Source organism: Rhodoferax sp. PAMC 29310, assembly GCF_017948265.1.
Lineage (GTDB): Bacteria > Pseudomonadota > Gammaproteobacteria > Burkholderiales > Burkholderiaceae_C > Rhodoferax.
The window spans coordinates 1,892,866-2,007,288 of the sequence record NZ_CP072852.1 but is presented as its reverse complement, the minus strand read 5'-3'; the positions used below and the strand labels follow the sequence as shown (position 1 = coordinate 2,007,288).

Below are 114,423 nucleotides of genomic sequence, written 5' to 3'. Positions count from 1 at the left end.
AACACGCAGCCAGTTATGTTGGTTGCGGCGATCGCGGCGTACCGTGTCTGGATGAGTGAGGTCGGTCTGGCCCCTGCCGCAGTCGCCGGCCACTCATTGGGCGAATACTCTGCCTTGGTGGCGGCTGGCTCATTGACACTGGCTCAGGCGGCGCCACTGGTGCGCTTCCGGGCCAAAGCTATGCAGGAAGCTGTGCCAGTTGGTGTCGGAGCCATGGCCGCCATTCTGGGTATGGATGCTGCAAGAGTAGTCGCCGGGTGTGATGAGGTGATGGTGACCCTGGGTGCAGATTCGTCAGAGGTCGTGGCGGCCGTGAACTTCAATGACCCAATGCAAACGGTCATTGCGGGCAGTAAAGCGGCTGTTGACAGAGCATGTGAGGTGCTGAAAGCCAATGGAGCCAAGCGTGCTTTGCTGCTCCCGGTGTCGGCGCCTTTTCATTCGGCGCTGATGAAGCCCGCTGCGGAAAAACTGCGCGTTCAGCTTGAGAGTGTGGAGATCCTGGCCCCCCAAATTCCGTTGATCAACAACATCGACGTGACCATCCATTCAGACGTCAGCGCGATACGGGACGCCTTGTACCGTCAGGCTTTTGGCCCTGTGCGCTGGGTGGAGTGTGTACAGGCCATCAAGTCACGCGGCGTGAGGAGCGTCGTCGAGTGCGGTCCGGGCAAAGTGCTGGCCGGCATGGTCAAGCGTATCGACCCTGAACTGAACGGATTCGCGCTGTTCGACCCGGCCACCTTGGCCGACGTTAAAAATGTACTGTTGAGTGAACCAAATGAGTGAAGTTAAATTTGACGGTCAAGTGGCTCTGGTGACAGGCGCGTCCCGAGGTATTGGTGCGGCCATTGCATTGACGCTGGCCAAGCGAGGCCTGAAAGTCATCGGTACGGCCACCACCGATGCGGGTGCCGAGAAAATCTCCGACGCCTTGGCGCAGTTCCCCGGCTGTGGTGGGCGGACGCTGGATGTGAATGATGCCAAGTCATCTGAAGCCCTCATCGACGCGATCGTGAAAGAGCACGGCGGTTTGCAAGTGCTCGTGAACAATGCAGGCATCACCCGTGACAACCTCGCCATGCGCATGAAGGATGACGAGTGGGATGCGGTACTTGATACGAATTTGAAGGCAGTCTTTCGCATGAGTCGCGCGGTGATGCGCACCATGATGAAGCAGCGCTACGGCCGCATTATCAGTATTACCTCAGTGGTGGGGGCGTCCGGCAACGCTGGACAAGCGAATTACGCTGCAGCCAAGGCTGGCGTTGCCGGGATGACTCGGGCGCTGGCGCGCGAGTTGGGGTCGCGAAATATCACGGTCAATTGCGTAGCGCCCGGTTTTATTGAAACTGACATGACTGCCGGCCTCTTGGAAGACCAGCAGAAAGCGCTGTTGAGCCAGATTCCGCTGGGACACCTGGGCAAGCCCACTGACATTGCGCACGCGGTGGCCTATTTGGCATCGCCTGAAGCCGCTTATGTGACAGGGCAAGAGTTGAATGTCAACGGCGGCATGTATATGTCCTGATGACCTCTGGTGCTGTGGCGTTAAATTTCGCGCCTCAGCACCCAATTGATTACTACGAAGCAAGCCGATTTATCCGTGCGGCAGTTAGATTGGAGGTAACTCTCCAAGCCCGGCTAAAATCACGGATCCATTCACAACCCTTTGAGGGAACCCATGAGCGATATCGAAGCACGCGTCAAAAAAATTATTGCCGAACAACTCGGTGTGGAAGAGTCACAAGTCACCAGCGAAAAAGCCTTTGTGGCTGATTTGGGTGCAGACTCTCTCGATACTGTAGAGTTGGTCATGGCACTGGAAGATGAGTTCGGAATTGAAATTCCTGACGAAGATGCAGAGAAAATCACCACCGTGCAAAACGCCATTGATTACGCCAATACGCACAAGAAAGCGTAATTTGTAATTCAAGTAGCGTGTAAGCGCTGCTTTAGCTGGCTGCGAGGCGTGTTTCTCCCTTAAGGGTGCGTCCCAGTCAGCGAATCTGGTTTCATGCCGTCACTGACGGTTTTCTTCAGACGAACTATTGACTAAAAATTCTATGTCCCGTCGTCGCGTTGTTGTAACTGGTTTAGGTTGTATCAGTCCCGTGGGCAACACGGTCACTGACGCTTGGACTAACTTGCTGGCCGGTCAATCCGGCATAGATTTCATAACCAAATTTGACGCCTCGAATTTCTCTTGCAAAATTGCGGGAGAAGTCAAAGGCTTTGATTTGGACTCCTATATCAGTGCCAAAGAAGCGCGCACCATGGATAGGTTCATCCATTTCGGTGTCGCCGCAGCTGCGCAAGCGATTGCTGACGCTGGTCTCCCCCAGGGTGACGCATTGGATGACGACCTTGCCACCCGGATTGGGTGCGTTGTCGGCTCTGGAATCGGTGGTTTGCCCATGATCGAGAGCGTACAAACGGAGTATGCGCAGCGAGGCCCACGTCGAATTTCTCCCTTTTTTGTTCCTTCCACCATTGTCAATATGGTGGCCGGTCACATTTCCATGCGATTCGGCTTCAAAGGACCCAATATTTCTATCGTGACGGCTTGCACGACCGGATTGCATTGCATCGGCGAGGCTGGGCGCATGATTGAATATGGCGATGCCGATGTAATGATTGCGGGTGGTTCTGAGTCCACGGTGTCGCCCTTGGGTGTTGGCGGCTTTGCTGCGATGCGGGCTTTGAGTACACGCAATGACGATCCTAAAACCGCCTCTCGACCTTGGGACAAAGACCGTGATGGGTTTGTTCTGGGTGAAGGCGCTGGTGTAATGGTGCTGGAGGAGTACGAACACGCCAAAGCACGCGGCGCCAAAATTTACGCAGAACTGGCGGGTTTTGGAATGAGCGGCGACGCAGGTCACATGACTGCCCCCAATATGGATGGGCCTCGACGCGCGATGTTGAGTGCCATGCGCAATGCCGGTGTCAATGCTGATCAAATTGATTATCTTAATGCACACGGAACATCCACCCCCTTGGGTGATTTGAACGAGAGCAATGCGATTAAGGCTGCATTGGGCGATCACGCCAAAAAGGTGGTGGTGAATTCCACCAAGTCCATGACTGGCCACCTATTGGGTGGTGCCGGTGGCATTGAGTCGATTTTCACTGTGTTGGCGCTTCACCATCAGAAGAGTCCTCCGACCATCAATATTTTCAATCAGGATCCAGCGTGCGATTTGGACTATTGCGCCAATACGGCTCGCGACATGAAGATTGACGTCGCCTTGAAGAATAATTTTGGATTTGGTGGCACCAACGGATCACTGGTCTTCAAGCGGGCACCTTGAGTTTTCTGTTTGAAAGTCAGTATCAATAAGCAAATCACCTTTCCCGTGAATAGCGCCCCAGCGGTTCAATATCCGGTGGGGCGTTCCGTTTTTCAGGGCTACTTTTTGCTGACTTGCAGCCTTGCCGGATTTCTGGTGGGAGGAATGTGGGCGAGCGCCACTGGTGCGTTTTTGGGCCCTCAGATTTTCTTTTTCATCGTCTTGAGCGCTGTTTTGTCGCTGGCTGGTCTCGCCTGGCACCAGACCGAGGCCGGCCATTTAGTGTGGGGGGGCGAGAGTTGGACATGGACTGTGGATCGCCAGTCCACTGCTGGCGCCGTGGCAGTTCATTTTGACAGTCAGATGTTGATGGTGATGACTCTGCAGCCTGAAAAGGGCGGGCCGGTGTGGCTTTGGGCCGAGCGCAATTCTGATCCCGTTCGCTGGCGGGCCCTGCGCCGGGCGGTCTATGCCGATCATGGGACAACCGTGCACGCCAAGTCTGAGGGGTCCCCGTGAGCACTGAATCGGAAGGTGCGCCTGTGCCAGTCGACCAAGCAGATAGCGATGCCATGCTGGTTCAACGCGCTGCCGCAGGTGATCAGTCCGCCTTTGAGCTGTTGGTGATCAAGTATCAACGGCGAATACAACGACTGATTGGACGAATGGTTCGAGATGTGGATCTTGTCGAGGACATTGCGCAAGAGACCTTCATCCGGGCCTATCGGGCACTGCATCAATTCCGGGGAGATGCACAGTTTTACACTTGGCTCTACCGCATCGCCGTCAACACAGCCAAAAAATTTCTGCTCGACTTGAAGCGTGACCCCACTGTGTCTGAGGCCGCGTTCAGATCAAATGATGAGGATGATGAAACTTCTTGGGTCAAACACGAACCAATAGCAGACGAGACCCCCGAAACTGCATTGGCTGCGAAGGAGATCGCTGCTGCTGTCAACGCCGCGTTGATGGCGTTGCCGGACGATTTGCAACAGGCGTTGACATTGCGGGAAATCGAAGGATTGAGCTATGAGGAGATTAGTGAGGTGATGAATTGTCCGATCGGTACCGTCCGCTCACGGATATTCAGAGCCCGGGAGGCGATTTCTAGCAAGGTTAAACCGATGCTGGAGATACAAACAAGCAAGCGTTGGTAGGGGTTGTTGGGGTAAGAGTCATGGCACAAGAAAATATGAATGATCACGAAGTCATATCGGCGATGGCCGACGGGCAGTTGCGCGGCGATGCGTTCGCTCGCGCCATGAAGTTGCTTGAAACGCCCGACAGTCGCTCCACCTGGCACACCTATCATGTTGTAGGCGATCTCATGAGAATGGGCGAGCTGCAGTTCGTCGACAGGGATCGAGCGTTTTTGCAGAGATTGAAGTCCAACCTGGCCCAAGAGGTGACACCAGTCAACAACAAGGAGATCTCTGTGTCCGGGCCCGATGTGCGTCGTCTGGAGCGGCAGATTGAGTCAATGCCTGCCGGAAACGAAGCCCAGTTTCGCTGGAAAGCCTGGGGCGGCATTGCCTCCCTTTGCGCCGTTTCATTCGTCGTTTGGCAAATGTCCGCCAATTTTGATAAACAGGTTGAATTCGCACAAGTGACACCCATCTCAACGCCCGATTTGACTGTAGCCCCCCCCCGAATTGCGGCGGGCGCTGGCAATACATTGGTCATTGACAACCAAGGCGTCATGATTCGAGATCCCCGGTTGGACGCGTTGTTGGCAGCGCACCAGCAATCGGGTGGCGCTTCTGCGTTTCAAAATCCAACTGGATTTGTGCGCAGTGCGACTTTCACCGGGGTGGGGCGTTGAGGGTGTTTGTGATGAGATGCGCTCAGGTGCTGCGGATCGGTGCGCTGGCGATCGCAAGCTTGGGCGCTGCGTCGCTGACTTCTATGGCTATCGCTCAATCCCGACCGTCAGCGTCAAGCGCCAGCCCTGAACAAGCCGAGATTAGTGTCAGTGAGTGGCTGTTGCATGTACATGAGGGGTCCCGACGCCGCGCCTATATTGGAACGTTTGTTGTGTCGGTCGGGGACTATATGTCCAGTGCCCGTATCTGGCATGTTTGCGATGGTGCCCAGCAACTGGAGCGGGTCGACACGCTCACAGGTGTACCCCGATCCACACTGCGCCGGGATGACGAGGTGACGACGTTTTGGCCCGTCACTCGAGTTGCGGTTGCTGAACGTCGAGGGGGCATGGGGGCCTTCCCCAATTGGTTGGAATCCGTGAGTTCGGACATCGAACAGTTCTACAAAGTTAGGCGCCTGGGCAACGAGCGAGTGGCCGGATACGACGCCGAGGTCGTATTGATGCGGTCATTGGATAAACACCGGTTTGGTTATCGAGTCTGGACTGAAAAGAAGAGTGGGTTGATTGTCAAACTGCAGACGCTGGATACCGCAGGCAGCGTCCTAGAGCAGTCCGCGTTTTCTGAGTTAACGCTCAATGCCTCCGTCAGTGCCCGCGAGTTGGTCCAGTTGATGGGCAATACTGAAGGCTACGACGTTCGGAAGCCGTCATTGGTCAAAACAACAGATGTCGCTGAAGGTTGGGCAATGAGTAAAGTGGTTCCTGGCTTCAAGTCCATTCGCTGCTTTAGGCGGATGTTGCTGGCCGGAGCAGGGGTCGACGCCAGTCAGGAACAGGTGTTTCAGTGGGTGTTTTCAGACGGGCTTGCGACGGTGTCTTTGTTTGTTGGGGTTTTCGACCCGAACCGGCATAGCCAATCAGGTGCCTACGCAATGGGTGCGACTCATACGCTAACCAGACGCATCGGAAAATGGTGGGTGACTGCCGTTGGCGAGGTGCCCCAGACGACGCTGAACAGTTTTGTCAGTGGTTTGGAACGGCGTAAATAAGCAATGTTTTTGACGTCAAAATATCTAGTATTTGAGAGGGATAAGTTGTGAATCAATTCAAATGGACGTCACTGAATGCAGGCGTGGTCGCCAGCGTGCTGGCGATGACTGTCACCGCAGGAATTTTGCCTGTGACCTCTGCGCACGCACAGGTCGTCAACTTGCCAGATTTCACCCAATTGGTGGAGCAGGTGGGCCCGTCGGTAGTCAATATTCGCACACTGGAAAAGGTCGCAGCCCGCACGGCAGCGGGTAGCCCTGGCGAGGAAGAAATGCTGGAGTTCTTCCGGCGTTTTGGACTTCCCATTCCCAATGTGCCGCGCCAGGCTCCTCGTCAAAACAACCCGCAGCAAGAGGAGCAACCTCGTGGCGTGGGTTCGGGCTTCATTTTGTCTTCGGACGGCTTCATCATGACAAATGCCCATGTGGTGGAGGATGCAGACGAAGTCATCGTCACGTTGACTGACAAGCGAGAGTTCAAAGCCAAAATAGTTGGTGCTGACAAGCGCAGCGACGTTGCTGTCGTGAAAATTGAGGCGACTGGGTTGCCCGCGGTCAGGATTGGTGATGTGAACCGCCTGAAAGTCGGAGAGTGGGTCATGGCGATTGGATCGCCGTTTGGTCTGGAAAATACGGTGACGGCAGGCATTGTGAGCGCGAAGCAGCGCGACACAGGTGACTACCTGCCTTTTATTCAAACCGATGTCGCGATTAACCCAGGTAACTCTGGCGGCCCACTGATCAATATGCGCGGCGAAGTAGTTGGCATTAACAGCCAAATCTACTCACGCTCGGGTGGCTCTATGGGTATTTCTTTTTCGATACCGATGGACGAGGCAACACGGGTTAGCGAACAACTCCGCGCATCTGGAAGGGTGACCAGAGGTCGGATCGGGGTGCAGATTGATCAGGTGACCAAAGAGATTGCCGAATCGATCGGGCTGGGAGAAGCCACGGGCGCATTGGTGCGCGGGGTTGAAACAGGCGCACCGGCAGACAAAGGAGGCATAGAGGCGGGAGACATCATTACCCGCTTTGAAGGCAAAGCGGTTGAAAAAGCCAGCGATCTGCCGCGTATGGTTGGCAACACCAAACCAGGATCCAAAAGTGTCGTCACAGTGTTTCGCCGTGGTACCTACAACGATCTGATAGTCACCATTGGCGAACTCGAAGCAGACACACCTGTCAAGAAAGCGAAGGGCAAAGAGGAGAAGCCAAAAACTTCTTCTGCGGGGCAGGTACTTGGCTTGGCTGTGTCGGAGCTGTCGGAGATGCAAATGAAGGAGTTGAGTCTAAAGGGCGGCGTCAAAGTTGACGCCGCGAACGAGGCGGCAGCCCGGGCCGGCCTGCGTGAAGGTGACATCATCGTGTCGATTGCCAACACAGAGGTGCTGAACATGAAGCAGTTTGAAGCAGCTGTATTTAAAGCGGCCAAGGAGAAAACGGTCAATGTATTGTTTCGCCGTGGAGAGTGGGCGCAATACGCACTGATACGTTTGGCGCCTTAATGTTGCGAGCTTGGCGACTTTTGCCTGTCCCTGAGCGGTGAATAGCCGGGGGCCCAATGGCGCCCTTGGTTAGAATGCAACACGACCCAACTGGATCATCGTTTGGCGGCATTGACAGCGCACCCCATGAAAGGGGTGAGTCTGTGTGTTTCATCTGCCGTTTGCACACAGGGTCTTCTTCGGGTCTTTTCCGGAAATTGTTGATAAGTTGTGTATAAAATGCTTGTTGCTGCGCTGCAACGACTCAAGGTCACGGATGCCTCGGCTGTCAGGTTTTGGCTTTTTGCCTACAATGACTATCCAGCTATCGCAGTTGCCAAAGATTGTTGGTTCAGGGCGCGTCAGATTTCGATGCGCCCTTTTTTCATGTCCGGCCGTTTTAATTCAATCCTTTAAGTGTTCCCGTTGATGAATCACATCCGAAATTTTTCGATCATTGCGCATATTGACCACGGCAAGTCCACCTTGGCAGACCGTTTGATTCAGCGTTGTGGCGGACTTCAGGCCCGTGAGATGGAAGCCCAAGTTCTGGATTCGATGGACATCGAGAAAGAGCGCGGAATTACCATCAAGGCGCAAACAGCGGCATTGAAATACAAAGCGCTGGACGGCAAGGTTTACAACCTCAATCTGATCGACACGCCAGGACACGTCGACTTTTCCTATGAGGTGAGTCGATCACTCTCCGCTTGTGAAGGCGCCTTGCTGGTGGTTGATGCCAGCCAGGGCGTTGAAGCGCAAACCGTTGCCAACTGCTACACAGCGCTGGAGCTGGGTGTCGAGGTAGTGCCTGTCCTCAATAAAATGGACTTGCCCAACGCGGACCCTGACAACGCCAAGTTGGAAATTGAAGATGTCATCGGCATTGACGCGACCCATGCCATCCCTTGTTCGGCCAAGTCCGGCATGGGCATCGACGACATTCTGGAAGCCGTCGTTGCCCGGATTCCCGCGCCCAAGGGAAATGCTACTGGCCCGCTACGAGCCATGATTGTGGACAGCTGGTTCGACACCTATGTCGGTGTCGTCATGTTGGTGCGGGTGGTCGATGGTCGCCTTGGCAAAGGCGAACGGTTCAAGATGATGGCGACCGGCACGAGCTACAACGCTGATAATCTCGGCGTGTTCACGCCCGGCAACGAGCCACGGGATTCGTTGGAGGCGGGCGAGGTGGGCTACATCATCGCGGGCATCCGCGAATTGCAGGCGGCCAAGGTGGGGGACACGATTACCTTGATCAAGGCTGGAACAGGCGGAGCGGCCTTTACCGCGACTGAGCCGCTACCTGGATTCAAGGAGATTCAACCGCAAGTGTTTGCTGGTTTGTATCCCACCGAAGCCAATCAATACGAAGGGCTGCGTGACAGTCTCGAAAAGCTGAAGCTCAACGACTCGTCCCTCCACTACGAACCAGAGGTGTCACAGGCGCTTGGGTTTGGTTTTCGTTGCGGTTTCCTGGGCTTGCTGCACATGGAGATTGTTCAGGAGCGTCTGGAGCGCGAGTTTGACCAAGACCTGATCACGACGGCGCCTAGCGTGGTCTATCAGGTTGTGTCCGCGGATGGCGAGGTGAGGATGGTCGAAAACCCCTCCAAGATGCCTGACCAAGGGCGAATGGACGAGATTCGGGAGCCGATTGTTACCGTGCATCTCTACATGCCACAGGACTATGTCGGCGCCGTCATGACTTTGGCGAACCAAAAGCGCGGCGTGCAAATGAATATGGCCTATCACGGCCGCCAGGTGATGCTCACCTATGAAATGCCTTTGGCAGAAATCGTGTTGGATTTCTTTGACAAACTCAAATCGGTTTCTCGAGGTTACGCCTCAATGGACTACGAGTTCAAGGAGTACCGCGCTGCGGACGTCGTGAAAGTGGACATTTTGCTTAATGGTGAAAAGGTTGATGCGCTGTCCATCATCGTTCACCGCTCGCAATCCTTGTATCGGGGTCGAGCCGTTGTCGCCAAGATGCGGGAAACTATCTCGCGCCAAATGTATGACGTGGCCATTCAGGCTGCCATTGGCTCCAACATTATTGCCCGCGAATCGATCAAGGCCATGCGCAAGAACGTGATCGCCAAATGCTACGGCGGCGACATTTCTCGCAAACGAAAACTGCTGGACAAACAAAAAGAGGGCAAAAAGCGTATGAAACAGATCGGATCCGTCGAAGTGCCGCAAGAGGCATTTCTGGCCATTTTGCAGGTGGACGGCTAATGCAGGCGCTTACTTCTTTGATCCTCGCGTCCTTTGTGGGTTATGTGAGTACATGGTATTTCGGCAGAGTTGAGGGGAATTTCGCGCTGTTGCTGCTTCTGGCAAGCGTGGTGACCGGTATCTATTGGCTGGCAGAACGGTTCCATTTTTTGCCTGAACGGCAAAAGGCGGCTGACTTGCTGGAGGCTGAGGTGACACGCCGACGCGCTGAACTGGGTCAGATGGGCATCAGTCAAGTCGACGGCGATGTCGCGGCAGGTCGAGAACGAATTCTCGCGCAGCCTTGGTGGTTGGACTGGACTGCAGGGCTTTTCCCCGTGATCATTGCGGTGTTCGTGCTGCGTTCGTTCTTTTTTGAGCCTTTCAAGATTCCGTCGGGCTCGATGATTCCAACCCTGCATATTGGCGACTTGATCTTGGTGAATAAATTTCACTACGGTGTGCGATTGCCAGTCATCAATACCAAGATCACCGACGGAACAGCGCCCAAACGGGGCGATGTCATGGTATTTCGCTACCCCCCCAAACCCAGTCTGGACTACATCAAGCGTGTGGTGGGCGTGCCTGGGGATGAAGTGGCTTACCTCAACAAGCGACTGACCATCAACGGCGCTGTCATCGACACAAAAGCTCTGCCCGAGTTCTTTGACGATGATGTGATGCGTTACTTCAAGCAATACCAAGAGGTACTTGGTGACAAGACCCATGGCATTCTGAACGATGACAGTCGCCCGGCTTTCATTCCGGGCGTTGACGACTTTGCGTTCAAAGACAACTGTCGATACAGTGTTGAAGGTGTTGTTTGCAAGGTTCCGCAAGGTCACTACTTCATGATGGGTGACAACCGCGACAACTCGCTTGACTCCCGATATTGGGGTTTTGTTCCCGATAAAAATATCGTGGGCAAAGCCTTTTTTGTCTGGATGAATTTCGGCGATCTCAAACGCATTGGCTCTTTCGATTGACCTTTGTTTTTTGTGCAATGGAGACAGGTATGACCCTTTCATCTAAGAGCCGCCAAGGTGGCATGACCTTCATCGGTTTGCTTTTTGTCGCCGGATTGGTGGCTGTGACAGTGGCGGTGGGCATGCAAGTGGTGCCCACCTACACCGAGTTCCGCACTGTACAGAAAGCCGTCAACAAGGCGGCGACGGATGGCGATACCGTCGCTGCCATACGAAGCGTGTTCGATAAGGCCGCGAATATTGAGTACATCTCCAGCATCACGGGTAAAGACTTGGAGATTACCAAAGTCAATGACAAGGTGGTCGTCAGTTTTGCCTATGAACGGGAAATCCATTTGACCGGCCCGGCGTACCTGACACTTAAATACAGCGGGCGATCCAAGTAGGACGCCCTGACCGAGGTAATTGATTGATTGATGGTTTGAATGCGCTGCAAACACGATTGCAGCATGAGTTTAAGAACAGTGGATTGTTGCGGCAGGCGCTGACCCACCGCAGCTTTTCGGCGGATCACAACGAGCGGCTGGAGTTTCTGGGAGATTCAGTATTGAATCTCGCCGTGGCTGATTTGCTCTACGAGCGTCTGAGCGACTTGCCTGAAGGTGACTTGTCCCGTGTACGCGCCAATCTGGTGAAGCAAGATACCTTGCACCGTTTGGCGGTGGACATTGGCCTACCCATTCTGCTTCGACTGGGAGAAGGCGAGATGCGCTCAGGTGGGCAGAAGCGGCCTTCTATTTTGGCCGATGCGCTGGAAGCGGTGATTGGTGCGGTGTACCTCGATGCCGGCTTTGTTGCCGCGCAGCAGTTGGTGCATCGACTTTTCCAATCCGTGGAGATCAACGCGAATATGGACGCCATCGGGAAGGATCCCAAGACGGAACTGCAGGAATGGCTTCAGGGCCGAAAAATGAAAGTACCACTCTATAAAGTGGTTGCTACGCTCGGCGCGGCGCACAAGCAGACATTCGATGTCGAATGCGAAGTTGTGGAATTTAACTTGACAGAGCGCGGCATCGGGATTTCCCGCCGCGCTGGTGAACAGGCCGCAGCGGCCGTGATGCTGCAAACACTCAAGGCAAAAGCAAAATGACGAAAACCCCTAAAAACCCAGCTACCGCTGCAGAAGACACCGGGGTCGACATCCAGGTTGACCTGGAAAGCATGTTGCAAGGCATGCTCAAAACCACCAAGCCCGTCGGTGCCGCTGGTGCGCCGGTCGAGGGCCAGCGCTGCGGTCTGGTCGCCATTGTGGGCAAACCCAATGTGGGCAAGTCCACCCTGATGAATGCATTGGTGGGACAAAAGATCAGCATCACCTCGCGCAAGGCGCAAACCACGCGGCATCGTATTACCGGCATGCACACCAAGGGCGCGACACAGTTTGTTTTTGTCGACACTCCTGGATTTCAGACCCGACACAACAATGCGCTGAACCGCTCGCTGAACAAAACCGTCATGGGCGCTGTGGGCGACGTGGACCTGATTTTGTTTGTCGTCGAAGCGGGTATGTTTAACCAGGCCGATGCGAAAGTTCTGGCCTTGCTGAGCAAAGAGGTACCCACTCTGTTGGTGGCCAACAAGCTGGACCAAGTCAACCGCCGGGCCGATATTGCACCCTGGTTGCAGGAGATGCAGCAACGCCATGCATTTGCGGAGTTTGTACCGATGTCGGCCAAAAATGCCAAAGACATTGACCGCATGTTAGGTATTTGCGAGAAATACCTGCCTGAGCAAGCCTGGTGGTACGCCGCTGACGAGTTAACCGACCGCAGTGAGAAGTTTCTCGCCAGCGAAACGGTGCGTGAAAAGCTGTTCCGTTTGACGGGTGATGAGCTGCCTTACACCTCCACAGTGATCATCGACAAGTTCGAGGAAGAACCAGGGCGCGGCAAGCAAAAGCGCTTACTCAAGATCGCGGCCACGATTGTCGTCGAGCGCGACACTCATAAAGCCATGGTCATTGGTGACAAGGGTGAGCGAATCAAGCGCATAGGCATGGAGACCCGCGTCGAGTTGGAAAAAGCACTCGATTGCAAAGTCTTCATCGAAATGTGGGTCAAGGTTCGCTCCGGCTGGGCCGATGATGAAGCCCGCGTTCGCTCCTTCGGATACGAGTGATCTGTTGATCGCCCGTGGCCACGCAGCGCATCTCTGAGGAGCCGGCCTTTGTCCTGCACCGCTATGACTGGAGCGAGTCCAGCCTGATTGTGGAAGTTTTCACGCGCCATCATGGTCGCGTGGCACTGGTGGCCAAAGGGGCCAAGCGTCCAAGTTCCAGCTTTCGGCCGATCTTGCTGCCGCTGCAGCCTTTGCAACTGGCATTTGGCGGTGACGCCGAGATACGCACGCTAAGGAGTGCCGAGTGGCAGGGCGGTCACGTCATGCCTACGGGTGATGCGCTCATGTCAGGCTACTACCTCAATGAGTTGCTGCTTAAATTGCTGGCGCGCGACGACCCCCATCCAGCGTTGTTCGATGTGTATGCCAGCGTCGTGCAGGTGATTGCCTCCCGCCATGTGGCTTTGCTGGAAGCTGCCCTGCGTACCTTTGAGTTGCTGCTGCTGCGCGAGATTGGCTTCTTGCCGCTGCTGGATGCCCAGACCACAACCCTGCTGGCCCTTGACCCCGACACCCGGTATCACCTGGTGGCCGAGGGCGGTTTGCGTCTAGCGGGAATGGAAGATCGCGCCAGTCTGACCGGCGCCCAGTGGCTGGCGCTGCAAAAGGCAGTGTTGCCCGGCGCGCCTTTCACGGCGACCTTGCGGGCCTGCTCGGCGGTGACGCTGGAGCTGAAACCACAGCTGCGCACGCTGCTCAATTACCATTGCGGGGTGAGCACTTTGCGCACGCGGCAAATCATGATCGATCTACAGTCCCTATGAACCACACTGCGCTTTCCGTCAATTTGAATAAAGTCGCCCTGGTGCGCAACACCCGGCATTTGGGGATTCCCAGTGTGACCCGTGCCGCCATCTTGTGCCTGGAGGCCGGCGCCCACGGCATTACCGTTCACCCCCGCCCCGACGAGCGTCATATTCGCGCCGACGATGTGAGTGACTTGGCGCAGCTGATGAAAACCTGGCCTCAGCGCGAACTCAATATCGAAGGCAACCCGTTTCAAAACCTGATGGCGTTTGTGCGGGAATTTCGTCCCCAGCAATGCACCTTCGTGCCGGATTCGGAAGGCCAATTCACCAGCGACCATGGCTGGAATCTGGCGCAGGATGGCGAGCGTCTGCGCCCCTTGATTGCCGAGGCCCAGAGTCTGGGCGTGCGGGTCAGTTTGTTCATGGACGCGGACGCTTCCGCGATGGCTGCAGTCAAAACCATTGGTGCCGATCGTGTCGAGCTGTACACCGAACCCTTTGCGGCCGCCTGGGGCACCCCGCAGCAAGAGGCTGAGTTGCTGCGCTTTGCCTTGGCCGCCCAGGCGGCGCTGGACGCAGGGTTGGGTGTTAATGCTGGCCATGACTTGAATCGTGACAACCTCGCCGCCTTTGTTCAGCGCGTTCCCGGCGTGAGCGAAGTGTCCATTGGTCACGCCTTGATTGCCGATGCCCTGGAGATGGGCTACCGGGATACCGTGCTCGCCTATTTGGCGTGCGTTGGCATCGCCACGGAGGTTTGAATTGATTTACGGCATCGGCACTGACATTTGTGACGTGCGGCGCATTCGGGCCAGCTTCGAGCGCCATGGCGACCGTTTTGCGCACAAGATTTTGAGCGAGGCCGAATTCACCACCTGGAAAGAGCGCAGCGCGCGCTGGCCAGAGCGGGGTATTCGTTACCTGGCCACGCGTTTCAGTGCCAAAGAAGCCTTCAGCAAAGCCATCGGACTGGGCATGACCATGCCCATGACCTGGCGCCTGTGTGAAATTGGCAAGCTGCCCAGCGGCAAGCCCACCATCGTGCTCCACGGCGGCTTGAAAGACTGGTTTGAGTCCCGCAACCTGACTGCCTTGGTCACCGTCACCGATGAAACCGACTATGCAGCCAGTTTTTGTGTGGTCGAAGTAAAGAGTCAAAAGACGCCCTAGCCATTTGTTGGTGAGCGCAAGCCGCTATGCTAATCGTAGCGGCTCAGCCCTCACCGCCTCATTAACCTGACACAACCCCCATCACCATGACTCCTCACGCCCCCCTGATTATTGATGTCGAAGGCCTGTCGCTCACCGCCGTGGACCGTCGGCGTTTGAAGCACCCACTGGTGGGCGGGGTCACCCTGTTTGGGCGCAACTGGCAAGACCGCGAGCAATTGACGAAACTGTGCCGTGCCATCAAAAAGGTGCGACGTGACCTGCTGATTTGTGTGGACCACGAGGGCGGGCGGGTACAGCGCTTCAGAACCGACGGTTTCACCCACATTCCCGCCATGCGGGCGCTGGGCGAGTTGTGGCTGAACGACGGCAAACGGGGCGAGGGCGCCGGTGCCATGCAGGCCACTAACGCGGCCACCGCCTGTGGCTTTGTGCTGGGGGCCGAGCTGCGCGCTTGTGGCGTGGACTTCAGCTTCACCCCGGTGCTAGATCTGGATTTTGGCGAAAGCAGTGTCATTGGTGACCGTGCCTTCGCCCGCGACCCGCGTGTGGTCAGTCTGCTGGCCAAGAGCCTGATGCACGGCTTGATGCAAAGCGGCATGGCCAACTGCGGCAAACATTTTCCTGGCCATGGCTATGTCAAGGCCGACTCCCATGTCGATATTCCGGTGGACAAGCGCAGCCTGAAAGCCATTCTGGCCGACGACTCAGCGCCTTATGACTGGCTTAGCACGACCCTGTGCAGCGTCATGCCGGCTCATGTGATTTACCCCAAGGTTGATGCGCGCCCGGCCGGATTTTCGTCCAAATGGCTGAATGACATCCTTCGCACGCAACTGGGTTTCAACGGCGCGATTTTCAGTGATGATCTGTCGATGGCCGGCGCCCGCCTGTTGGACGGCAAAGAGGTCAGCTTCACCGAGGCGGCCATGGCCGCATTGCGCGCGGGCTGCGACATGGTGCTTTTGTGCAACCAGTCGCTTGATGGCGGACAAGCGGTGGATGCCTTGATTGACGGCATGACCGAGGCTCAACTCAAAGGGGATTGGGCACCGCAGGAGGTGAGCGAGGAGCGCCGGTTGGCACTGCTGCCGCGCGTCGCTGCCCCGGACTGGGACAGCCTGATGGTGCAGCCGGAGTACATGCACGCCTTGGATCAGCTGCCCTAGACCGCCCGCTGTGCCGCCGCTTGATTAGGGTGAGCGGTGCAAGCGCGGTGCGGCCAGTGCGTCGATCATGTCCTGAGTGGCGGTGTCAATGGCGGGGTGTCTGGCGAGCAGCTTGGCCGCTTGTAGCAGGGTTCGAAGGTCTTTGAGGTCTTTGACCGTGGGCGCGACTTTGATTTGCGCCAGTGCCGCAGCGCTGTTGCCACCCTGAATCAGGGCACACACTTTGGTGGCCCACACAGTCTGACGTGACATGAAATGACTCCTGTTTGAAACTTGAATGCCATTTTGGCACATGGCCCCCGTCTATATTGCGGGTGCAGCTATTATTTTTATAGCATTAACTTTTGAGTGACTCGGTAAATCAATGCAAGACTCCCTTTTGATCGTCGTACTGGCCATGTTATCCATGGTCGGGCCGATTGGTATCGACACCTACTTGCCTTCGCTTCCGGCCATTGGCAGCACCTTTCGCGCGTCGGCCGCGGCGGTGCAGCAAACGCTCAGTATTTACATCCTGTGCATGGCCGTGATGATGCTGTTTTTTGGCACCTTGTCAGACTCGTTCGGCCGGCGCCGGGTGTTGGTGGTGGCCATGGCGGTGTTCACTGTGACTTCTTTCGCCGCGGCCTGGGCGCCGACTTTGGGGGCCTTGGTGGTTTTGCGCGCCCTGCAGGGCTTGGCCTCGGGCGCGGGTGGCATTGTGGGGCGTGCCATGGTGCAGGATCATTTCAAGGGGCATGACGCCCAGCGGGCCACGGCTGTGGTCATGATGGTCTTTGGCGTGGCCCCAGCCCTGGCGCCGATCATCGGGGGTTGGATGCAGACCACCTGGGGCTGGCGCTCCACCTTCGTCTTCATGGGGGGCTTTAGTGCGCTCATGTGGTTGATCTGTGTTCGGTTTTTGCCCGAAACCCTGCCGCCCGCCAAACGCTCGCCCTTCGTTTGGGGACCGATCGGCCGCAACTACCTGCGCTGTGTGCGCGACCGGCAGTTTGTGTTGCTTTCCCTGAGCCTGGCCTTTGTCTTTGGCGGGGTCGCCCTTTACGTCGGGTCGGCGGCGGCCTTTGTAATGACCATCCTGCATCAGTCCGAAACCGCCTTTGGTTGGCTGTTCGTGCCCATGATTGGCGGCATGGTGATGGGTTCGGGTGTGAGCGGTCGCCTGGCCCACCGGGTTGATCCGGGGCGCCTGATTGGAGTGGGGTTTGCGGTCATGGTGGTCGCCGTGGCTGCCAACCTGATCTACACCGCCGTCTGGGTGGCGCGCGTGCCTTTCGCGGTGATGCCGATATTTGTTTACACCTTTGGCTTGGCGCTGGCCATGCCGGGCCTGTCGGTGCGGGCGCTGGCTCGCTTCCCGAGCATGACTGGCCTGGCGGCCTCCATGCAGGGCTTTATTCAGATGTTTTTGTTTGCCATGATCTCCGGTTTGGTGGCGCCACTGTTGTTTGACAGTGCGTTCAAATTGGCCGCAGCTCACGGGGTGACGGTGTTGGTGGGCTTGGCCTTGTGGGCGTTGGCAATACGGGGCGGTCAAACTTTGGATAATGCAATGATGTTGCAAGGACGAGTTGATTCATGAAACCCAGATCCACCCAGGGCGGCCTGGTTTACTCCACCGACAGCGGGTGCATGTGCCCCACCTGCCGACAGGCGACGGCGGACTGCCGCTGCAGCGCCGCGAAACCCACACCGGCTGGCGACGGCATTGTGCGGGTATCGCGCGAAACCAAAGGGCGCGCCGGCAAGGGTGTGACGCTGGTGCGTGGTTTGACGTTGGACCCATTGGCCTTGATGACCTTGGGCAAGCAACTGAAAACGGCCTGCGGGTCGGGTGGCACGGTCAAAGACGGCGTCATTGAGGTGCAGGGTGATCACTGCGATCGTGTCATCGAGGCGTTGAAAGGGCAAGGCTTCACCGTCAAGCGCGCGGGCGGATGACCATGAACCCAGAAGACTTGCAACTGCTCGTCACCCGCACCATGCCGTTTGGCAAGTACAAGGGCCGCATCATGGCCGACTTGCCGGGAGACTACCTGCGCTGGTTTGTGCGGGAAGGGGTGCCCAAAGGCGAGATCGGGCGCCTACTGGGCCTCATGCATGAGATTGATCACAACGGCCTGTCCGACTTGCTCAAGCCCCTGCGTGGTGGCTAAATGGCGTCGCGTGGCGTGCGGTGTTTGACAGGGACGCGCAAGTCATCGAGGTAGTCGCGTTTGATGTCCACGGTGCAGCGCACGCCCAGGTCGTTGAAATGCCGGGCCAGCCAATCGCGGCCATGGACCTGCCCCAAATCACGCAAGGCGTGAATCAGCTTGCCACCGGTGGAGGCCTTGGTAGACGCCGCATAAGCCTCCAGCGCCTCGCCGCCATCAATGCGGTGTAGCAAGACGTCTTTGTAATGGGCTGGGTCCAGTCGGCCTTCTGCGAGCAGGCGCTTCACGAAATCAATGGCGCGCATTTCGGCGATCAGGCCGGCATTAAACGTGACCTCATTGATGCGGTCCATGATCTCGGCGCTGTTGGTGGGTAGCTTGTCGCGTTTGATCGGGTTGATCTGCACCAGCACAATGTCGCGCCCGGTGCAGTTGTAAATCAAGGGGTGAATGGCCGGGTTGCCGGAGTAGCCGCCATCCCAAAAATGGTCGCCTTCAATCTCCACCGCTTGAAACATCGTGGGCAGGCAGGCCGATGCCATGACCGCATCCACCGTCAGTCGCTCGCCTGAGAACACCTCGGCCTGCCCAGTGGACACCCGGGTAGCGACCACAAACAACTTCAGCGCTTTCATGCCTTGAATGGCTTCGAAATCAACATGGCTGTCCAGAAACTGGCGCAAGGGGTTGATGTCAAAGGGGTTGCTCTGGTACGGGGACACGGCGCTGGACCAGAACGCCGTCATGGCCTGTCCCCAAACGGCTGCCGGGGAGTTGTTGGTGTTGATGTGACCAAACAAGAGGTCAAACGGCGCTTGCTGCGCGGGCGACAGGCCGCCCAGACTGGCCACGCCATTCCAGAAGTGGGCCAGGGATTCACGCGCGGCGTCACGCGGGTCTTTGTAGGCCGGTGTTTGGGCGAAGCCATGTGCCAGCGCCACGGCATTCATAGCGCCGGCGCTGGTGCCACTGATGCCCTCAAAGCCAACGCGGCCGTCCTCCAACAAGGCATCCAGCACGCCCCAAGTGAACGCACCGTGCGAGCCCCCGCCCTGAAGCGCGAGGCTGACGCGCGGCGTCGAAGGGGTGGAGGGGGTGGAGGGGGTGGAGGGGGTGGAGGGGGTGGTGTTGGCCGGCAGGGAGTGATGCATCATGGCTCAAGGTTAACCACAAAAACCAATTGCAAAGGGCTGGACCGGAATCGGATGTGAAGTTGCCCTCTCACGCCGTCACAGTTTGTGCAGCAGGGTCTTTACAAGCGTTTCAAACTGCGCCACGGGTGAGGGGCGGTGAATCAAGTAGCCCTGGCAGGTCGGGCAGTCGGATGCGGCCAGAAAGTTGCGTTGGCCTTCGGTCTCAACGCCTTCCGCAATCACGGCGAGTCCCAGGCTTTTGGCGAGCGCAATAATCGTCTTGACGAAGGCCGCATCATTGGGATCGATGAGCAGGTCACGAACAAAGGACTGGTCGATTTTCAATTGATCCAGTGGAAGGCGCTTGAGATAGGTGAGTGATGAAAATCCGGTGCCGAAGTCGTCCAGTGAGAATGTGACGCCTGCTTCTTTCAGGATGAGCATTTTTTGAATCACCTCATCGACATCAGAGACCAGCAGGCTCTCGGTCAGCTCCAGCTTCAGCAGTTTTGAATTGGCGCCCGTCGCGTTGAGAATTTCCAGCACCTGCTCCACAAAGTCGGGTTCCCGGAATTGTTGGGCGCTGACATTGACTGCGACAGCAAGTGCCGCCATGTCGTCCTGCTTGGCCCAGTCCGCCAGCTGCCGACAGGCAGTTTCCATCACCCAATGCCCGATGGCTTTGATGATTCCAGTCTCCTCTGCCAGCGGAATGAATTCACCCGGTGACACCATGCCACGAACGGGATGCGCCCAACGCACCAGCACTTCAGCGCCCGTGACATGGCCTGACTGCGTGGCCTGCGCCTGGTAGTGAAGGAAAAACTGTGACTCTGAAACCGCCACGCGAAGGTCGGCTTCCAATGCGGCATGCCGCATCACGACGGCCTGCATCTCCGGGTCAAAAAAGCGCACGGTATTGCGACCTGCCGCTTTGGCTTTGTCCATGGCCAAGTGCGCTTGTTTCAGCAGTTCCTCGGTGTCCGTCCCCATGCTGTCAAAGAGGGTGACACCAATGCTGGCCGAACTGTGGCGAACAATGTCATTGAGCAGATAGGGCTCGCTGAGTGCCATTCGAATCTTCTCCGCGAGCAACTCAGCGCTCGCGAGTGCCATTTTTGAGTCGCTGCCAAGCCCGGTCATGAGCACCACAAACTCATCGCCACCCAAGCGCGCCACGGTGTCTCCATCGCGGATGCAGCTCTTCAGGCGAGCACTCACTTCCTGAAGCAACAAGTCGCCCGTGCCATGGCCTAGGGTGTCATTGACGAGTTTGAAGGTGTCGATGTCAATAAATAGCAGCCCGTGCAAGCCACGGTCTCGCGTACCCAGGGCGACGCGTTGCTCCAGGCGGTCCAACAGCAGGGTCCGATTGGGCAGGCCCGTTAATTGGTCATAAAAAGCCAATTCGTCAATTCGTCCCGCGGCACGCTTGCGATCGGTGATGTCCTGGTGGGTGCAAACATAGTGAGTGATTGACCCGGCCTCGTCTTTGACTGCTTTGATCGAGAGCCATTTGGGGTGAATCTCATTATTTTTTCGACGGTCCCAAACTTCCCCTTGCCAACTCCCATTGCGGTTGACCTCTTCCCACATGGATTTGGAGAACTCTGCGCTTTGACGGCCGGACGCAAGCAACAAACGCTGAGTCTGGCCGACGGCTTCTTCGGATGTGTACCCGGTACTGTCGGTGAATGCCCGGTTGATCTTCAAAATAATTCGGTCGGCATCGGTGACCACCATTCCATCCATGGACTCGAAGGCGGCCGCAGCGATGCGGTCTTGCTCCTGTGCCAGTCGCCGCGCGGTGATGTCCCGCGCAACTCCCAAAATGCCAATCAACCTACCGTCGTTGTCGTAGGCTGGCGTTTTAATGGTCTCGAAGAGACCTCGGTAGCCACCGACTGCAAAGTTGAGCCAGACTTCATTGGTGGTATGAACGCCTGGGGTGGCAATGGCGTTCATGTCGATTTCACGCCAAACGTCCGCCAGCGATTGGTCAACGAAGTCGTAGTCGGTTTTGCCCAAAATGGCCTTTTCGCTGGCGCCCAGATAGTTTTCAAACATGGGGTTGCAACTCAGGTATTGGCCCGCTTGATCCTTCAGCCATACAAGGTCAGGTATCGCGCCAATCAACGACTTGAGCAAACTCTGCTCTTGGGCCAGTGCGCGTTGGATCGTCAGCAGCGCATCTTTGGTCTCCAAAAGCTGGTCCCTCTCTTTGAGCATGGCGCCTTGCCGGAGGATGGCGAGAACAATGACGACAGCACACCCCAGATCTGCAATGAATAATGCCACTGGCGGAAGTAGGGCGAGTGCGTGATTTACTGCGATGGCCAACGATGCCCCGACAACGGCCGCAATAGGCAGTTGCCGCAGCGCACCCTCGCATTGGCGGTCCCATTTTGGGTCCGAATTTTTTTTCCAGGCGCCATTGGGTCAGGGCATAGCCGATCATCAATGCGGCAGCAGAAAATGGCAGGTTGAGCCTCGCGTTATAGGTGTTGGAGCCGTCCAGGGCCATCATTTTCCACCACAGCCAGGAGAATGCTGTGATCGCTAGCCCGGCCGTAAAAAATATCAGACTCCTGGTCAAATGCAGCCGAAGGGTTGGAATCATGACGAGCGTTATGCCAAATGCGGCAAACAGCGTGACGGGATAGGAGACCATGGTGCCCAACGCCAGTAGGCTGAAATCACCACGCTTGGGGACATAAAGTGTCAGGGTGAGGGTGAGGATCGCGACGGTCAGCAAGCCGCTGTCAAGCCATGCCAGTCGACGTTGATGGGGTGTTGTTCCCTTCTTGATCTGCATCGCCTGCGCTGTGAAGATGCAGGGCCCCAACAGCAGATAAAACAAGTCGGCTGGAGCAGGAAAGGGCGTGTACCACGAGGCCACCTGGAAGTCCCATATGTATTGACCCTGACCTTGCCCTCGAAAAACGTATCTCTTGCTGAGTGTTTAAATTCACGCAAGGAGAACGGAAATGACGAAGACAGCAAGAGCGCGCTACACGCTCGAATTCAAGCAAGAAGCAGTTCGACTGGTCGAAGGTGGCCAGAGCATTGCAGCCGCGGCACGCAAGCTGGGAGTGGTCGACCAGACGTTGTTCAATTGGGTCAAGGCGCAGCGCCAGGGCCAGCTCAAGGGAGCTGATAGCAAGGTATTGGTCAGCGCCGAGCAGATGGAAATCAGCCGACTGCGAGCCGAGCTGGCGCGTGTGAAGATGGAGCGCGACATTCTGGGAAAAGCGACGGCGTACTTCGCAAAGGGATCGATTTGAAGTACGCCTTCATCCAGCGCCACCGCAGCACATGGCCGATCTCGGTACAGTGCCGCGTACTGGGGGTGAGCATCGCCGGGGAGGGTGTCCCGAATTTTGTGTAAACGGCGGTTAAGTTAGACGCGCGGCATGCGCTCGTCAAACTGAATGGTAAAGCGGTTCAGAGCAGCCTTCCAATCCCGAATCGGCATCGTCCATTTCTGGCTGATGTTGTTCAGTGCCAGATAGAACAGCTTGAACACTGCGTCCTCAGTTGGGAACGAGCCGCGGGTCTTGGTTATTTTGCGCAGGCTCATGTTCACGGACTCAATGGCGTTGGTCGTGTAAATCACTTTTCGGATGTCTGGCGGGTATTCAAAGAACGGTATCAAGCGTGTCCAGTTGCGCCGCCAGGAGCGCCCAATCGGAGCGAAGGAATCGTCCCATTTGACCTCGAATGCCGTGAGTTGTCGCTCAGCTTCGGATTCAGTGGGCGCAGCGTAAATCAGCCGCAAATCCGCGGCGACTTCCTTGCGCTGTTTCCACCCCACGAAGTTCAGGCTGTGACGCACCATGTGAACAATGCAAAGCTGCACCGTCGCCTTGGGGAAGACTGCCTCAATGGCGTCAGGGAAACCTTTGAGCCCATCTACGCAGGCGATAAAGATGTCAGCCACGCCCCGATTCTTCAGTTCAGTCACCACCTGCAGCCAGAACTTGGCCCCTTCGGTTTGGGCCATCCACAGGCCCAGTACCTCTTTGAGGCCGTCCAGGTTGACGCCAATGGCCAAGTACAGGGCCTTGACCCGCACAGTACCGTTGTCGCGCACCTTGACGTGAATGCAGTCCATGTAGACGATGGGGTACAGCGCCTCCAAGGGGCGCGACTGCCAGGCTTTGACCTCGTCCATGACGGCGTCGGTCACGGATGAAATCAGGGTAGGAGACACTTCGGCGCCGTACATCTCCTGCAGATGGCCTTGAATCTCGCGTACCGTCATGCCTCGGGCATACAGCGACAGTATCTTGTCGTCAAAGCCGCTCCAGCGGGTCTGGTGTTTGCCAATCAGTTGGGGCTCGAAGGTGCCGGCGCGGTCACGGGGGATTTCTATGGGTAGCTGGCCAAAATCGCCTTTGAGCGTTTTCTTGCTGCACCCGTTGCGGGTGTTGCCCGCTTCATTGGCAACCAACTGGTTCTTGCCGTGACCCAGGTGGCCGGTCAATTCGGCTTGCAAAGCTCGCTCGACCAAGGCTTTGGTGAGCTGCGTCAAGAGGCCATTCTGGCCAATCAGGTCTTCGGGCTTTTTGTAGTCGGCCAACAGGGCGTCAATCAGCTCGGCGGGTAAGGGTTTCATCTCTACGGTCATCTCGGCTCCATGCAAGACAGCAGTTTGCTGCCAAATAACCGTTTACACAAAACTTCTTACACCCTCTCGCCGGGTACCACGAACACTTTGTGCGACTGGCCAGTCCGGCCCAGCTCCGCCACCTGAGCGATGACGCCTTGCTGGTGCACATCAAGGCCATCCATGCCGAGACGCGAGGCGGCTACGGCTGGCCACGCACCTGGAAGGAGCTGCTTGCCCGTGGCATCCGTGTGGGCAAAGAGCGCGTGCAAAAGCTCATGCAGTTGCACGGCATCCGTGCCAAGGGAAAGCGACGCTTCAAGGTCACCACCGATAGCAATCACGATCTAGCGATCTCACCCAACCTGCTCAACCGGGAGTTCGATGTGGCAGCACCCGACAAGGTCTGGGTGGGTGACATCACGTACATCGCCACGGACGAAGGCTGGTTGTTTCTGGCCGTGGTGATTGACCTGTTCAGCCGCCAAGTAGTGGGCTGGTCGTTACGAGAGGAAATGACGCGGGACATCGTCATTGATGCGCTGCGCATGGCATGGTTCAAGCGGCATCCGGGCAAGCAGGCTGGCCTGATGTTCCATAGCGACCGCGGCAGTCAGTACGCCAGCAAGGACTTCCGGGAAGTGCTCAAGGAGTACGACATCACCAGTTCAATGAGCCGGCGCGGCAACTGTTGGGACAACGCCTGCAGCGAGACGCTGTTTGGATCATTGAAGGTGGAACGGTTATACGGACAGAAGTTCAAGACTCAGCGGGAGGCAAAGGATGAAACGATTGCTTGGATGCTTTGGTATAACCGGACTCGACTGCATTCGACACTGGCCTACGTCAGCCCGGTGCGGTTCGAGCAAAACTGGCTTGCTAATCAGCCCAAGCAAGCCAACTCATGATCTCGGTTATGGGATACGGATTCCAGGGGCATGGTCACCCAAGGCATAGGCGATCAACCCGTAGGCCATCCAGCGCGAGTCAATATGGTCGTTGTTTTTATCGTGGCGTTGATGCCGCCAAGCCAGAATGGCCGCGACTGTAAAGCTGATAGTCCAATGGAAATTGTCGAAAAAAAGATGCCACGCTGGGTCATTCGTCACGCTAATTCCCACGGCGCTGACGGCAATGGCCGCAGCACCAGCACTTAAAAGCGCTTTGGTGGAAGCGCTCATTGGTGAACCGACCTCTGCTTCGGCAATGGTCGGCCGCGAGACGCTAGTTGGCATTTGAGTGTGATCCGCGTTGAGAGTGGTCCAGGCGCCATGCAATAACAATGATCGCATTATGGGCGGGAGTTCGCTCGAGCTGCTTAGGGTGGTTGAACGGCCTCGTTGATTTCAGACAGTGGTTGATCAGTCTTCCCGCTTTGGCGCTGTGCTCCAAAGCTTTGGGCCCTGGTTTTCCAGGTGGGTGAGGTAGACGCGCACCTCAAATTCAAGCTGGTGGTAGCGGGGCTCCATGTAGGTGCACAGCTGGTAGAAGGCCTTGTCATGGCCGCGCTCTTTGATGTGGGCCAGTTCGTGCACGGCAATCATCCGCAAAAACTCATCCGGCACGTCTTTGAACAGGGTGGCAATGCGAATCTCGCGCTTGGCTTTCAGTTTGTTGCCCTGCACGCGGGAAATGGTGGTGTGGGTGCCCAGCGCGTGCTGCACCACATGCAGCTTGCTGTCATAGGCCACCTTGTTCAGCGGGTCGGCGCCGCGCAGGTGCTCTTGTTTGAGCGACTGCACGTACTCAAACAAGGCCTTGTCTGTGCGCACGCCGTGCGCTGCGGGGTAGCGGTTTTTCAGCCAATCCCCCAAGCGCTGCTCCTCCCGCATCTTCTCAATCTGCGCCAGCGTCTCCAATGGATAGCCTTGCAGGTAGCGAAAGGGTTGGGTTGCTATTGTTGTCATAGCTGCTTGTGCAGGTGGAGCGGAGGCTTGAGGCCTATTTCTCTTAAGATTCCCGGCGCAAGGCGGGGAAAAGGATCACGTCCCGAATGCTGCTGCTGTCTGTCAACAACATCATCAAGCGGTCCAGACCCACGCCGCAACCGCCGGTGGGGGGCATGCCGTATTCCAGGGCGCGAATGAAGTCGTGGTCGTAGTACATGGCTTCGTCGTCGCCATCGTCCTTGGCGGCCACCTGGGCGTGAAACCGCGCGGCTTGCTCTTCAGCGTCGTTCAGCTCTGAGAAGCCGTTGCCGAATTCACGGCCGGTGATGTACAGCTCAAAACGCTCGGTCACGCCAGGTTTGTGGTCACTGGCACGCGCCAATGGGGAAATTTCGACCGGGTGCTCGCAGATGAAGGTGGGTTGCCACAGCTTGTCTTCCACGGTTTCTTCAAAGTACATCACCTGCAGGCTGGCCAGCGAGCGGGTGGAGAGCTTGTTTTTGGCCTCAGACAACCCCAGCTTGCGCAGTGCGTTGATCAGCCAAGCTGGGTTGTCGACCATGAGACCGGTGCCGTCTTCCAGCGGCTGGCCGGCGTCGGTGTATTTGCAAATGGCTTCGTGAATGGTCAAGCGCTCAAATGGCTGAGCCAGGTCCACTGCCTTGCCGCCGTAGGTCAGTTGAAGAGTGCCGACGGCTTTTTGCGCCGCGTCCCGAATCAGGGCCTCGGTGAAGGTCATCAGGTCCTGGTAGTCCCAGTACGCCGCATAGAACTCCATCATGGTGAATTCGGGGTTGTGACGCACCGAAATGCCTTCGTTGCGGAAGCTGCGGTTGATCTCGAACACGCGGTCAAAGCCACCCACGATCAGGCGCTTCAGGTACAGCTCCGGCGCAATGCGCAAGAACATCTGCTGGTCCAGCGCGTTGTGGTGGGTGGTGAAAGGCTTGGCGTTGGCGCCACCGGGAATCGGGTGGAGCATGGGGGTCTCGACTTCCAGGAAGTTGTGCGCCACCATGAATTCGCGAATGCCGCTGACCGCCTTGCTGCGGGCTGTAAAGCGCTTGCGGGCATCTTCGTCGGTCATCAGATCGACGTAGCGCTGGCGGTATTTCACCTCTTGGTCGTTCATGCCATGAAACTTGTCCGGCATGGGGCGCAGACTCTTGGTCAGCAGGCGAATGCTGGTGGCGTGAATCGATAGTTCACCCGTTTTGGTCTTGAACACCCGGCCTTCAGCGCCCACGATGTCGCCCAAGTCCCAGTGCTTGAAGCTGGCGTACAACTCTTCGCCAATTTCTTCGCCTTTGATATAGACCTGAATGCGCCCGGTGCTGTCTTGCAGGGTGGCGAAGCTGGCTTTGCCCATGACGCGTTTGAGCATCATGCGCCCGGCCACTTTGGCGATGCTGCCCTGCTCCAGCAGGCCTTCAGCGGTTTGCCCGGCATGAGCGGCGAATAAGGTGTCGGCGTGGTCGGCGGGCTTGAAGTCATTGGGGAAGGCGACGCCCTTGCCCTCGGCTTGCTGTTGACGGATGGCTTTGAGCTTTTCCCGGCGCTCCAGGATCAACTGGTTTTCGTCAATCGGGGCGGCGGCGGTTTGGATGTCAGACATGAGGGCGCAATCGAGTGGTCAAGGGTAAGCAGATACCAGCCAGTGACTGGCCGAAAAACGTTGATTTTAGTTGGCCGCGCGGAGTGGCTATCATTGAATGTGAAATTCACACCCACACCATGCTTTATCAAATCTTTTCTCTCCTGCTGGAAGTCGCTGTCAGTGTGCTGGCGGGCGCCTGCTTGCTGCGCCTGTACATGCAGCATCAGCGTATTCCCATGTCGGCCCGGTCCGGCAATCCATTGGGTCGTTTTGTCTTTGCCTTGACCGACTGGCTGGTGCTGCCGCTGCGCCGCGTGGTGCCATCCCTCGGCCGCTGGGACACGGCCAGTCTGGTGGCGGCCTATCTGCTGGAGTTGGGCCAGTTTGCGTTGCTCTGGTTGATGGCCGGCGCCGGTGGAGGCCTGTTTGCGGTGCCGATCTTGGCCGCCTTTGGTTTGCTTAGACTGTTTATCTCCGGCATGACCGGGCTGATCATCGTCTACGCGATCCTGTCCTGGGTGCAAGCGCGATCGGTCATGTCCGATGTGATTGAGCGCTTGGTGGCGCCTGCGCTGATGCCGATTCGCCGGGTGCTGCCGCTGATTGGGGGCATTGACCTGTCCCCGCTGGTGCTTTTGCTATTGTTGCAAATCGCCTCCATCGTGCTGGGTAATCTGCAGGGCATGGCGCTGCTGGCGTAAACGATCCTTCCATGAAAAAAGGCGCCACTTGGGCGCCTTCTTTCATGGGGAGGTGAATCAGATCACCGCATCGGCCGGTTGGCGTTGCAGCATGGCCAGAGTGTTGGCGATGGTTTTTTTCAACTCGCGGCGATCACAAATGAAGTCAATCGCCCCTTTGGTCTGCAAGAACTCCGCACGTTGAAAACCCTCTGGCAACTTCACTCGCACGGTGGATTCAATCACGCGGGGGCCGGCAAAGCCGATCAAGGCTTTGGGTTCAGCAATGACCACATCGCCCAGGAAAGCAAAGCCGGCGCTGACGCCGCCCATGGTCGGGTCGGTCAACACGCTGATGTAGGGAAGGCCTTTCTTGGCCAACCGTGTCAGGGAGGCATTGGTTTTGGCCATTTGCATCAGGCTGAGCAAGCCTTCCTGCATGCGGGCACCGCCGGTGGAGGTAAAGCAGATGAAAGGCACCTTTTGCTCAATGGCGGCATGAACACCGCGCACAAAGCGTTCACCCACGACCGAGCCCATGCTGCCGCCCATGAATTCAAATTCAAAGCAGGCCGCGACGACGCCAATGCCATGCACGGCACCGCCCATCACGATCAATGCATCGGTTTCACCCGTGTTTTCCAGAGCTTCCTTCAAACGCTCGGGGTACTTGCGGCTGTCCTTGAACTTCAGGGCGTCGACTGGCAGCACCTCTTGACCGATCTCATAGCGCCCTTCGTTGTCCAGAAAGGTGTTGAGCCGGGAGCGCGCGCCAATGCGGTGGTGGTGGCTGCAGGTCGGGCAGACGTTCTGGTTCTGTTCCAGATCGGCCTTGTACAAAACTGCTTCACAGCTGGGGCACTTGCTCCAGACGCCTTCCGGGACGGTACGTCGGTCTGCCGGGTTGGTTTGCTGGATTTTCGAGGGGAGTAATTTTTCTAGCCAACTCATAGGATCACCTTCATTAGTTGAGGACGCCACGGGTGCGCTGTTTGCCACGCCACGCTGTCTCGCGAAGTCGGAGTTTAGTTCACGACTGCCGCTGATTGCAAAGCGGCCCCGCCCCGCGGCTGGACCTGCCGGGCGGGATACAGAGCAAAATCAGGCATCCAGCGCGGTGCGAATTTCACGGAGGAACTGCTGCGCCACTGGCGCGACCTGGTCGCGAGGCTGTTCATCAATCAGTTGAATGATCTTGCTGCCAATGACCACGGCATCGGCCACTTTGCCAATGAGGCGGGCTGTTTCGGCATCACGGATGCCAAAACCGACACCCACTGGAACCGACACATGCTCGCGAATGCGCGGCAGCATGGCCTCCACCGCCGCCGTGTCCAAGGTGCCAGACCCTGTCACGCCCTTGAGCGAGACGTAGTAGACATAGCCACTGGCTACGCGGGCCACTTGCTGCATGCGCTCGGTGGTGGATGTGGGGGCCAGCAAAAAGATCAGGTCCATGCCGGCGGACTTCAGTTCAGCGGCGAACTCCTCGCACTCTTCGGGCGGGTAGTCCACAATCAACATGCCGTCCACACCGGCAGCAGCAGCGTCTTGCACAAACGCACTTTGACTGGTTTTGCTGGCGTGTTTTTGGTTGTAGCGCTCAACCGGGTTGGCGTAGCCCATCAGCACCACGGGGGTTGTGGTGTCTTTCGTGCGAAAAGCGCGCACCATGTCCAGCACCCGCACCATGCCAATGCCTTGGGCCAAGGCTTTGTCACCAGCCTTCTGGATCACCGGACCATCGGCGCTGGGGTCGGAAAAGGGAACACCGAGTTCAATGACATCGGCACCACCCGCCACCATGGCGTGCATCAGCTCGGGGGTGACATCGGCAAAAGGAAAACCGGCTGTCACGTAGGGAATCAGCGCCTTGCGGCCCTGTGCTTTGAGTTGCGCGAATGTTGTGGTGATGCGGCTCATTTGACAACTTTCATGACGTGGGTGTCATTGCTGACATCACCGCCTTTGACCGATTGGCCGGTGCAGCTGGGGCGACAGAAGAAGTCTGCCTGGCTCAGATCAGCGACTGTGCCAATGTCCTTGTCACCACGGCCTGACAAATTGATCAAAATCGATTGATCAGGGCGCATGGTCTTGGCTAGTTTCATGCCGTAGGCCACGGCGTGGCTGGATTCCAGTGCAGGAATGATGCCCTCGGTTCGGCACAGGTAATGAAAGGCCTCCAGCGCTTCTTTGTCGGTGATGCCAACATATTCGGCGCGACCGATGTCTTTCAGGAAAGCATGCTCAGGGCCCACGCCGGGGTAGTCCAGCCCGGCGCTGATGCTGTGTGTTTCAGTGACTTGTCCGTTGTCGTCCTGCAGCACGTAGGTGCGGTTGCCGTGCAATACGCCGGGGCTGCCACGTTGCAGTGACGCCGAATGACGGGCGGTGTCCATGCCTTCACCCGCTGCTTCCACTCCAATCAACCGAGTGTTGGCGTGGGAAATATAGGGGTAGAAGATGCCCATCGCATTGCTGCCACCGCCGACACACGCCATGACCACATCAGGCTGTGGGTTGGCACAACCCGCCTTGGCCAGCATCTCAGGCATTTGCACCAGGCATTCATTGCCAATCACGCTTTGGAAGTCGCGCACCATCATGGGGTATGGGTGTGGCCCAGCCACAGTGCCAATGATGTAAAACGTGTTGTCCACGTTGGCAACCCAGTCGCGCATGGCTTCGTTCAGGGCATCTTTCAGCGTCTTGCTGCCGCTTTCAACGGGCACCACCGTGGCGCCCAGCAGTTTCATGCGGTAAACATTGGGGCTCTGGCGCTTGACGTCTTCACTGCCCATGTAGACCACACACTCCAGGCCGTAGCGCGCGCAAATCGTCGCCGTCGCAACGCCGTGTTGGCCCGCACCGGTTTCGGCAATCACGCGAGGTTTACCCATGCGCTTGGCGAGCATGGCCTGACCAATGGTGTTGTTGATCTTGTGCGCGCCGGTGTGGTTCAGGTCTTCACGCTTGAGAAATATCTGGGCACCACCTTGTTCACGGCTCATGCGGGCGGCATGGTAGACCGGGGAAGGTCGGCCAACAAAGTGGGCCAGCTCATCGTTGAACTCGGCAACAAACGCCGGGTCGTTCTGGTACTTGGCGTAAGCGTCTGTGAGTTCGTTGACGGCGTGGGTCAGCGTCTCCGAGATGAAACGGCCGCCATAAATGCCGAAGTGACCACGCAGGTCAGGTTGTTGGTAGGTCGTCATAGTGGGTCTACTGGGGGCCGCACCAGTATCTGATGACTGGTGTTACCCCGCAAGGTCCTTGAGTTGTTGGTCCGCCGCCCGAACGGCAGCGACAAATTGATTGATTTTTCCGGGGTCTTTGAGGCCCTTGTTACCAGGGCCTGAGAGTTCGACACCCGAGCTCACATCGACAGCCAGCGATTTACAGCGCGGGCGTACCTGCAGAATGCCGTCGGTGACGTTGGCAGCGTCGAGCCCACCACTCAAGACGAGGTGAGCGTTGACGCTTGGAGGCAGAAGTGACCAATGGAATGTTTGCCCCCCGCCACCGTACCCGTCGACATGGGCGTCGAGCAAGATGGCTTGGGATTGAGAGTAGTCGGAAGCATATTTTACGAGATCAAACCGGGCGCCCGCTTCGCCCAAGGGAATGCGCGCTGCTCGCAGGAACGGGCGCGCACCTTGATGCGTGGCGGCAAGGCAGTCTTCGGGCGTTTCATCACCATGAAATTGGGCTGTTGCGCCCGCGATATGGGCACAAGTCGCTATGACTTTTGAAACGCTCTCGTTCACGAACAAAAGCACCGGCGTGATGAAAGGCGGGAGGCGTTTCGCCAATTCAGCGGCGCGAGTCGGCGACACATAGCGTGGGCTTTTCTCGTACATGACAAACCCAATTGCATCGACCCCTGCCGCAACGGCAGCATCCAAGTCTTGCTCACGGGTGAGTCCACAAATTTTGATGCGGGTACGTTGGGAAAAAAGGGCGTCAGAGGTCATGGCAATCCATCAAAAGCAGGGGTGCGCTCGGGAAGACCCCAGTGCGGGGCATAGCGTGGGCCCAAAAAGTAAAGCCCGTTGGGGGAGAAGGTCGGCGCGGCCACCGTGCGGTCTCGTGCCAGCAGAATCTTTTTCATCCATTCAGCGGGATGTTTATGTTGCCCCACCGCAATCAAGCCGCCCATGATGTTGCGGATCATATGGTGCAGAAACGCATTGGCTTCGAATTCAAAGCGCCAATAGGCGCCGCGCTGGGAGATTTCGATGCGTTGCAGAGTTTTGACCGGTGTCAATGCCTGACAGGCGGCCGCCCTAAAGGAGCTAAAGTCGTGTTCGCCGATTAAATAAGCGGCCGCCTGGCGCATGGCTTGGCCATCGAGGGGGCGGTAGACCCAGCCCACGCGCCCGGCATCAATGCTGGGCCGAACCGTGGACTCAATCAAGATATAAGCGTAGCGACGGGACTGCGCACAGGCACGGCAGTGAAATTCAGTGGGCACGACTTGAGCCCACTCAACGGCTATATCGGGTGGCAAAAATGCGTTAGTGCCGCGAACCCATGAGGCGGTGGGCCGCACTAAGTCGGTGTCGAAGTGGATCACTTGCATGAGCCCGTGAACGCCGGCATCTGTCCTCCCAGCGCACAGCGTTGATACCTTTTGCGCCGTGAACTTTCCCAGAGCCGCTTCCAACTGGTCCTGAACGGTTTGACGGGAGAGTTGGCTTTGCCATCCCTGATAAGCCTGCCCGTTGTAGCTGATGCCGAGTGCTAGCCTCAAGATAAATTCAAGTCACCCTCGTCTTTGAGCGACGAAGGTGGGTCTTTTTACAAGTTGCCCAAGGCGCGCTGCGCCTTGGCTTTCATGTCGCCAGTGGCTTCGGAGAGAACTTCCTCAATCAAAGCGCGAGCACCGTCGTCGTCACCGATGGCGCTGAACTCCTCGGCCAGCGCCAGTTTGGTCATCAAGGGATCTTCGTGCTCGACTGGTGCCGCGTTGGCGTCGCTGGACTCGGGTGTATTCAAGTCAAGCGATAAGCCGTCTAAATCAAAGTCCAACATGCTGAGATCCGAGTTCGGGCCGTCCTCCGGCTCATCGGTCGTCAGCGCGCCTGGCTCTGTGGTGCCGAAACTGGTGGCGGCTTGAACTTTGAATTCTTCCGTGTCAATTTTGCCGTCCAGTGCCGCTGGCTCAGACGTCAGATCGTCCAGGGCAGACAAATCAAAGTTGATGTCATTGAGCTTGTCCGTTGGTGCGGGCGCCGGAAGAGGGACTTCGGTGGGGGGCTCAAATTCAAGCGTCATTGCCACTGAGTCGAGTGCACTGGCGTCGTCGTCAATCGACGGTAGCTCAGCAACGGGCGCCATGTCACTTGGCAGCGCTTCGGTGATTTGGCTGGATGGCTGTTCTTCGAACGAAAAATCAAGGTCGAGGTCCAGATCAACACCACCCGCATCAGACGGGTTTTCTTCAGCTGCATCGGGTGTCAATGTCGCTCTGGCACTGTCAAGATCTTCGCTGTTGTCGTCGGCGTCGCGATCAACTTGTGGTTCATTCTCAGGAGTGGGCAGTTCACTTGCTGGAAGCGGCTCGCCACCCGGTTGATAGAGGGAGTTGCTCGGGTCGATCCCCAGTCCCAACTCACAAATTCGTGCCCATTCGGCACCCGTGCCGCCGGTGAGCTTGAATGCAAGAGCGGCCACCTCTTCAAGCCCATGTGCGTCATTGCGCTTGGCAAAAATATCAACCAGTTTTTGATGAATTGCAATGCGTCCCGGTTGGGTGCGCAGGGCTTCCCTCAAAATTTCCTCAGCTTGAAGGTCCCGGCCATAGGCCAGGTAAACATCAGCCTCGGCCAAGGGATCCACGTCGTCGGCCACCAACTGGCTGGGCGAGTAGACCATGGAAGAACCCGAAGTTCCGCTGTCGCTGGTGTCCACGCTTTGGCCGCCGCTGGCGCCAAAAAATGATTCCGGCTTCAAGTGGCTTTCCATGAAGGAGCTGTCCACATGCGCCTTGTTCTTGCGCTGGCGCATGCGGTAGATGCCCAGAGCTGCCAACAGGACAACCAAGCCCGCCGCACCAGCGGGTACCAGCGGATTTTCGATCAGGTCGTCAACAAACCCTGGCTCAGCTGCTGGTGTCGCAGAGGGGGCCGGAGCAGCCACTGGCGCGGCGGGTTCAACCGCCGGGGCAACTACTGGCGCTGGCTCTTTTGGAGGCGCGTCTGGCAAGGCTGCTGGAACCGCAAGCGCAGCAGGGGCAGGTTCTGCTGCTGATGCGGTTCGCTGCGCAGAGGTGGAAGAGCTGTTGGCGGAAACGCCAAGCTTGCCCAAATCGTTGATGTTCTTGGTCAGTTCCGCGGCACGGCTGGCTGCATCGGCCGCTGCACGGTCTTTGGCAAGCTGATCTTCAGCAATTTTGGTTTCGACGGACCCCTTGGAGAGGGTCAATTTGTCTGGCGCAGGGGTCTCGGTCTTTTTGTCATCGACCTGGGCTTGGAGGCGGCCACTGGCCTGGCGGTCGGCCGCCGCCTGCTCTACGTCAGGTGCGTTACTGGCCAATTTCCTTCGGAAATCATTGAAGTCACGGCTCTGCGCAACAATCATCTGGCTTGCCTCGGACTCCGGTGTGGCATTTGCCTGCGCCTCAGTCGGCACCTCAAGCACGGCTCCGGCCTTCATCCGATTGACGTTGTCACGGATAAAAGCGTCCGGATTGGCGCGCAACATGGCCACTAACATTTGATCGAGCGACACATTGGCGGGCAGGATGGTCGCAGCAATGCCGCTTGCAGTGTCCCCCGCCTTGATCTTGATTTTCTGAACGCGCTCTTGCGGCTTGGATGTTACCGGGGCGGGTTGGGTTGGGGTGGGGCGCTCCGCAGGCCGCGATTCAGCCTTGGCTGGGGCCACTACATTGGGCCGCGGAGCTGGAGCGGATGAGGTCGCCGCCGGTGCTTGAGTTGGCGCCTGGACAGGACTTGGCGCAGTCGGCGGCGCTTTCTTCAGCGGCGCCGGGTCGAATAGCATGGTGTAGTCACGCACGATGCGCCCTGACGCCCAGGTGGCCTCCAGAATCATGTCGACAAACGGTTCATTGATCGCGCGATCACTGCTTAGCCGGATGAAGGCTCTGCCATTGGGGCGGGTTTGAAGCGAAGTTTTTAAGCTGCCCATGGCAGGGTTGTATTCCATGCCTGCAGCCTGGAAGGCTGCTGGTTGAGCCACCGCTGCTTTTAACGACGCTGCTTCCTCTGCATTTATTTCCGGAATGTCGATCTCGGCCCGAAGGGGCTCACCCAAGGCAGACTGGACCGTGATGCGACCCAAGGACAGCGCGGAAGCATTGGAGCCCGCCAACCCTAGAAGGGCAGATGCCGCCGCCGCCAGAACGGTCTTTTGCCAACGATGTGACTTTGCATTCAATTTGAGAACTCCGGTATTCTGGCGACAGTAAAACAGGCGCGTAGGAACTACACCATGTCATACGACTTTTTTGTTGAAAAGCACAATAACATCAATACCTTACGAAGACAAGATGACTATGCTTCTAACAGTGAGTCGTCTCGCTTGCTGGGCGAATCATGAGATTCTATGATGTTAAACAACAACGCCCCTCTTGCGCGAGGTGACAGCAAGAGGGGCGCTTGAGGTGGTGCGAAATCGATTCGCACCAAATGTTGCTATGCCGCCAGCAATATCCGCAGCATGCGGCGCAAGGGCTCAGCGGCTCCCCAAAGAAGCTGATCGCCGATCGTGAATGCACCCACGTACTCGGGTCCCATGGCGAGTTTGCGAATTCGTCCGACTGGAATAGTCATTGTTCCGGTGACAGCTACGGGGGTGAGGTCCTGAATCGTCGCTTCTCTGGTGTTGGGCACTACTTTGACCCAAGCGTTGTCGGCGGCAATCATGGCTTCAATGTCAGCAGTCGGGACGTCCTTTTTGAGCTTGAAAGTCAGTGCCTGACTGTGGCAGCGCATGGCGCCCACGCGCACGCAAAATCCGTCCACTGGAATCTCTGAGCTTCCAAACCCTTCGCCGAGGCCTAAGATTTTATTAGTTTCGGCCATGCCTTTCCACTCTTCCTTGGACTGTCCGTTCCCGAGGTCTTTGTCAATCCAGGGAATGAGGGAGCCGCCCAGGGGGACGCCGAAATTGGCAGTTTCGGCGGACGACATCGCACGTTGCTTGGCGATGATTTTCCGATCGATCTCGAGAATCGCGCTTTTCGGGTCGTCCAGCAGTGCTTTAACTTCTGCGTTCAACGTCCCGTATTGGGTCAGAAGTTCACGCATGTGTTGAGCGCCACCACCCGAAGCGGCCTGGTAGGTTTGGGTGCTCATCCACTCCACCAATCCGGCCTTGAACAAGGCGCCAACGCCCATCAGCATGCAGCTGACGGTGCAATTTCCGCCGACCCAATTCTTGCCACCCTTGCTGAGTGCGTTCTGGATGACAGAGATGTTGACCGGGTCCAACACAATAACGGAATCACCGTTCATCCGCAGTGTGGACGCCGCGTCAATCCAGTGACCCGCCCAACCGGCAGCGCGAAGTTTGGGGAAAACCTCGCTGGTGTAATCGCCGCCTTGCGCGGTGATGATGATGTCGCAACGCTTTAGCTCGTTGATGTCAAACGCATCTTTAAGTGTGGTTTCGTTTTTCGCCTGTGCGGGGGCGGCACCACCCGAGTTGGAGGTCGAGAAAAACAGGGGTTCAATGAGGTCGAAGTCGCCTTCAGTCTGCATGCGATCCATCAGGACCGAACCCACCATGCCGCGCCAGCCAACCAGGCCGACCAAATTACCAGTTTTCATCATGTTGCCCTTCCAGATCGTCGAAATTGAGGAATTCCATCTGCCCGGCTCGTCTGGCCGGGAGGGCACGACGAACCTGGCAGTTTCAGCCTTTAGTGGTTGTCGTTTTTGTGGTCGCTACGCATGCAGAAACACCTAACTCACCTGCGCCGCTCGGAGAGGGAGCTGGAAATCGAGGGTGGATCAACATGGCTGACATACGAGAATTGTATTCGGCTTTACTTCAAGGCCTTGACGACAGCCGCACCCATTTCGGAGGTGCTCACCCGTGTGGTTCCGGCACTGTAGATGTCGGCGGTGCGCAGCCCCTCGGTCAGCACTGATTGAACCGCAGCTTCGATCCGCAGGGCGGCCTCTTCCTGGTTCAGGCTGAATCGCAGCATCATGGCAGCACTCAAAATCGTTGCCAATGGGTTGGCAATGCCTTTGCCAGCGATATCTGGTGCACTTCCGTGGCTGGGTTCATACAAACCTTGGTTGCTGGAATTCAAAGACGCAGATGGCAACATGCCAATGGAGCCCGTCAGCATGGACGCTTCGTCGCTCAATATGTCGCCAAACATGTTGCCGGTGACGACGACGTCAAACTTCTTGGGTGCGCGTACCAGTTGCATGGCCGCGTTGTCGACATACATGTGGTCCAGTTCGACGTCCGGGTACTCTTTGCCAACCTCTGACACCACGTCTTTCCAGAACTGAAAGGTTTCCAGTACGTTGGCTTTGTCCACGCTGGTAACCCGTTTGCTGCGTTTGCGGGCAGCCTGAAAGGCGACATGAGCAATACGCTCAATTTCCGGGCGGCTGTAGCGCATGGTGTCAAAGGCTTCTTCAGCGCCAGGAAAGTGCCCGTCGGTTGCAATGCGGCGCCCACGGGGTTGGCCAAAGTAAATGTCACCTGTCAGTTCCCTGATGATCAGGATGTCCAGGCCAGCAATCAATTCAGGCTTGAGGCTGGAGGCGTCCACCAATTCGTTGTAGCAAATGGCAGGACGGAAGTTGGCAAAAAGGCCCAGGTTCTTGCGCAAGCCGAGAATGGCCTGCTCAGGACGCAGTGGACGATCCAGCTTGTCGTATTTCCAGTCGCCTACGGCGCCAAAGAGAATCGCGTCAGCATTCTTGGCCAGTTGAAGCGTGGATTCAGGGAGGGGGTGACCAAACGCCTCATAGGCGGCGCCCCCGACCAAGGCGGATTCCATTTCGAACTTCAGGTCCAAGGCCTTGAGCACGCTCACGGCTTCGGCAACAATCTCGGTTCCAATGCCATCGCCTGGCAATACTGCAATCTTCATGGTATATCTGACTCGCTATTTAATTGATAGCTGCTTATGCAGGCAGTGTGTGGGCTAGCCACGGCTTTTTAGCCAAACGCTCAGCCTCGAAGGCTTTGATCTTTTCGGACTGACGCAAGGTCAGTCCGATATCGTCGAAGCCATTCAGCAAGCAGTACTTGCGAAACGCTTGAACATCAAAAGGTAACTCGTCGCCATTGGGTTTGACGATGACTTGACGCTCCAAATCAATGGTCAGGGAGTAGCCTGGAAAAGCGGCTGATTCGTCAAACAACTGGCCCACCTGGGCCTCACTCAACACGATGGGCAACATGCCATTCTTGAAGCTGTTGTTGAAGAAAATATCCGCATAGCTGGGGGCAATGATGGCGCGAAAACCGTATTGGTCCAATGCCCAGGGCGCGTGCTCACGCGAAGAGCCACAGCCAAAGTTCTTGCGCGCCAGCAAAATAGACGCGCCTTGGTAGCGAGACTGATTGAGCACAAAGTCCGGATTGGGCCTGCGGCTGGCACTGTCCTGGCCGGGGTAGCCGGCGTCCAGATAGCGCCATTCGTCGAACAGATTCTGACCAAATCCGGTTTTGCGAATGGATTTCAAAAACTGCTTCGGGATGATCGCGTCTGTGTCGACGTTTTCACGATCCATGGGGGCTACTAGCCCCTTGTGCAGGGTGAATTTTTGCATGGTGTTTCTCTACTTTCTCTTCGCCGCGCCTTCCATCTCCACTCCGGCCAACTGAGTAGCCGATCCCCTGTCTTTGACTGTGTGGCAGTCAGTAAGCGGAAGATTGAGTGTGATGATGGATGAGGACGGTGTTTTTGTGATGGGTCAGACGATCGATCGGCCCAATCAGGCGAACCGGCGAACGTCCACAAAATGTCCATGTATCGCTGCTGCTGCTGCCATCGCCGGGCTGACGAGGTGGGTGCGCCCACCTGCACCTTGGCGGCCTTCAAAATTCCGGTTGCTGGTTGATGCACATCGTTCGCCTGGTTCCAAGCGGTCGGCGTTCATGGCCAAACACATGGAACAACCAGGTTCACGCCATTCAAAACCAGCTGCTTTGAAAATTTCATGCAAACCCTCGCGCTCCGCCTGCTCTTTGACCAAACCAGAGCCAGGAACCACCATGGCCAACTTCACGTTCGGGGCCACTTTTTGGCCCAATTTTTTCACCACGGCAGCGGCTTCGCGCATATCTTCAATGCGACTGTTGGTGCAGGAGCCGATGAAAACTTTGTCGATATGTAAATCGTCAAGCGCCTTGCCAGGCTCCAGGCCCATGTACACCAGGGCGCGTTCAATGGCGCCACGTTTGTTGGCGTCTTTTTCTTTGTCAGGATCAGGCACGAAACCGTCGATGCCCAGAACCATTTCAGGTGAAGTTCCCCAGGTTACTTGGGGAATGATCAGACTGGCGTCCAATTCCACCACGGTATCGAACACTGCGTCGGCATCGGAGTGCAGTGTTTGCCAATCTGACACGGCCTGGTCCCACTCCAGTGCCGCAGCGCTGCCATTGAGCGCGTTGTGACCCGGCGCCAACGGACGGCCTTTGACGTAATCGATGGTCTTGTCATCGACTGCTACCAGTCCAGCTCTGGCGCCCGCTTCGATGGCCATATTGCACACGGTCATGCGACCCTCCATGGTCAGAGCGCGAATGGCGGATCCGCCAAATTCAATGGTGTAGCCCGTGCCACCGGCAGTGCCAATTTTTCCGATGATGGCCAAGACAATGTCTTTACCGCCGCAGCCTCGTGGCAGCGTGCCGTTGACCCGCACCAACATATTTTTGGCCTTCTTGGCCAACAGGGTTTGGGTTGCCATCACGTGTTCGACTTCGCTGGTCCCGATACCGTGGGCCAGCGCACCAAAGGCACCGTGGGTCGATGTATGCGAGTCGCCGCAGACAACGGTCATGCCGGGCAATGTGGCGCCGTTCTCTGGCCCGATGACGTGCACGATGCCCTGACGCTTGGACAGGAAGGGGAAGTAGGCCGCTGATCCGAACTCTTGCATGTTCGAGTCAAGTGTCATCACCTGTTCCCGGCTGGTTGGGTCGGTGATGCCGTCATAGCCCCGTTCCCAACCAGTGGTTGGCGTGTTGTGGTCTGCTGTTGCAACAATTGAACTCACCCGCCAAACCTTGCGGCCAGCTTGACGCAAACCTTCAAAGGCCTGCGGACTGGTGACTTCATGCACCAGATGACGGTCAATGTACAGAATGGCGGTGCCATCCTCCTCTGTGTGAACAACATGTTCATCCCAAAGCTTGTCGTAGAGCGTGCGTCCCATAGTGTTCTTTCCTTGGCAATCCGTCATTTTATGCTGCGTCGCCGTATTGCGTGTCCCATGTAAAACGCCCGCCGGGCTTGCGTCCGACGGGCGTTTTAAAAGTGGTGCTTAGCGTTGGCCGATGGGCTGAACGTCGCGGCGGACCTGACCAGTAAACAACTGGCGAGGGCGGCCAATCTTGTATTCCGGATCGCCAATCATTTCATTGAGCTGTGCAATCCAGCCGACCGTGCGTGCCAGCGCGAAGACGCCAGTGAACATGTTGACTGGAATGCCAATGGCACGCTGAACGATGCCAGAGTAGAAATCCACGTTCGGGTAAAGCTTGCGCTGAACGAAGTAGTCGTCTTCCAACGCAATTTTTTCCAGAGCCATGGCCAACTTGAACAAGGGGTCGTTCTCCAGACCCAGTTCCGCTAGAACTTCCTTGCAGGTTTCCTGCATCAGCGTGGCGCGCGGATCGTAGTTTTTGTAAACCCGGTGACCAAATCCCATCAGCTTGACGCCGGAATTTTTGTCTTTGACTTGTTCCATGAACTGACCAACTTTGGAGATTCCGCCCATTTTCTGGATGTCTTCCAGCATGTTCAGACAGGCTTCGTTGGCGCCACCGTGTGCGGGGCCCCACAAGCAAGCCACACCGGCAGCGATCGCCGCAAACGGGTTGGTGCCCGAGCTTCCGCACAAACGGACGGTCGAAGTGGATGCGTTTTGCTCATGGTCAGCGTGCAACACAAAAATGCGATCCAGTGCGCGCTCAATGACCGGGTTCACCACATACTCTTCACAGGGTGTTGCAAACATCATGTGCAAGAAGTTGCCTGCGTAGCTCAGGTTGTTCTTGGGGTACATGTACGGCTGGCCGGAGTTGTACTTGTACGCCATGGCGACCAGAGTCGGCATCTTGGCGATCAGGCGAATCGCGGAAATCTCCCGGTGCTGGGGATTGTTGATGTCTGTGCTGTCGTGATAGAAGGCCGATAGCGCGCCGACCAAGCCGGTCAAAATTGCCATCGGGTGGGCATCGCGCCGGAACCCACGCAGGAAAAAATTCATCTGCTCGTGAACCATGGTGTGGTTCGTGACACGGCCAGTGAACTCCGCCTTTGCAGCGGCATCAGGCAGGTTGCCGTAAAGCAGCAAATGACAAGTTTCCATGAAGTCACAGTTGGTCGCCAACTGTTCAATGGGGTAACCGCGGTACAGCAGTTCGCCTTTGTCGCCGTCAATGTAGGTAATTGCTGACTGGCACGACGCGGTGGACAAAAAGCCCGGGTCATAAGTGAACATGCCGGTTTGGGCATACAGTTTGCGGATGTCCACGACGTCGGGACCGACGCTGCCTTGGTAAACAGGCAAGTCAACACTTGGGCTGCCATTACTGAAAGACAGTGTGGCTTTGTTGTCAGCTAATTTCATTCTTTACCTTTCTGCGGGTTTCTCAACATACTTAACACTTCACGAACCTCGTCGCAATCCAATGCCTGATCCATTTGGTCCAGCGATTTGCGTGCCAGATTCAAATCCAGCAGGTCGTTGTCGCTGAGGTCCATTAAAGCGCTCAGACCTTGCGCTTGCATGACGGTCAGTGTGCTTTCATAGCGCCGGAAGAACCGGTCAATGAAAATATCGTTCTCCAGCAAGCCACGGCGGCAACGCCACTTCAGCTTGCTAAGAGCGCGGGGATCAATTAACTCGTCGATGCTTGACACGAAATTTCTTTCTGCTCACTTAGACTGAGCGCAGGACCATCATTTCTTTGATCTTGCCAATGGCCTTGGTCGGATTCAACCCCTTGGGACAGACATCAACACAGTTCATGATGGTGTGGCAGCGGAACAGGCGGTAAGGATCTTCTAGGTTGTCCAAACGCTCGCCGGTTGCCTCGTCACGGCTGTCGGCAATGAAGCGATAGGCCTGCAGCAAGCCAGCTGGGCCGACAAATTTGTCTGGATTCCACCAAAAACTGGGGCAGGAAGTCGAACAACTGGCGCACAAAATGCACTCGTACAAGCCATTCAGTTCATCGCGCTCCTCAGGGCTTTGCAGGCGCTCTTTTTCTGGCGGGACGTTGTCGTTGATCAAATAGGGTTTGATCGAGTTGTACTGCTTGAAGAACTGGGTCATGTCCACAATCAGATCCCGCACCACGGGCAAGCCTGGCAGTGGTTTCAACACGATGGTGTCAGGCAGCGTCAGCATATTGGTCAAGCAAGCCAGCCCATTTTTGCCGTTGATGTTCATGGCATCCGAGCCGCAAACACCTTCACGGCAAGAGCGACGGAAGGAAATAGTGGGGTCCAACGCCTTGAGTTTCATCAACGCGTCCAGCAGCATGCGCTCTTTGCCATCGAGTTCAACCACGATGGTTTGCATGTACGGCTTCGCGTCGGTGTCTGGGTCGTAGCGGTAGATTTGGAAGGTACGTTTTGACATATGGTTTCTCTCAGGTCTTATTCGCTTGGCGATGACTTAGAAGCTGCGCACGGTCAGTGGCACGGACTCAACAGTCAATGGCTTCATCTGGACTGGCTTGTAAGTCAGCGAGTTGGAGGCGCTGTGCCAGAGGGTGTGCTTGTGCCACTCGGTGTCGTTGCGCCCATTGGGATGCTCAGGGGTGTCACCATAGTCGTTGACGGAATGGGCGCCACGGCTTTCACGCCGTGCGGCAGCCGAGACAATGGTTGCCTCTGCAGCTTCGATCAAGTTCTCTACTTCAAGCGCCTCGATACGGGCAGTGTTGAAAATTCTGGACTTGTCTTTCAATCCAATTGATTTCACCTTTTCGCGCAATTCGGCGATTTTCGTGACGCCTGCATCCATCGAGGCCTGTGTGCGGAACACGCCGGCGTGCTGTTGCATGGCTGCGCGAATTTCATCCGCAACATCTTGGGCATAGGCACCGTCTGTAGTGTTGTCCAGGCGCGCGATGCGGGCCAAAGTCGCGTCAGCGGCATCCGCTGGCAGCGCTTTGTGCGTGGCAGTTTTATTGAATTCAACAATGTGATTTCCTGCCGCCCGGCCAAACACCAGCAAGTCCAGCAAAGAGTTGGTGCCGAGGCGGTTGGCGCCGTGGACGCTAACGCAAGAGCATTCCCCCACGGCATAAAGGCCGTTAACAACTTCGCTCTTGTTTTCGGCGTTTTGCACGACCACCTGGCCATTGATGTTGGTTGGAATCCCGCCCATTTGATAGTGAATGGTGGGAACCACGGGAATAGGCTCTTTCGTGATGTCCACGTTGGCAAAGTTGTGGCCGATTTCAAAGACTGAAGGCAGGCGCTTCATGATGGTCTCTGACCCAAGATGCGTCATGTCCAGATTGATGTAGTCCTTGTTGGGTCCACAACCGCGGCCTTCCTTGATTTCTTGGTCCATGCAGCGTGAAACATAGTCGCGCGGTGCAAGATCCTTGTAGGCAGGCGCGTATCGCTCCATGAATCGCTCGCCATCGCTGTTGCGCAAAATGGCGCCTTCGCCGCGGCAGCCCTCAGTCAACAAGACGCCAGCTCCGTGGACGCCAGTAGGGTGGAATTGCCAGAACTCCATGTCTTCCAATGGAATGCCGGCGCGAGCCGCCATACCCAAGCCATCGCCTGTGTTGATGAACGCATTGGTAGACGCTGCGAAAATCCGGCCTGCGCCGCCAGTCGCGAGCAAGGTGGTTTTGGCTTCAAAAATGTGAACGTCGCCAGTTTCCATCTCAAGAGCGGTCACGCCAACGACGTCACCGTCTTCATTGCGAATCAAATCCATGGCCAGCCACTCAACGAAAAAGCTGGTTTTTTCTTTCACGTTTTGTTGGTAAAGCGTGTGCAGCATGGCGTGACCGGTGCGGTCAGCTGCCGCGCAAGCGCGTTGCACTGGCTTTTCGCCGTAGTTGGCGGTGTGGCCGCCAAAAGGGCGTTGGTAAATGGTGCCGTCTGGGTTGCGGTCAAACGGCATCCCCATGTGCTCTAGGTCATAGACGACTTTGGGTGCTTCACGGCACATGAATTCAATGGCGTCTTGGTCGCCGAGCCAGTCGGAGCCTTTAACCGTGTCGTAGAAGTGGAAGTGCCAGTTGTCCTCGGCCATGTTGCCAAGAGATGCGCCGATGCCGCCTTGGGCCGCTACTGTGTGTGAGCGTGTCGGGAAAACTTTGGTCAAAACGGCAACGTTCAGACCAGCACGGGCCAGTTGCAGCGAGGCGCGCATACCGGAGCCACCGGCACCGACGATGACAACGTCAAATTTGCGTTTGGGGAGTTGGGATGTAGCGGTCATGATATTTCTTTGGATCTAGTTCGTCAGATTGGGCGGAGAAGCTTTGAGTCGCCCTTAAAGGCGCCACAGGACTTGAATGCCCCAGCCCGCGCAGCCCAGCAACCAGACGATAGTGAAAACATGCAGGGCCAGACGCAATCCGACGGGCTTGATGTAGTCCATCCAGATGTCGCGCATGCCAACCCAAACGTGATAGAGCAGAGCAATGATGACGGAGAAAGTGAGTACCTTCATCCATTGGGCGGCAAAAATACCGGCCCATTGCTCATAGCCAATGGGGCCTTTGCTAAAAATCACTTGCGCCAGAACCAATAAGGTGAAAAGCGCCATAAGAACGGCAGTTACCCGCTGAGCGAGCCAGTCGCGAACGCCGTAGTGGGCGCCGACAACAATGCGTTTCGATCCGTAATTGACAGACATGGTGGGTTCTTTCTAATTAGTACAGGCCAAACAGCTTGGCGCCCAGAATCACGGTGAGTCCCACACTGGCGGCCAGTGTGAAGATGGCAGACGACTTGCCAAACTCTTTACTCACCGCATCGTGGTGGGTGTCCATCCACAGGTGCCTAACACCCGCAATGAAGTGGTGCAGATACGCCCAAATCAAACCCAGCGCGACCAATTTCCAGAGGAAACCAGGCAAGCCGAGCATGCCGGCATTGAAGCTTGATGTGAATTTGCCGAACGAAATTTCCGATGAAATCGAGGTGTCAAACATCCAGATGATGAACGGCATCAGCAGGAACATGATGAAGCCGCTGATACGGTGCAGGATCGAGACAATGCCGGCGGCCGGCAGGCTGTAGGAAGGAAGGTCGGTGAACGCATTGATGTTGCGAAACTCGGGCCGTTTTTTTGCTGCGCTTGTCGCTGATTCGGACATACTTGGCTTTCTAAGTTTTGAGTAACTGCTTCGTAACCGGCAGGGGCGGGTTCGGGTGAAATTCTATTGCAATGCAACATCGTTCTCGACTTGCGCTTGCAATAGCCGACTGCTTTGAGGGCTAAATAGGCCCGGCAATTGTTGAAGCCGCCCCATCATGGTGCATTGAATGCGCTATCTGACGCGGCCATTACAGTAGTTTGCCGTCGGTTGTCAGAAGTCGGCGCGAATTTAATTTTGGATGCGTGTCTGCAAACGGTGGCGCCACTTGGATGGAGTGTGATTGATCCAAAGGCGGTGGCTGCTGGCTAACTCTGATTGCATGGATTCCTGGTAAGTGTTAGACGGTCTGTTGTGTCTTGCCTACGCATTTCAGTTCAGGGTGTTGTGGTAGTGGTGCGTATCAGTGCGGTAGTAGCCGCGTCGAAGCTCCATGGGGATGTCTTTGTAGGTGTAAGCGATGCGTTCGGCGCACAGCAGAGGTGTTCCTGACGCTACTTTTAGCAGCGTGTCAATACCGTTTGATGCGGCATGCGCGCGTAGTTTTTCCTCAGCGCGAACCATTCGCACATTGAATTCTGTTTCAAACAATGCGTATGTCGGACCTTTGTAATTGGCCAAGCGTTCTGCGGTCAGCCCTTTAAAGGCGGCTGCAGGCAGCCAGATATCTTCCAGAATGGTGGGGGTGCCGCCAAAACTCAGTACGCGCCTGATCTGAAGTACGGTATCCCCAGTTCGCAAGGCCAGTGCCCGCGCGACGTCTGCGTTAGCTTTGGCGCGCCGGCATTCAATGATGTCGCGCTGAGCTGGGCCCTCACTGCCAGGGGTGCCTGTGTCCGGCACGAGTTTGAGGAATCGGAATTGAACTTGTTGTTCCGCGTGGGTCGCAACAAAAGTTCCTTTGCCCTGCCGGCGAACCAGCAGGTTTTCGGCGGCGAGTTCGTCAATCGCCTTTCGCACAGTTCCCTGACTTACTTGAAATCGAGCCGCAAGTTCCATTTCGCTGGGAATGACCTCACCAGGTTTCCAATCTCCGAGTCGCAAGCTGTTGAGGATCAAGCCTTTGATTTGCCTGTAAAGCGGGCTGAAAGCGGGGGTGGACGGCAGGCTCGGCACCGCACCCTCACTGGGTGTGATGGTTGTCTTGTCAGTAAATGCGGGTGGTGTTTGAGGCATGCGTGGTCAGCTCTGCGTAAGCGTGCGAGCAAGGTCAATCATATCTCTTATATAAGACATAAGACAGTTTGACTCGTCAGGGTTTTCCAGAGTAAAATTGATGCGCATTTCAAGACGGTTCAAGCAAGCTGTTTGGGCCGGTACATCCCCGTTTCACAACACTTCTGGAGTTCCCACCATGAGCAAAAAACCCGTCCGCGTTGCGGTCACTGGCGCAGCAGGTCAAATCGGCTATGCCATTCTTTTCCGCATTGCATCCGGCGAAATGCTGGGCAAAGATCAACCTGTGATCTTGCAGTTGCTAGAAGTCCCGATGGAGAAGCCTCAACAAGCCTTGCAGGGCGTGATGATGGAGTTGCAGGATTGCGCTTTCCCATTGCTGGTTGGAATGGAAGCCCATGGCGACCCAATGACCGCTTTCAAGGACGTTGACTACGCCTTGTTGATCGGTTCGCGCCCACGTGGACCGGGCATGGAGCGCGCCGAGTTGCTGGCGGTCAATGCCGAGATTTTCACCGCCCAAGGCAAGGCGCTTAACGCCGTTGCCAGCCGGAATGTCAAAGTATTGGTGGTTGGCAATCCTGCCAATACCAATGCCTACATCGCCATGAAGAGCGCGCCAGACCTGCCACGCAAGAACTTCACCGCCATGCTGCGCCTGGATCACAACCGCGCTTTGAGCCAAATTGCCGCCAAGACCGGCAACGCCGTTGCTGACATCGAGAAACTGGCGGTTTGGGGCAACCACTCACCAACGATGTATGCGGACTACCGTTTTGCAACCATTAACGGCGCCAGCGTCAAGGACATGATCAACGACCAAGAGTGGAATGCCAACACATTCTTGCCAACCGTCGGCAAGCGCGGCGCCGCCATCATCGCTGCACGCGGTGTGTCGTCAGCGGCCTCGGCTGCCAACGCTGCCATTGATCACATGCGTGATTGGGCTCTGGGTACCAACGGCAAATGGGTCACGATGGGTATTCCGTCGGATGGCCAATACGGTATCCCTCAGGACACGATGTTTGGTTTTGCTGTGACCTGCGAAGGCGGCGAGTACACCGTGGTTCAGGACTTGCCAATTGACGCGTTCAGCCAAGAGTGCATCAACAAGACCTTGAAAGAGTTGCAGGACGAGCAAGCCGGCGTTGCCCATTTGCTGTAATTTTCTGACGTTCACTTGGGTCAGTCTGTGAGACATCCGCGCGACGTTCTACTCGGCGCCACAGTGGCGGCACCGTTGCCGGTGTGTGATCACTATTGCGGCGTAGAAGCGCGGATGCGCAAAAGTCTGGCCTTGCAAGCTGAAATGGCGGAAGAGTTCGGAGCTTGCGTTTTTGATGTGACCCTGGATTGTGAAGACGGTGCACCGGTTGGTGGCGAAAAAGATCATGCAAATATGGTTGCAGCGCTTGCCAATCAGGCGCAGGGTGCTATTGATGTGATAGCGACTCGTGTTGCCGCTCGGGTGCACCCGGTTGATCACCCCGCTTTTGCACAAGACGTTGAGATCATTGTGGGTAGCGCCGGCACGGCCTTGTGCCATGTAATGATTCCCAAAGTGGAGTCTGCTGCTGATGTCGATTTGGCGGTGACGTGGGTGGACCAATGGGCGGCCAGAAATGGGCGTGTCACACCACTTCCATTGCATGTCCTGATTGAGTCACCGGCTGCGATTCATCGCGCCTTTGAGATTGCGGCACATTCACGTGTTCAGTCCATCAGTTTCGGATTGATGGACTTTGTATCGGCCCATGGCGGTGCGATTCCTGCCAGCGCCATGGGCTTTCAAACCGGGGCACGTGGTAGCTCACTTGACCAGTTCTCTCACCCATTGGTTGTGCGTGCCAAGTTGGAAATTGCTTCTGCCTGTCACGCCTATGGAAAAGTTCCTTCACACTGCGTTGTGACCGAGTTTGGCGATATGGATGCGATTCAGATCGCAGCCCGCCAAGCTTCGCACGTGCTGGGCTACACGCGGATGTGGAGTATTCATCCCTCCCAGATACGCCCCATTTTGGAGGCATTTTCCCCGTCCGAGCAGGCGATTCAGGAGGCGGCAGATATCATCAGCAACGCGTGGCGAGTCGATTGGGCGCCCATATCCTTTGCGGGAAAGCTTCACGATCGCGCGAGCTATCGCTATTTCTGGCAAGTTCTGGAACGAGCGCACCAAACCGGTCGAGCGATTCCCAGCGATGTCCAGTTGTTTTTTGTAGAGGTCAGTGACCTCGCGAACAAAGAGACGTGATGAAAAAAATAATGGCTTCGGTAATGTGCGGCCTGTTTCCTTTCCTGGTCATGGGGCAGGCAGCCAGTGAGTTGGCCATCGCCAACGTTGTCTACCAGGGACGCATGCCGTGTGAGCTTGGTGCGTTTGTGACTGTCACCGCTGACCCGACTGCTCCGGGATTCTTTGACGTCCATATCAAGCGTGACAAATACAAAATGTACCCCGTTGCGACCAGTACTGGCGCCATTCGGCTTGAAGACCGTCAAGCCGGAGCTGTTTGGATACAGGTGGCCAATAAATCCATGTTGATGAATCAAAAACTAGGTAAGCGCTTGGCGGATGCCTGCATGAGTCCTGAACAAGCGGCCGTGACCGATGCATTGATCCGAACACCGGTTCCCAATATTCTCGATGCGCCAGCGTTAAATGCTACAAATTAGATAGCGGCTTGCCTAGACCAGGCAAGCGGAAATACCCAATTTATTGATAAGTAAGGAGTTGAATATGTTGCAAGCCTACCGTGCCCATGTTGCCGAACGCGCCGCTCTCGGCATTCCCCCTTTGCCATTGAGCGCAAAGCAAACGGCCGAAGTCATTGATCTGTTGAAAAACCCGCCTGAGGGCGAGGAGTCAACCTTGGTTGACTTGTTGACCCATCGCGTGCCAGCAGGCGTTGACGATGCCGCCAAAGTCAAGGCATCCTATCTGGCTGCGGTGGCTCATGGTACAGAACAATGCGCATTGATCACGCGCGAGAAAGCGCTTGAGTTATTGGGAACCATGCTGGGCGGATACAACATTAGCCCGATGGTTGATTTGTTGGATGACGCTGAAGTGGCTCAAGTGGCCGCCAACGGGCTCAAGAATACGCTGCTGATGTTCGATCAGTTCCATGACGTGAAAGAAAAGGCCGACAAAGGTAATGCCCGCGCCAAAGAAGTCATGCAGAGTTGGGCGGACGCTGAGTGGTTTACCGCTCGCCCGCAAGTGCCTGAGTCCATCATATTGACCGTGTTCAAGGTCGAGGGCGAAATCAATACGGATGACCTGTCACCCGCCCCAGATGCATTCAGCCGGCCTGACATTCCAATGCATGCCTTGGCCATGCACAAAAATCCCCGACCTGGTGTTACCCCGGAGGAGGAGGGCAAGCGCGGTCCTGTGACGTTCATCAATGACCTCAAGGCCAAAGGGAACTTGGTTGCCTACGTCGGCGATGTGGTTGGAACTGGCTCTTCGCGCAAATCGGCGACGAACTCTGTTCTTTGGTTCACCGGTGAGGACATTCCCTTTGTGCCCAACAAGCGATTTGGTGGTGTGTGTTTGGGCAACAAGATTGCGCCCATTTTCTACAACACCATGGAAGATTCTGGTGCGCTGCCGATTGAGTTGGATGTGAGCCAAATGGCCATGGGCGACGTGATTGAGCTTCGTCCCTACGAAGGCAAGGCATTGAAAGACGGCAAGGTCATTGCCGAGTTCACGGTCAAAAGTGAGGTGCTGTTTGACGAAGTGCGTGCCGGTGGTCGCATTCCCTTGATCATTGGACGTGGACTCACTGCCAAAGCGCGTGAGGCACTGGGCCTTCCCGTCAGTACACAATTTCGCCTGCCGCAGAACCCTGTCGACACCAAGAAAGGCTTCACGTTGGCGCAAAAGATGGTGGGTCGCGCATGTGGCCTTCCGGTTGTCAATGGCAACCAGCAAGGCGTGCGGCCTGGCACCTATTGCGAGCCGAAGATGACCAGCGTCGGCTCACAGGACACCACGGGGCCAATGACCCGTGACGAACTGAAAGACTTGGCCTGCCTGGGCTTTAGTGCCGATCTCGTCATGCAATCTTTCTGTCACACCGCGGCCTATCCCAAGCCCGTTGATGTGAAGATGCACCACGAATTGCCGGACTTCATCAGCACACGAGGTGGTGTGCCATTGCGTCCTGGTGACGGCATTATTCACAGCTGGCTCAACCGCATGTTGCTGCCTGATACCGTCGGCACCGGTGGCGACAGTCACACCCGTTTCCCTATTGGTATTAGCTTTCCAGCGGGTTCCGGCCTGGTGGCCTTTGGTGCCGCGACGGGTGTGATGCCTTTGGACATGCCGGAGAGCGTGCTGGTTCGATTTAAAGGCAAGATGCAGTCTGGCATCACCTTGCGTGATCTGGTCAATGCGATTCCTTTGTATGCGATCCAGGCTGGCTTGTTGACCGTTGCCAAGCAGGGCAAGAAGAACATCTTCTCGGGTCGTGTTTTGGAGATCGAAGGCTTGCCGGATCTGAAGGTCGAGCAAGCGTTTGAATTGAGTGACGCGTCGGCCGAGCGCAGCGCCGGTGGATGTACGGTGCACTTGAACAAAGAGCCCATCATTGAGTACATCAACAGCAACATCACCATGTTGAAGTGGATGATTTCGGAGGGTTACTCGGACGTGAGAACGATCAATCGTCGTATCAAGGCCATGGAAGCGTGGTTGGAGGATCCTCAGTTGCTCAAGGGCGACGCGGACGCTGACTACGCGGCTGTCATTGAAATCGACTTGGCCGACATTCACGAGCCAATCGTGGCGTGCCCCAATGATCCAGATGATGTGAAAACATTGGCTGAAGTCGCGGGATCGAAGATTGATGAGGTCTTTATTGGTTCCTGCATGACCAATATCGGGCATTTCAGGGCTGCCTCCAAGCTGTTGGAGAACAAGCGGGATATCCCCGTCAAACTTTGGATGGCACCGCCAACCAAGATGGATGCCAAGCAGTTGACTGAAGAAGGACATTACGGTGTCCTGGGTTCGGCAGGGGCTCGCATGGAGATGCCTGGTTGTAGCCTGTGTATGGGTAATCAAGCGCAGGTGAAGGAGGGCGCGACCGTGTTCTCGACATCAACCCGCAATTTCCCCAACCGCTTGGGCAAGAACAGTTTTGTTTACTTGGGCAGTGCAGAGTTGGCTGCCATTTGCTCGAAATTGGGACGTATTCCAACCAAGGAAGAGTACTTGGCGGACATGGGTGTGTTGACGGCAGCTAGCGACACGATTTACCAGTATCTGAACTTTGACAAAGTTAAAGATTACGTGGATGCGGCAGCTTCAGTGAAAGCCGACGTAACCGCTTAACACCCGGCTCTGCCGGAGGGGTTCTATTGACTCGATTCAAACGCCCCGCAGCGAAGGCTGTGGGGCGTTTTCCGTTGTTAGACCCCAATGTGTGTGAGGGTAAACTCCGCGCAGTTTAAAAATCGTCAGCCATTTGACTCGTCCATTTTTGATGAGGTGGCCGTGTTTTTTGCCAAATTGCTGCCACGTGAAGATGATTTTTTTGAGATGTTCAACCAGCATGCTGACCGCACTGTTGAGGTCGCTCGAGCGTTTTCCTTGCTGGTTGCGAACTACAGCGATGTCGCGCTGAGAGAGAAATACAACAGTGAAGTGGATGAGGCAGAGCGTGCAGCCGATCGAGTGACGCACGACGTCAATAAGGCGCTTCTCAAGACGTTCATCACACCTATTGATCGAGAGCAAATCCACAGTTTGATCAACGCGATGGACGATGGGGGGATTTGATCCAGGACTCCGCTGAAACCATGGCCTTGTATGACTTGCGCCATATGACTGTCGAAATCACTCAGTTGACAGATTTGAGCGTGAGGTGCTGCGAACGCTTGCGCGACGCCGTGCGTTTACTCGACCGAATTGCCGATCACGACACCGCCGACGCCGCTTTGAAGACCTGTGAGGAGATTGATCAGCTTGAAAGTGACGCTGATCGTGTATTGCGCACGGCAATGAGCAAGTTGTTTCGGGAGGAGCCCGACGTTCGCGAAGTGATCAAGCTCAAAGCAATTGACGAGTTGCTGGAAACCATTACGGATAAGTGTGAGGATGTTGCCAATCTGATCGAGAGCATCATCCTCGAGAACTCCTGAGTCAGGCAGGTTCTGCGATGGAAACTGTACAAGCCGCATTCTGGGTGGTTGCCATGTTGGTGATCCTGGCGTTTCTGTTTGATTTCATGAATGGGTTTCATGATGCGGCCAATTCAATTGCGACGGTGGTTTCGACGGGAGTTCTTCGTCCCGGACAGGCAGTTCTGTTCGCATCATTCTTCAATTTTGTGGCAATCTTTGTTTTCCACTTGAGCGTTGCGGCGACGGTCGGGAAGGGCATTGTGTTGCCGGGCATCGTCGACACCCATGTCGTGTTCGGTGCAATGGTAGGGGCCATCGTCTGGATTTTTTTAACCTGGTACTGCGGGATCCCTAGCAGTTCGTCGCACGCCCTGATTGGCGGTATTGTGGGCGCCGCCGTGGCAAAGGCCGATTTCGGTGCTTTGCTGACGGCGGGAATTTTGAAGATCGTGGCATTCATCCTTGTGTCGCCTCTACTTGGATTCCTCTTGGGTTCTTTGATGATGGTGCTCGTCGCCTGTCTGTTCCGTCGGGTGCGCCCGCTAAAAGCTGACAAATGGTTTCGACGATTGCAGCTTTTGTCAGCCGGTGCTTATAGCTTGGGGCACGGTGGCAACGACGCGCAAAAAACCATTGGCATCATTTGGATGCTGCTGATAGCCACCGGTTGCACGGCGGCCGGAGAGCAATCTCCGCCGACCTGGGTCATTGTGTGCTGCTACACGGCTATTGGCGTTGGAACGATGTTCGGCGGTTGGCGAATCGTCAAGACCATGGGCAGAAAATTACCAAGCTAAAGCCTGTGGGCGGATTCTGTGAGGAGACGGGTGGGGCGATTACCTTGTTTCTGGCAACAGCCCTGGGCATTCCCGTATCCACGACCCATACGATCACTGGGGCAATCGTGGGTGTGGGCTCAGTGCAAAGAGCCAGTGCCGTGCGCTGGGGCGTGGCCGGTAATATTGTTTGGGCGTGGGTTTTGACGATTCCAGCGAGCGCGTTCATGGCAGCGATGGCCTATTGGGTTAGCCTCCAACTATTTTGAAGTCGCGGACCCTATTGGGATATTTTTTTGGACTCCTCGACCTGGTATTCAAAGTAGCGTTGAAAGCTGAATGCGATGCTGCTCATCAGCGCTGTCGTCCCAAGCAGCAACGCCAAGACAAGTGCTCCGACGGTCAACCATCGCGTGTTTCCTGCTGCCGCATCTGATGGCGCGCTTGGGTTGAACTTCGCGTTCCATTTTTCGGGTGACATCAAGCCATAGACAATTGCCGTCAATGCACATCCGGCAATGGTGAATCCGAGCAATGGAATCAGCGCCCAGCTCCATTGGTCGTCTAGTCCGTATTTCTGAACGCGCTCAATGCCGTAAAGCCCAATGGCCGTCGGCAAGGGCAATAACCAGCCCAGCAAGTCGTTCAAACCACGCAAATAAAATCGGTGTAGCCCCAATGGCCCACCGATAAATGCAAGCCAGCATGCCGTTGTCTTATTTTTCATTGAGTTGGATCGGGAGAAGTGGTTGGGATGTCAAAAGGTGCTGGGTCGGCTGTAAGGTTTGGAAAAAATTCCGAAAGGTGATTCTAGGGGGCAGCGATGTTGGCCCTTGTGCGGAGTGGGCGAATCAGTGCGGATTGCCAGCAATGAGCCGTCGCCGACGCGCTGTCGCACCAATGGGGTTGGCAGCTTGGTCTTGCTAAGTCAGTGGCTTGGACTCATACGGGTTATACTAGTGGGCTATTCAGTGTGTCGCTGGCCGGGTGGTCATGTCGCGTGTCTCAAGCGCTGGATTTGTGCTGAATCAATGGCGAAATTTATTTCGCCTCCCTAAGGATTAATCATGGTCGTCATCCGACTCGCCCGTGGCGGTGCAAAAGCACGCCCGTTCTTCAATATTGTTGTTGCTGACAAGCGTAACCGCCGCGATGGTCGCTTCATTGAGCGCATTGGTTTTTACAATCCAAGCGCAACTGCCAATGAAGAAGGCATCCGCATTGCTCAAGATCGTCTGACTTACTGGCGCAGCGTCGGTGCTCAGGCATCCCCAACGGTTGAGCGCTTGGTCAGCCAAGCTGCCAAAAAAGCGGCCTGATCGCTGTGATGCTGCCTGGCCTCGACGCCGCCGTATTGCCGGCGGACGCCATCGAAGTTGGGCGCATCGCTGATGCCTGGGGCATCAAAGGCTGGTTCAAAGTACTGCCCTACAGCGCCGATCCTGAGGCGCTTTTTTCTTCCAAGCACTGGTTTATTCTGCCTTCAGAAAAAGGTGCCAAGACGTTTTCCGGTGTGGGGCAGATTTCCATAAAAGAAGCGAAAACTCACTCCGACACAGTGGTCGCTTGCGCCAGCGGGGTTGATGACCGCAATTCGGCAGAGGCATTGCGCGGTGCCCGAATTTTTGTGTCTCGCACCCTCTTTCCTAGCGCTGAAAAAGATGAGTACTACTGGGTTGATTTGATTGGCTTGAATGTCGTCAATCGCGAAGGGGTTGCATTGGGCGTTGTTCGGGAGTTGCTCTCCACAGGGGCGCAGACGGTGTTGCTCCTCGACTATGACCACGAGGGAAAATTGCTCGAGCGAATGATTCCATTCGTTGCCGTCTATGTCGACGAAGTCGATTTGGCGGGGCGCCGCATTCTTGTGGACTGGCAAGCGGATTATTAGGTGTGACGTCATGCGCTTTGATGTCATTACGCTGTTTCCAGAACTATTTACTCCCTTTCTGACCACCGGCATTACGCGACGTGCGTATGAGTCCGGTCAGGTCGATGTAAAGCTATCCAATCCCCGTGATTTCGCCGAGGGCAATTACCGGCGCGTTGACGATCGACCTTTTGGCGGTGGGCCCGGCATGGTGATGCTGGCTGAGCCCCTGTCTCGATGCCTTGCTCATATCCAAGACCAACGGGCAGATGCAGCGCCCGTGGTGCTCTTTTCCCCCATTGGTAAGGCGCTTGACCATGAGATGGTGACCCGCTGGGCCGCCAGCGACGGCGCAGTGCTGGTGTGTGGGCGCTATGAGGGCATTGATCAGCGCTTTATCGACGAGCACGTGACCGAGCAAGTGAGTTTGGGAGATTTCGTTCTGTCTGGCGGTGAAATCGCAGCCATGGCCCTGATGGATGCGATCGCACGGTTGCAGCCTGGTGTTTTGAATGCCGAGGGGAGCCACCAGCAAGATAGCTTCAACCCAGTGCTGGATGGCCTTCTGGATTGCCCGCATTACACCCGCCCCGAGGTTTGGCATGACCATGCGGTCCCCGATGTGCTGCTTTCTGGGCACCATGGCCAAATCGATCGCTGGCGACGGGAGCAGCGATTGCTCATCTCTTGGCGCGAGCGCCCTGAGTTGGTTGAGCAAGCACGTAGTGCAGGGTTGCTCAGCACTGAGGATGAAAAGTTTCTTGCGTTGCGGGCCCACCCCGCAGCCAATGCGTAGCGCGGATGCATCCTTTCTGCGGGTTATAATTTAAGGCTAGTCGATCCTCTAGGTGGCCGTTTTTCTGCAATTGCAGAGGAGCATTGTTCCAATTCCGGCGCAGGTGCACCCAAGATCATTTGAGGTAAATATGAATCTGATTCAAATTCTTGAGCAGGAAGAAATTGCTCGTCTTGGGAAAACTATTCCTGAATTCGCACCTGGCGACACCGTCGTTGTCAGCGTCAACGTCGTTGAAGGTACACGTAAACGTGTGCAGGCCTATGAAGGTGTTGTGATTGCCAAGCGCAATCGTGGCCTGAATAGCGGCTTCATCGTTCGCAAAATCTCCAGCGGAGAAGGTGTCGAGCGTACGTTTCAAACTTACAGCCCATTGATCGCTGGTATCGAAGTGAAGCGCCGTGGTGATGTTCGCCGCGCCAAGCTCTACTACCTGCGTGATCGCAGCGGCAAGTCAGCACGTATTAAAGAAAAGCTGCCAGCTCGCAAAGTCAAGACAGTCGCTGCTTAATACAGCCTGCCTTGCAAAAGCCGCCCAAGTCTTGACTTGTGGCGGCTTTTTTATTGCCCAACAGGAAAGAGCAGTTTTTTTGACCAACACCCACTCAACAGCACCCGTATCTCGACTACCGGAATTTGATCCCCGAATGATTCCTGTGGATGGAGTCGATGCCCATTTGCCAGCGGTTCCCTTGGCATTGCTGCAACCGGATGCTCTGAGGCGCCGGTTCGACTCTCAGCCGCTGTGGGAGCCCGAGGTTCACACAGAGCGAAGCTTTTCGTCGCGCCAGCCTATGCGGGCCTCCGTGTTAATACCCATCGTCATGCGAGATCAGCCGACGGTGCTGCTCACTGAGCGAACAAAGCATTTGTCATCACATTCCGGGCAGATTGCTTTTCCCGGCGGCAAGGCTGACAAAGAAGACATCGATGCCACCGCCACTGCTTTGCGTGAGGCTCATGAAGAAATTGGCCTCACCTCCCCGTTTGTCCACGTCTTGGGGACCATGCCTTTGTATGTGACAGGTTCTGCATTTCATGTGACGCCTGTCGTGGCCTTGGTGGTGCCTGGGTTCACCCTGGCGCTGAATGAGTTTGAGGTGGCAGATGCCTTTGAGGTGCCGCTCGAGTTCCTGATGAATCCATCTCATCACCAGCGCCACAGCTTTGAGTGGGAAGGTGTGCGGCGGGAGTGGTTCTCCATGCCTTATCAGGATCGCCTTGTGCAACGCTACATTTGGGGTGCCACCGCGGGAATGCTTCGCAACTTTTACCGCATGCTGTCGGCTTGACCAAACCCTGCCGCTATGATGATTCAATGAGCTTTATTTCACTGCTTCTCGCACTGCTTCTTGAGCAGGCCCGCCCCCTCGGAAAAGGGAACCCCATTCACGGCGTGATTCGCATTTGGGTGCGCTGGGCCAGTCGCAGCTTCGACGCCGGAAAATCCCACCATGCAGGTTTGGCATGGTCCTTCGCCGTTCTTGGCCCCTCGTTGGCGTCGCTTGGTATCTACTGGGTGCTCCTGTCATTTGTTGGATGGCCATTGGCCGTGCTTTGGAGCGTGTTGGTTTTGTACACCACTTTGGGTTTCCGCCAGTTCAGCTTCCACTTCACCGAAATCAGGGATGCCCTGGCAGATGGGGAGGAGGACCGGGCTCGCCTGTTGCTGGCCCAATGGCAGCAAATCGATGCGAGTGAATTGCCTCGCCGCGAGATCCTTCGTCATGTAATTGAACACTCCGTTCTGGCCGCGCACCGTCATGTCTTTGGTGTGTTGGCGTGGTTTTCAGTGCTGGCGGCCTTGGGGTTGGGACCCAGCGGAGCGGTCGTTTATCGACTGGGTGAGTTTGTCGCCCGGTATTGGCAGCACAAGAGCACCAAGCATCATCAACCGGCCAGTCAGGCATTGCAAAATGCAGCGCTGCAGGCCTGGTTTGTGATTGACTGGCTTCCCGCCCGCATCACAGCAATCAGTTTTGCCGTGGTGGGGAGCTTTGAGGAAGCTATTGATGCATGGCGGAGCTACGCGATCAGCCCGGGCGCAACCAACGATGGAGTCGTTCTTGCTGCCACGTCTGGGGCGGTCAATGTTCGCCTTGGCCGGGTTGAAACCCAAGTTTTTGATACTGAAGATGGCGACCCAGAGAGCTCGGCTCGAGTTGTCGAAAGATCACTCAATCCTGAGAAAGGTCAGGTGCCAGAGCTTGGGCATTTGGCGGTCATTGTCGGCCTGGTTTGGCGCTCGGTGGTCATGTGGATGGTCTTGTTGGCGCTTCTGACCTTGGCTCGCTTGCTGGGTTAGGTTTCGACTCGAACCTCGCTCGCCCGCTGGTGTCGAATGAAGTGTTTGATTTTTGAGTTCAACTCGATACCAACTATGTCTCATTCCTCATTACTCATTCCTCATTCCTCAGTCCTGCGGTTCAGCAACTAGTGCCCCATGAGCCCGGGGAGCAGCCCAAAATCGCCAATTTGGTGAAGCTCAACACCAATGAAAACCCCTATCCTCCATCGCCCAGGGTGATTTCGGCGATTCGGGATGAAGCTCAAAATGGTTTGCAGCTGTACCCTGATCCCGAGTCCACTGGACTGCGAGACGCCATCGCCGCTCGCCATGGGTTGAGTGCCGCAAATGTCTTTCTGGGCAATGGGTCTGATGAGGTTTTGGCACACGCCTTTTTTTGCGTTCTATCAACAGGGCTGCCCCTTGTTGATGCCAGACATCAACTATGGCTTTTATCGGGTTTATTGCAATTTGTACGGTATTGCTGTCGAAACAGTGCCATTGACTGATGCGATGACATTGGACGTTGATGCTTACCGACGATCACCAGATGACTCCGTGGCGGGCGTCGTGCTTGCCAATCCGAACGCGCCCACCGGCATTGGGCTGGCACCAAAAAGCATTGAGGTCCTGTTGCGCCTTCATCCGAATCGAGTGGTGTTGGTCGATGAAGCGTACGTGGATTTCGGTGGAGAGAGTGTGATTCCACTGATTTCCGAGCATCCCAATCTGTTGGTGGTTCACACGCTGTCCAGGTCGCGCTCATTGGCTAGGTTGCGCATTGGCTTTTCCTGCGGGCAGTCTCACTTGATTGAGGCCTTGACGCGGGTTAAAAGCAGTTTCAATGCCTATCCGCTGGATCGCCTGGCCATTGCCGGGGGAATTGCAGCGTACCAAGACACTGACTACTTTGAGCGTAGCCGTCAGGCGATCATTGGCAGTCGGGATGGCGTGTCGCTAGCTTTGGAGGACCTTGGGTTCAAAGTACTGCCATCGCTTGCCAACTTTGTGTTTGTTCATCACTCTCGTTTCGATGCCGCGGACATTGCGGCTGGGCTGAGGGACCGTAGCGTCTTGGTGCGCCACTTCAACCAAGCCCGAATTGAACAATACTTGCGCATCACCATGGGCACCCCAGATCAGTGCGCCGTGTTACTAACCGCTGTGGGTGACGTGTTGAAAGGTTGTGATCCTCTGAGCTAGTATTTGCGAATCTGACTTAGCTCATTGAATAAATCGCTATATATTTTATAGCGATTCGCGCTTATTCCATCAGGACTACCGTCTGGTTTGACTGCAGAACGAACGCCACAAGTGGGTTCGTGAAGGTGGCTGCAGTTGTAGAACTTGCAATGGGCGACATGGGGTTTCAGATCCGGCATATAGGCCGCTAGTTGGGCCGGATCAATGTGATTCAGCCCAAACTCCTGAAATCCGGGGGAGTCGATGATGGCGGTTGTTTTATCTTCATCCACCCAATACCAAGTCGTGCTGGTCGTCGTGTGCTTGCCCGCATTGAGTGCTTGGGAAATTTCTCCGGTTTGCGCGAGCGCACCGGGCGCCAGTAAATTGATCAAGGTGCTTTTGCCGGCACCGGAGGGCCCTAGCACAAGGGTGGTTTTCCCGTGCAGTAGCTTCAATAACTCAGCACGGTCGACGTCGGCGGATTGGCGCAGAGACAGGGGCAACACGCCATAGTGCATCTGGCGATATGGGCGAAGCCACTCCCAGGCACGGGCAAAGGGCTCCACCAAGTCACTTTTATTCAGCGCGATGATGGGTGTGATGTGCTCGGCCTCTGCCGCAATCAGTGCCCGGGATAGTTGGCTGCTGGAGAATTCTGGCTCTGCAGCGATCAAGATCAAAACCTGGTCGAGGTTAGATGCAAACGACTTGGTTCGAACCTCATCCTGGCGGTAGAACAAGTTGCGCCGTGGTTCTATTTTTTCGATGGTGCCTTCGTCTCGCGAAGCCTGCCACATTACACGGTCTCCGACCACGCCTTGGCTTTTCTTGCCCCGGGAGTGACAAATGAGGCGCTTCCCTTCAGGGGTTTCGACCAAAAAGTGCCGACCATAGTTGGCAATGATCAAGCCGCGGTCAAGCGTGGCGCGTTCCATTAGCGAAGGGCCTTGTTAACGGCGCTCATGCTAGCAGAGCCTCGATCTGGGTCGCGCACTCGAAGTCAGTCGCAGAAATTCCGTTGACATCATGGGTATTGAAGCGTACGACGCATCGGTTGTAGTGGACCGACATATCCGGGTGGTGATCTTGAGCGTTGGCGATAAAAGCCACTGCATTGACGAAGCTAATGGTCTCGTAATAGTTGGCAAATGTGAAAGTCTTCTCAATGGCTACGGCGGGCCCATCGCCATTGAGGCGCCAGCCATCAATATGAGACAGTTTTGCTACGATTTCCGCAGCGTTCAGCGCGCGTCTGGTTTGGGCAGACCAGTCTTTTTTGTTGAGCATGGAGGTCATGGACGTATTGATGAGTTAAATGGGATGGCCTCAAGCCACCATGCGGGAAAGACGTTCCGAGGCCGGTGGGTGGGAGTAGTAGAACTGCACATAGATAGGGTCAGGCGTCAATGTTGAAGCATTGTCTTGATACAGTTTGAGCAGCGCTGACGCCAGAGCTGGCCCGCTTGTCTTTCCTACGGCGTAGTTGTCTGCCTCAAACTCATGGTGTCGAGACAGGCGCGCGAACAAGGGGCTGATGAAAAAGCTGAAAACCGGGATGACCAACATGAACAGCAGCAAGGACAGGGCGCTGTTGGATGCGTCCAAATTGGGGTCAACGCCCAGTCCTGTGAAGAACCATACCTTGGTCGCCAGCCAGCCCAGCAGGGCCAGACCAAGAAAACTCATTGAAAACATGGCCACGATTCGCTTCAGGACGTGCTTGTGTTTGAAGTGGCCAAGCTCATGGGCCAACACGGCATCGACCTCGTCAGGCGACAGTTTCGCAAGCAGGGTGTCGTAAAAAACCACCCGCTTGCTCGCCCCGAAGCCGGTGAAATAGGCGTTGGCATGGGCGCTGCGCTTGCTCCCATCCATGACATAGAGGCCTTCGGCGGCAAAGCCGCAGCGAGCCATCAACGCAGTGACGCGGGATTTCAGGGCGTCATCACTCAGCGGCGTGAATTTGTTGAACAGCGGGGCAATAAAGCTCGGGTAGATCAATAGCAATAGCAAATTGAATCCCATCCATACTGCCCAAGTCCAAAACCACCACAAGCTGCCGGAAGCATCCATGACCCACAGGACTAGGGCGGAAATCGGCAACCCAATCATCACCCCCAGACCACTGGACTTTAGTAGATCCATCAGCCACAGCCGGGGTGTTGTCTTGTTGAAGCCAAAGCGGCCCTCCAGCACGAAGGTTTGATACCAGCCGAGTGGCATCTCCAGCAATCCGTTGATGAGTACAAAAGCAAAAATCAATGCGAGCTGCTGAGTCAGTCCATTGCCCAACGTACTCATGAGCGACACGTTGAGGTACGACAGGCCGCCAAGCAGCGTCCAGCCGAGGAGAATGCCTGCACCAATGGCCAGTTCAATGAGACTCAAGCGTGCTTTGGCCAGCGTGTAGTCAGCTGCCTTTTGATGGGCGGAAAGCGTGATCGTGTTGGCAAATGCAATGGGTACCTGATGACGATGCTCAGCGACGTGGCGAATTTGTCGGGAAGCAAGAAAAAGTTTTAACAACAGCCCAAATGTGAGCGTGACAGCAAACACAAGGGTGAGCCACAGAAAGGGGTCGAGAGCGGTGGGAGATGCGGGCATGGCGCCCAAGTTTAGGCCATCGGTGACAATTCAATGATGGACTCCACTAACTCCCCCTTAGCTCCCACCCTACTTGCCAAGTCAGATCAAAACCTTGTTTGGCTGGATTGCGAGATGACGGGCCTGTATCCGGATGTTGATCGAATCATTGAGATTGCAGTTGTAGTCACTGGCCCGCAACTGGAGTCGAGAGTGGAGGGCCCCGTGCTCGTCGTTCATCAAAGCGATGCACAGCTGGATCAAATGGATGCCTGGAACAAAGGCACGCATGGACGCAGCGGTTTGATTGAGAAGGTCAAGGAGAGTCGGCTGACTGAGGAAGAGGCGCAAGACCAACTTCTGGCATTTCTCATCCAGTATGTGCCAAAGAATGCCTCTCCGATGTGCGGCAACAGCATTGGGCAAGACCGCCGATTCTTGGTGAAGTACATGCCGAAGCTGGAGGAGTTTTTTCATTACCGCAACCTTGATGTGAGCACCCTGAAAGAGCTGTCCAAGCGCTGGCGTCCCGACGTACACAGCGCTTTCAAAAAACAGCAAAAACACACGGCATTAGCCGATGTGCATGAGTCCATCGACGAACTCGAGCACTATCGCGATCGATTTCTTAAATTAAAAGATTAGGTGTAAACCCGAATCAATGGCATAATTCTAGTCTGCGCTGTAAACAGCAACGCACATTTGTACATCTCCCTTCATTCACTGGGTCCGAGCCGGTTCAAATTGAATCAGCTTAAGAAGGGCCCCCAGCGCTGATAGAACTCATTTTTTGAGTCAGAGCAGGTTCCGTTTGATGGTTGATGTTTTTTAACCATTGACGGGGCAATCGCACAACCTGCGGTGCTCGCGTGTGAGTAAATTCATGACTGACGCTATCCAAGCGACAGGCGACTTTTCGCCTGCCGAAATTATTTCCAATGACATTTCCGCTGTCGTCGACAACGTGGTTACCGCGCCCGTGGCCGATGTGAAAGAGACTCCCGAAGTGCCAAATGGCTTCGTCACTCTGGGCTTGGCTCCTGAGTTGATTCAAGCCGTGAAAGATCTGGGATTTACCCAACCCACTACAGTTCAACTAAAGACCATTCCTTTGGCCATGCAGGGTGAAAGCGCCTCTGGCGAAGCTGCTCGTTTCATAGATTTGATGGTGTCCAGCCAGACTGGAAGCGGCAAGACAGCGGCCTTCTTGCTGCCCGTACTGCACACTCTGTTGACACAGCGTGCGCAAGCCGAAGCCCAAGAGAAGGCTGATTACGACCAAGCGGTGGCCGACGCTGCTGCCAACGGTGAGGCACCTCCCAAGCGTGCCAAGCGCAAGGATCCTACCAATCCCCGTCATTTCACTCCTGCAGCACCTGGCGCGCTGATTGTTTGCCCAACTCGCGAGTTGGCTCAACAAGTCGCTCATGACGCGATTGACCTGGTTCAGCATTGCCGTGGTTTGCGTGTTGCCAATGTAGTGGGCGGTATGCCTTACCAGTTGCAACTGGCCAAGCTACAAAATGCCAATTTGGTGGTGGCAACGCCCGGACGGCTGCTTGATCTGCAGCGTTCGATGCAAATCAAACTGGACCAAGTTCAGTTCCTGGTCGTTGACGAAGCTGACCGTATGTTGGATCTGGGCTTCTCCGATGATCTTGCCGAGATCAATCAGCTGACGATTCAGCGCAAGCAAACCATGATGTTCAGCGCGACGTTCGCGCCGCGCATTCAGCAACTGGCCTCCCGTGTGATGCGCGAGCCACAGAAGCTGCAAATTGATTCGCCACAAGAAAAGCACGCCAACATCAGTCAGAAGCTGTTTTGGGCCGACAACGCTCAGCACAAACGCAAACTGCTGGACCACTGGTTGCGTGACACCACGATCAATCAAGCGATTGTCTTTGCCAGCACCCAAATCGAGTGCGATGGCTTGGCCAATGATCTGCAACAAGAGGGCTTCTCTGCAGTTGCCTTGCACGGCGCCTTGAGTCAGGGTTTGCGCAATCGCCGCCTGATGGCTTTGCGTCAAGGCCAGGTGCAAATTCTGGTAGCAACCGACGTGGCTGCTCGAGGTATCGACGTGCCCACGGTGACCCACGTGTTCAACTTTGGTCTGCCCATGAAAGCGGAAGACTATACGCACCGCATTGGTCGTACGGGTCGCGCCGGTCGGGATGGCATTGCTGTGACATTTGCCGAGTTCCGTGATCGTCGCAAGATCATGGACATTGAATACCATAGCAACCACACCTTCAAAGGCGAGACTGTTGAAGGCTTGGAGCCACAACAGCGTTTCCCGGATTCACGTCCTGGCGGCAACATGGGTGGTCGTGGCGGTAACGACAGTTTTTCTCGTGATCGCAAGTTTGGTGGCGGTGGCCGTCCTGGCGGCTTCGGTGGCGGCGGTCGCCCAGGTGGTTTCGCTGGTGGTGGCCGTCCTGGTGGTTTCCAGGACCGCAATGCTGCTGGTCCGCGTATGGGTGGCGGTGATTTCCAAAATAATGGCAATGCAGGTTTTCCGCAGCGTGACAACCGCAGCGGCGGTGCACCGGAGAATTTCAGCTACGAGCGCAAAGGCGGTTTCAATGATCGCTTTGCCGGATCTCGTAACGAGGGCGGCGCTGCGCCACGTGGTGATTTTGGTGCCCGCAAGCCTGCGTTCTCCAAGCCCGCTGGCGGTGGTAAGGTCTTTGTTCCCCGTGATGCCCAAAAGCGCTTCAATAAGACTGATCGCTAATTGATTAGGTTTCTCTAAAAAGCCCGCTGGTTCAACATCAGCGGGCTTTTTTGTTTGTGGCGCTCAGCACCTGTCTGGTATCTGCTTCTTTAACGAGCGCCACCCTCTCCGGAGTGTTGGGTCTCTAGATCTAAACTGGGGATTCATCAGGGTAAGTCCGGGCAAATCCCCATCGCAAAACGTAGCACTTTTTTCTATACTCAGAGTAGACCATCCGGTTGCTGCTCGAATAACTTGAGGAATTTGCTACATGACTAACGCATCCCCCGAAATGCTCGCCCTACAGCGTCTTTATCATTGGGAAAAAACGGCGCCAGACCGAATTGCCTTGACTCAACCGATGGGCGACGGCGTTGCGATTGACTTCACTTGGTCTCAGGTTGCTGATCAAGTCCGGCGCATGGCCACCCATTTGCAGACGCAGGGTTGGGAGCCCGGTTCTAAAGTCGCCATTCTTTCCAAAAACTGCGCTTGGTGGTTGATGAGTGACCTTGCCATTTGGATGGCTGGGTATGTGTCGGTGCCGCTCTATCCAACTTTGGCCTCGGAAACGGTGGGGCAAATTCTGGCGCACAGCGAAGCAAAAGCCTGCTTTATTGGAAAGCTGGATGGTTGGGAAGGAATGAAGCCCGGTGTTCCCACTGGATTGCCTTGTATCAGCTACACCCTGTCTCCGCCGGATGCGGTCAAGGGATACGTTGGTTGGGACGCGATCTGTGCCAAAAGCGAACCCATGAAAGGTGATGTGACACGCGACGCTGATGATTTGGCCACGCTAATTTACACATCGGGCACAACCGGCATGCCTAAAGGAGTGATGCATACCTTTGGCAACTTCGCATGGGCCTTGGACAAGGGTATCCAGCGCATTACGATGGGTGCCGACGACAGAATGCTGTCATATCTTCCGTTGGCTCACGTTGTTGAGCGTGTGCTGGTTGAACATGGCTGGCTGAGAACCGGTATGCATGTCTATTTTGCTGAATCGTTGGATACCTTCGCGGCCGATCTTCAACGGGCTAGGCCCACCATTTTCTTTTCGGTTCCACGGCTTTGGGTGAAATTTCAACAAGGGGTGCACCACAAAATGCCACCCGCCAAGTTGAGTCGTTTGCTCTCTATTCCAATTATTGGCGGCTTGGTTCGCAGAAAAGTTCAAAAGGCGTTGGGGCTGGATCAATGCCGGATTGCTGCCGGTGGCGCAGCACCTATGCCAGTCGCCTTGCTCGCCTGGTACCGCAAGTTGGGGTTGCCGGTCAACGAAGGTTATGGCATGACGGAAAACTTGGCTGTTTCTCACTTGACCCTGCCAGGGAAAAATCAGGAAGGAACTGTTGGACCTGCCTACGATGGCGTGCAGGTTCGAATTGACGATCAAACCGGTGAGATTCAGATGAAAAGTGCAGCCATGATGCTGGGCTATTACAAAGAGCCGGACTTGACGCGGGAGGCTTTTACTGAAGATAAATGGTTGAAGACTGGCGATAAAGGCCGAATCGACTCAGAAGGCAATTTGCACATTACCGGGCGAGTAAAGGACCTCTTTAAAACGAGTAAGGGAAAGTACGTGGCACCTGCTCCCATTGAAGATAAATTAGTCATGCACGAAGCGGTCGAGGCGTGTGTTGTGACTGGTGCAAATCTAGGGCAGCCGCTTGGTATTGTGATGCTCAACCCAGAGACTGTCTCGAAAATAGCGGATCCTTCAGCCAAAGCGGATTTGGAGCGCTCGTTGGCTTCGCACCTGAAGGTAATCAACGCAACACTGGACCCTCACGAGCAGCTGAACTGCATTGTTGTTGTGACCACTGCCTGGACCGTCGAGAACGACCTCATTACGCCTACTTTCAAAGTCAAACGAAATCGGATCGAAGATATCTATTCCGCAAACTATGAAAAATGGGAGTCGTCTGGACAAAAAGTCATTTGGCAAGCCAAATAGAACCTGCGGATACGAAGTTTCCAGAATCTCCCATTTGGGAGGGTTAGCTGTCAAGTCCCGCCTGTTCATAAACTCGCTTGACAAACAAATCAGGTTTTCCTGCGCGCCATTTCTGCAAAGCTTGAATAGGTGTTTGGTGCTTCAAAGCCCGCTGCGGGATATGGTGGTTGTAGGTCTTTAAATAGAGCGTCAGAGTCGCCTCCAGCTCAGCCGCTGATGAGAAACGTGTTTGCTTAACCAAGTCGCTGATGCGCCCATTGAAGCGCTCCACCATGCCATTGGTTTGCGGATGGCGTGGGGGCGACAGGCGATGCACGATACCCATCTCGGCACAGCTGATGTCGAACGTATGCTTGCCCGTGGCTTGTTTGCTCTTGGCTGTAAAACGGTCGGTAAATTGACTTCCGTTGTCAGTCAGAATCTTTTGAATTCTCATGGGCGAGACTTTTCTCAACCGGCACAAAAAATCGGTACTGCTGACGTCAGTCTGGTCGTTGTAAATGTGGAAATAGACCCACCGTGTCGCTCGATCAATGGCCACAAAGAGGTAGCGCCTCTTCGTCTCATCAGGCATCTGCGGCAGGTACTTGCTGTCAATGTGTATGAATCCAGGCTCGTAGTCCTTGAAGGTTTTCAGTGGCGCAGGCTCCCCCTCAACTTGTGGCAGCAGGCCTTTCAGATCGGAGACGCCATGGCGGCGCAAACAACGGTCCAAGCCTGAGCGTGAAACAGCGGCATTGATGAACTCGCGGGTGATCGCCAGCAGGTCGTCCAGGGGCAGTAGAACTGTGCGCCGAAGCTCGACAACAAGTTGCTCCTGCGCTGGACTGAGCGTCGTCTTCAGCGTACGCGGGCGGTGGGAGCGATCCTCTGAATCTTCGCGCTCTTTCCACTTGCGAGCGGTGGCGGGCGTGATGTTGTATCGGTCGGCCAGCGCACTGGCACCAGCGGGCGAGGTCCTTATCTCAGCGCGTGTGCGAGGGGTGGTTCGGGCGCAGGGATGGACTTGACTCATGACGTCTTCTCTCCTTGTAAGGACGCAATCACGCCCCGCATCAACTGGCGAGCTTTGAATAAGGGCCAGCTGCGGACGGGAACATGATCACACGGGACGCGACACTTAGCCATAGCTTTTTCATTTTTAGCTGTCGCCAAAAAAGCTGGGGCGGATAAACTAATGGGTTATGGAAAGCATTCGTATTGTTGATAAGCGCCTCACCGAACTGGAAGTGAAAGCCAGTTTTGGTGAGGACTTGATGGATCAATTGAACCAGGTGGTCGTGCGCCAGCAGACCCAAATTGATGCACTCATAAGAGAAGTGGCCCGATTGCAGCAATCTCACGCAGATGGGGTTCGTGGCAATGATCGCCAGCTCGGCGATGACTTGCCGCCACATTATTAGTTTCTTGCGAAATTGATTGGTGTTATGCGGAAGTGGCGCTTGCGGGGGACAGTCTGGTCATCTTGGTGATTAGTCAGAAATCCAGGTAAAGCGTGGCACCAGCGCCCCGTCGATGGCAATGGACTCATTGAACATGGCGGCAGGGCGCACCCAAAGCCCTTGATCTCCGTACAAGGCGCGGTAGAGTGTCATCGGTTCTAGTGTCTCGCTGTGACGGACCGTTCCTATAACTTCGTACGGCAGATTTTTGTAGTGACGGTACTTGCCCTTTCGAGTTTCGATCAAAGGCGGAAGAGTTTCATCAGACATGGGACAATCCAAAGCTATGCATCCTAAAGCCCTTCTCGACGTTTGTTCCGAACTCGTCCGACTTACTCTCAAATTTGATCATCCCGCCGACGCTATCGTGTCGCGGTTTTTCCGAGACCACCGGGGTCTTGGGCCTCGCGAGCGCGCAACGCTCGCTGAGACGGTTTACACCGTGCTGAGAAAAAAACAGTTGTTTGACCATTTTTCGCCTTCCGGCTCCGGTCCCAAGGAGCGACGGTTGGCTATTTTGGGTTTTTACGGCCCAGGCGATTTCTTGCGCAGTGCATTGTCTGAGCAGGAGATCATTTGGCTGGATCAATGTGAGAAAGTGAATGTGGCGGATCTGATGGAACGTCACCGTCACAATTTGCCCGATTGGTTAGTCCAGCCACTCAAAGATCAGTTAGGTGATGAGTTCTGGGCACTGGTTGAAAGCTTCAACAAAGGCGCCGGCTTGGACTTGCGCGTGAATGCCCTGAATTCCAAGCGAGCAGATGTACAAAAAGAATTGGCACAACTGGGTATCAAGGCCCTGCCAACACCGTTTTCTCCTTGGGGACTGCGCATTGCCGGTAGGCCTGCCTTGAACAAGACCGATGCGTTTACCCGCGGAGCCATCGAGGTTCAAGACGAGGGTTCTCAATTGTTGGCGATGTTGCTTGACGCCAAACGAGGTGAAATGGTGGTTGACTTCTGTGCGGGTGCTGGAGGCAAGACCCTGGCCATTGGCGCGGCAATGCGCAGTACCGGTCGCCTGTATGCGTTTGACACCTCCGCGGGCAGGCTTGATTCTTTTAAATCCAGACAAGCCCGAAGTGGTTTGTCCAATGTTCACCCCGCGGCGATTGCCCATGAGCGCGATGACCGAATCAAGCGCTTGTCCGGGAAAATCGACCGGGTGTTGGTTGATGCGCCGTGTACGGGCTTGGGGACATTGCGACGCAATCCGGACCTTAAATGGCGTCAGACGCCAGAAGGAGTGCAGGAAATGGTCGTCAAACAAACATCCATTCTGCAGAGCGCCGCGCGATTGCTGAAATCGGGTGGGCGATTGGTTTATGCAACTTGTAGCGTCTTGCCACAGGAGAATGAGTCTATCGCGGAGGCATTCACTGAGCTCAATAAAGAGTTCACGGTACTCAATGCGGGAGAAATACTCAACGATTTGAAGGTTGAGGGCGCGCCCACTTTGTGCAGCGGCGGTGAAGATGGGCAGCGATTCCTTCGGCTATGGCCACATCGTCACCAGACCGACGGTTTCTTTGCCGCCGTTTGGCAAAAGACCTAACGGGTGAAATGACCTTACAGTACAGAGGACTTGCTCATAAATTAAGCAGCGTCTATGGCCGATCGGTCGTAAACTGACAAAGTCTATGTGCTGCGTTGTTCGCAGTTGTTAAATATCAATACGTCGTTGAGAGATTTTTACTTTATGTACTTATCCGATTGGAACATTGTGAATTCGGTGCTGGATTGGCTTACCCATGGGGCTTGGCGTTTGTCATGGTGGCAAATTGTGTTGTTCACATTGGTCGTTACGCATGTCACGATGATCAGCGTCACCGTGTACCTGCATCGTCACCAGGCCCATCGGTCTTTGGATTTACATCCAATTGCGTCTCACTTTTTCAGATTTTGGCTTTGGTTAACCACGGGCCAAGTGACCAAAGAGTGGACAGCTATTCACCGCAAGCACCACGCCAAGTGTGAGAAGTCTGAAGATCCGCATAGCCCTCATGTGCATGGAATCAAAACTGTATTGCTTCAGGGAGCAGAGCTGTACCGAGCTGAGTCCAAAAACATGGAGACCATGGCACGTTTTGGACATGGCACGCCAGACGACTGGATGGAGCGAAAAATCTACACCGGCCTGTCTTGGCAAGGGGTTGTTTTGATGTTGATCATCAACGTTGCATTGTTTGGTGCGGCTGGACTTACAGTTTGGGCTGTTCAAATGGCTTGGACCCCGATTATGGCTGCCGGCATCATTAACGGGGCTGCTCATTATTGGGGGTATCGTAATTTCGAAGCCGCAGACGCGAGTACCAATATATCTCCCTGGGGGATTTTGATTGCCGGTGAGGAGTTGCACAACAATCACCACACCTATCCCACCTCCGCCAAACTGTCAGTCAAACCATTTGAATTCGACATCGGTTGGATGTACATCACCCTGATGCAGAGTGTTGGACTTGCGGCAGTAAAGAAAACCCCGCCCAAGTTGGCGTTGGGCAAATTGCGCCCACAGGCGGACGAAAAGACGTTGGAAGCTCTAATTGCCAATCGTTATGAAATCATGGCCGGCTATGCTTTAGACATGCGTCGTGCTTTCAGGGAAGAGTTGCAAGCACTGAAGGCGCGCCGCGCCGATGCAAACGTTATTAAGGCGGCTCGGCGCTGGCTGCACCGTGATGCCGATAAAGTTCCTGCTGCGGTGGTTGCTCAGTTGGTCGAGGCGAGAGCGGCGTCGCCGGTACTGGACAAGATGGTTGTGATGCGTGAAGAACTGAGGCAGATGTGGTTAAGCCGGTCTCATACGCGAGAGCAATTGACGATGGACCTGCAGGCGTGGTGTCATCGCGCTGAGGCGAGCGGCATTGCCGTTCTGCAAGAGTTTTCACTTCGTCTTCGCGCAGCCCATGCGTAACAGGACGCGGACGCGGCGTTAGTCGCCTCTCCCCAGGTAAAAGCCCGCGAAAGCGGGCTTTTGTTTTTTTGGATCAATGTGATTTTCTCGCGTTCAACGTTGCTTCGTTGCTTAGAAATGAGAGCTTCAAATTCCTCCGTGAATGAGGTCGAGCATAAAAAAAACCCGCTGAAGGCGGGTTTTTTTATTGATGACGCTGAATTACTTCAGTTTCATTTCTTTGTAGTCCACGTGCTTGCGAGCTTTTGGATCAAATTTCTTGATCAGCATTTTCTCGGGCATGGTTTTCTTGTTTTTGTCGGTCGTGTAAAAGTGACCGGTGCCAGCTGTGGATTCCAGCTTGATTTTTTCGCGTCCGCCTTTGGTTGCCATGGTCGTTCTCCTTATGCTTGGCCACGTGCGCGCAAATCTGCGAGCACAACGTCAATGCCGTTTTTGTCGATCAAACGCAAACCAGCGTTAGAGATGCGAAGGCGAATCCAACGATTTTCGGTTTCGACCCAAAAACGACGGTATTGCAGGTTCGGCAGGAACCGGCGCTTGGTTTTGTTGTTGGCGTGGGAAACATTGTTTCCGACCATGGGGCCTTTGCCCGTAACTACACATACGCGTGCCATGTGGACACTCCGATACTTCTTAACGGCCGGCACTTTCAAAAACGGTTTGTTTGCACAAACGCGTGGGATCTTGCCCGGCCTCACCTCGCCAATAAAAAGGGTGGCGGTAACCCCGTCGCCGCAGTCTGGCCCTCACGGGTCTAATACAGCAAAGCCCGTCATTATAGCGGGCTTTGCCAGATCAAGCGGGCGCGATCAGTTCAGTCCTGTTCCAGGAATCGCTGTGCGTCCAACGCTGCCATACAACCGGTCCCTGCGCTGGTAATGGCTTGTCGATAGACGTGATCCTGGACGTCGCCTGCGGCGAAGATGCCCGGGGCACTGGTTTGTGTGGCAAACCCTTTCAGCCCCCCGTGGGTCACGATGTAGCCACCAGCCATGTCAAGCTGACCTTGGAAAATGTCGGTGTTGGGGGAGTGCCCGATGGCAATAAAGCACCCTTTTAGGGTCAGATCCTCCGTGACGCCGGTGTCAACGCTCTTGATCCTGACGCCGGTCACGCCACTTTGATCGCCAAGTACCTCGTCCAGGGTGAAAAATGTTTTGAGCTCAATCTTGCCGGCCGCAACCTTGGCCATTAATTTATCAACCAATATCGGCTCAGCCTTGAACTTGTCACGGCGGTGAATCAGAATAACTTTACTGGCAATATTAGACAGGTACAGAGCTTCCTCAACGGCGGTGTTGCCCCCGCCAACTACGCAGCAAACCTGTTCTCGGTAGAAAAATCCATCACAGGTGGCGCAGCCGGAAACACCACGCCCCATGAACGCAGTCTCAGAGGGCAATCCCAAGTATTTGGCAGACGCCCCTGTTGAGATGATGAGTGAGTCGCAGGTGTACTCACCAGCGTCGCCAGTCAATTTGTAGGGTCGCTGACTGAAATCAACGGTGTGGATGTGGTCGAACACGATTTCGGTTTTAAACCGTTCAGCGTGGGCTTGAAAGCGTTGCATCAACTCTGGGCCTTGCACGCCATCGACATCGGCAGGCCAATTGTCGACGTCTGTCGTGGTCATCAACTGGCCGCCTTGCGCAATGCCAGTGATGAGCAATGGGTTAAGGTTGGCGCGAGCGGCATAGATCGCCGCAGTGTAGCCAGCGGGGCCCGAGCCCAAAACTAAGACCCGAGCGTGTCTGGTGTTTGACATCTTGAATACCTTTTGTAATAAATGAATGCTGCCGTGTACAGTTCGAGGCGCCGAGTAGAAAATCAATAACGCCCACTCTCAGAGTTGAATAACTCGTTGGTGAATTCATCAATTGTAAGAAACCCATCGATGCTTGCCGGACTGGGCATGGGAAACCGGGAATAGGGAATTGGAATGTCAATGTTGAGTAATGCAGAGTTGATCCGTCGTGTGCCGCTTTTCACGATGATTACGTCAGACCAAGGCATCCTCCTGTCGGGAGCCGTGGGAAAACAACGCTTTAAGCGTGGTGAAACCATTGTTGAGCAAGGTGAGCAAGCACACTCATTATTTTTGATTTTGGCCGGGCGGGCGCGCGTCGTGATGACTGATCGGCAATCACGCGAGGTTATTTTGGCCACCTTAAGGCCGGGTGATTATGTGGGCGAGATGAGTCTGATTGACAACGAGCCACACTCGGCAAGTGTGGTGGCCGAGATCCAGACGGACGTCCTGATTTTGGGGCGCGCCGAGTTTGAGCGTTGCCTCAACCAAAATGTGTCCATGGCTCAGGCGGTAATGCGGGGCCTGGTTTTGAGACTGCGCCAGGCCAATGAAAAGATTGGCTCTCTGGCGCTTTTGAATGTGTACGGGCGGGTCGCCAAGGTGCTCATGGGTTATGCGGTGCCAGAGGGGGATCATCAATTGGTCATTCGCGAAAAAATGTCACGTCAGGACATCGCCAAAATGGTGGGCGCATCACGTGAAATGGTCAGTCGTGTGATGCGCGACTTTGAGGAGCAGGGCTTCATTGAAACCGGCGAGGGGGGCTTCATCACTCTGACTGAAAGGCGGGCATCACCCCGGTGATGCGAGAGCTCCCACTGACAAAGCCAGGCCTCCACTCACACCCGTTTCATGACTTATTCATTCAACACACTCAATTCTTCGCGCACCACCAACGCCACTGTTCGCTCCGGATGGACGCGGTTTGCAGATGAAGTCCTGCTTTTAGCGGGCCTGCTTGCGCTTGGTTTCTGGATTGTGTCGATGGTCACCTATTCGGCCACTGATGTGGCGTGGTCGACATCGGGCAGTGTTGGCGCGCCAATGAATCGTGCCGGTTGGCTCGGGGCGTGGTTGGCCGATGCCAGCTATTTCGCGCTGGGGTTTTCCGTCTGGTGGTGCCTCGCCGCTGGTGTTCGCGTCTGGTTGTCCAGCTTGGCTCGCTGGCTGCGCTCTCGCGAGTTGATCTTGCCCAAGCAAGAAGCGGTGCCATCGCTTCCTGCTCGCTATTTGCCGGCGCGCGTGGCTTTTTGGCTGGGTTTGTTGCTGCTATTGGCCGCGAGCACAACGTTGGAGTGGACCCGTTTCTACAGCCTTGAGGCCCGCTTGCCCGGCCATGGGGGCGGAATCGCCGGGTATTTATTGGGGCCATTAAGTATCAAGTGGCTCGGGTTTTCCGGCTCCGGATTGATGGCGATCGCATTAGGTGTTTTGGGCGCTTCAATGGTGTTTCGCTTTTCTTGGGCGCAGGTGGCCGAGCGCTTGGGCGGCTGGCTGTACTTTCAGGTGGATTCCCGGCGCAACAAGCGTGAAGTCGCCCAAGACATGGCCTTGGGCCGCAAAGCGGCGCGTGCGCGTGCAAAAGTGGTCACGGTTGAGCGGGAGGATATCGCCGTTCATCACCCCGAGCCCATGGTGATCGAGCCAGTTTTGGCAGAGGTGCCCAGGAGCGACCGCGTTGCCAAAGAGCGGCAAAAGCCCTTGTTCACGGAGATGCCAGACAGCAAGTTGCCGCAGGTTGCCTTGCTGGACAGTGCACTGGAGCGTCAGGAAACCGTCGCCCCAGAGACGCTGGAGATGACCAGCCGGATGATTGAGAAGAAGCTCAAGGATTTTGGTGTCGAGGTAAGGGTTGTGTTGGCCCAACCGGGCCCGGTGATTACCCGTTATGAGATTGAACCCGCGACGGGCGTGAAGGGTTCGCAAATTGTCGGGCTGGCCAAAGATTTGGCCCGCTCGTTGAGTTTGGTCTCGATTCGGGTGGTCGAGACGATTCCGGGCAAAAACTACATGGCCTTGGAGCTGCCCAATGCCAAGCGGCAGTCGATCCGTTTGTCTGAGATCTTGGGTTCGCAGGTGTACCACGGCGCAAAGTCGCTCCTGACCATGGGCTTGGGCAAAGACATTGTCGGAAACCCGGTCGTCGCTGACCTGGCCAAGATGCCCCATGTGCTGGTCGCTGGAACGACTGGTTCCGGTAAATCAGTGGGTATCAATGCCATGATTTTGAGTCTGCTGTACAAGGCCGACGCAGCGGATGTTCGCTTGCTGATGATTGACCCCAAGATGCTGGAGATGTCTGTGTACGAGGGCATTCCCCATCTGCTGGCGCCGGTGGTGACCGATATGCGCCAGGCGGCACATGGCTTGACCTGGTGTGTGGCCGAGATGGAACGCCGCTACAAGCTGCTAAGCAAGATGGGTGTCCGGAACCTGGCAGGTTACAACGTCAAAATTGACGATGCCAAGGCGCGGGGTGAGCACATTGGCAACCCGTTCAGTTTGACGCCCGAGTCGCCTGAACCCCTGGACCGTTTGCCCCACATCGTTGTGGTGATTGACGAGTTGGCTGACCTGATGATGGTCGTGGGCAAGAAAATTGAAGAATTGATTGCCCGGCTGGCCCAGAAGGCGCGCGCTGCCGGTATCCACTTGATTTTGGCCACACAGCGACCCAGCGTGGACGTGATCACAGGCCTGATCAAGGCCAATATTCCAACCCGTATCGCCTTTCAGGTCAGCAGCAAGATCGACAGCCGGACCATTCTGGACCAGATGGGGGCCGAGGCCCTGCTGGGCATGGGTGACATGCTGTACATGGCCAGCGGCACGGGTTTGCCCATTCGGGTGCATGGTGCCTTCGTCAGCGACGAAGAGGTGCACCGGGTGGTGAGCTATTTGAAGTCGCAGGGCGCGCCCAATTATGTTGAAGGGCTGCTGGAAGGTGGAACTGTGGACGGCGAAAGTGATCTCAATGGAGATCCGGTTGGCGAAAAAGATCCGATGTACGACCAGGCGGTCGAAGTCGTGTTGAAAAACCGCAAGGCCAGCATCTCGCTGGTTCAACGTCACCTGAAGATTGGTTACAACCGGGCCGCGCGACTGGTTGAAGACATGGAAAACGCTGGTTTGGTCAGCTCCATGAGCAGCAGTGGACAGCGTGAAATCTTGGTGCCTGTACGCGCTGAATGATAAGGAATTGAATGAAGAAGGTTTTATTTGCTATTGGTTTGATAGCGTCTTGCGCAGGTTTCGCCTGGGCTGGAGGCCTGGAGAGCTTGGAATTGTTTGTCTCAACCGTCAAAACCGGTCGGGCCGAATTCACTCAAGTGGTCAGCGCCCCGCCCAAAGACGGTCAATCGCCCCGCGTCAAGACGTCCAGTGGCACGTTCGAGTTTTCGCGCCCCAATCGATTCAAGTTCATTTACATCAAGCCATTTGCGCAAAGCATCGTGGCAGACGGCCAGACCCTGTGGCTGTTTGATGTCGACTTGAATCAGGCCACCGCCCGCAAACAGACGCAAGTGCTGGGCTCCACGCCAGCGGCGTTGATTGCCGCAGCGCCTGATTTAAAAGCACTTCAGGCTGATTTCACTCTGGCCAATGCGCCGAACAAAGATGGTTTGCAGTGGGTGGCTGCGACGCCGAAGTCAAAAGATGGCCAGTTGGACACCGTTCGGGTCGGCTTCAAAACCACTGGAAAAACCGCTGAGCTGGCGGCGCTGGAGATTTTGGACAGCTTTGGGCAGCGCTCATTGCTGACTTTCAGCAAGGTGGAGGTCAATCCCTCCCTCGCGCCCGAATCCTTTCAATTCAAACCACCGGCGGGCACGGATGTGATTCGGCAGTAACGCAGTGCAATGCAGCGCTCGCATGCGGTTGAACTGGCGGCGCTCATACTGCTCCGGCTCAATCCGCTGAGCCGCACGTGCCAAGCCAGCTTCGCGGAAACCTATGACAAACCCCTCTTTGATGTTGAGTAAACCGGGCGCCAAGGCTAAATTTTGTATCGTTTGTTCGGTACAGATAAGCGGTCAACCCAAGAACTTCACGATTTTTGGGCGGGTTCACCATGGCTGACCTGTTCGAAAGAAAGCCCACGCCGCCCCTGGCTGAGGCCCTTCGGCCGAAGGTGCTGGATGAGGTGATTGGACAATCCCACTTACTCGGAGAGGGTAAGCCTCTCAAGCTCGCCTTCCAATCTGGCAAACCTCACTCCATGATTTTGTGGGGCCCGCCGGGGGTGGGTAAAACTACTTTGGCCAGATTGACCGCCAAGGCCTTTGCTTGTGAGTTCATTGCGCTTTCGGCCGTGTTCTCTGGGGTCAAAGACATTCGTGCCGCAATGGAGCAAGCCCAGCAAAATCTGTCCCAAGGCAAGCACACGATTCTGTTCGTGGACGAGATTCACAGATTCAACAAGTCGCAACAAGATGCCTTGCTCCCCTATGCGGAGTCGGGGCTGGTGACCTTTATTGGTGCGACGACTGAGAACCCGTCCTTCGAAGTTAACTCGGCGTTGTTGTCTCGCTCGCAGGTCTATGTTCTGAAATCATTGACTGACGATGAGTTAAAGCAATTGCTTGCGAGGGCCCAGGAAGGGGTGCTGGGACATCTGACTTTTGATGAGTTGTCCATCGAAACGCTTGTTGGCTATGCCGATGGAGACGCCAGACGGTTGCTGAACTTGCTGGAGCAGTGCGGCACAGCGGCAGGTTCTGCGGGAGTCACCGATATCAATGCGGAGTTCATTCAAAATGCGCTCACTCAGAATTCACGGCGGTTTGACAAAGGGGGCGACAACTTCTACGACCAGATCTCCGCCTTGCATAAATCTGTTCGCGGATCAAACCCCGATGCCGCGCTTTACTGGCTCTCGAGAATGCTGGATGGAGGCGCCGATCCCCGGTATCTGTCGCGACGCATTGTTCGCATGGCTTGGGAAGACATTGGGCTTGCTGACCCCCGAGCCATGCAGATTGCCAACGATGCAGCATTAACTTTTGAGCGTTTGGGGAGTCCCGAAGGTGAGCTGGCACTAGGGCAAGCCGTGATCTATCTGGCCATTGCTGCCAAAAGCAATGCGGGTTACATGGCTTACAACAAGGCACGCGCCTTTGTAAAGCAGGACAAAAGCCGGGAGGTTCCGGTTCACCTTCGCAATGCCCCCACCAAGCTGATGAAGGAGTTGGGCTACGGCCATGAATACCGCTATGCCCATGATGAGCCAAGCGCATATGCTGCGGGAGAGACCTACCTGCCTGATGGAATCGGTCAACCGGGTTGGTACAAGCCCGCTCCCAGAGGCCTTGAGGTCAAGATTGCCGAGAAGCTCGCCTATCTGAAGACACTGGATGACGAAGCCAACAAGAAGTAGATGCCAAGTGTCGCTTTTAGGGGTGTTTCAGGCGAGAGGAGTCGGTGAGTTAGGCTTGACTCAACGGATAATTCCGACATGAAAAAAGTGACTGTTCGAGCGACGAAACCCGGCGATGTTGATGCCTTGCTTCAGCTTCAAAAACGGGTTTACCCCACTATTACACCGTGGCGGCGTGACCATCTGGCCAACCAATTGGAAATTTTTCCTGAAGGTCAGCTAATTGCCGAAATGGACCAACACATTGTGGGTTGTGCCAGTTCCCTGGTGATTTTGTGGGATGAATGGGCGGACGAGCATACTTGGTGTGAAATTACGGCTGCAGGCACTTTCAGTACGCACAATCCCGACGGTTTTACTTTGTATGGCGCAGAGGTCTTTGTGGACCCTGGTTTGCGTGGACAGCGGGTCGGCCACACCTTGTATGAAGGTCGTCGCCAGTTGTGTCGGCATTTGAATCTTCGACGCATCACCGCGTGTGGCAGATTGCCGGGTTACCGAGCGGTATCGCACTTGATGTCTGTAGAGCTGTACGTCAAAAAGGTGCTGTGGGGTGACCTTGTTGACCCCGTGTTGAGTTTTCAATTGCGGGAGGGATTCCATTTCTGCGGCATCATGAGCGACTACTTGCCAGAGGATGACGATTCCTGCGGCCAGGCATCCCTGATTGCCTGGGTCAATCCGACCTATGACCCCACACGCCAAACGGCGCTTCAAATCGCTTCTTCATCCCTCACGGAGTTTCAGCCATGACCGAAATTGTTCAGCCAATGCAACCTACGTTTCAACCCAGCCAGGGCATTGTCCGCATTGCCGCCGTGCAGTATTTGCTGCGTGCCATTGACAGTTGGGATGATTTTGAGAATCAGGTGCGATTTGTCATGAAGGCGGCCGGAGACTACAAACCTCAATTTGTCATGTTTCCCGAGATATTCACGACCCAGTTGTTGTCTTTCATGGATACCAGCGATCTGCGTAAAGCAGTTCGCGACATGAGCGACTACACGGAGCGCTATGTAGCCTTGTTTAGTGAACTTTCGGCGCAATGGGGCGTTTACATCATTGGCGGTAGCCACCCGACCATCACAGACGGCAAGTTGATGAATACTGCTTACTTGTTCTCTCCTGAGGGCAAAGTGTTCACCCAGGACAAGATTCACCTGACTCGGTGGGAGAAGGAGAAATGGAAAGGCGATCCGGGTCACAACCTGCGCGTGTTTGACACTACCTATGGCCGAATCGCCATATTGATCTGCTATGACATTGAGTTTCCAGAGTTGTCGCGCATGGTGTGTGAGCAGGGCGCAGATATTATTTTTGTGCCTTCTTGCACGGATGACCGACAGGGTTTCTGGCGAGTTCGCTATTGCTGCCATGCCCGTGCCATTGAAAATCAGGTCTACGTGGCAGTGACAGGTACCGTGGGGAATTTGGCCGTAGAAGGACTGGGTCTTCATTTTGGCCAAGCTGCCGTCATCACACCATCTGATTTTCCGTTTGCACGCGACGGAATTGCCGCTGAAGGCGTACCCAACATGGAGCAAATTGTGATTGCGGATGTTGACTTGGCCAAGCTGGTTAGTAACCGGGTCAATGGCACTACGATTCCCTTGTATGACAAGCGCGTCGACGTGTACGACAACGCAGTGGAAGTTGTCGCGGCAAATTAATTTCACCTGTTTGTCAACCGGTTTCTGTTAGTCGGCGAGGCTGGGTGCGGAAGTCGCAATGGCTGAAAATACAGCGGAGATGAACAAATTCGGTGTAGCGAAACCGGTGAGACAACGCCTTGTGCAACACCTGTCCTCGCCCTGCCGCCCAACAGGGGTGAAACAGTCTTTAAATTGAATGTGTGGGTCGGTGGATAAATTCGACAATGCCTTTGAGAGGTGGGTTAGTATTTGCTGCCCCGTCCCCCTTCTTTTTGGCCTGCTGCATCGGTGAATTGATCAGGCCGTTTGGGGCCGCGAGATGCCCTTGGTTGCGGTGAAAGGCTACATTGGAAATCTGATGGATACGTCAATTGCAATAGCAGCTGTTAGCACGTTCCTGGTTGTTCTCGTGGTAGGACTTTACTTTCGTGAGCGCCAGCGCAACATTGCGTTGGTGGCAGCACTGAATGTCGCCTCAAAAAGCCAGTCGGAGCCGGTAGTAGGGCACGACGCGGCGATGGGATTGTTGTCCCGAGCGAGCTTTGACGCCATCCTGACCCGGGGTGGCGACAAGGTTGAACGCCGTGGCGGGGCATTTTGCGTCCTCTATCTTGCTTTGGATAACTTCGGGCTGTTGAACGACGCATTTGGGCACGCAGTCGGCGATGAACTACTTCAAGCAGTGTCCTTGCGGTTAAGCGAGAGAGCAGGCGCCAAAGCGGCGATTTGTCATATCTCGGCCGGCGAATTTGCCATCATCGTCAATGGCAGTGTCGCCACCGGTTTATCCGCCGCCAAGCGAGTGATTGAAATTCTCGGTGACCCATTTCAGGTGGAATCCACCAAAACACAGTTAAGCGCGTCGATAGGTATCGCCTGCTATCCAGAGCACGGCGCTTTGGGCAAATTGGTGGGGTATGCCGCGCTGGCCATGCGCAGCATCAAGTCCAATGGTGGGGGCGGGTTTTGTCTGTATGACCTCAAGATGGGCGTTGAAGTTCGAGAGCAGACGATGTTGGTGAACGACTTGCGTCAAGCGCTCGAGTTGAACCAGTTTGAACTTTATTTCCAACCCAAGATGGATGCGCTCAGTCTTCAGGTGACCGCGGCTGAAGCGTTGTTGCGCTGGCATCATCCCGAGCGCGGCATTGTGAGCCCCGATATTTTCATTCCGTTGGCAGAGCGTTACGGATTAATCAGCGCCATCGGAAACTGGGTGCTGGAAGAGGCCTGTCTAACGGCCGCGCGGTGGAGGGAGCGGGGCTTGCGTATGCGGGTGGCAGTTAATTTTCTGGCTATCAAGTGCGCGAAGACGACTTGGTAGATCGGATCGAGGCGGCTCTAAAGCGTCACCACATTCAACCCGGGCGATTCACCTGTGAAATTACCGATTCGGTGGCCATGGAAGACACCCGAGTCACACAGCGAACCTTTGACAAAATGCGCCTGGCAGGCTTTCACGTGTCGATCGATGATTTCGGTACCGGCTATTCGAGCTTGGGCGCATTGCGGAAATTGCCGGCGGCTGAGTTGAAGATCGACCGTGCTTTTGTGTCGGACCTTGAAGACAGTGAAGATGCCCGTTTCATCGTCAAGTCGATTGTTGATATGGCCAGGGCGCTGGGTTTGCGTGTTGTGGCGGAAGGTGTAGAGACTGTCGGACAGCGCGAACTTCTGGTGGCCATGGGGTGCGATGAGCTTCAAGGCTTCCTGTTCTCCTTGCCGATTCCGGCGCAGGAGTTGGAACGCCTGGCACTGGGTGATCGAGGGGATGATGAGGTGGAATTTCGTCCGTCCCTGTACGCGCCCTCCCTGTATGCTGCGCCGTGGTCAACCGATCCGGTCGGTGGCTACCAAGCGCTAACTGACTCGGACGGCGCACGCAATTGACTTGAGCTGCGACTATAGGGTGAGTGTGACTCACTGAACCGGAAGCGCAATCGAGCGTTTGACTTCTTTCAGTGAAAAGCTGGTTGAGATTTCTCTGACCCCCGGCAAGCCGCGAATGTTGCCTCGTACAAATTCGGCGAACAACTCCAAGTCCTGCGCTACTACCTCCAGTTGATAGTCATAACGACCTGACAGGTTGTGGCAGGCTAGTACCTGGGGCAGGGCCACTACTTCGCGCTCAAAGGCTGCGGCCATATCGGGCGTGTGATCGTGCATCGCCAGGTGCACAAATCCCAGTACGCCATACCCCAACAGCTTTCGATCTAGCCGGGCGTGATAGCCAGCGATGACACCGCTTTCCTCCAAGTGACGGACCCGGCGCCAACAGGGCGATTGCGATAAGGACACTCGTTCAGCCAGGTCGCCGATAGTGGTTCTTCCATCTTTTTGCAAGGCATCCAGCAATTGCCGGTCGGTATTTTCGAGCTTTAAATCTTCCTTGGAAATTATTTTCCAGTTTTTGTATTTTATTGGGTTGAATATTCTATTTTTTGTCATTTTTGCTGTGCTGATGAGTAAATTATTTGCCTGATTTGGGATCAAAATTTTTCGATAGAAGTGCGGCAGTCACTGCTTTGGGAAGTTAACGACAAATCAAACTCAAATCGACCCGCTAACCGCACCACCTAGCGGAGTAGCAGTGGCATGGCACATACCACCGTGGTCGAGAGTGACTCGGTTTAAATGCTGTGACCTCACCCCTCAAAATTACAGCGAGACTATTTCATGACGACCTTCAAATCAAGCAACAGCGGCTTCAGTACCCGCGCCATTCACTTCGGGTACAACCCGGCGGAGAACAAAGGTGCTTTGGTTCCCCCCATCTATACGTCTTCGACTTACTCGTTTCCAGATGTCGCCTACGGTTCGCGCTGCTTCGCTGGTGAAGAGGCGGGTTACTTCTACACCCGCATTGCCAATCCAACCCTGGCTTTGCTGGAAGGGCGTCTTGCCAGCCTGGAGGAGGGTGCTGGTGCAGTGGTGTTCGGTTCCGGCATGGGGGCCATCACAGCAACCCTGTGGTCCATGCTGGAACAGGGTGATGAGGTGCTGGCCGACATGACGCTCTATGGTTGCACCTACGCGTTCTTGAATCATGGTTTGACCCGGTTTGGCGTCACCGTTCACCACGTGGACATGACAGATCCGGCGAATGTGGCAGCGGCCATCGGGCCAAAAACAAGGGTGGTCTATTTTGAAACGCCCGCCAACCCCAATATGCGCCTCGTCGACATTGCGGCCGTCGCAGCAATTGCACATGCCGGCGGCGCGAAGGTGGTGGTGGACAACACCTATTGCACGCCTTATTTGCAGCAGCCGTTGTTGTTGGGGGCCGATGTGAGCGTGCACTCCATGACCAAGTACCTGGGCGGGCATGGCGACTTGACCGCAGGGGCTGCCATTTTTTCCGATATTGAGTTGGCATTGAAGGTACGCCTGTTTGGCCTGAAAGACATGACTGGGGCGGTGATGTCAGCGCAAGACGCCCATCTGGTGATGCGGGGACTGAAAACATTGACCTTGCGCATGGATCGCCATTGCCAGAGTGCTCAGGTGGTAGCAGAGATGCTGGAGCAGCATGGCGCCACCGCTGTGGTGCATTTTCCAGGGTTGCCCAGCTGCCCGCAGCATGAATTGGCGAAGCGTCAGATGCGTCAATTTGGCGGCATGGTCGCGTTTGAGCTGAAAGGCGGCCTCGACGCTGGCGTTCGATTCATGAATGCCTTGAAACTGGTGACGCGAGCAGTCAGCCTGGGCGATGCTGAAACGCTGGCGCAGCACCCCGCCAGCATGACGCACTCCACCTACACCCCGGAAGAGCGCGCCGCCTCTGGTATCCCGGAAGGTTTGGTTCGCTTGTCCATCGGATTGGAAGACATTAAAGATGTCTTGGCAGACCTGCACCAAGCCTTGGACCACGTGGCAGTTTGACCCTTCATGGGTGGATGAGCCGGGGAGGCGAGCTGACTTCGAATCAAGTCGCAGCGCCTTGGACGCCCCACTTTGGGGCATTTCCGGCACCACAAATTGAATTTTTGCTGCGTGAGCGCGTCTGGCTAGAAAGACTAGGCCGCTCCCGCTCGCTTGTTGGTGCAGGGAATAAACGAGAAGCGCTACTCATTTAGTAGCGCCATGCAGCTGTTTAGTAAGGGCGCCGACTGAATTTTTAATTGAATTCTTTTCAGAACTCCGTCCAGATGCAGATGCTTCCCATCGAGATGCCGTCTAGGCGTTCATTGTGTTGTTCTCATCAGCTCAAAGCAATCTCGGGGCGGCCAAAGTTCGGCGACTTCTTTGCCCCTTTTGATTGGAGTGACAGAGAGGTTGGTTCCAATGGTCCGACAAAGCCAGATCCGTTGAGCGACCGGCTCAAAAGCTTCTATTAGCGAGCCTTATTGAGAGCGGTAATAAGTGATGAATGAGGGAAAACCCACGTCTTGACGACGGTGCGGGAGGACCCCCCTTCGATACAATCCCGTCCACTCATTTGCCGACGGTTTGACGTTGGCAAAGTTATTGCTTGAATCCTGGTAGAGCCCAAACGGTCAATTCAACTGTCATCATTCAGGCGGTGGGTGGATTGATCAAAAATCGGAGAAGTTTATGGATATTTTCTTGCAGCAGATCATCAATGGTCTGGTGTTGGGCAGCATGTATGCCCTTGTCGCCCTAGGCTACACCATGGTGTACGGCATCATTGGCCTCATCAACTTCGCCCACGGTGAAGTTTTGATGATCGGCGCACTGACCAGCTGGAGCATCATTGGCTTGATGAAGGACGCCATGCCGGGTATTCCGAGCTGGTTAATTCTCTTTTTGTCCTTGATCATTGCCTGCGTGGTCGCAGCCACATTGAACTTCGTGATCGAGAAGTTGGCCTACCGACCGTTGCGCAACAGCCCCCGGTTGGCACCCCTTATCACGGCCATTGGTATGTCGATCTTCTTGCAAGCCGTTGCCATGGTGATCTGGAAGCCCAACTACAAGTCGTTTCCTGCAATGCTGCCCACGACTCCGTTTGAGTTGGGTGGAGCTGTCATATCTCCGACACAGGTTCTGATTCTCAGTCTCACTGCAGTGTCCTTGGCCATTCTGATGTGGCTGGTGCATTACACGAAGCTGGGTCGCGCCATGCGCGCCACCGCGGAAAATCCCCGCGTTGCCGCTTTGATGGGTGTCAAGCCTGACATGGTCATTTCTGCCACCTTCCTGATTGGCGCCGTGTTGGCCGCGATTGCCGGTGTGATGTGGGCTGCCAACTACGGCGTCGCTCACCACACCATGGGCTTCTTGCCCGGACTCAAGGCCTTCACCGCGGCGGTGTTGGGCGGTATCGGCAACCTCGGCGGTGCCGTGGTAGGGGGTATTTTGCTCGGCCTGATTGAAACTTTGGGCGCCGGTTATATCGGCGATCTGACGGGTGGTGTGTTTGGCAGCAATTACCAGGACATCTTTGCGTTTATCGTGTTGATCATTGTGCTGACATTGCGCCCCTCTGGTTTGCTCGGCGAGCGCGTGGCGGATCGCGCTTAAAGGATACTCATCATGAAACAACAAAAGAATATTTTTCTCTTTGCCCTTGCGGCTCTGGGTGTTCTCGTCCTGCCTTTGATTCTTCAGGGGTTTGGCGATGCTTGGGTCCGAATTGCTGACATGGCCCTGCTCTATGTTCTGCTGTCCCTAGGCTTGAACATTGTGGTGGGTTATGCCGGCTTGCTGGACTTGGGCTATGTGGCGTTTTTCGCCCTCGGTGCTTACATGTACGCCTTGCTGGGTTCGCCTCACCTGATTGAGACCTTCCCCGCCATTGCAGCGATGTTCCCCGACGGCATGCACATGCCGATCTGGATCGTGATTCCACTCTCGGCCGCATTGGCCGGCTTGTTCGGGATCTTGCTGGGCGCGCCGACCTTGCGCTTGCGCGGTGACTACCTGGCGATCGTGACCCTGGGATTTGGTGAAATCGTTCGTGTTTTCATGAACAACCTGGACCACCCCATCAACATCACCAACGGCCCCAAAGGCCTGGGCACCATCGATTCTTTCCACATCTTTGGGATGGACTTCGGACAAAACCTGATGGTGTTTGGTTTTGATGTGTCCTCCGTGTCCTTGTACTACTACCTGTTCCTGTTCCTGGCTGTTTTCAGTGTGATCATTTCTCACCGGTTGCAGGTATCCCGTGTCGGGCGTGCCTGGATGGCCATTCGTGAAGACGAGATTGCCGCCAAGGCCATGGGCATCAACACCCGCAACCTGAAGCTGATGGCCTTCGGCATGGGCGCCACCTTTGGTGGTGTCTCGGGTGCGATGTTCGCTTCCTTCCAGGGCTTCGTCTCGCCAGAGTCCTTTAGCTTGATGGAGTCGGTCATGATCGTCGCCATGGTGGTTTTGGGTGGTATCGGACATTTGCCCGGCGTGATTTTGGGTGCGATTTTGCTGGCATCCCTGCCGGAGGTGCTGCGTTATGTGGCCGGTCCGCTGCAATCCATGACCGACGGTCGTTTGGATGCGTCGATTCTGCGTCAGTTGTTGATTGGTCTGGCCATGATCTCCGTCATGTTGCTGCGTCCTCGTGGCTTGTGGCCTGCGCCTGAACATGGCAAGGCCCTGGAAACCAACAAGGCGTGATAACCAGCAGAGCGGTGCGCCGGTTTAAACCGCAGCGCGCTGCTCTCAACAGAATGTAATGGAACGAACATGACAGACACAGTACTCAACGTCTCCGGCGTCTCCAAACGCTTCGGTGGCCTGCAGGCCCTGAGCGATGTGGGCATCAAAATCGAGCGTGGCCAGGTGTACGGCCTGATCGGCCCGAACGGCGCCGGTAAAACTACCTTCTTCAACGTGCTGACCGGCCTCTACACGCCAGACGGTGGTAGCTTCATCCTGGCCGGCAAACCCTATCAGCCGACAGCGGTTCATGAAGTTGCCAAGGCAGGCATTGCGCGAACCTTTCAGAACATTCGTTTGTTCGCTGAAATGACCGCGCTGGAAAATGTGATGGTGGGGCGCCACATTCGCACCGGCTCTGGCATATTGGGCGCGATCTTTCGCACCAGTAGTTTCAAAGCTGAAGAAAAAGCGATCACTGAGCGTGCTCAGGAATTGCTGGAGTATGTGGGTATTGGCCACTTGGCGGAGTTCAAGTCGCGTACCCTGAGCTACGGTGACCAGCGGCGTCTGGAAATTGCACGTGCCTTGGCCACGGACCCCCAGTTGATTGCCTTGGACGAGCCTGCCGCGGGCATGAACGCGACCGAAAAGGTCATGCTGCGCGAGCTGATTGACAAAATTCGCAATGACAACCGCACCATTTTGCTCATCGAACATGATGTGAAATTGGTTATGGGTCTGTGCGATCGTGTCACCGTGCTGGATTACGGCAAGCAAATTGCCGAAGGCACACCGGCCGATGTTCAGAAGAATGAAAAAGTGATTGAAGCCTACCTAGGCACCAGCGGGCACTGATATGACAAAAACTCTCCTCAAAGTTTCCGGCCTCAAAGTGGCGTATGGCGGTATTCAGGCTGTCAAAGGCGTGGATTTTGAAGTCCACGAAGGTGAACTGGTTTCCTTGATCGGCTCCAACGGTGCCGGAAAAACCACAACCATGAAGGCGATCACCGGCTCCTTGCCCCTGAATGATGGAGACATCGAGTACCTGGGCAAAAGCATTCGCGGCCAAGGGCCTTGGGACCTGGTGAGACAAGGTCTGGCCATGGTGCCGGAAGGCCGTGGTGTGTTCACCCGGATGACGATTCTTGAGAATCTGCACATGGGTGCCTACATCCGTGACGACAAGGCTGGAATTTCGGCAGACATCGACAAGATGTTCACGATTTTTTCGCGTTTGAAAGAGCGTCGCGATCAATTGGCTGGCACCATGTCAGGCGGCGAGCAGCAGATGTTGGCCATGGCCCGTGCGCTGATGTCTCGTCCAAAGGTCTTGCTGCTGGACGAGCCCTCGATGGGTTTGTCTCCCATCATGGTGGACAAGATTTTTGAAGTGGTACAGGACGTCTTTGCGCAAGGCGTTACCGTTTTGCTGGTTGAGCAAAATGCCAGCCGAGCCTTGGCGATTGCGAACCGGGGTTACGTGATGGATTCCGGGTTGATCACGATGACGGGCAACGGGAAAGAAATGCTGAACGACCCTCAAGTTCGCGCAGCCTATCTGGGCGAATAAATGCTGCGAATCAGGTCCGCATGCCCTGAATTCCTGTACCTTTAGCACAGAACCACAAAAGCCCCGGCGATTTCACCGGGGCTTTTGTCGTTCTGGAGGGCCTTATTCAATGCTTTCATCGCTTCTTGATTCGTCATGGTGCGCCATCAATGCAGTGGCAGGGCGCGTGACAATTAGCAGTAGGCTGACACTTCGGTGTCCCGGGTACTGGAAAATCTTCACATCAAAGGTTTTTCTCCTGCCGTTTTTTTTCAGTGCTTTCCCCAGCCATCGGCGCGGACTATTTCTACACAATCAAACCTGGCGATCACCCTTGGAACCTGACGGAGCGGTTTTTGAAGCGACCCGGAATGGCTCTGTAACTGAGGCGATCAACAAAATTCCGAATGACCGACTCATTTCGCCCGGGGCCGAACTGCGCATTCCAGCGGACTGGCTGAAGCTGTAGCCATTGCAGATCAAAGTGTTGGCTCTCTCCGGGGATGTGATGGCAACCTCAGGCGGCAGTGTCAATGCGGTTCTGTCGGGCATGCTGTGACGCCAACATTGACTTTGACGACAGGTGAGGGTGGGAGTGTCAGTCTGCTGTTTTCAGATGGATCCCGAGTGTTGATCCGCGCCGGATCGGAGGCGCGGCTCAAACAAGCACACCAACAAGTCATGAACCGGGTCAACCTGGGAGAGCTAATACTTTCCAAGGGAAGCTTGGAGAGCCAGATCACTCCAATGGCGCACTCGGGTGGCCGTTTCGAATATCGGACACCGGCGGCCGTGGCCGTGGTGAGAGGGACAGACTTCCGTGTAAGCGCACAGAACTGTGAATCATGAGCAGAGGTATTGACCGGCCGCCTGAGTGTCGCCAACCAGTTGGCGAAGTGTTGGCAAAGTGCGATGTCGCGCAGGGTTGTTTGTTTGGGCATCCACAAAAAGAGGCCACGGCCACTCAGTTGCTTCGCGCGCAAGGTCCGGCAGCTTCGAGTCAAAACCAGCTGTAAAAAATGCTTGAACCGCTTGTAAATAGGGCGTGTCAAGCTATTTATTGAATAGCTAAATTTTTGCGAGCTGCCGTGCCAGGCGGTTGTGTTTTTCAATCAGGGGTCCCAACTCCAATGTCGCTAATTGTCCTTCTCGTACGATCACCCGTCCGTTGACCACGGTGTAGGCGGCCTGAGGACTGGCACACAGCAGCAAGGCGCCCACTGGATCATGGACGGCGCCGCCAGCTAATGCGAGGGTGTTCAGGTCAAAAAGGGCGAGGTCTGCACACATGCCTGGTGCCAAATGCCCAATATCTTCTCGACCCAATACCTGTGCCCCCCCTCGCGTGGCGAGACTCAATGCGTCTCTGGCAGTCATTTCGGCAGGTCCCAGATCGCAGCCAAAGAACGTTCGGGACTCACCGTTGTCGGTGACCCTGACCTCAGGCGCTCGCATGGCGCTCCCCACGCGAGCCAGCAGCAGGGCTTGGCGTGCTTCGTTGAGCATGTGGGCCGCGTCATTGCTGGCACTGCCGTCCACGCCCAAGCCCACCGGAATACCGGCGTTCAACATTTGGCGAATGGGCGCAATGCCTGAGGCCAGCCGCATATTGCTGCAGGGGCAGTGGGCCACTCCCGTGCGAGTCGCGGCAAACAGTGAGATGCCTTCGTCATCGAGCTTCACACAGTGGGCGTGCCATACGTCCGACCCCAGCCAGCCCAGGTCTTGGGCGTATTGCGTGGGGGTGCAGCCGAACTTTTCTCGTGAGTAGGCCAGATCGTGGTCGTTTTCCGCCAAATGGGTGTGAAGGCGTGCGCTCAGACTGCGGGCCAGCAGGGCAGACTCTCGCATCAAATCCCGGCTCACCGAAAACGGCGAGCAGGGAGCCACTGCCACATTGATCATGGATCCATGGGCCGTGTCGTGCCAGGTTTCAATCAAACGTTGGCTGTCTTTCAAAATGAAGTCTTCGCGTTCCACGACCTCATCAGGCGGCAAGCCGCCCTGAGATTTACCCACACTCATGCTGCCTCGCGTGGCCACAAAGCGCATACCAATCTCCTGAGCTGCTTCAATGCTGTCGTCCAGGCGCACGCCGTTGGGGTAGATGTAGAGGTGGTCGCTGCTGGTGGTGCAGCCACTGAGGAGCAATTCGGCCATGGCCGTTTGGGTGGACACCTGCACCATGTCGGGCGTTAATCCAGCCCAGAGTGGGTAAAGCCCTTGTAGCCAGCCAAAAAGCTCAGCGTTTTGCACCCCGGGTATCGCCCGGGTCAGGCTTTGGTACATGTGGTGGTGGGTGTTGATCAGGCCGGGCGTGACCAGCAGGTGGCGCGCGTCAATCACTTCATCGGCGGTTTGAGGCAAATCGACTGCCGGCCCGATGGCCTCGATCAGGTTTCCACGAATAAAAATGGAGGCATCTGACAATTCCCGTGCCTGAGTCGGATCGGCTTGGTCGAAAGTCGCAATGCAGCGGGCGTTTTTGACGAGAAGGGTGGACATAGGATGGGCGGTGCAGGCCGTGGATGCAGAGAGTGGGCAATGATCGCATCAAATTTGCACGCCTACAGCGCCCGCATCCGGGCTGTTCGGGATGGGCCCTCAACGGCTGTCCGAACCTCCACTTGGTCCTTGTTCTTGGGTTTCCCGTCAGTTGTTTGATGTCGCTCAATGTGAGACCGGGTGAGTCACGGCACAGTTCGCCCATGCTCTCAGCCCAATTCCTTACCCCTTCCGCTGAACGTCAGGTCGCAGCCGTGGGGGATGTCCTGCTCCAACGCGGGTGTTCGTCGGCCTGGGTTTGCTATGTCGAATCGGGACGAATTGCCCTCGGATTGATGGATGGCGACGTGATGGAGCATCAGTTGGGCGTGGCAGAAGGGCCATGTTGGTTGGAGTCGACCTCTGCGGTCCTGAATTTGCCTCACGTGGTTGATGCGGTGGCGCAGACCGAGGTGAAACTGCGCCACGTTCCAGTGGCCGAGTTCCGCATGGCCATAACCAACCTGCCGGCGCCCGCTCAAGCGGTGCTGCATGACGTGGCCCTCGCGCACCGACGCCAAACAGAGTTCGCCGCCAGTCGACTGGCCAAGGACGCCGAAGCCCGTTGTGCGGAGTGGTTGCTCAGTCACGCTCAGGCCAGTTCTCTGGGCGCCATGGAGGTGCAGTTGCAGCAACGCAAGCGCTCTATTGCGGCGCAGCTTGGGATCGCGCCTGAGACCTTGTCCCGCGTGCTGCGCCAGTTGCGTGAACGCAGCTTGATCAGTGGCTCAGGACGCACCTTGAGTCTGGTCGATCCGGGTGGCCTGCGCACAGTGGCGGGCATTTGATTCCGAGTGGGGCACCCATTTGGCACCTTTTCGGCACTGAAAGCACCATCGGTTGGAGGGATGGACGCGGTAGCGGGTCAAATCAGGGAAAATTGGACCTGTTTGAAACCGTTTTTTAGAGACATCACATGACCGACACCACACAACTCCCATCCTTGCCAGACCATTTGTCCATCGACCCTCGCAGTCCGCACCATGTGGCCGCCGTGTTCGAACAGGACGTGGGCATTCTGTTCAATGACCAGGAGCGATCGGATGTCGCTGAGTACTGCATCAGCGAAGGTTGGGTCAAAGTGCCAGCCGGCAAAACGGTTGACCGAAAAGGCAACCCGCTGCTGATCAAGCTCAAGGGCAAAGTCGAGGCGTTTTACCGCTAAGCTCGGAGTTTCAGGGTGAGTTCGGCAGCGTGTCGAGTCTTGCTGCGCTGAACGATCGAGAGGATCGCTGGGTGATCAATCGAATAAACCTGTTTTTTCGAGCGCTTCGCTGGGCATTGGCAGGCATTTTTCTGGCGCTACCGGTTGCTCAGGGGCTGGCCCAGTCGTCCCTGATTCTCACTGCTGACGAGCAGGCATGGCTCAAAGCTCACCCCGTGATACGAATCGGGGTGGACCCCGGTTATGCCCCCTACTCTTTTCTGGATGCTAATGGGCGCCCGGCCGGAGTCGCCTCAGAGTTGACGGCACTGGTGGGCCAAAAACTCGGCGTGAAGCTGGAGATGGTGCCAAATCTCACCTGGCCGCAAATCCTGGAGGGGGCACGCCAGCGTCAGGTTGACCTCATCACCACCGCGGCGCGTCGGCCAGACCGAGAGTCATATCTGAACTTTTCGCACGCCTACCTGAAGACGCCAACGGTGGTCATGACGCGGCTTGAAGCCTCCCGTTTGCGCAGTCTGGAGCAACTCAACGGCCGGCGGGTGGCGCTGGTCAAGCGCTATTCCTCGTCCGAGAAGGCGATAGAGCTTTATCCCAGCATGGTGGTGATGAGTGTTGCCAATCCGCTTGAGGGATTGCGGGCTGTTTCAGACGGTCGCGCAGAGGCCTATATCGGTGTACTTGGGATCAATACCCATCTGGCCAGTCGCAATGGCATTAGCAATCTGAAAGTGAATACCGGTTTTGACATGACCAATTCTCAAGCCTACGGGGTTCGTAAGGATTGGCCGGAGCTGGTGCCATTGCTGGAGAAGGCGCTTGCTTCGATGCCTGAAGCTCAGGTGCAGGACATTTTTTCTCGCTGGATCTCCGTGTCGCTGGATGACGTCAGACTGCCTGCTGCCGTGTTGGACAAAGAGGCACTCGCTCAAATAGCGGACCTTCCCGAGTTGCGAGTGGGTGTCCTGAACAACCGGCCACCCTTTGATTTTGTCGATGCCAAAGGCCAACACAAGGGGCTGGCTGCCGATGTCCTGGAGACGTTGGTAAAGAAAACCGGGCTCAAGACCACCGTCGTGGCAGGCGCCAGCACCGAAGCACTGCTGGCGAGCCTGACTGCGGGTGAGCTAGATATCGTGCTGTCTGTGAACGGCGCAGCGCCAGGGGCCCTAACCAAGTTGCTGAGTGAGCCCTACTTGGTGTCCTCACTGGGGGTTTTTGTACCGAAAGGTGACATCTTCCTGGGTGAAATGCGCAATTTGTTTGAACACCGCGTCGCGGTGCCTGTCAACGGTCTGGCACTACCCATGCTCTCGGTTTACCCTCGTATTCAGCTGCAAGCGGTACCGGATCTGCAAGAGGGGGGTCAAGGCGGTGTTGAGCGGACAGGTCGACTTTCTGGTGGCAGAGACAACCTCGGCGCTGCGGCTAATTGAAGATGCCGGCATCACCGGTTTGCGTTACGCCGGGCCGTTGGGCGAAGCGCCTGTCCGATTGAGCCTGGCTGTGAGCCCTAACATCAAAGGCCTGCGTGGGATCATCGACACGGGGCTGGGCAGCATCACCCAAGCGGAGGCGGCCACTATTCGCCGCCAATGGGTGGGCGCGCCACTTCAGGGCGGCGTCAATCTGCACGAGGTGCTGCGCTGGGCGAGTGCGCTGGCGTTGCTGATGGCGGTCGGGGCACTGGCGTTTTACCTGTGGAGTTTGCGGCTGAGGCGGGAAGTGACGCGCCAGACGCGGCTGTATGCCGCCCTGACCCGCTGTAACGAGGCCATTGCGCGATCGGTATCAGCAACAGATTTGTTCCCCAAAGTTTGCCAAATTGCGGTGGAGTTGGGTGGCATGCAGATGGCCTGGATTGGTTTGATCGACACCAACACATCACTGCTCCGACCGGTGGGATGGTTTGGCGAGCAGGCCAGGGCCTACCTTCATGGCATTGAAATTTCAGTGGATACCGATCATCCCAAGGGGAAAGGTCTGACGGGGCTGGCCGTTCAAGAGAATCAGCCGATTTGGTGTCAGGACGCGCGCCATGACGAGCGCGTCGCGGTTTGGCGTTCAATCCGCGCCAAGCTGGGCATCGACTGGCGCGCCATGGCGGTGCTGCCCCTGCGTCGACAGGGAGTGACCATTGGCACACTGTCACTCAATGCCGGATCCGTCAACGCCTTTGATGAAAAATCACAACGCTTGCTGGTTGATATGGCCGCTGACATCAGTCAGGCGCTTGACCATTTTGCTCGGGCGCAGGCTCTGCTTGAGGTCACCAAGCAGTTGCAAACCATTGCCAACCATGCACCGGTTCTGATTGCTCAATGCGACCAGAATTTTCGCTACCGATTCGTGAACCAGGGCTACGCTGCATTGTTCAAATCGACGCCGCAGGAGCTTTTGGGCCAAAACGTGCAGCAAGTTGTGGGTGAAGCAACATTTGCACAGGCCAAGCCTCACATGGATGGCGCGTTGGCCGGCAAGCCAGGTCAATATGACCTGGAGTTGCCGGACAAGGTGCTCGGTATGCGGACGCTACAAGTTATCTATGCTCCGGAGCGCAACCCTGGCGGGCAGGTCATTGGGTTTATTGCGGCCGTCCTTGACATTACCCAGCGCAAGCGGGCCGAGGCTGAGGCGCGAATAAGCGCCTTGGCCTATCAGTCCTTGTTCGAGTCCTCACGGGATGCCATCACGCTGACCTCGATGGAGGGGCACTTCGTGGGTGGCAACCCTGCCGCTTTTGAGCTGTTTGGATGTCGTGATCGGGAGGAGTTTGTGTCCCTGTCAGTGGCAGATCTCTCTCCAGAACGTCAACCCGACGGGCGCCTGTCGGCTGAAAAGGCGAAGGAAATTGTTCATCGGGCGCTTCAGGAGGGCGCGCATGCGTTTGAGTGGGTTCATCGGCGCCGGGACGGGACGGATTTTGTGACTGAAATCCTGATCACGCCGGCCGAATCCAACGGGGTCCCCATCGTTCAGGCCAGCCTGCGCGATATCACCGAAAGAATTCGTTCCCGCGAGGCGCTGGAGCGCAGTGCCAGTGAGCTGACCGCGCTCAACGCCTTGGCCAAACAAGTCAGTGCCAGTCTGGAGTTGACTCAGGTCACCCGGGCCGTGCTGGATCAAAGCTTGTTGGCCATAAAGCCTGACCTGGCGATGTTATTTCTGCATGAAGGCGGTGGACTCCACTTGTTGGGAAGTTCCTCTGAGGTGGGTGCCTTGCAATCAAGCTCATTGGCCGTTCAGCGACTGGGGGAGTGCCTTTGCGGTGTTGCCGCGGCGCAGTCCGGCCCACTGTATGTCCTTGACGTTCCCAACGACCCTCGTTGTGGGGGGGAAGATGGCAAGCAGGCGGGGCTCCAGGCCTTTGCCGCGTTGCCATTGAGACGAGGTGACTTGGTGATCGGGGTATTGGGTGTGGCCGCAGTCAATGCGCGGGATTTTGAAAGCCAAGCTACTTTTCTGGAAACGCTGGCCGAGCAGGCTTCAGCCGGCCTGCAAAACGCCCAGTTGCACCGTCAGATTGAGCGTCATGTCGCAGAACTGGAACAACGCGTTGTCGAACGCACCACGGAGTTGGCGACGGCCAAGGCGCGCGCAGAAGGGGCGGACGAAATGAAGTCTGCGTTTTTGGCAACCATGTCTCACGAGTTGCGCACGCCACTGAACTCCATCATTGGGTTCACCGGGGTACTGATGCAGAAACTGCCGGGGCCGCTGAACGCGGAACAGGAAAAGCAGCTCGGCATGGTGCGCAATTCGGGCCGTCATTTGCTGGCGCTGATCAATGACGTGCTGGACATCTCCAAAATCGAAGCGGGCGAGATGAATTTGGCACATGTTGAGTTTGATCTTCATGCATTGCTGGAAAAAATCGGGCCCATGTTTGCGCCTCAGGTCAAGCGGCGGGGGCTGGCGTTCAAGCAGGAGGTGGGCGCAAACGAGATGATGATGGTGGGTGATGCGCGCCGCGTTGAGCAGGTGCTGAATAACCTGCTTTCCAATGCGCTCAAATTCACGGCCCAAGGTCATATTGAAATCGCGTGTGTGCGTAGTGGGGCGTATTGGGCTATTTCAGTCACTGACACAGGCCGTGGCATCAAGCCTGAGGACATGGGCAAGTTGTTTCGGCCCTTTGGTCAAATAGACAGTGGGCATCCCGGCCTGCACGATGCCACTGGTTTAGGCTTGGCTCTGTCCAAGCAATTGGTGGAGGCCATGGGCGGGCGTATTGAGGCAAGCAGTGTTGCGGGGCAGGGAAGTTGTTTCCGGTTTACGCTTCAGGCAAAGGAGTAGGCATGAATGTGTTGGTGATTGACGACAACGAACAAAATCGTTATTTGCTTCGATTTTTACTGGAGGCCAGAGGGCACAGGGTGTCTGAAGCGCATGATGGGCCCCAGGGCATTGCGTCAGTGCAGACCGAGATGCCGGACATGGTCTTGTTGGATATTCAATTGCCTGGAATGGATGGTTATGCCGTGGCCCGTGCCTTGCGAACTGTGCCCCAATTCGATGCCATGCCTATTATTGCGGTCACCTCTTTCGCGCTGAATGGCGACCGGGGAAGAGTGCTTGCGGCTGGTTGTGACGACTACATCGAAAAGCCGATCGATCCGGACAGCTTTTGTATTCAGGTTGAGGCGGCCCATGAAATGGGTTCTACCAGAAAGAACACCGCTGCATGAAACATGCATTGGTCGTTGATGATTTGGAAGAGGGGCGCTATTTGCTGCGAGCCCTTCTGCAGGGAAATGGCTACCGCGTCACCATGGCTGGCAATGGCGTGGCCGCACTGGAGGCGGCGCGACAAGATCAACCCGATGTGATCGTGTCAGACGTCTTGATGCCGCAAATGGACGGGTTTGCCCTTTGCCGCGCGTGGATGCTGGATGCGACTCTCAAGGCGATCCCGTTTGTTTTTTACTCTGCCACGTATACCCATCCAGAGGACGTGACGCTGGCGCTGGACATGGGTGCCATGCGTTATTTGATAAAACCCCTTGAGACCGATGTCTTGTTGAACGAAATCGCCAACGCGACGGAGGAAAGGCAGAAAAGTCCATCACCTCCCCAGTCCCGCGTTCCTCTGGATACGCCGGAGTTCGAAGTCCTTCATGACGCGGTGTTGGCGCGCAAGTTGGAAGACAAAATCGCGCAATTGGAGGCTACCAAAAACAAGTTGCAGGCCACTCTTGATGCCATTCCCGATTTGCTGTTTGAGGTGGATCGAAGTGGGCGCTATCTGACTGTGCATGCGCCCCGCAGCGAACTATTGGTGGCGCCCAGGTCCGAACTGCTGGGGAGAACTGTGACCCAGGTCATGGAGCCGGAGGCCGCCGCGGTGGTGATGGCCGCTTTGGCCGAGGCCAATGCCACCGGTTGGTCGCATGGCCGTCAAATTGAATTGTTGCTGCCACAGGGACCACTCTGGTTTGAGTTGTCGGTGGCAAAGCAGATTCAGGCCAACTCGGTGGAGCCGCATTTCGTTGTGATTTCACGCGATATCACCGAGCGATAATCGGCGGAATAGAAGGTACAAGCGCTGGCCTTTTATGACCCTTTGACTGGAGTGGCCAACCGGCGGCTGCTGATGGACCGGATGCAGCAAGCGGTGGCGTCCAGCGCCCGGCATCACTGCAGTGGCGCCATGTTGTTTGTGGATCTGGATCATTTCAAGGAAGTCAACGACATATGTGGTCACGCTGATGGAGACCGGATGTTGCTGGAAGTGGCCAAGAGATTGGCGGCTTGTGTCCGCGCTGGCGACACCATTGCGCGGCTGGGCGGAGACGAGTTCGTGGTGTTGCTGGAGGACCTGAGCGAAAACGCGATGGAAGCAGGCACACAGGCCAAGTTAGTGGCCGAAAAGATTTTGTCCATCCTTGCTCAGCCTTACTTGCTGTCAGAAGGGCCGCGCCACGGCAGTGCCAGCGTGGGTGTCGCCTTGTTTGGCTCCGACGCGGAAATGAGCAGGGACGGCCCCTTGTCGCGTGCCGACTTGGCCATGTACCAAGCCAAGGCGGTGGGCGGCAACACGCTGCGTTTCTTTGACCCCCAAATGCAGGTGGTGGTTGCGGCACGCGCGACTCTGGAGGCAGACTTGCGATTGGCATTGGATGCAAAGTCGTTCGTTCTTTTTTATCAGACCCAGGTCTGTGGTCAGCGAATCTGTGGGGTAGAGCACTGGTGCGCTGGCGCCACCCACAGCGCGGTATGGTGCCGCCGCTGGAGTTCATTGGCGTGGCCGAAGAAACGGGGCTGATTTTGCCCTTGGGGGCCTGGGTGCTGGAGACGGCCTGCGCACAATTGGTCCGGTGGGCCGACCGAGCCGAGACCGCCCATTTAACAGTGGCCGTGAATGTGAGCGCTCGCGAAGTGCGTCAGGAGGACTTTGTGGCGCAGGTGACGGGTGCGTTGTCCCGCACCGGGGCCAACCCGCACCAACTCAAGCTGGAACTGACTGAAAGCCTGCTGGTCACCAATGTGGAAGACACCATAGCCAAGATGACCGCACTGCGAGACATCGGCGTGCGTTTCTCTCTGGATGATTTTGGAACAGGATTTTCCTCACTCTCTTACCTCAAACGACTACCGCTCGATCAGCTCAAGATTGATCAGAGCTTTGTGCGGGACATTTTGGTGGATGCCAACGACGCCGCTATTGCAAAGATGGTGATTGCGCTGGCAGGCTCCATGGCCTTGGATGTGATTGCAGAAGGCGTTGAGCTGGAAGCGCAGCGCACTTCACTGGCTGAGATGGGCTGCCAAACTTACCAAGGGTATCTGTTCAGCAAGCCTATGCCCATTGACGAATTGGAGGTCTTGCTGGCCCAGCCTTAAGAGGTCGGGCGCGCCGTGGTTTTCTCACCGCAGCGCCGTTTTAACTCAGCGGCTCAAGGCGTTCAGCACGTTTTCGGCGGTTGCGGGTGCCTTGAGTTTGACCTGCTTGCCATCCGCCCGAGCCTGCGCCACTGCGTCTCGCAGCGCTTCAAACACGCTGATCGCCAGCATGAAGGGGGGCTCGCCCACGGCTTTGCTGCCAAACACGTTGTCTTCGCGGTTGGGCTCAGGCCACAAATCCACTCTGAAGTGCGCCGGAATGTCGCCGGTGGCGGGAATTTTGTAGGTGCTGGGCGCGTGGGTGCTTAAGTTCCCTTTGTTGTTCCAAACCAGTTGCTCGGTGGTCAGCCAGCCCATGCCTTGCACAAAACCGCCTTCAATCTGACCGATGTCGATGGCCGGGTTGATGCTGCGGCCCACGTCATGCAGGATGTCCACTTTAAGTACCCGGCTTTCGCCCGTCAGGATGTCGATGGCGACCTCGGTGCAGGCGGCGCCATAGGCAAAGTAATAAAACGGGCGCCCGGTCAGTGTGGTCTTGTCGTAGTGAATCTTGGGTGTGCGGTAGAAGCCATCGCTCCAGAGCTGGATGCGGTTGGCGTAGGCCATTTGCACCACCTCGTCAAAACGGCGTTCGCTTTTGGGTGAACGAATCCACCCGCCTTCAAATTGCACGGCCCCAGCGCCACAGCCGTCCAGGCCGCTGACAAATTGCGCTAGGTTGTCGCGCACATGGCGGGCGGCAAACTGGGCAGCGCGGCCGTTCAAGTCAGTGCCGGCAGACGCGGCGGTGGCCGAGGCGTTGGGAATCTTGCTGGTGTCGCTGGCCGTGGCCAGCACCCGGTGAAAGGGCACACCCAACTCGTCGGCCACAATTTGGGCCACTTTGGTGTTCAGGCCTTGGCCCATTTCCGTGCCACCGTGGTTGACCTGGACGCTGCCGTCCAGGTACACATGCACCAACGCGCCGGCTTGGTTGAACAGCGTGGCAGTGAAGGAAATGCCGAACTTGACCGGTGTCAGCGCCAAACCCCGTTTGATCACCGGATTGGCCGAGTTCCACGCCAAAATGGCCTCTTTCCTTTGCCGGTACTGCGCAGTTAGCTCTATTTTTGATAGCAGTGGCTGCAAAATGTTGTCTTCCACCTTCATCTGGTAATGGGTGGTGTTGCGGGCTTGGGCGGGCGTGGTGGTGTTGCCAGCGGTCATCTCCTCGCTGTACAGGTTGCGCAGGCGCACATCCAGCGGGTCGAGCTTCAGGTGGCGGGCAATGTCGCTCAGAATGGTCTCGGTCACGATCATGCCTTGGGGCCCGCCAAAGCCGCGAAACGCCGTGTGGCTTTGGGTGTTAAGTTTGCAGCGGTAGGACGCAATGGCCACGTCTTCCAGAAAGTAGCCGTTGTCGGCGTGAAAAATGGCGCGGTCGGCCACGGGGCCAGACAGGTCGGCGCTGAAGCCGCAGTTGGCGGCCATCATCAGTTTCAGGCCTCGTAAGCGTCCGGTGTCGTCAAAGCCCACCGTGTACTCATAGGCAAACGGGTGGCGCTTGCCGGTGATCATGAAGTCGTCGTCGCGGTCCAAGCGCAGCTTGATGGGGCGCTTGAACTTGGCCGCCGCCACGGCCGCCCACACGGCCAGGTGCCCGGCCTGGGTTTCCTTGCCGCCAAAGCCGCCGCCCATGCGCCGGCACTCCACCCGCACCGCATGGTTGTCCAAGCCCAGGGCGTGGGCGACCCAGTGCTGCAATTCGCCGGGATGCTGGGTGCTGGAGTAGATCAGCCACTGGTTTTGTTCCTGCGGCAGCACGTAGGCCACCTGGCCTTCCAGGTAAAAATGCTCTTGTCCGCCGACTTCCAGCGTGCCGCTCAGGGTGTGGGGCGCCTGGGACAAGGCCAGCGCGGCGTCACCACGTTTGACGAAAACGGGGGGCAGTACATAGCTTGTCGCCGCCAATGCGTCCTGAATCGTCAGGATGGCGGGCAGGGGGGCAATATCCAGTTTCACCAAGCGTGCGGCGTGGCGCGCCTGCATCACTGTGTCGGCCACGATCACGCCAATGACCTGGCCGATGTGTTGCACGGTGTCGATGGCGAACACCGGCTCGTCACCCGCAAACGCCGCCAACATGGGGTCGCCGGGAATGTCTTGTGTCAACACCATGCCGCGCACGCCGGGCATGGCTAATGCGGCGCTGGCGTCGACCCCGCGCAACTGGCCGTGCGCCTGGGTGGACAAAATGGGCGCGGCGTAGAGCGTGCCGCGCACCTCAGGAATGTCGTCCACGTAATGGGCGCCGCCGGCCACTTGGGCGGCTGCGCTTTCGTGGGCATGGCTGTTGCCGCTGGCTGGGGTGGCTATGTTCACTGGGTTGGGTTTGCCGCTCATGCTTGTACCCCTTCCAACGTGAAGCATTCCAGATTGATGCCGGTCGCCCCCTGGCTTTCCAGCCAGAAGCGCTGCAGCAAGTTGCCCAGCACCTGCACCCGGTAGTCGGCCGAGGCCCGCATGTCGGAAATCGGACTGAATTCGGCGCGCAGCGTGGCCGTGGCCTGCGCTACCGTCGCCGGGTTCCAGGGTTGGCCGGTGAGGGCGGCCTCGGTTTGGACGGCCCGCACCGGCGTGGCGGCCACGCCACCCACGCCAATCGAGGCGCTTGCCACCTGGCCATCAACGATGTGCAGGTTCAGCGCCAGACAGATGGCGGAGATGTCGTCGTCAAAACGTTTGGAGATTTTGTAGATGCGGACCAGCTCGCCGGGGCTGGCTTTGGGCACCTGAATGAAGGCCAGCACCTCGTCGGCCGCCATCACGTTTTGGCGATAACCGGTGTAGAGCCGCTCCAGCGGCATTTCACGCTGGCCGCGCTCGCTGGCCAGCACAACGCTGGCGCCCAGCGAAATCAGCAGCGGCATGGAATCGCCAATGGGGGAACCGTTGGCAATATTGCCACCCAGTGTGCCCGAGTTGCGCACCGGCAGGCCGGCAAAACGGGTGGCAAAGGTATGGAGCTGGGGTCGGTTTGCCACCAGCGCCGCAAAGGCGTCCGTCAGTTTGACGGCGGCGCCAATGGTCAGTGTATTGTCTTGGTCAGCAATCTGTCGCAACTCGGCCACGCCGCTCACGTCCAGCACCTGCTCAAAGTTGCGGTGCAGCTTGTTGACCCACAGGCCCACGTCCGTGCAGCCGGCCACAATTTGGGCGATGGGGTGCTGCGTTCTGGCGCTGAGCAAGTCTGAGAGCGTTTTCGGTGATTTATAAGAAAAATCAGCCTCTCGCGCTTGTCCTGCCTGCGCAATCTGCTCTAGTTTTTGTAGCGTTTTCGTCGCGTCGCTGGCTGGCTGGGGCAGGCTGGCCATGCGCTGGGCCGCGTCCAGAATCGGGCGGTAGCCGGTGCAGCGGCACAAGTTGCCAGAAAGTTCTTCCTGCGCCAGTTCGCGCGTGATGGCGTGGCCTTGGGCGACATGGTTTTGGTACATGCCAAACAGACTCATGACAAAACCGGGGGTGCAAAAGCCGCATTGGCTACCGTGGCAATCCACTATGGCCTGTTGTGCGGGGTGCAACGCGCCGTCCGGGGCGGCCAGATCTTCGGCCGTCCACAGTGCCAGCCCGTTGACGGAATGCGCCATGCGAATACAGCTGTTGACCGCGCTGTAATGAATTTTTTCGCCTTGGGCCTCGCCTAGCACCACTATGCAGGCGCCGCAGTCGCCCTCATTGCAGCCTTCCTTGGTACCGGTGCAATTGAGGTCGTCGCGCAGAAGCTCTAGCAGCGTGCGGGTGGGTGGTACATTGCGCACCTCCATAATTTCGCCGCAGCGTACAAATTGGATGACTTGGTTATTCATGGGCAGTTTTGGGTAAGCTCAAAGGGTTCGAACAAGGGTAAAACGAGACAGCCACTGTGCCTATAAGCACTAGCGTATGACACCAATGCAAACACAGGTATGAGAGACCACGTCCTATTCGACAAGATTGATCTTCATTTGATCAGGGTCTTGCACACGGTGTTAACAGAACGAAGCGTTTCCAAAGCCGCCATCCGACTGGGCATGCACCAGCCGGCGGTCAGCGCGTCGCTCAAACGCCTGCGTGACTTTGCGGGCGACCCTCTTTTGGTGCGTTCAGGCGCCGGTATGGTGCCCACCGATGCTGCCCTGCGCATGGTTGAGCCCGCCGCCAGCATTCTGCGCGCCGCTGAAATGTTGTTTTCAGATGCCCGTGGGTTTGATCCCGCCACGGCACAAAACACCTTTCGCGTGGGTGCCAGTGACTATCTTGACCCCTTGTTTTTGCCGCACCTGGTGGCGCAAATTAAGTCTCAGGCGCCGCTGTGTTATATCGAAATTTTGCCGCTGTCGGCCGCGTCTGACTACCGGGCGCAATTGGCACAGGGTGAGGTGGATGTGGTGATTGGCAACTGGGCCACGCCGCCAGACGACCTGCACCTTGGGCGCCTGTTTGGCGACGAAGTGGTGTCGCTGGTGGCCACCCAACACCCTGCCGTGCGCCGGGGTTGGGACGCCGCAGCATGGCTGGAGGCGGACCACATTGCCCCCACGGCTACCCATCCGGGTGCCAAGGGCGTGATTGACGACCACCTGGACGCTTTGGGCCTGCAGCGCAACATCACCGCACGCTGCCCTCATTTTGGTTTGATTCCTGCCATGGTGGCATCCACCTTGCTTGTACTCACGACTGGGCGCCAATACTGCGAGCGCTATATTGACCACCTGCCATTGACGATACTCCCCAGTCCGATCGAGTTTCCGCGCATGATGTACTACCAACTCTGGCATGAGCGAACCCATACCGCAACCGCGGCCAAATGGCTGCGCGAGCGGGTCAAATCAGTGGCTGCCACGCTTAAGAACAAAGAGAAACAAGCCCCCGCATGACCATTCCTCGACTTCAATTAGCCAATATCACCAAAAGCTACCCAGGTGTCGTGGCCAACAGCGATGTGTCGCTGACTGTCCTACCGGGAGAAACCCACGCGGTGTTGGGTGAAAACGGCGCGGGCAAGTCCACACTGATGAAAATCATCTACGGCTCAGTCAAACCCGATTCAGGCACGGTGCACTTCAATGGCAAGGTGGCACATGTGCGCAACCCACAAGAGGCGAGGGCGCTGGGCATCAGCATGGTGTTTCAGCATTTCAGTTTGTTTGACACCATCACCGTGGCGGAAAACGTGTGGCTGGGGCTGAGCAAAACCCTGACGCTGGATGAAGTGACCCGCAGCATCACCGCCAAGGCGGCCGAGTATGGTTTGGACATTGACCCCGCGCGGCCCGTGCACACCTTGAGCGTGGGCGAGATGCAACGGGTAGAGATCATTCGTGCCTTGTTGACGAACCCGCAGTTGTTGATTCTGGACGAGCCCACCTCGGTGCTGACCCCGCAAGCGGTGGACAAGCTGTTTGTGGTGCTGAAGAAACTCGCCAGCGAGGGTTGCAGCATCTTGTACATCAGCCACAAGCTGCATGAAATTCGCGAGCTGTGCAATGCCTGCACTGTGCTGCGCGGCGGCAAGGTCACCGGGACTTGTAACCCTGCGGAAGAATCCAACGCCTCGCTTTCCAAACTGATGATTGGCGCCGAGCCGCCACTGTTGACCCGCCGAGCCCCCAACACCGGTGGGGTGGTGTTGCAGGTGCAGAACCTCAGCTTGGCACGCGATGACCAGTTTGGTGTGGACCTAGTCGATCTTAGTATGCACGTGCGTGCCGGCGAAGTCGTGGGCATTGCGGGCGTCTCGGGCAACGGACAGCGTGAATTGTTGTACGCCTTGTCGGGCGAAGATGTGCGCTCACCCGCGGGCTCTATTCAGATCGAAGATGCCGATGTCGCCAAAATGCACCCGGCGCACCGGCGCCGACTGGGCTTGCACTTTGTGCCAGAGGAACGATTAGGGCGTGGCGCTGTGCCCACACTCAGCCTCGCGCAGAACATGCTGCTGACCCGCGATGATGCGATTTCGTGGCCGCGTTTTGCGGGCGGCTGGATTCGGATCGCCCAACTGCAAACGCATGCGGCTGGCATCATCAAACGCTTTAACGTCAAGGCCAATGGCCCGCGCGCGGCGGCCCGTTCGCTGTCTGGGGGTAATTTGCAAAAGTTTATTGTGGGGCGCGAGATTGACGCGAAGCCTAAACTCTTCATCGTCTCCCAGCCCACTTGGGGCGTTGACGTGGGTGCGGCAGCGCAGATTCGAGGCGAAATTCTAGCGCTGCGCGACGCCGGTTGCGCCGTGCTGGTGGTCAGCGAAGAGCTGGATGAATTGTTTGAAGTGTGTGACCGGCTGCATGTGATTGCGCATGGGCGACTGTCCCCCTCGGTGCCCGTGGCGGATGCCACGGTGGAAAAAATTGGCGAATGGATGAGCGGCCTGTGGCACAAAGACGTGCAGGACCACCTGCTGCGCACTGAATCGGAGGCCGCCCATGCTTAAGCTTGAAGCGCGCCCCCAACCGTCCAGCCTGTGGAGCTATGGCTCACCGTTGCTGGCGCTGCTGATCACCGTGGTGATTGGCACGCTCATGTTCACTTTGCTGGGCAAAGACCCCGTCAAGGGGCTGGAAATGTTTTTCTGGTTGCCCATCAAGAACGCCTACGCCATTGGCGAGTTGCTGGTTAAGGCCACGCCCTTGTTGATCATTGCCTTGGGGCTGGCCGTGTGTTTTCGCTCCAATATTTGGAACATTGGCGCCGAAGGCCAGTACATCATGGGCGCTATTTTTGCCGGTGGTGTCGCGCTGTTGGCTGACAAAACGACCGGGGCCTGGATTGTGGTGCCGATCATTGCCGCCGGGGTGCTGGGGGGCATGCTGTGGGCGAGTGTGACCGCCATACTGCGGGATCGGTTCAACGCCAATGAAATTTTGGTGAGTCTGATGCTGGTCTACGTTGCTGTGCAAGTGCTGAGCTACATGGTCGGCGGGCCGTGGAAGGATCCAAACGGGTTCAATTTTCCTCAAAGCAAGACCTTCGATGCAATCACCCGGATTCCGCGACTGTTTGACGGCTCTCGTGTGACCATTGGTGTGCTGTTTGCCTTGGCGGGCGTCGCTGGATTGTGGGTGTTTCTGTTTCGGACCCGGGCCGGATTCTCCTTGCAGGTCGGAGGGTTGGCGCCGGCAGCGGCGCGCTATGCCGGATTTTCCTCACGTCGTGCCTTGTGGACAGCCTTGTTGATATCGGGCGGGGCGGCCGGTCTGGCCGGCGCATTGGAAGTGGCCGGGCCAATCGGCCAGCTCACCACCTATGTGCCCGCAGGCTATGGTTTTGCGGCCATCATCGTGGCCTACGTGGGGCGTCTGCACCCGGTCGGCATGGTGTTTTCGGCGATTTTGATGAGCATGTTCTATATCGGCGGCGAAATGGCCCAGTCCCGTTTGGGACTGACCAAGTCACTGACGGGCGTGTTTCAGGGCCTGCTTCTGTTCAGCCTGCTGGCGTGTGACACGCTGGTGAACTACCGGCTTTCTTTCAAAGGGCGCAAGTAATGGACTCCTACGCACTTCTTCTGGCGGCCACGCTCAATGCGGGCACGGTGCTGGCGTTGGCCTCGCTAGGTTTGCTGATCAATGAAAAGGTCGGCATCGTCAATCTGGGCGCTGAGGGCATGATGTTGTGCGCCGCCATTGCTGGCTTTGCCACCGTGGTGCACACGGGCAACGACTGGCTCGGTTTTGCCGCGGGTATGGGCGCGGGTGCCGTGTTGGCGGCCATTTTTGGCCTGCTGGTGATTTGGCTCAATACCAACCAGTACGCCACCGGACTGGCGCTCACGCTGTTTGGAGCGGGGTTCTCGGCCTTTGTGGGAACAGGTTTTGTGCAGGCCACCATGCCACCGCGCCCTAGTTTCGCCATTCCGTTCCTGTCGGACATCCCCCTCGTGGGCCCAGCGCTGTTCCGCCATCACCCTTTGGTGTACCTCACAGTCTTCTTGGCTTTGGCCCTGATCTGGTTCATGTACCGCACGCGCAGCGGCCTGATCATGCGCAGTGTGGGGGAAAGTCCTGAATCGGCGCACGCCCTGGGCTACCCGGTGCGTCGTATTCGCTTGTTGGCTGTGGTGGTTGGTGGGGCTTTATGTGGTCTGGCGGGGGCCTACTTGTCGATCATCTACACCCCGCTGTGGGTAGAGGGCATGGTGGCCGGCAAAGGCTGGATCGCGCTGGCCTTGACGACGTTTGCCACTTGGCGCCCAGCGCGCGTTTTGCTGGGGGCTTATTTGTTTGGTGGGGTCACCATGCTGCAGTTTCACTTGCAGGGCATCGGTGTGAATGTGCCTAGCCAGTTTTTGAGCATGCTGCCTTATGTGGCGACCATCGTCGTGCTGGCCCTGATTTCCCGCAACCCACAATGGATTCGCATCAATATGCCCGCTTCCATTGGAAAACCGTTTTATCCCGGTTCATAATTGAACTTTTCTTAACCTGTCGCCAATCCTCCAAAGAAAGAATTTAGATGACTGATCTGCAAAAACGCTCGCTGCTGAAAATAGCGGCACTCACGGCTGTAGCCTCCGCTGCGCTGGTAGGGTGCGGCAAAAAAGAAGAGCCAGCTCCTGCGCCCGCACCGGCCCCCGTGCCAGTGGTTGAGGCACCTGCTCCCAAGGTTGAACCGCTGAAAATCGGTTTTGCCTACGTCGGCCCTGTGGGTGACGGTGGCTGGACGTTTGCACACGACAACGGCCGCAAAGCCATTGAAGCTGAGTTCGGCGACAAGGTCGTCACCTCCTATGTTGAAAACGTGCCTGAATCGGCGGATGCCGAGCGCGTGATTCGCGACATGGCGGGCCAGGGCAATAAACTTATTTTTGGTACGACTTTTGGCTACATGGAGCCCATGCTCAAGATCGCTGCCGACATGAAAGACGTGAAGTTTGAGCACGCCACCGGCTACAAACAAGCCGAGAACATGCGCACCTATGACAGCCGTACCTACGAAGGCGCGTACCTGGCAGGTGTGATTGCCGGCAAGATGACCAAGACCAACACTCTGGGTGTGGTCGCGTCCATCCCAATTCCTGAGGTGATTCGCAACATCAACAGCTTTACACTGGGTGCACAAAGCAGTAACCCCAAGGTCAAGACCAAAGTGGTGTGGGTGAACGGCTGGTTTGACCCACCGAAAGAGACCGAAGCGGCCACGTCGCTGATGAATGGCGGCGCAGACGTTTTGTTCCAGAACACAGACTCACCTGCCGTTCTGAAAGCCGCAGAAGCCAAGGGCAAGCGCGCCTTCGGTTGGGATTCCGACATGACTGCTTACGGCCCCAAAGCCCACCTGGCATCTGCCGTGATCAACTGGGGTCCTTACTACATCAAGGCCACCAAAGAGGCGCTTGACGGCACCTGGAAGGGTGGCGAGGCCGCTTGGTGGGGCGTGAAAGAAGGCGCGATTGACATCGTGTCCATCGCTGAAGACGTGCCTGCCGATGTTAAAGCCAAAGTTGAAGAAGTCAAAGCCGGTCTGAAAGACGGCAGCTTCTCAATCTGGAAAGGTCCGATCATGGACAACACGGGTAAAGTTCAAATCGAGAAGGACACCGTCGCTGACGACAAGTTCCTCGGTGGCCTGAACTTCTACGTCAAGGGCGTGGAAGGTAAAGTGCCTGGTGCCAAATAAGTCGCTTTAGCGCCTCATCAAGGGCCGCCTTCGGGCGGCCTTTGTTTTTCAGACACCCCCTAACCACCGCTCCCTCGCCCATCTCATGCCATGGACTCTTTTCAACATCTGCTAACGGTTTTTTTCAGCTTCAAAGCCTATGTGATGCTGCCGATCATCATTTTTTTGATCGCGCTTGCGGCACGTGTGCCCTTGCAGCGCGCGTTATTTAGCACGGTGGCGCTGGCCGCAGGGTTTGCGGGCGTCTTCATCGCATTTGATTTCTTCGTCGCCAACATCAGCCCGGCGGTTCGCCAGTTGTCGTTGGCCAGAGGCTTGAGCTTTCCGGTGCTGGATGTGGGTTGGCCGCCCTTGGCCGCCATCACTTGGGCGTCGCCGTTGGCAGCTATTTCCATTCCCTTGGTGCTGCTCACCAATCTGGTATTGCTGGCTGTGGGCTGGACACGCACGATTTATATCGACATCTGGAACTATTGGCATTTCGCCTTCATGGGCGTTTTGGTCATGAGCACGTCTGGCAGTCTGTGGTTAGGCTTGTCGGCCACGCTGGTGCTGGCGATCTATTGCTTCAAAATGACCGAGTGGACCGCTCCTGACGTTGAGCGGGAAACCGGGCTCAAGGGCATCTCCGCGTCGCCCATCTCGGTCAACGGCCTGGTCCCGTATGTGGCGGGCGTTGATTGGTTGCTCGACCGCATTCCCGGCATCAAAGCCATCAACTATAACCCGGCTCAAAAAAAGCAGGCCGTGTCGGACGCAGAAGACCAATTGACCGCGCTGGACATGCTCAGTGAACCCATGGTGATTGGCGTGCTGATGGGCCTGGCATTGGCGCTGGCCGCCGACTATGGTTTGAAAGAATCGCTGGAGTTGAGTGTGCATATCGCAGCGGTGATGTATTTGCTGCCAAAAAGTGCCGGCTTGATCGGAGAAGCCATGATGCCAATCACCACCGCCCTGCGTGAGCAGGTCGAACGGCACTTCCCCAGCCGCAAGAATCTGGTGGTCGCGATGGACACCGGGTTTCTCATGCACCACAAATCCGTAGTGGTCACAGGTTTGCTGCTCATGGCGCTGGCCATAGGCATTGCGCTGGTGCTGCCGGGCAATCGGGTATTGCCGTTGGGGGATTTGCCCAACGTGATTTCCGTCATGTCCCTGTCGGTGCTGATGATGCGCGGCAATGTGTTCCGCGCCGTGTTGGCCGGTATTCCGGTGATCATCACCTTTCTCTGGGTGGCCTCCAGCATGGCGCCGGCCTACACCGAACTGGCCCATCGGGCACCCGCGTTCAATGTGGAGGGGCTGGGCCTAATCACCGCATTTACCGACGGCGGTCACCAGCTGCGCTACTGGCTGTATTCCCTGTACCGAGCGCAATGGTGGGCCATTGGCGTGCTGCCACTGATAGGCGCCGGCATTTTCTTTACACGCCGACGCTTCATCGCTATGGTGAAGTGAAAATTTGATACTGATTTTTTGACTGGATTGTGATGACTCCCAAGATTGTTTCCCTTGAGCGCATGCCTGAGTTGCTGCGCCTGATGCCCAAAGCTGAGTTGCACATGCACATCGAAGGCTCACTGGAGCCTGAGTTGATGTTTGCGCTGGCCAAACGCAATGGCTTGTCCATGGCTTTCCCCGATGTGGAAACCCTGCGCAAAGCCTATGTGTTCGACAACCTGCAGGACTTTTTGGACATTTACCACGAGGGAACCCTCGTCCTCAAGACCGAGCAGGACTTCTATGACATGACCCGCGCCTACCTGGCGCGCGCGGCGGCCGACAACGTGCTGCACACCGAAATTTTCTTTGACACTCAAACCCACACCGGCCACGGTCTGAGTTCAGACACGGTGATCAACGGCTTGCACCGCGCCTGTGTGGACGCCAAAGCCGAGCTGGGCATCAGCGCCTCGCTCATCTTGTGTTTCTTGCGCCATTTGAGCGAAGAGGAGGCCTTCGAGTGCCTGGAGCAAGCGCAGCCGCTGCTGCACAAACTCGTTGGCGTGGGACTGGCCTCCAGCGAAATGGGCCACCCGCCCGAAAAATTCGCACGGGTATTTGCACGCTGTCGGGAACTGGGCCTGCGCCCGGTGGCCCATGCCGGCGAAGAGGGGCCGCCTGCCTTCATCTGGAGCGCATTGGATGTGCTCAAAGTGGAGCGCATTGACCATGGCGTGCAAGCCATGAAAGACTCCGCGCTGATGGCCCGTCTGGCCAAAGACCGCATTCCTTTGACGGTATGCCCTTTGTCCAACCTGAAGTTGCGCGTGTTCCCTACGCTGGCTCAGCACAACATTGGGCAAATGCTGGAGGCAGGCATCGTGGCCACCATCAATTCAGACGATCCGTCCTACTTTGGCGGTTACATCAACGAGAACTTCACGCAAACCTTTGCGGCGCTGGGCTTGGGTGCTCAGCAAGCCTACCAACTGGCGCACAACAGTTTTGAAGCCAGTTTTGTGGACGCCAGCGTCAAGCGCCAGTTCATTGACCGCTTGAACGCGACGTTTGAGTCGTTTCAGTAAGGGCACAGCGATTGGGCTCATAGCGCACGCCCATAGTTGATATGGGCGTGCGGATATGGAGCCTGATGATGCAACGGTTAAGCTTCGCCGCATGAAAGCTTACCGTGCCGCGATTCTGCGCTTTGACCCCGATCTTCCCCCCAATACGGCCGCCATTTATGAGTCGGATGGGCTGTTGGTGGTGGGGCCTGATGCCACTGGGCGGCAGGTGGTGCTGGCGGTTGGTGCTTACCCGGCCTTAAAAGACCAATGGTCCCATGTTCAGGTGACCCATTGGCCGGAGCGGATCATTGCGCCCGGGTTTGTGGATATGCACATCCATTACCCGCAAACTAATGTCATTGGCTCTCCCGCCGAAGGTTTGTTGCCTTGGTTGGAGAATTACACTTTCCCAGAAGAAATACGCTTTGAATCGCTTGACTACAGTGCGGATTCCGCTCGGTTTTTCATAGCGGAGTTACTGCGCAACGGTGTGACTACAGCGCTGGCGTTCGCAACCTCCCATGCAACCTCAGTGCAGGCGCTATTTGAGGCGGCGCAGGCGCGCCAGATGCGAATGATCACCGGCTTGTGTCTGATGGATCGCCACGCACCCGCCGAGCTACTGAATCGAGCCAATTCTGGCAGTGAGCGAGATGCCACCGAGCAAAGTCTGATCGACACCGAAACACTGATTCAACAATGGCATGGCAAAGACCGGCTGGGTTATGCCATCACGCCCCGTTTCGCACCCACCAGCACGGACGCCCAGTTGCATGGCGCGGGCGAGTTGGCCGCGCGCTACTCCGATGTCTGGATTCAAAGCCATGTGGCCGAAAACAAGGAAGAGATCGCTTGGGCGCGGGAATTGTTTCCCGCCTCACGAAGCTACCTGGCCACTTATGACGATTTTGGTCTGATGCGCGAGCGGGCAATCTATGCCCATTGCATTCATTTTGACGATGACGACCGGGCGTTGATGCGCGACACAGGGACGGCTGCTGCCGTCAGCCCGACCAGCAATCTGTTTTTGGGCAGCGGTTTTTTTGACTACGCAGGCGCTGACCGCGTGGGATTTGCCTACGGATTGGCCAGTGACGTGGGTGGGGGTACCAGCTTCAGCCCGTTTCACACCATGTTGGCCGCCTACTATGTGGGTCGCGAAGGGCAAACCAAGCAAGGTTTGTCGCTGTCGCCGCAGCATCTGTGGTGGCAACATACCTTGGGGGCTGCCAAGGCCTTGGGTTTGGATGGGGGCCGGGACGTCGCCGCCATCGGCAACCTGCAAGTCGGCTGCGAGGCGGACTTTGTGGTGCTCAACCCGAAAGCCACACCGCTGTTGGCGCGACGTACTGCTCAGGCCAGCAGCCTGGACGAGTTGCTGTTTTCGATGATTGTGCTGGGTGATGACCGGCTCATCGAGAAGACCGTTATTTCTCAAGTAAATTAGGTCGATGGCCCTTGTAAATTGGGTGTAAGTAGCTACTAAAAATGTAGCATTCTGGCAATAGGTGGGGCGCTTACAATCTGGGCAAATCAGGAGTTCCACACCCATGAGTATCAAAAGCGACAAATGGATTCGTCACATGGCCGAGACCACGGGCATGATCGAACCCTTCGAGCCCGGCCAGATTCGCGAACGCGATGGCAATAAAATCATCAGTTATGGCACCAGCAGCTATGGCTATGACATTCGCTGTGCACCTGAATTCAAGGTGTTCACCAATATTCACAGCACGGTGGTAGACCCCAAGAACTTCGATGAAAAGAGTTTTGTCGATTTTCACGGTGACAGCTGTATCATCCCGCCCAACAGCTTCGCCTTGGCGCGCACCCTGGAGTACTTCCGTATTCCGCGCAACGTGCTGACCATTTGCCTCGGGAAAAGCACGTATGCCCGCTGCGGCATCATCGTCAATGTCACGCCTTTTGAGCCGGAGTGGGAGGGCTACGTGACGCTGGAGTTCTCCAACACCACGCCACTGCCGGCCCGAATTTACGCGGGTGAGGGCTGCGCCCAAGTTCTCTTTTTTGAGAGCGACAAGGACGATGTCTGCGAGGTCAGCTACAAAGACCGCGGTGGCAAATACCAGGGCCAGGTCGGTGTGACCTTGCCACGGGCCTGACGGTTAAAGTGAGTTTCTCCCTCGCGGTCATCGCTTGTATATAGGAGTCCGCTCATGAAATGGGAGGGCAATCGCCAGTCAGACAACGTGGAAGACCGTCGCAGCAGCGGCTCCTCGGGTGGTTCGCGCGGCGGGCGCAACATCGGTATCGGCTCCATCGCCATTGCCTTGGTTGTGTCCTATTTTCTGGGGGTGAGCCCGATGACTGTGCTCAACGTCCTGAGCGGAGGGTCCGCACCCACCACCCAGCAATCGCCTGCACAACGCCCGCCCGCCGACGACCGCATGGCCCAGTTTGTGTCCACGGTACTGGGCGACACCGAAGACGTGTGGGGTAAGGTCTTCTCCCAAGGGGGTTCCACCTATCGAGAGCCCAAACTGGTGCTGTTCCGCGGCGCGACGGCTACCGCTTGCGGTCAGGGTCAAGCTGCCATGGGTCCCTTCTATTGCCCTGCCGATCAAAAGGTCTATATCGACCTTGGTTTTTATGAGACGTTGAAAAACCAGCTCGGCGCACCGGGCGACTTTGCGCAGGCCTATGTCATTGCGCACGAGGTGGGGCACCACGTGCAGAACCTGCTCGGCATCACCACCAAAATGGACCAGATGCGCGGCCGGGTCAGTGAAACCGAATACAACGCCATGAGCGTGCGTCTGGAATTGCAAGCTGACTGCTTTGCCGGCGTTTGGGCCAACCATGCCCAGGAAGCACGACAGTTGCTGGAGGCCGGTGATGTGGAAGAGGCGATGAACGCGGCGGCACGTATTGGCGACGATGCCTTGCAGGGCGCGCGAGGTGGCTCGGTCGTTCCAGAAAGCTTCACCCACGGCACCAGCGCACAACGCCAGCGCTGGTTCAACAACGGCCTTAAAAATGGCAGCGTCAAGCGCTGCGACACGTTTTCCGCCCCTCAATTGTGATATATGAGGGATAATAAGGGTTTGCCCCAGCCCTTGGGGTGCACCCAGCTATCGAATTGATAGCATTTGACTTTGGCTATGAATGACCGATTTAACCCCTGATTTGACCTCTGAAACCCCGCCTATGGCGTTTGCGCAATTGCAACTCGCCGCACCTTTGGCCCGTGCAGTAGCCGATTTGGGCTACGTTTCCA

General features: G+C 56.3%; 109 protein-coding genes and 5 pseudogenes (2 of these 114 cut by a window edge). 76 read left to right on the top strand and 38 right to left on the bottom strand.

From position 1 onward, the window contains the following. The 18 genes from fabD to nagZ all read left to right on the top strand — a co-directional run. Positions 1-789, top strand: the 3' portion of a protein-coding gene (fabD, locus tag J8G15_RS09130) for an ACP S-malonyltransferase (protein WP_210547165.1). It extends 177 nt beyond the left edge of the window; the window shows 789 of its 966 coding nt (coding positions 178-966); the start codon falls outside the window, past its left edge; the stop codon is at positions 787-789. Then, a complete protein-coding gene (fabG, locus tag J8G15_RS09125) occupies positions 782-1,531 on the top strand; it encodes a 3-oxoacyl-ACP reductase FabG (RefSeq protein ID WP_210547164.1) in 750 nt (249 codons plus the stop codon). The genes fabD and fabG overlap by 8 nt, the downstream gene beginning before the upstream one ends. Before the next feature lie 153 nt (positions 1,532-1,684). Beyond that, entirely contained in the window at positions 1,685-1,924 is a 240-nt protein-coding gene (gene acpP / locus J8G15_RS09120; RefSeq protein WP_114973157.1) for an acyl carrier protein, read from the top strand. 142 nt (positions 1,925-2,066) lie between these two features. Next, positions 2,067-3,314, top strand: a complete 1,248-nt coding sequence (gene fabF, locus J8G15_RS09115) for a beta-ketoacyl-ACP synthase II (RefSeq protein WP_210547163.1) — start codon at positions 2,067-2,069, stop codon at positions 3,312-3,314. 45 nt (positions 3,315-3,359) lie between these two features. Then, on the top strand, positions 3,360-3,812 hold the full coding sequence (locus J8G15_RS09110) for a hypothetical protein (protein ID WP_210547162.1): 453 nt from the start codon (positions 3,360-3,362) through the stop codon (positions 3,810-3,812). Positions 3,813-3,865: 53 nt separating this feature from the next. After that, entirely contained in the window at positions 3,866-4,450 is a 585-nt protein-coding gene (gene rpoE, locus J8G15_RS09105; RefSeq protein WP_210547521.1) for an RNA polymerase sigma factor RpoE, read from the top strand. A gap of 35 nt (positions 4,451-4,485) precedes the next feature. Continuing rightward, the gene (locus J8G15_RS09100) at positions 4,486-5,115 is read left to right on the top strand and encodes a sigma-E factor negative regulatory protein (RefSeq protein ID WP_210547161.1); all 630 of its coding nucleotides are present in this window, start codon (positions 4,486-4,488) and stop codon (positions 5,113-5,115) included. A gap of 83 nt (positions 5,116-5,198) precedes the next feature. Continuing rightward, a complete protein-coding gene (locus tag J8G15_RS09095) occupies positions 5,199-6,167 on the top strand; it encodes a MucB/RseB C-terminal domain-containing protein (protein WP_240538493.1) in 969 nt (322 codons plus the stop codon). Positions 6,168-6,271: 104 nt separating this feature from the next. Then, positions 6,272-7,675, top strand: a complete 1,404-nt coding sequence (locus J8G15_RS09090) for a Do family serine endopeptidase (protein ID WP_210547520.1) — start codon at positions 6,272-6,274, stop codon at positions 7,673-7,675. Between the two features lie 408 nt (positions 7,676-8,083). Then, positions 8,084-9,895 carry a translation elongation factor 4 gene (lepA, locus tag J8G15_RS09085; RefSeq protein WP_210547159.1) on the top strand — a complete coding sequence of 604 codons (1,812 nt, stop codon included), beginning with the start codon at positions 8,084-8,086 and terminating at the stop codon, positions 9,893-9,895. Continuing rightward, positions 9,895-10,860 (top strand): signal peptidase I, encoded by a 966-nt coding sequence (lepB, locus tag J8G15_RS09080; RefSeq protein WP_210547158.1) that lies wholly within the window; start codon positions 9,895-9,897, stop codon positions 10,858-10,860. Before lepA ends, lepB begins: the two co-directional genes overlap by 1 nt. 29 nt (positions 10,861-10,889) lie before the next feature. Next, entirely contained in the window at positions 10,890-11,246 is a 357-nt protein-coding gene (locus J8G15_RS09075; RefSeq protein ID WP_210547157.1) for a DUF4845 domain-containing protein, read from the top strand. Positions 11,247-11,269: 23 nt separating this feature from the next. Next, positions 11,270-11,953, top strand: a complete 684-nt coding sequence (gene rnc / locus J8G15_RS09070; protein ID WP_210547156.1) for a ribonuclease III — start codon at positions 11,270-11,272, stop codon at positions 11,951-11,953. 71 nt (positions 11,954-12,024) lie between these two features. Continuing rightward, positions 12,025-12,981 (top strand): GTPase Era, encoded by a 957-nt coding sequence (gene era, locus J8G15_RS09065; protein ID WP_370627543.1) that lies wholly within the window; start codon positions 12,025-12,027, stop codon positions 12,979-12,981. Between the two features lie 14 nt (positions 12,982-12,995). After that, a complete protein-coding gene (gene recO / locus J8G15_RS09060) occupies positions 12,996-13,745 on the top strand; it encodes a DNA repair protein RecO (RefSeq protein ID WP_210547155.1) in 750 nt (249 codons plus the stop codon). Beyond that, positions 13,742-14,491 carry a pyridoxine 5'-phosphate synthase gene (locus tag J8G15_RS09055; RefSeq protein WP_210547154.1) on the top strand — a complete coding sequence of 250 codons (750 nt, stop codon included), beginning with the start codon at positions 13,742-13,744 and terminating at the stop codon, positions 14,489-14,491. The genes recO and J8G15_RS09055 overlap by 4 nt, the downstream gene beginning before the upstream one ends. A gap of 1 nt (position 14,492) precedes the next feature. After that, positions 14,493-14,900, top strand: coding sequence for a holo-ACP synthase (gene acpS / locus J8G15_RS09050; RefSeq protein WP_210547153.1), 408 nt, complete (start codon positions 14,493-14,495; stop codon positions 14,898-14,900). An 86-nt stretch (positions 14,901-14,986) separates the two neighbouring features. Continuing rightward, the gene (nagZ, locus tag J8G15_RS09045; RefSeq protein WP_210547152.1) at positions 14,987-16,069 is read left to right on the top strand and encodes a beta-N-acetylhexosaminidase; all 1,083 of its coding nucleotides are present in this window, start codon (positions 14,987-14,989) and stop codon (positions 16,067-16,069) included. A 24-nt stretch (positions 16,070-16,093) separates the two neighbouring features. On the opposite strand, the gene J8G15_RS09040 is transcribed toward nagZ, so the two are convergent. After that, positions 16,094-16,321, bottom strand: coding sequence for a hypothetical protein (locus tag J8G15_RS09040; RefSeq protein ID WP_210547151.1), 228 nt, complete (start codon positions 16,319-16,321; stop codon positions 16,094-16,096). A 112-nt stretch (positions 16,322-16,433) separates the two neighbouring features. Here J8G15_RS09040 and J8G15_RS09035 point away from each other — a divergent pair, with 112 nt between their 5' ends. The 3 genes from J8G15_RS09035 to J8G15_RS09025 are packed head-to-tail and all read left to right on the top strand — an operon-like array spanning position 16,434 to position 18,225. Then, positions 16,434-17,651, top strand: coding sequence for a multidrug effflux MFS transporter (locus tag J8G15_RS09035; protein WP_210547150.1), 1,218 nt, complete (start codon positions 16,434-16,436; stop codon positions 17,649-17,651). Continuing rightward, entirely contained in the window at positions 17,648-18,010 is a 363-nt protein-coding gene (locus tag J8G15_RS09030; protein WP_210547149.1) for a translation initiation factor Sui1, read from the top strand. The genes J8G15_RS09035 and J8G15_RS09030 overlap by 4 nt, the downstream gene beginning before the upstream one ends. A 2-nt stretch (positions 18,011-18,012) precedes the next feature. Then, the gene (locus J8G15_RS09025) at positions 18,013-18,225 is read left to right on the top strand and encodes a DUF3820 family protein (protein ID WP_210547148.1); all 213 of its coding nucleotides are present in this window, start codon (positions 18,013-18,015) and stop codon (positions 18,223-18,225) included. Here the strand turns inward: J8G15_RS09025 and J8G15_RS09020 are convergent. The 3 genes from J8G15_RS09020 to J8G15_RS09010 all read right to left on the bottom strand — a co-directional run bounded on the left by J8G15_RS09020 (position 18,222) and on the right by J8G15_RS09010 (position 22,218). Continuing rightward, positions 18,222-19,379: a patatin-like phospholipase family protein gene (locus J8G15_RS09020; RefSeq protein ID WP_370627527.1), complete on the bottom strand. Its 1,158-nt coding sequence runs from the start codon at positions 19,377-19,379 to the stop codon at positions 18,222-18,224. The two genes, J8G15_RS09025 and J8G15_RS09020, sit on opposite strands and share 4 nt — an antisense overlap. 75 nt (positions 19,380-19,454) lie before the next feature. After that, the gene (locus J8G15_RS09015; protein ID WP_210547147.1) at positions 19,455-21,563 is read right to left on the bottom strand and encodes an EAL domain-containing protein; all 2,109 of its coding nucleotides are present in this window, start codon (positions 21,561-21,563) and stop codon (positions 19,455-19,457) included. Beyond that, positions 21,475-22,218, bottom strand: a complete 744-nt coding sequence (locus tag J8G15_RS09010; RefSeq protein ID WP_210547146.1) for a hypothetical protein — start codon at positions 22,216-22,218, stop codon at positions 21,475-21,477. The genes J8G15_RS09015 and J8G15_RS09010 overlap by 89 nt, the downstream gene beginning before the upstream one ends. A 127-nt stretch (positions 22,219-22,345) precedes the next feature. Between J8G15_RS09010 and J8G15_RS09005 the strand changes: the two are divergent. Further along, positions 22,346-22,722: pseudogene (locus J8G15_RS09005) on the top strand (transposase); the annotation flags it as partial. A gap of 36 nt (positions 22,723-22,758) precedes the next feature. Here the strand turns inward: J8G15_RS09005 and J8G15_RS09000 are convergent. Further along, positions 22,759-23,988: an IS256 family transposase gene (locus J8G15_RS09000; protein WP_210544748.1), complete on the bottom strand. Its 1,230-nt coding sequence runs from the start codon at positions 23,986-23,988 to the stop codon at positions 22,759-22,761. 68 nt (positions 23,989-24,056) lie between these two features. Here J8G15_RS09000 and J8G15_RS08995 point away from each other — a divergent pair. Beyond that, positions 24,057-24,875: pseudogene (locus tag J8G15_RS08995) on the top strand (IS3 family transposase); the annotation flags it as partial. A 6-nt stretch (positions 24,876-24,881) separates the two neighbouring features. Here the strand turns inward: J8G15_RS08995 and J8G15_RS08990 are convergent. The 3 genes from J8G15_RS08990 to lysS form a co-directional block, all read right to left on the bottom strand. Continuing rightward, positions 24,882-25,202 (bottom strand): hypothetical protein, encoded by a 321-nt coding sequence (locus J8G15_RS08990; protein WP_210547145.1) that lies wholly within the window; start codon positions 25,200-25,202, stop codon positions 24,882-24,884. Between the two features lie 126 nt (positions 25,203-25,328). Continuing rightward, positions 25,329-25,874 (bottom strand): YgjP-like metallopeptidase domain-containing protein, encoded by a 546-nt coding sequence (locus J8G15_RS08985; RefSeq protein WP_210547144.1) that lies wholly within the window; start codon positions 25,872-25,874, stop codon positions 25,329-25,331. A gap of 43 nt (positions 25,875-25,917) precedes the next feature. Further along, the gene (lysS, locus tag J8G15_RS08980; protein ID WP_210547143.1) at positions 25,918-27,471 is read right to left on the bottom strand and encodes a lysine--tRNA ligase; all 1,554 of its coding nucleotides are present in this window, start codon (positions 27,469-27,471) and stop codon (positions 25,918-25,920) included. A 119-nt stretch (positions 27,472-27,590) separates the two neighbouring features. Between lysS and J8G15_RS08975 the strand changes: the two genes are divergently transcribed. Further along, complete coding sequence (locus J8G15_RS08975; RefSeq protein WP_210547142.1) at positions 27,591-28,154, top strand: YggT family protein; 564 nt, start codon at positions 27,591-27,593, stop codon at positions 28,152-28,154. 57 nt (positions 28,155-28,211) lie between these two features. On the opposite strand, the gene accD is transcribed toward J8G15_RS08975, so the two are convergent. The 17 genes from accD to J8G15_RS08890 all read right to left on the bottom strand — a co-directional run bounded on the left by accD (position 28,212) and on the right by J8G15_RS08890 (position 46,844). After that, positions 28,212-29,084, bottom strand: a complete 873-nt coding sequence (gene accD / locus J8G15_RS08970) for an acetyl-CoA carboxylase, carboxyltransferase subunit beta (RefSeq protein ID WP_210547141.1) — start codon at positions 29,082-29,084, stop codon at positions 28,212-28,214. A 150-nt stretch (positions 29,085-29,234) separates the two neighbouring features. Further along, on the bottom strand, positions 29,235-30,056 hold the full coding sequence (gene trpA / locus J8G15_RS08965; RefSeq protein ID WP_210547140.1) for a tryptophan synthase subunit alpha: 822 nt from the start codon (positions 30,054-30,056) through the stop codon (positions 29,235-29,237). Then, positions 30,053-31,351: a tryptophan synthase subunit beta gene (gene trpB / locus J8G15_RS08960; RefSeq protein ID WP_210547139.1), complete on the bottom strand. Its 1,299-nt coding sequence runs from the start codon at positions 31,349-31,351 to the stop codon at positions 30,053-30,055. Before trpB ends, trpA begins: the two co-directional genes overlap by 4 nt. 42 nt (positions 31,352-31,393) lie before the next feature. Next, positions 31,394-32,110 carry a phosphoribosylanthranilate isomerase gene (locus tag J8G15_RS08955; RefSeq protein WP_210547138.1) on the bottom strand — a complete coding sequence of 239 codons (717 nt, stop codon included), beginning with the start codon at positions 32,108-32,110 and terminating at the stop codon, positions 31,394-31,396. Then, the gene (gene truA, locus J8G15_RS08950) at positions 32,107-32,889 is read right to left on the bottom strand and encodes a tRNA pseudouridine(38-40) synthase TruA (protein WP_210547137.1); all 783 of its coding nucleotides are present in this window, start codon (positions 32,887-32,889) and stop codon (positions 32,107-32,109) included. The genes J8G15_RS08955 and truA overlap by 4 nt, the downstream gene beginning before the upstream one ends. 47 nt (positions 32,890-32,936) lie before the next feature. Beyond that, positions 32,937-35,537: a FimV/HubP family polar landmark protein gene (locus tag J8G15_RS08945; RefSeq protein ID WP_210547136.1), complete on the bottom strand. Its 2,601-nt coding sequence runs from the start codon at positions 35,535-35,537 to the stop codon at positions 32,937-32,939. A 257-nt stretch (positions 35,538-35,794) separates the two neighbouring features. Then, positions 35,795-36,934 carry an aspartate-semialdehyde dehydrogenase gene (gene asd, locus J8G15_RS08940; RefSeq protein WP_210547135.1) on the bottom strand — a complete coding sequence of 380 codons (1,140 nt, stop codon included), beginning with the start codon at positions 36,932-36,934 and terminating at the stop codon, positions 35,795-35,797. Positions 36,935-37,149: 215 nt separating this feature from the next. Continuing rightward, entirely contained in the window at positions 37,150-38,220 is a 1,071-nt protein-coding gene (gene leuB / locus J8G15_RS08935) for a 3-isopropylmalate dehydrogenase (protein WP_210547134.1), read from the bottom strand. Positions 38,221-38,254: 34 nt separating this feature from the next. Further along, entirely contained in the window at positions 38,255-38,905 is a 651-nt protein-coding gene (gene leuD, locus J8G15_RS08930) for a 3-isopropylmalate dehydratase small subunit (protein ID WP_210547133.1), read from the bottom strand. Between the two features lie 165 nt (positions 38,906-39,070). Continuing rightward, on the bottom strand, positions 39,071-40,519 hold the full coding sequence (gene leuC / locus J8G15_RS08925) for a 3-isopropylmalate dehydratase large subunit (protein ID WP_210547132.1): 1,449 nt from the start codon (positions 40,517-40,519) through the stop codon (positions 39,071-39,073). A gap of 108 nt (positions 40,520-40,627) precedes the next feature. Next, positions 40,628-41,938, bottom strand: a complete 1,311-nt coding sequence (gltA, locus tag J8G15_RS08920; RefSeq protein ID WP_210547131.1) for a citrate synthase — start codon at positions 41,936-41,938, stop codon at positions 40,628-40,630. Beyond that, entirely contained in the window at positions 41,935-42,222 is a 288-nt protein-coding gene (locus J8G15_RS08915; RefSeq protein WP_210547517.1) for a succinate dehydrogenase assembly factor 2, read from the bottom strand. Before J8G15_RS08915 ends, gltA begins: the two co-directional genes overlap by 4 nt. A gap of 28 nt (positions 42,223-42,250) precedes the next feature. Further along, complete coding sequence (locus tag J8G15_RS08910) at positions 42,251-42,955, bottom strand: succinate dehydrogenase iron-sulfur subunit (RefSeq protein WP_210547130.1); 705 nt, start codon at positions 42,953-42,955, stop codon at positions 42,251-42,253. Between the two features lie 36 nt (positions 42,956-42,991). Further along, a complete protein-coding gene (sdhA, locus tag J8G15_RS08905) occupies positions 42,992-44,785 on the bottom strand; it encodes a succinate dehydrogenase flavoprotein subunit (protein WP_210547129.1) in 1,794 nt (597 codons plus the stop codon). A gap of 54 nt (positions 44,786-44,839) precedes the next feature. Next, positions 44,840-45,205 carry a succinate dehydrogenase, hydrophobic membrane anchor protein gene (sdhD, locus tag J8G15_RS08900; RefSeq protein WP_210547128.1) on the bottom strand — a complete coding sequence of 122 codons (366 nt, stop codon included), beginning with the start codon at positions 45,203-45,205 and terminating at the stop codon, positions 44,840-44,842. Positions 45,206-45,221: 16 nt separating this feature from the next. Beyond that, on the bottom strand, positions 45,222-45,668 hold the full coding sequence (sdhC, locus tag J8G15_RS08895; protein WP_210547127.1) for a succinate dehydrogenase, cytochrome b556 subunit: 447 nt from the start codon (positions 45,666-45,668) through the stop codon (positions 45,222-45,224). Positions 45,669-46,040: 372 nt separating this feature from the next. Further along, positions 46,041-46,844, bottom strand: a complete 804-nt coding sequence (locus J8G15_RS08890) for a GntR family transcriptional regulator (RefSeq protein ID WP_210547126.1) — start codon at positions 46,842-46,844, stop codon at positions 46,041-46,043. 178 nt (positions 46,845-47,022) lie between these two features. Here J8G15_RS08890 and J8G15_RS08885 point away from each other — a divergent pair, with 178 nt between their 5' ends. The 6 genes and pseudogenes from J8G15_RS08885 (at position 47,023) to J8G15_RS08860 (ending at position 54,027) form a co-directional block, all read left to right on the top strand. Continuing rightward, the gene (locus J8G15_RS08885; protein ID WP_210547125.1) at positions 47,023-48,009 is read left to right on the top strand and encodes a malate dehydrogenase; all 987 of its coding nucleotides are present in this window, start codon (positions 47,023-47,025) and stop codon (positions 48,007-48,009) included. 27 nt (positions 48,010-48,036) lie between these two features. Beyond that, positions 48,037-49,095 carry a CoA ester lyase gene (locus J8G15_RS08880; RefSeq protein WP_240538491.1) on the top strand — a complete coding sequence of 353 codons (1,059 nt, stop codon included), beginning with the start codon at positions 48,037-48,039 and terminating at the stop codon, positions 49,093-49,095. After that, complete coding sequence (locus J8G15_RS08875) at positions 49,095-49,517, top strand: hypothetical protein (RefSeq protein ID WP_210547123.1); 423 nt, start codon at positions 49,095-49,097, stop codon at positions 49,515-49,517. The genes J8G15_RS08880 and J8G15_RS08875 overlap by 1 nt, the downstream gene beginning before the upstream one ends. A gap of 64 nt (positions 49,518-49,581) precedes the next feature. Beyond that, positions 49,582-52,191, top strand: coding sequence for a bifunctional aconitate hydratase 2/2-methylisocitrate dehydratase (locus tag J8G15_RS08870; RefSeq protein ID WP_210547122.1), 2,610 nt, complete (start codon positions 49,582-49,584; stop codon positions 52,189-52,191). 162 nt (positions 52,192-52,353) lie between these two features. Further along, positions 52,354-53,000: pseudogene (locus J8G15_RS08865) on the top strand (DUF47 domain-containing protein). Positions 53,001-53,017: 17 nt separating this feature from the next. After that, a pseudogene (locus J8G15_RS08860) lies at positions 53,018-54,027 on the top strand (anion permease). An 11-nt stretch (positions 54,028-54,038) separates the two neighbouring features. Here the strand turns inward: J8G15_RS08860 and J8G15_RS08855 are convergent. Then, a complete protein-coding gene (locus tag J8G15_RS08855) occupies positions 54,039-54,485 on the bottom strand; it encodes a TM2 domain-containing protein (protein ID WP_210547121.1) in 447 nt (148 codons plus the stop codon). A 340-nt stretch (positions 54,486-54,825) separates the two neighbouring features. On the opposite strand from J8G15_RS08855, the gene rpsP reads away from it, so the two are divergent. From rpsP to J8G15_RS08820, 8 genes are all read left to right on the top strand, one after another. Next, on the top strand, positions 54,826-55,077 hold the full coding sequence (gene rpsP / locus J8G15_RS08850) for a 30S ribosomal protein S16 (RefSeq protein ID WP_210547120.1): 252 nt from the start codon (positions 54,826-54,828) through the stop codon (positions 55,075-55,077). An 8-nt stretch (positions 55,078-55,085) separates the two neighbouring features. Further along, a complete protein-coding gene (gene rimM, locus J8G15_RS08845; protein WP_210547119.1) occupies positions 55,086-55,649 on the top strand; it encodes a ribosome maturation factor RimM in 564 nt (187 codons plus the stop codon). 10 nt (positions 55,650-55,659) lie between these two features. Beyond that, complete coding sequence (trmD, locus tag J8G15_RS08840) at positions 55,660-56,424, top strand: tRNA (guanosine(37)-N1)-methyltransferase TrmD (RefSeq protein ID WP_210547118.1); 765 nt, start codon at positions 55,660-55,662, stop codon at positions 56,422-56,424. A gap of 130 nt (positions 56,425-56,554) precedes the next feature. Next, a complete protein-coding gene (rplS, locus tag J8G15_RS08835) occupies positions 56,555-56,935 on the top strand; it encodes a 50S ribosomal protein L19 (protein WP_210547117.1) in 381 nt (126 codons plus the stop codon). A 136-nt stretch (positions 56,936-57,071) separates the two neighbouring features. After that, the gene (locus tag J8G15_RS08830) at positions 57,072-57,716 is read left to right on the top strand and encodes a CoA pyrophosphatase (RefSeq protein WP_210547116.1); all 645 of its coding nucleotides are present in this window, start codon (positions 57,072-57,074) and stop codon (positions 57,714-57,716) included. 26 nt (positions 57,717-57,742) lie between these two features. Next, positions 57,743-58,729: a CobD/CbiB family protein gene (locus J8G15_RS08825; RefSeq protein ID WP_210547115.1), complete on the top strand. Its 987-nt coding sequence runs from the start codon at positions 57,743-57,745 to the stop codon at positions 58,727-58,729. A gap of 131 nt (positions 58,730-58,860) precedes the next feature. Then, complete coding sequence (locus tag J8G15_RS22090; RefSeq protein WP_370627526.1) at positions 58,861-59,220, top strand: aminotransferase class I/II-fold pyridoxal phosphate-dependent enzyme; 360 nt, start codon at positions 58,861-58,863, stop codon at positions 59,218-59,220. Further along, positions 59,141-59,914, top strand: coding sequence for a histidinol-phosphate transaminase (locus J8G15_RS08820; RefSeq protein WP_370627525.1), 774 nt, complete (start codon positions 59,141-59,143; stop codon positions 59,912-59,914). The genes J8G15_RS22090 and J8G15_RS08820 overlap by 80 nt, the downstream gene beginning before the upstream one ends. Here the strand turns inward: J8G15_RS08820 and rsgA are convergent. Genes rsgA through J8G15_RS08805 form a run of 3 tightly spaced genes read right to left on the bottom strand, consistent with a single transcriptional unit; the run spans position 59,911 to position 62,500 of the window. Continuing rightward, positions 59,911-60,831, bottom strand: coding sequence for a ribosome small subunit-dependent GTPase A (gene rsgA / locus J8G15_RS08815; RefSeq protein WP_210547114.1), 921 nt, complete (start codon positions 60,829-60,831; stop codon positions 59,911-59,913). The two genes, J8G15_RS08820 and rsgA, sit on opposite strands and share 4 nt — an antisense overlap. A gap of 25 nt (positions 60,832-60,856) precedes the next feature. Further along, complete coding sequence (locus tag J8G15_RS08810) at positions 60,857-61,192, bottom strand: 4a-hydroxytetrahydrobiopterin dehydratase (protein WP_210547113.1); 336 nt, start codon at positions 61,190-61,192, stop codon at positions 60,857-60,859. Between the two features lie 30 nt (positions 61,193-61,222). Then, positions 61,223-62,500, bottom strand: a complete 1,278-nt coding sequence (locus J8G15_RS08805; RefSeq protein WP_210547112.1) for a M48 family metallopeptidase — start codon at positions 62,498-62,500, stop codon at positions 61,223-61,225. 36 nt (positions 62,501-62,536) lie between these two features. On the opposite strand from J8G15_RS08805, the gene orn reads away from it, so the two are divergent. The 3 genes from orn (at position 62,537) to J8G15_RS08790 (ending at position 67,161) form a co-directional block, all read left to right on the top strand. After that, positions 62,537-63,124 (top strand): oligoribonuclease, encoded by a 588-nt coding sequence (gene orn, locus J8G15_RS08800; protein ID WP_210547516.1) that lies wholly within the window; start codon positions 62,537-62,539, stop codon positions 63,122-63,124. 238 nt (positions 63,125-63,362) lie between these two features. After that, complete coding sequence (locus J8G15_RS08795; RefSeq protein ID WP_210547111.1) at positions 63,363-65,219, top strand: DEAD/DEAH box helicase; 1,857 nt, start codon at positions 63,363-63,365, stop codon at positions 65,217-65,219. 250 nt (positions 65,220-65,469) lie between these two features. Continuing rightward, positions 65,470-67,161 carry an AMP-binding protein gene (locus J8G15_RS08790; RefSeq protein WP_210547110.1) on the top strand — a complete coding sequence of 564 codons (1,692 nt, stop codon included), beginning with the start codon at positions 65,470-65,472 and terminating at the stop codon, positions 67,159-67,161. A 43-nt stretch (positions 67,162-67,204) separates the two neighbouring features. Here J8G15_RS08790 and J8G15_RS08785 read toward each other — a convergent pair whose 3' ends face one another. Continuing rightward, positions 67,205-68,176: an IS481 family transposase gene (locus J8G15_RS08785; protein WP_210547109.1), complete on the bottom strand. Its 972-nt coding sequence runs from the start codon at positions 68,174-68,176 to the stop codon at positions 67,205-67,207. A gap of 169 nt (positions 68,177-68,345) precedes the next feature. Between J8G15_RS08785 and J8G15_RS08780 the strand changes: the two genes are divergently transcribed. After that, complete coding sequence (locus tag J8G15_RS08780) at positions 68,346-68,564, top strand: SlyX family protein (RefSeq protein WP_210547108.1); 219 nt, start codon at positions 68,346-68,348, stop codon at positions 68,562-68,564. 69 nt (positions 68,565-68,633) lie between these two features. Here the strand turns inward: J8G15_RS08780 and J8G15_RS08775 are convergent, their stop codons facing one another. Continuing rightward, positions 68,634-68,873 (bottom strand): DUF1653 domain-containing protein, encoded by a 240-nt coding sequence (locus J8G15_RS08775; RefSeq protein WP_210547107.1) that lies wholly within the window; start codon positions 68,871-68,873, stop codon positions 68,634-68,636. 16 nt (positions 68,874-68,889) lie between these two features. On the opposite strand from J8G15_RS08775, the gene J8G15_RS08770 reads away from it, so the two are divergent. Then, positions 68,890-70,161, top strand: coding sequence for an RsmB/NOP family class I SAM-dependent RNA methyltransferase (locus tag J8G15_RS08770; protein ID WP_210547106.1), 1,272 nt, complete (start codon positions 68,890-68,892; stop codon positions 70,159-70,161). Positions 70,162-70,305: 144 nt separating this feature from the next. Beyond that, positions 70,306-71,520 carry a fatty acid desaturase gene (locus J8G15_RS08765; protein ID WP_210547105.1) on the top strand — a complete coding sequence of 405 codons (1,215 nt, stop codon included), beginning with the start codon at positions 70,306-70,308 and terminating at the stop codon, positions 71,518-71,520. A 201-nt stretch (positions 71,521-71,721) separates the two neighbouring features. Here J8G15_RS08765 and rpmG read toward each other — a convergent pair whose 3' ends face one another. The 3 genes from rpmG to trxB all read right to left on the bottom strand — a co-directional run bounded on the left by rpmG (position 71,722) and on the right by trxB (position 73,288). Further along, the gene (gene rpmG / locus J8G15_RS08760) at positions 71,722-71,892 is read right to left on the bottom strand and encodes a 50S ribosomal protein L33 (RefSeq protein WP_210547104.1); all 171 of its coding nucleotides are present in this window, start codon (positions 71,890-71,892) and stop codon (positions 71,722-71,724) included. Between the two features lie 11 nt (positions 71,893-71,903). Then, the gene (gene rpmB, locus J8G15_RS08755) at positions 71,904-72,137 is read right to left on the bottom strand and encodes a 50S ribosomal protein L28 (protein WP_210547103.1); all 234 of its coding nucleotides are present in this window, start codon (positions 72,135-72,137) and stop codon (positions 71,904-71,906) included. Between the two features lie 200 nt (positions 72,138-72,337). After that, positions 72,338-73,288, bottom strand: coding sequence for a thioredoxin-disulfide reductase (gene trxB / locus J8G15_RS08750; protein WP_210547102.1), 951 nt, complete (start codon positions 73,286-73,288; stop codon positions 72,338-72,340). Positions 73,289-73,462: 174 nt separating this feature from the next. Between trxB and J8G15_RS08745 the strand changes: the two genes are divergently transcribed. The 7 genes and pseudogenes from J8G15_RS08745 to J8G15_RS22085 all read left to right on the top strand — a co-directional run bounded on the left by J8G15_RS08745 (position 73,463) and on the right by J8G15_RS22085 (position 82,252). Next, the gene (locus tag J8G15_RS08745) at positions 73,463-74,137 is read left to right on the top strand and encodes a Crp/Fnr family transcriptional regulator (protein ID WP_210547101.1); all 675 of its coding nucleotides are present in this window, start codon (positions 73,463-73,465) and stop codon (positions 74,135-74,137) included. A gap of 48 nt (positions 74,138-74,185) precedes the next feature. Next, positions 74,186-76,525 carry a DNA translocase FtsK gene (locus tag J8G15_RS08740; RefSeq protein WP_210547100.1) on the top strand — a complete coding sequence of 780 codons (2,340 nt, stop codon included), beginning with the start codon at positions 74,186-74,188 and terminating at the stop codon, positions 76,523-76,525. An 11-nt stretch (positions 76,526-76,536) separates the two neighbouring features. After that, positions 76,537-77,184, top strand: a complete 648-nt coding sequence (gene lolA / locus J8G15_RS08735; RefSeq protein ID WP_210547099.1) for an outer membrane lipoprotein chaperone LolA — start codon at positions 76,537-76,539, stop codon at positions 77,182-77,184. A 221-nt stretch (positions 77,185-77,405) separates the two neighbouring features. Next, on the top strand, positions 77,406-78,710 hold the full coding sequence (locus J8G15_RS08730) for a replication-associated recombination protein A (RefSeq protein WP_210547098.1): 1,305 nt from the start codon (positions 77,406-77,408) through the stop codon (positions 78,708-78,710). Between the two features lie 78 nt (positions 78,711-78,788). Then, complete coding sequence (locus J8G15_RS08725) at positions 78,789-79,463, top strand: GNAT family N-acetyltransferase (protein WP_210547097.1); 675 nt, start codon at positions 78,789-78,791, stop codon at positions 79,461-79,463. After that, entirely contained in the window at positions 79,460-80,380 is a 921-nt protein-coding gene (locus J8G15_RS08720) for a carbon-nitrogen hydrolase family protein (protein WP_210547096.1), read from the top strand. The genes J8G15_RS08725 and J8G15_RS08720 overlap by 4 nt, the downstream gene beginning before the upstream one ends. A gap of 301 nt (positions 80,381-80,681) precedes the next feature. Then, positions 80,682-82,252, top strand: a pseudogene (locus tag J8G15_RS22085) (putative bifunctional diguanylate cyclase/phosphodiesterase). A gap of 30 nt (positions 82,253-82,282) precedes the next feature. Here J8G15_RS22085 and J8G15_RS08705 read toward each other — a convergent pair. Beyond that, entirely contained in the window at positions 82,283-82,855 is a 573-nt protein-coding gene (locus tag J8G15_RS08705; protein ID WP_240538490.1) for an Lrp/AsnC family transcriptional regulator, read from the bottom strand. 183 nt (positions 82,856-83,038) lie between these two features. Here J8G15_RS08705 and J8G15_RS08700 point away from each other — a divergent pair, with 183 nt between their 5' ends. The 6 genes from J8G15_RS08700 (at position 83,039) to J8G15_RS22080 (ending at position 89,330) form a co-directional block, all read left to right on the top strand. Then, entirely contained in the window at positions 83,039-84,244 is a 1,206-nt protein-coding gene (locus tag J8G15_RS08700; RefSeq protein ID WP_210547093.1) for a methionine gamma-lyase, read from the top strand. Positions 84,245-84,916: 672 nt separating this feature from the next. Continuing rightward, complete coding sequence (locus J8G15_RS08695; protein ID WP_210547092.1) at positions 84,917-85,846, top strand: branched-chain amino acid ABC transporter permease; 930 nt, start codon at positions 84,917-84,919, stop codon at positions 85,844-85,846. 12 nt (positions 85,847-85,858) lie between these two features. Continuing rightward, a complete protein-coding gene (locus J8G15_RS08690; protein ID WP_210547091.1) occupies positions 85,859-86,944 on the top strand; it encodes a branched-chain amino acid ABC transporter permease in 1,086 nt (361 codons plus the stop codon). Positions 86,945-87,013: 69 nt separating this feature from the next. Further along, positions 87,014-87,784, top strand: coding sequence for an ABC transporter ATP-binding protein (locus J8G15_RS08685; protein ID WP_210547090.1), 771 nt, complete (start codon positions 87,014-87,016; stop codon positions 87,782-87,784). 1 nt (position 87,785) lies between these two features. After that, complete coding sequence (locus J8G15_RS08680; RefSeq protein ID WP_210547089.1) at positions 87,786-88,502, top strand: ABC transporter ATP-binding protein; 717 nt, start codon at positions 87,786-87,788, stop codon at positions 88,500-88,502. A 534-nt stretch (positions 88,503-89,036) separates the two neighbouring features. Continuing rightward, a complete protein-coding gene (locus J8G15_RS22080; protein ID WP_370627524.1) occupies positions 89,037-89,330 on the top strand; it encodes a FecR domain-containing protein in 294 nt (97 codons plus the stop codon). A 219-nt stretch (positions 89,331-89,549) separates the two neighbouring features. Here the strand turns inward: J8G15_RS22080 and J8G15_RS08670 are convergent, their stop codons facing one another. After that, entirely contained in the window at positions 89,550-90,986 is a 1,437-nt protein-coding gene (locus J8G15_RS08670) for an 8-oxoguanine deaminase (RefSeq protein WP_210547087.1), read from the bottom strand. Positions 90,987-91,189: 203 nt separating this feature from the next. On the opposite strand from J8G15_RS08670, the gene J8G15_RS08665 reads away from it, so the two are divergent. The 8 genes from J8G15_RS08665 (at position 91,190) to J8G15_RS22070 (ending at position 99,033) form a co-directional block, all read left to right on the top strand. After that, positions 91,190-91,813, top strand: a complete 624-nt coding sequence (locus tag J8G15_RS08665; RefSeq protein WP_210547086.1) for a Crp/Fnr family transcriptional regulator — start codon at positions 91,190-91,192, stop codon at positions 91,811-91,813. 128 nt (positions 91,814-91,941) lie between these two features. Then, complete coding sequence (locus tag J8G15_RS08660; RefSeq protein ID WP_210547085.1) at positions 91,942-92,190, top strand: DUF3297 family protein; 249 nt, start codon at positions 91,942-91,944, stop codon at positions 92,188-92,190. Between the two features lie 71 nt (positions 92,191-92,261). Continuing rightward, complete coding sequence (locus J8G15_RS08655) at positions 92,262-93,626, top strand: transporter substrate-binding domain-containing protein (protein ID WP_210547084.1); 1,365 nt, start codon at positions 92,262-92,264, stop codon at positions 93,624-93,626. Then, positions 93,568-96,486, top strand: a complete 2,919-nt coding sequence (locus J8G15_RS08650) for a GAF domain-containing protein (RefSeq protein WP_210547083.1) — start codon at positions 93,568-93,570, stop codon at positions 96,484-96,486. The genes J8G15_RS08655 and J8G15_RS08650 overlap by 59 nt, the downstream gene beginning before the upstream one ends. A gap of 2 nt (positions 96,487-96,488) precedes the next feature. Beyond that, a complete protein-coding gene (locus J8G15_RS08645; protein WP_210547082.1) occupies positions 96,489-96,878 on the top strand; it encodes a response regulator in 390 nt (129 codons plus the stop codon). Continuing rightward, complete coding sequence (locus tag J8G15_RS21485) at positions 96,875-97,711, top strand: response regulator (RefSeq protein WP_370627523.1); 837 nt, start codon at positions 96,875-96,877, stop codon at positions 97,709-97,711. Before J8G15_RS08645 ends, J8G15_RS21485 begins: the two co-directional genes overlap by 4 nt. 51 nt (positions 97,712-97,762) lie before the next feature. After that, positions 97,763-98,455, top strand: coding sequence for a diguanylate cyclase domain-containing protein (locus J8G15_RS22075; protein WP_370627542.1), 693 nt, complete (start codon positions 97,763-97,765; stop codon positions 98,453-98,455). Further along, on the top strand, positions 98,434-99,033 hold the full coding sequence (locus J8G15_RS22070; protein ID WP_370627522.1) for an EAL domain-containing protein: 600 nt from the start codon (positions 98,434-98,436) through the stop codon (positions 99,031-99,033). Before J8G15_RS22075 ends, J8G15_RS22070 begins: the two co-directional genes overlap by 22 nt. A 45-nt stretch (positions 99,034-99,078) precedes the next feature. On the opposite strand, the gene xdhB is transcribed toward J8G15_RS22070, so the two are convergent. Then, a complete protein-coding gene (gene xdhB / locus J8G15_RS08635; protein WP_240538489.1) occupies positions 99,079-101,418 on the bottom strand; it encodes a xanthine dehydrogenase molybdopterin binding subunit in 2,340 nt (779 codons plus the stop codon). Further along, positions 101,415-102,881 carry a xanthine dehydrogenase small subunit gene (gene xdhA / locus J8G15_RS08630; protein ID WP_210547080.1) on the bottom strand — a complete coding sequence of 489 codons (1,467 nt, stop codon included), beginning with the start codon at positions 102,879-102,881 and terminating at the stop codon, positions 101,415-101,417. The genes xdhB and xdhA overlap by 4 nt, the downstream gene beginning before the upstream one ends. Positions 102,882-102,980: 99 nt before the next feature. Here xdhA and J8G15_RS08625 point away from each other — a divergent pair, with 99 nt between their 5' ends. The 11 genes from J8G15_RS08625 to J8G15_RS08575 all read left to right on the top strand — a co-directional run. Further along, on the top strand, positions 102,981-103,931 hold the full coding sequence (locus J8G15_RS08625; RefSeq protein ID WP_210547079.1) for a LysR family transcriptional regulator: 951 nt from the start codon (positions 102,981-102,983) through the stop codon (positions 103,929-103,931). Beyond that, complete coding sequence (locus J8G15_RS08620) at positions 103,928-105,487, top strand: ABC transporter ATP-binding protein (RefSeq protein ID WP_210547078.1); 1,560 nt, start codon at positions 103,928-103,930, stop codon at positions 105,485-105,487. The genes J8G15_RS08625 and J8G15_RS08620 overlap by 4 nt, the downstream gene beginning before the upstream one ends. Then, positions 105,480-106,541, top strand: a complete 1,062-nt coding sequence (locus J8G15_RS08615; RefSeq protein WP_210547077.1) for an ABC transporter permease — start codon at positions 105,480-105,482, stop codon at positions 106,539-106,541. Before J8G15_RS08620 ends, J8G15_RS08615 begins: the two co-directional genes overlap by 8 nt. Then, entirely contained in the window at positions 106,541-107,461 is a 921-nt protein-coding gene (locus J8G15_RS08610) for an ABC transporter permease (RefSeq protein WP_210547076.1), read from the top strand. Before J8G15_RS08615 ends, J8G15_RS08610 begins: the two co-directional genes overlap by 1 nt. Before the next feature lie 47 nt (positions 107,462-107,508). Further along, positions 107,509-108,672, top strand: coding sequence for a BMP family ABC transporter substrate-binding protein (locus J8G15_RS08605; RefSeq protein WP_210547075.1), 1,164 nt, complete (start codon positions 107,509-107,511; stop codon positions 108,670-108,672). Between the two features lie 90 nt (positions 108,673-108,762). Beyond that, positions 108,763-110,133: a PTS transporter subunit IIC gene (locus J8G15_RS08600; RefSeq protein WP_210547074.1), complete on the top strand. Its 1,371-nt coding sequence runs from the start codon at positions 108,763-108,765 to the stop codon at positions 110,131-110,133. Positions 110,134-110,165: 32 nt separating this feature from the next. Further along, the gene (locus J8G15_RS08595; protein WP_210547073.1) at positions 110,166-111,203 is read left to right on the top strand and encodes an adenosine deaminase; all 1,038 of its coding nucleotides are present in this window, start codon (positions 110,166-110,168) and stop codon (positions 111,201-111,203) included. A gap of 91 nt (positions 111,204-111,294) precedes the next feature. After that, complete coding sequence (guaD, locus tag J8G15_RS08590; protein WP_210547072.1) at positions 111,295-112,632, top strand: guanine deaminase; 1,338 nt, start codon at positions 111,295-111,297, stop codon at positions 112,630-112,632. A gap of 103 nt (positions 112,633-112,735) precedes the next feature. Further along, a complete protein-coding gene (dcd, locus tag J8G15_RS08585) occupies positions 112,736-113,308 on the top strand; it encodes a dCTP deaminase (protein ID WP_210547071.1) in 573 nt (190 codons plus the stop codon). Between the two features lie 54 nt (positions 113,309-113,362). Beyond that, positions 113,363-114,229 (top strand): neutral zinc metallopeptidase, encoded by an 867-nt coding sequence (locus J8G15_RS08580; RefSeq protein ID WP_210547070.1) that lies wholly within the window; start codon positions 113,363-113,365, stop codon positions 114,227-114,229. Positions 114,230-114,311: 82 nt separating this feature from the next. Continuing rightward, a protein-coding gene (locus J8G15_RS08575) for a DEAD/DEAH box helicase (protein ID WP_210547069.1) crosses the window boundary here: on the top strand, positions 114,312-114,423 show its 5' portion. 1,427 nt of this gene lie beyond the right edge of the window; 112 of the gene's 1,539 nt are visible here — the first part of the coding sequence; its start codon is at positions 114,312-114,314; its stop codon lies off the right edge, out of view.

Excerpts from the sequence above, each read along its gene's own strand:
- fabG (WP_210547164.1), top strand. The coding sequence starts at position 782 with ATGAGTGAAGTTAAATTTGACGGTCAAGTGGCTCTGGTGACAGGCGCG.
- acpP (WP_114973157.1), top strand. The coding sequence starts at position 1,685 with ATGAGCGATATCGAAGCACGCGTCAAAAAAATTATTGCCGAACAACTC.
- fabF (WP_210547163.1), top strand. The coding sequence starts at position 2,067 with ATGTCCCGTCGTCGCGTTGTTGTAACTGGTTTAGGTTGTATCAGTCCC.
- rpoE (WP_210547521.1), top strand. The coding sequence starts at position 3,866 with ATGCTGGTTCAACGCGCTGCCGCAGGTGATCAGTCCGCCTTTGAGCTG.
- J8G15_RS09100 (WP_210547161.1), top strand. The coding sequence starts at position 4,486 with ATGAATGATCACGAAGTCATATCGGCGATGGCCGACGGGCAGTTGCGC.
- J8G15_RS09095 (WP_240538493.1), top strand. The coding sequence starts at position 5,199 with ATGGCTATCGCTCAATCCCGACCGTCAGCGTCAAGCGCCAGCCCTGAA.
- J8G15_RS09090 (WP_210547520.1), top strand. The coding sequence starts at position 6,272 with ATGACTGTCACCGCAGGAATTTTGCCTGTGACCTCTGCGCACGCACAG.
- lepA (WP_210547159.1), top strand. The coding sequence starts at position 8,084 with ATGAATCACATCCGAAATTTTTCGATCATTGCGCATATTGACCACGGC.
- lepB (WP_210547158.1), top strand. The coding sequence starts at position 9,895 with ATGCAGGCGCTTACTTCTTTGATCCTCGCGTCCTTTGTGGGTTATGTG.
- J8G15_RS09075 (WP_210547157.1), top strand. The coding sequence starts at position 10,890 with ATGACCCTTTCATCTAAGAGCCGCCAAGGTGGCATGACCTTCATCGGT.
- era (WP_370627543.1), top strand. The coding sequence starts at position 12,025 with ATGTTGCAAGGCATGCTCAAAACCACCAAGCCCGTCGGTGCCGCTGGT.
- J8G15_RS09055 (WP_210547154.1), top strand. The coding sequence starts at position 13,742 with ATGAACCACACTGCGCTTTCCGTCAATTTGAATAAAGTCGCCCTGGTG.
- nagZ (WP_210547152.1), top strand. The coding sequence starts at position 14,987 with ATGACTCCTCACGCCCCCCTGATTATTGATGTCGAAGGCCTGTCGCTC.
- J8G15_RS09040 (WP_210547151.1), bottom strand. The coding sequence starts at position 16,321 with ATGTCACGTCAGACTGTGTGGGCCACCAAAGTGTGTGCCCTGATTCAG.
- J8G15_RS09035 (WP_210547150.1), top strand. The coding sequence starts at position 16,434 with ATGCAAGACTCCCTTTTGATCGTCGTACTGGCCATGTTATCCATGGTC.
- J8G15_RS09030 (WP_210547149.1), top strand. The coding sequence starts at position 17,648 with ATGAAACCCAGATCCACCCAGGGCGGCCTGGTTTACTCCACCGACAGC.
- J8G15_RS09025 (WP_210547148.1), top strand. The coding sequence starts at position 18,013 with ATGAACCCAGAAGACTTGCAACTGCTCGTCACCCGCACCATGCCGTTT.
- J8G15_RS09020 (WP_370627527.1), bottom strand. The coding sequence starts at position 19,379 with ATGATGCATCACTCCCTGCCGGCCAACACCACCCCCTCCACCCCCTCC.
- J8G15_RS09000 (WP_210544748.1), bottom strand. The coding sequence starts at position 23,988 with ATGACCGTAGAGATGAAACCCTTACCCGCCGAGCTGATTGACGCCCTG.
- J8G15_RS08990 (WP_210547145.1), bottom strand. The coding sequence starts at position 25,202 with ATGCCAACTAGCGTCTCGCGGCCGACCATTGCCGAAGCAGAGGTCGGT.
- J8G15_RS08985 (WP_210547144.1), bottom strand. The coding sequence starts at position 25,874 with ATGACAACAATAGCAACCCAACCCTTTCGCTACCTGCAAGGCTATCCA.
- lysS (WP_210547143.1), bottom strand. The coding sequence starts at position 27,471 with ATGTCTGACATCCAAACCGCCGCCGCCCCGATTGACGAAAACCAGTTG.
- J8G15_RS08975 (WP_210547142.1), top strand. The coding sequence starts at position 27,591 with ATGCTTTATCAAATCTTTTCTCTCCTGCTGGAAGTCGCTGTCAGTGTG.
- accD (WP_210547141.1), bottom strand. The coding sequence starts at position 29,084 with ATGAGTTGGCTAGAAAAATTACTCCCCTCGAAAATCCAGCAAACCAAC.
- trpA (WP_210547140.1), bottom strand. The coding sequence starts at position 30,056 with ATGAGCCGCATCACCACAACATTCGCGCAACTCAAAGCACAGGGCCGC.
- trpB (WP_210547139.1), bottom strand. The coding sequence starts at position 31,351 with ATGACGACCTACCAACAACCTGACCTGCGTGGTCACTTCGGCATTTAT.
- J8G15_RS08955 (WP_210547138.1), bottom strand. The coding sequence starts at position 32,110 with ATGACCTCTGACGCCCTTTTTTCCCAACGTACCCGCATCAAAATTTGT.
- asd (WP_210547135.1), bottom strand. The coding sequence starts at position 36,934 with ATGATGAAAACTGGTAATTTGGTCGGCCTGGTTGGCTGGCGCGGCATG.
- leuB (WP_210547134.1), bottom strand. The coding sequence starts at position 38,220 with ATGAAGATTGCAGTATTGCCAGGCGATGGCATTGGAACCGAGATTGTT.
- leuD (WP_210547133.1), bottom strand. The coding sequence starts at position 38,905 with ATGCAAAAATTCACCCTGCACAAGGGGCTAGTAGCCCCCATGGATCGT.
- leuC (WP_210547132.1), bottom strand. The coding sequence starts at position 40,519 with ATGGGACGCACGCTCTACGACAAGCTTTGGGATGAACATGTTGTTCAC.
- gltA (WP_210547131.1), bottom strand. The coding sequence starts at position 41,938 with ATGAAATTAGCTGACAACAAAGCCACACTGTCTTTCAGTAATGGCAGC.
- J8G15_RS08910 (WP_210547130.1), bottom strand. The coding sequence starts at position 42,955 with ATGTCAAAACGTACCTTCCAAATCTACCGCTACGACCCAGACACCGAC.
- sdhA (WP_210547129.1), bottom strand. The coding sequence starts at position 44,785 with ATGACCGCTACATCCCAACTCCCCAAACGCAAATTTGACGTTGTCATC.
- sdhD (WP_210547128.1), bottom strand. The coding sequence starts at position 45,205 with ATGTCTGTCAATTACGGATCGAAACGCATTGTTGTCGGCGCCCACTAC.
- sdhC (WP_210547127.1), bottom strand. The coding sequence starts at position 45,668 with ATGTCCGAATCAGCGACAAGCGCAGCAAAAAAACGGCCCGAGTTTCGC.
- J8G15_RS08890 (WP_210547126.1), bottom strand. The coding sequence starts at position 46,844 with ATGCCTCAAACACCACCCGCATTTACTGACAAGACAACCATCACACCC.
- J8G15_RS08885 (WP_210547125.1), top strand. The coding sequence starts at position 47,023 with ATGAGCAAAAAACCCGTCCGCGTTGCGGTCACTGGCGCAGCAGGTCAA.
- J8G15_RS08875 (WP_210547123.1), top strand. The coding sequence starts at position 49,095 with ATGAAAAAAATAATGGCTTCGGTAATGTGCGGCCTGTTTCCTTTCCTG.
- J8G15_RS08870 (WP_210547122.1), top strand. The coding sequence starts at position 49,582 with ATGTTGCAAGCCTACCGTGCCCATGTTGCCGAACGCGCCGCTCTCGGC.
- J8G15_RS08855 (WP_210547121.1), bottom strand. The coding sequence starts at position 54,485 with ATGAAAAATAAGACAACGGCATGCTGGCTTGCATTTATCGGTGGGCCA.
- rpsP (WP_210547120.1), top strand. The coding sequence starts at position 54,826 with ATGGTCGTCATCCGACTCGCCCGTGGCGGTGCAAAAGCACGCCCGTTC.
- rimM (WP_210547119.1), top strand. The coding sequence starts at position 55,086 with ATGCTGCCTGGCCTCGACGCCGCCGTATTGCCGGCGGACGCCATCGAA.
- trmD (WP_210547118.1), top strand. The coding sequence starts at position 55,660 with ATGCGCTTTGATGTCATTACGCTGTTTCCAGAACTATTTACTCCCTTT.
- rplS (WP_210547117.1), top strand. The coding sequence starts at position 56,555 with ATGAATCTGATTCAAATTCTTGAGCAGGAAGAAATTGCTCGTCTTGGG.
- J8G15_RS08830 (WP_210547116.1), top strand. The coding sequence starts at position 57,072 with ATGATTCCTGTGGATGGAGTCGATGCCCATTTGCCAGCGGTTCCCTTG.
- J8G15_RS08825 (WP_210547115.1), top strand. The coding sequence starts at position 57,743 with ATGAGCTTTATTTCACTGCTTCTCGCACTGCTTCTTGAGCAGGCCCGC.
- J8G15_RS08820 (WP_370627525.1), top strand. The coding sequence starts at position 59,141 with ATGCCAGACATCAACTATGGCTTTTATCGGGTTTATTGCAATTTGTAC.
- rsgA (WP_210547114.1), bottom strand. The coding sequence starts at position 60,831 with ATGGAACGCGCCACGCTTGACCGCGGCTTGATCATTGCCAACTATGGT.
- J8G15_RS08810 (WP_210547113.1), bottom strand. The coding sequence starts at position 61,192 with ATGACCTCCATGCTCAACAAAAAAGACTGGTCTGCCCAAACCAGACGC.
- J8G15_RS08805 (WP_210547112.1), bottom strand. The coding sequence starts at position 62,500 with ATGCCCGCATCTCCCACCGCTCTCGACCCCTTTCTGTGGCTCACCCTT.
- orn (WP_210547516.1), top strand. The coding sequence starts at position 62,537 with ATGGACTCCACTAACTCCCCCTTAGCTCCCACCCTACTTGCCAAGTCA.
- J8G15_RS08795 (WP_210547111.1), top strand. The coding sequence starts at position 63,363 with ATGACTGACGCTATCCAAGCGACAGGCGACTTTTCGCCTGCCGAAATT.
- J8G15_RS08790 (WP_210547110.1), top strand. The coding sequence starts at position 65,470 with ATGACTAACGCATCCCCCGAAATGCTCGCCCTACAGCGTCTTTATCAT.
- J8G15_RS08785 (WP_210547109.1), bottom strand. The coding sequence starts at position 68,176 with ATGAGTCAAGTCCATCCCTGCGCCCGAACCACCCCTCGCACACGCGCT.
- J8G15_RS08780 (WP_210547108.1), top strand. The coding sequence starts at position 68,346 with ATGGAAAGCATTCGTATTGTTGATAAGCGCCTCACCGAACTGGAAGTG.
- J8G15_RS08775 (WP_210547107.1), bottom strand. The coding sequence starts at position 68,873 with ATGTCTGATGAAACTCTTCCGCCTTTGATCGAAACTCGAAAGGGCAAG.
- J8G15_RS08770 (WP_210547106.1), top strand. The coding sequence starts at position 68,890 with ATGCATCCTAAAGCCCTTCTCGACGTTTGTTCCGAACTCGTCCGACTT.
- J8G15_RS08765 (WP_210547105.1), top strand. The coding sequence starts at position 70,306 with ATGTACTTATCCGATTGGAACATTGTGAATTCGGTGCTGGATTGGCTT.
- rpmG (WP_210547104.1), bottom strand. The coding sequence starts at position 71,892 with ATGGCAACCAAAGGCGGACGCGAAAAAATCAAGCTGGAATCCACAGCT.
- rpmB (WP_210547103.1), bottom strand. The coding sequence starts at position 72,137 with ATGGCACGCGTATGTGTAGTTACGGGCAAAGGCCCCATGGTCGGAAAC.
- trxB (WP_210547102.1), bottom strand. The coding sequence starts at position 73,288 with ATGTCAAACACCAGACACGCTCGGGTCTTAGTTTTGGGCTCGGGCCCC.
- J8G15_RS08745 (WP_210547101.1), top strand. The coding sequence starts at position 73,463 with ATGTCAATGTTGAGTAATGCAGAGTTGATCCGTCGTGTGCCGCTTTTC.
- J8G15_RS08740 (WP_210547100.1), top strand. The coding sequence starts at position 74,186 with ATGACTTATTCATTCAACACACTCAATTCTTCGCGCACCACCAACGCC.
- lolA (WP_210547099.1), top strand. The coding sequence starts at position 76,537 with ATGAAGAAGGTTTTATTTGCTATTGGTTTGATAGCGTCTTGCGCAGGT.
- J8G15_RS08730 (WP_210547098.1), top strand. The coding sequence starts at position 77,406 with ATGGCTGACCTGTTCGAAAGAAAGCCCACGCCGCCCCTGGCTGAGGCC.
- J8G15_RS08725 (WP_210547097.1), top strand. The coding sequence starts at position 78,789 with ATGAAAAAAGTGACTGTTCGAGCGACGAAACCCGGCGATGTTGATGCC.
- J8G15_RS08720 (WP_210547096.1), top strand. The coding sequence starts at position 79,460 with ATGACCGAAATTGTTCAGCCAATGCAACCTACGTTTCAACCCAGCCAG.
- J8G15_RS08700 (WP_210547093.1), top strand. The coding sequence starts at position 83,039 with ATGACGACCTTCAAATCAAGCAACAGCGGCTTCAGTACCCGCGCCATT.
- J8G15_RS08695 (WP_210547092.1), top strand. The coding sequence starts at position 84,917 with ATGGATATTTTCTTGCAGCAGATCATCAATGGTCTGGTGTTGGGCAGC.
- J8G15_RS08690 (WP_210547091.1), top strand. The coding sequence starts at position 85,859 with ATGAAACAACAAAAGAATATTTTTCTCTTTGCCCTTGCGGCTCTGGGT.
- J8G15_RS08685 (WP_210547090.1), top strand. The coding sequence starts at position 87,014 with ATGACAGACACAGTACTCAACGTCTCCGGCGTCTCCAAACGCTTCGGT.
- J8G15_RS08680 (WP_210547089.1), top strand. The coding sequence starts at position 87,786 with ATGACAAAAACTCTCCTCAAAGTTTCCGGCCTCAAAGTGGCGTATGGC.
- J8G15_RS08670 (WP_210547087.1), bottom strand. The coding sequence starts at position 90,986 with ATGTCCACCCTTCTCGTCAAAAACGCCCGCTGCATTGCGACTTTCGAC.
- J8G15_RS08665 (WP_210547086.1), top strand. The coding sequence starts at position 91,190 with ATGCTCTCAGCCCAATTCCTTACCCCTTCCGCTGAACGTCAGGTCGCA.
- J8G15_RS08660 (WP_210547085.1), top strand. The coding sequence starts at position 91,942 with ATGACCGACACCACACAACTCCCATCCTTGCCAGACCATTTGTCCATC.
- J8G15_RS08645 (WP_210547082.1), top strand. The coding sequence starts at position 96,489 with ATGAATGTGTTGGTGATTGACGACAACGAACAAAATCGTTATTTGCTT.
- J8G15_RS21485 (WP_370627523.1), top strand. The coding sequence starts at position 96,875 with ATGAAACATGCATTGGTCGTTGATGATTTGGAAGAGGGGCGCTATTTG.
- xdhB (WP_240538489.1), bottom strand. The coding sequence starts at position 101,418 with ATGAGCGGCAAACCCAACCCAGTGAACATAGCCACCCCAGCCAGCGGC.
- xdhA (WP_210547080.1), bottom strand. The coding sequence starts at position 102,881 with ATGAATAACCAAGTCATCCAATTTGTACGCTGCGGCGAAATTATGGAG.
- J8G15_RS08625 (WP_210547079.1), top strand. The coding sequence starts at position 102,981 with ATGAGAGACCACGTCCTATTCGACAAGATTGATCTTCATTTGATCAGG.
- J8G15_RS08620 (WP_210547078.1), top strand. The coding sequence starts at position 103,928 with ATGACCATTCCTCGACTTCAATTAGCCAATATCACCAAAAGCTACCCA.
- J8G15_RS08615 (WP_210547077.1), top strand. The coding sequence starts at position 105,480 with ATGCTTAAGCTTGAAGCGCGCCCCCAACCGTCCAGCCTGTGGAGCTAT.
- J8G15_RS08610 (WP_210547076.1), top strand. The coding sequence starts at position 106,541 with ATGGACTCCTACGCACTTCTTCTGGCGGCCACGCTCAATGCGGGCACG.
- J8G15_RS08605 (WP_210547075.1), top strand. The coding sequence starts at position 107,509 with ATGACTGATCTGCAAAAACGCTCGCTGCTGAAAATAGCGGCACTCACG.
- J8G15_RS08600 (WP_210547074.1), top strand. The coding sequence starts at position 108,763 with ATGGACTCTTTTCAACATCTGCTAACGGTTTTTTTCAGCTTCAAAGCC.
- J8G15_RS08595 (WP_210547073.1), top strand. The coding sequence starts at position 110,166 with ATGACTCCCAAGATTGTTTCCCTTGAGCGCATGCCTGAGTTGCTGCGC.
- guaD (WP_210547072.1), top strand. The coding sequence starts at position 111,295 with ATGAAAGCTTACCGTGCCGCGATTCTGCGCTTTGACCCCGATCTTCCC.
- dcd (WP_210547071.1), top strand. The coding sequence starts at position 112,736 with ATGAGTATCAAAAGCGACAAATGGATTCGTCACATGGCCGAGACCACG.
- J8G15_RS08580 (WP_210547070.1), top strand. The coding sequence starts at position 113,363 with ATGAAATGGGAGGGCAATCGCCAGTCAGACAACGTGGAAGACCGTCGC.